This window comes from Actinomadura citrea (assembly GCF_013409045.1).
GTDB classification, from domain to species: domain Bacteria; phylum Actinomycetota; class Actinomycetes; order Streptosporangiales; family Streptosporangiaceae; genus Spirillospora; species Spirillospora citrea.
The window spans coordinates 5293761-5409103 of sequence record NZ_JACCBT010000001.1 but is presented as its reverse complement, the minus strand read 5'-3'; the positions used below and the strand labels follow the sequence as shown (position 1 = coordinate 5409103).

101 protein-coding genes, 1 tRNA gene and 1 pseudogene (1 of these 103 only partly in view) are annotated in these 115343 nt (G+C 72.0%); 53 read left to right on the top strand and 50 right to left on the bottom strand.

Translation table 11 applies throughout. The features are described 5' to 3' along the window. The first annotated feature begins 235 nt into the window (after positions 1-235). Positions 236-1375 carry an EamA family transporter gene (locus BJ999_RS25190; protein WP_179835578.1) on the top strand — a complete coding sequence of 380 codons (1140 nt, stop codon included), beginning with the start codon at positions 236-238 and terminating at the stop codon, positions 1373-1375. A 196-nt stretch (positions 1376-1571) separates the two neighbouring features. On the opposite strand, the gene BJ999_RS25180 is transcribed toward BJ999_RS25190, so the two are convergent. Both BJ999_RS25180 and BJ999_RS25175 read right to left on the bottom strand, forming a co-directional pair. Beyond that, on the bottom strand, positions 1572-2969 hold the full coding sequence (locus BJ999_RS25180) for an alpha/beta fold hydrolase (protein ID WP_218935215.1): 1398 nt from the start codon (positions 2967-2969) through the stop codon (positions 1572-1574). Then, on the bottom strand, positions 2966-3877 hold the full coding sequence (locus BJ999_RS25175) for a zinc-binding dehydrogenase (protein WP_179835577.1): 912 nt from the start codon (positions 3875-3877) through the stop codon (positions 2966-2968). The genes BJ999_RS25180 and BJ999_RS25175 overlap by 4 nt, the downstream gene beginning before the upstream one ends. Before the next feature lie 89 nt (positions 3878-3966). Here BJ999_RS25175 and BJ999_RS25170 point away from each other — a divergent pair, with 89 nt between their 5' ends. The 7 genes and pseudogenes from BJ999_RS25170 to BJ999_RS25145 all read left to right on the top strand — a co-directional run bounded on the left by BJ999_RS25170 (position 3967) and on the right by BJ999_RS25145 (position 13180). Beyond that, a complete protein-coding gene (locus BJ999_RS25170) occupies positions 3967-4896 on the top strand; it encodes a LysR family transcriptional regulator (protein WP_179835576.1) in 930 nt (309 codons plus the stop codon). A gap of 713 nt (positions 4897-5609) precedes the next feature. Then, a complete protein-coding gene (locus BJ999_RS25165; protein ID WP_179835575.1) occupies positions 5610-7754 on the top strand; it encodes an ATP-binding protein in 2145 nt (714 codons plus the stop codon). Between the two features lie 44 nt (positions 7755-7798). Further along, positions 7799-9157 (top strand): FAD-dependent oxidoreductase, encoded by a 1359-nt coding sequence (locus tag BJ999_RS25160; RefSeq protein ID WP_179835574.1) that lies wholly within the window; start codon positions 7799-7801, stop codon positions 9155-9157. Positions 9158-9265: 108 nt separating this feature from the next. After that, positions 9266-10081 (top strand): annotated as a pseudogene (locus BJ999_RS44070) (helix-turn-helix domain-containing protein); the annotation flags it as partial. 24 nt (positions 10082-10105) lie between these two features. Continuing rightward, positions 10106-10834 (top strand): SpoIIE family protein phosphatase, encoded by a 729-nt coding sequence (locus BJ999_RS44065; protein ID WP_229810379.1) that lies wholly within the window; start codon positions 10106-10108, stop codon positions 10832-10834. A 214-nt stretch (positions 10835-11048) separates the two neighbouring features. Further along, the gene (locus tag BJ999_RS25150; RefSeq protein WP_179835572.1) at positions 11049-11873 is read left to right on the top strand and encodes an SAM-dependent methyltransferase; all 825 of its coding nucleotides are present in this window, start codon (positions 11049-11051) and stop codon (positions 11871-11873) included. A 326-nt stretch (positions 11874-12199) separates the two neighbouring features. After that, positions 12200-13180: a serine hydrolase domain-containing protein gene (locus BJ999_RS25145; RefSeq protein ID WP_338070783.1), complete on the top strand. Its 981-nt coding sequence runs from the start codon at positions 12200-12202 to the stop codon at positions 13178-13180. A gap of 6 nt (positions 13181-13186) precedes the next feature. Here BJ999_RS25145 and BJ999_RS25140 read toward each other — a convergent pair whose 3' ends face one another. After that, positions 13187-14467, bottom strand: a complete 1281-nt coding sequence (locus BJ999_RS25140; RefSeq protein WP_179835570.1) for a CE1 family esterase — start codon at positions 14465-14467, stop codon at positions 13187-13189. A 157-nt stretch (positions 14468-14624) separates the two neighbouring features. Then, a complete protein-coding gene (locus BJ999_RS25135; protein WP_179835569.1) occupies positions 14625-15398 on the bottom strand; it encodes an ABC transporter permease in 774 nt (257 codons plus the stop codon). Between the two features lie 180 nt (positions 15399-15578). On the opposite strand from BJ999_RS25135, the gene BJ999_RS25130 reads away from it, so the two are divergent. Further along, complete coding sequence (locus tag BJ999_RS25130) at positions 15579-15740, top strand: hypothetical protein (RefSeq protein ID WP_179835568.1); 162 nt, start codon at positions 15579-15581, stop codon at positions 15738-15740. Here the strand turns inward: BJ999_RS25130 and BJ999_RS25125 are convergent. The 10 genes from BJ999_RS25125 to BJ999_RS25080 all read right to left on the bottom strand — a co-directional run bounded on the left by BJ999_RS25125 (position 15721) and on the right by BJ999_RS25080 (position 26413). Further along, a complete protein-coding gene (locus tag BJ999_RS25125) occupies positions 15721-17391 on the bottom strand; it encodes an AMP-binding protein (RefSeq protein ID WP_179835567.1) in 1671 nt (556 codons plus the stop codon). The two genes, BJ999_RS25130 and BJ999_RS25125, sit on opposite strands and share 20 nt — an antisense overlap. Next, positions 17388-18125 (bottom strand): ABC transporter ATP-binding protein, encoded by a 738-nt coding sequence (locus BJ999_RS25120; RefSeq protein WP_179835566.1) that lies wholly within the window; start codon positions 18123-18125, stop codon positions 17388-17390. Before BJ999_RS25120 ends, BJ999_RS25125 begins: the two co-directional genes overlap by 4 nt. A 16-nt stretch (positions 18126-18141) precedes the next feature. Beyond that, positions 18142-18906: an ABC transporter ATP-binding protein gene (locus tag BJ999_RS25115; RefSeq protein ID WP_179835565.1), complete on the bottom strand. Its 765-nt coding sequence runs from the start codon at positions 18904-18906 to the stop codon at positions 18142-18144. Then, positions 18903-19790, bottom strand: a complete 888-nt coding sequence (locus tag BJ999_RS25110; protein WP_179835564.1) for a branched-chain amino acid ABC transporter permease — start codon at positions 19788-19790, stop codon at positions 18903-18905. The genes BJ999_RS25115 and BJ999_RS25110 overlap by 4 nt, the downstream gene beginning before the upstream one ends. 3 nt (positions 19791-19793) lie before the next feature. Beyond that, complete coding sequence (locus tag BJ999_RS25105) at positions 19794-20678, bottom strand: branched-chain amino acid ABC transporter permease (protein WP_179835563.1); 885 nt, start codon at positions 20676-20678, stop codon at positions 19794-19796. Between the two features lie 19 nt (positions 20679-20697). Beyond that, positions 20698-21873 carry an ABC transporter substrate-binding protein gene (locus BJ999_RS25100; protein ID WP_179835562.1) on the bottom strand — a complete coding sequence of 392 codons (1176 nt, stop codon included), beginning with the start codon at positions 21871-21873 and terminating at the stop codon, positions 20698-20700. A gap of 85 nt (positions 21874-21958) precedes the next feature. After that, on the bottom strand, positions 21959-23680 hold the full coding sequence (locus BJ999_RS25095; RefSeq protein ID WP_218935213.1) for an alpha/beta fold hydrolase: 1722 nt from the start codon (positions 23678-23680) through the stop codon (positions 21959-21961). Position 23681: 1 nt separating this feature from the next. Next, positions 23682-24221 carry a LeuD/DmdB family oxidoreductase small subunit gene (locus BJ999_RS25090; RefSeq protein WP_179835561.1) on the bottom strand — a complete coding sequence of 180 codons (540 nt, stop codon included), beginning with the start codon at positions 24219-24221 and terminating at the stop codon, positions 23682-23684. Next, positions 24221-25537: a 3-isopropylmalate dehydratase large subunit gene (locus tag BJ999_RS25085; RefSeq protein WP_179835560.1), complete on the bottom strand. Its 1317-nt coding sequence runs from the start codon at positions 25535-25537 to the stop codon at positions 24221-24223. Before BJ999_RS25085 ends, BJ999_RS25090 begins: the two co-directional genes overlap by 1 nt. A gap of 9 nt (positions 25538-25546) precedes the next feature. Next, entirely contained in the window at positions 25547-26413 is an 867-nt protein-coding gene (locus BJ999_RS25080; RefSeq protein WP_179835559.1) for an isocitrate lyase/PEP mutase family protein, read from the bottom strand. A 211-nt stretch (positions 26414-26624) separates the two neighbouring features. On the opposite strand from BJ999_RS25080, the gene BJ999_RS25075 reads away from it, so the two are divergent. The 5 genes from BJ999_RS25075 to BJ999_RS25055 all read left to right on the top strand — a co-directional run bounded on the left by BJ999_RS25075 (position 26625) and on the right by BJ999_RS25055 (position 32401). After that, on the top strand, positions 26625-27527 hold the full coding sequence (locus tag BJ999_RS25075; protein ID WP_179835558.1) for a cyclase family protein: 903 nt from the start codon (positions 26625-26627) through the stop codon (positions 27525-27527). Between the two features lie 189 nt (positions 27528-27716). Continuing rightward, positions 27717-29345, top strand: coding sequence for an FAD-binding protein (locus BJ999_RS25070; RefSeq protein WP_179835557.1), 1629 nt, complete (start codon positions 27717-27719; stop codon positions 29343-29345). Positions 29346-29388: 43 nt separating this feature from the next. Next, positions 29389-30168, top strand: coding sequence for an IclR family transcriptional regulator (locus BJ999_RS25065; RefSeq protein ID WP_179835556.1), 780 nt, complete (start codon positions 29389-29391; stop codon positions 30166-30168). A 46-nt stretch (positions 30169-30214) separates the two neighbouring features. Then, positions 30215-30643 (top strand): organic hydroperoxide resistance protein, encoded by a 429-nt coding sequence (locus tag BJ999_RS25060; RefSeq protein ID WP_229810363.1) that lies wholly within the window; start codon positions 30215-30217, stop codon positions 30641-30643. A gap of 192 nt (positions 30644-30835) precedes the next feature. Next, positions 30836-32401, top strand: a complete 1566-nt coding sequence (locus BJ999_RS25055) for a serine/threonine-protein kinase (protein ID WP_179835555.1) — start codon at positions 30836-30838, stop codon at positions 32399-32401. A 25-nt stretch (positions 32402-32426) separates the two neighbouring features. Here the strand turns inward: BJ999_RS25055 and BJ999_RS25050 are convergent, their stop codons facing one another. The 13 genes from BJ999_RS25050 to BJ999_RS24990 form a co-directional block, all read right to left on the bottom strand. Continuing rightward, positions 32427-33551 carry a TRAFAC clade GTPase domain-containing protein gene (locus tag BJ999_RS25050; RefSeq protein WP_179835554.1) on the bottom strand — a complete coding sequence of 375 codons (1125 nt, stop codon included), beginning with the start codon at positions 33549-33551 and terminating at the stop codon, positions 32427-32429. Position 33552: 1 nt separating this feature from the next. After that, positions 33553-34794, bottom strand: coding sequence for a hypothetical protein (locus BJ999_RS25045; RefSeq protein ID WP_179835553.1), 1242 nt, complete (start codon positions 34792-34794; stop codon positions 33553-33555). A gap of 33 nt (positions 34795-34827) precedes the next feature. Beyond that, positions 34828-35412 carry a hypothetical protein gene (locus tag BJ999_RS25040; protein WP_179835552.1) on the bottom strand — a complete coding sequence of 195 codons (585 nt, stop codon included), beginning with the start codon at positions 35410-35412 and terminating at the stop codon, positions 34828-34830. After that, positions 35409-36545 (bottom strand): hypothetical protein, encoded by a 1137-nt coding sequence (locus BJ999_RS25035; protein ID WP_179835551.1) that lies wholly within the window; start codon positions 36543-36545, stop codon positions 35409-35411. Before BJ999_RS25035 ends, BJ999_RS25040 begins: the two co-directional genes overlap by 4 nt. Continuing rightward, entirely contained in the window at positions 36545-39220 is a 2676-nt protein-coding gene (locus BJ999_RS25030) for a hypothetical protein (RefSeq protein WP_179835550.1), read from the bottom strand. The genes BJ999_RS25035 and BJ999_RS25030 overlap by 1 nt, the downstream gene beginning before the upstream one ends. Beyond that, the gene (locus tag BJ999_RS43705) at positions 39217-40587 is read right to left on the bottom strand and encodes a hypothetical protein (protein WP_179835549.1); all 1371 of its coding nucleotides are present in this window, start codon (positions 40585-40587) and stop codon (positions 39217-39219) included. The genes BJ999_RS25030 and BJ999_RS43705 overlap by 4 nt, the downstream gene beginning before the upstream one ends. Before the next feature lie 2 nt (positions 40588-40589). After that, a complete protein-coding gene (locus BJ999_RS25020; RefSeq protein ID WP_179835548.1) occupies positions 40590-41738 on the bottom strand; it encodes a hypothetical protein in 1149 nt (382 codons plus the stop codon). A 487-nt stretch (positions 41739-42225) separates the two neighbouring features. Further along, positions 42226-43431: a vWA domain-containing protein gene (locus tag BJ999_RS25015; RefSeq protein WP_179835547.1), complete on the bottom strand. Its 1206-nt coding sequence runs from the start codon at positions 43429-43431 to the stop codon at positions 42226-42228. Between the two features lie 3 nt (positions 43432-43434). Continuing rightward, positions 43435-44670 (bottom strand): AAA family ATPase, encoded by a 1236-nt coding sequence (locus BJ999_RS25010; protein ID WP_229810364.1) that lies wholly within the window; start codon positions 44668-44670, stop codon positions 43435-43437. After that, on the bottom strand, positions 44667-46520 hold the full coding sequence (locus BJ999_RS43700) for an ankyrin repeat domain-containing protein (protein ID WP_218935212.1): 1854 nt from the start codon (positions 46518-46520) through the stop codon (positions 44667-44669). Before BJ999_RS43700 ends, BJ999_RS25010 begins: the two co-directional genes overlap by 4 nt. Next, positions 46517-47650 carry a leucine-rich repeat domain-containing protein gene (locus BJ999_RS25000; protein ID WP_179835546.1) on the bottom strand — a complete coding sequence of 378 codons (1134 nt, stop codon included), beginning with the start codon at positions 47648-47650 and terminating at the stop codon, positions 46517-46519. The genes BJ999_RS43700 and BJ999_RS25000 overlap by 4 nt, the downstream gene beginning before the upstream one ends. Further along, entirely contained in the window at positions 47650-49170 is a 1521-nt protein-coding gene (locus BJ999_RS24995; protein ID WP_229810365.1) for an SDR family NAD(P)-dependent oxidoreductase, read from the bottom strand. The genes BJ999_RS25000 and BJ999_RS24995 overlap by 1 nt, the downstream gene beginning before the upstream one ends. A 38-nt stretch (positions 49171-49208) precedes the next feature. Then, positions 49209-49280 (bottom strand) — tRNA-OTHER (locus tag BJ999_RS24990). 238 nt (positions 49281-49518) lie between these two features. Between BJ999_RS24990 and BJ999_RS24985 the strand changes: the two genes are divergently transcribed. Beyond that, entirely contained in the window at positions 49519-49887 is a 369-nt protein-coding gene (locus BJ999_RS24985; protein ID WP_229810366.1) for an avidin-fold protein, read from the top strand. Here the strand turns inward: BJ999_RS24985 and BJ999_RS24980 are convergent. Then, a complete protein-coding gene (locus BJ999_RS24980; RefSeq protein WP_179835545.1) occupies positions 49871-50491 on the bottom strand; it encodes an Lrp/AsnC family transcriptional regulator in 621 nt (206 codons plus the stop codon). The genes BJ999_RS24985 and BJ999_RS24980 overlap by 17 nt on opposite strands. Before the next feature lie 129 nt (positions 50492-50620). Here BJ999_RS24980 and BJ999_RS24975 point away from each other — a divergent pair, with 129 nt between their 5' ends. The 6 genes from BJ999_RS24975 to BJ999_RS24950 all read left to right on the top strand — a co-directional run bounded on the left by BJ999_RS24975 (position 50621) and on the right by BJ999_RS24950 (position 56843). Beyond that, complete coding sequence (locus tag BJ999_RS24975; protein WP_179835544.1) at positions 50621-52207, top strand: ABC transporter substrate-binding protein; 1587 nt, start codon at positions 50621-50623, stop codon at positions 52205-52207. Positions 52208-52287: 80 nt separating this feature from the next. After that, a complete protein-coding gene (locus BJ999_RS24970; protein ID WP_229810367.1) occupies positions 52288-53298 on the top strand; it encodes an ABC transporter permease in 1011 nt (336 codons plus the stop codon). Beyond that, entirely contained in the window at positions 53295-54140 is an 846-nt protein-coding gene (locus tag BJ999_RS24965) for an ABC transporter permease (protein WP_179835542.1), read from the top strand. The genes BJ999_RS24970 and BJ999_RS24965 overlap by 4 nt, the downstream gene beginning before the upstream one ends. Then, on the top strand, positions 54137-54913 hold the full coding sequence (locus tag BJ999_RS24960; RefSeq protein WP_179835541.1) for an ABC transporter ATP-binding protein: 777 nt from the start codon (positions 54137-54139) through the stop codon (positions 54911-54913). Before BJ999_RS24965 ends, BJ999_RS24960 begins: the two co-directional genes overlap by 4 nt. Then, positions 54910-55857, top strand: a complete 948-nt coding sequence (locus BJ999_RS24955; RefSeq protein ID WP_179835540.1) for an ABC transporter ATP-binding protein — start codon at positions 54910-54912, stop codon at positions 55855-55857. Before BJ999_RS24960 ends, BJ999_RS24955 begins: the two co-directional genes overlap by 4 nt. Then, positions 55854-56843 (top strand): M24 family metallopeptidase, encoded by a 990-nt coding sequence (locus tag BJ999_RS24950; protein ID WP_229810368.1) that lies wholly within the window; start codon positions 55854-55856, stop codon positions 56841-56843. Before BJ999_RS24955 ends, BJ999_RS24950 begins: the two co-directional genes overlap by 4 nt. Positions 56844-56915: 72 nt before the next feature. Here the strand turns inward: BJ999_RS24950 and BJ999_RS24945 are convergent, their stop codons facing one another. The 3 genes from BJ999_RS24945 to pdxR all read right to left on the bottom strand — a co-directional run bounded on the left by BJ999_RS24945 (position 56916) and on the right by pdxR (position 59825). After that, on the bottom strand, positions 56916-57464 hold the full coding sequence (locus BJ999_RS24945) for a hypothetical protein (protein WP_179835539.1): 549 nt from the start codon (positions 57462-57464) through the stop codon (positions 56916-56918). Between the two features lie 476 nt (positions 57465-57940). Next, positions 57941-58333, bottom strand: coding sequence for a cupin domain-containing protein (locus BJ999_RS24940; protein ID WP_179835538.1), 393 nt, complete (start codon positions 58331-58333; stop codon positions 57941-57943). A gap of 70 nt (positions 58334-58403) precedes the next feature. Then, on the bottom strand, positions 58404-59825 hold the full coding sequence (gene pdxR, locus BJ999_RS24935) for a MocR-like pyridoxine biosynthesis transcription factor PdxR (protein ID WP_218935211.1): 1422 nt from the start codon (positions 59823-59825) through the stop codon (positions 58404-58406). A 119-nt stretch (positions 59826-59944) separates the two neighbouring features. On the opposite strand from pdxR, the gene BJ999_RS24930 reads away from it, so the two are divergent. Continuing rightward, a complete protein-coding gene (locus BJ999_RS24930) occupies positions 59945-60829 on the top strand; it encodes an NAD-dependent epimerase/dehydratase family protein (protein WP_179835537.1) in 885 nt (294 codons plus the stop codon). Between the two features lie 222 nt (positions 60830-61051). Here the strand turns inward: BJ999_RS24930 and BJ999_RS24925 are convergent, their stop codons facing one another. Further along, positions 61052-61984: an NmrA/HSCARG family protein gene (locus tag BJ999_RS24925; RefSeq protein ID WP_218935210.1), complete on the bottom strand. Its 933-nt coding sequence runs from the start codon at positions 61982-61984 to the stop codon at positions 61052-61054. A 115-nt stretch (positions 61985-62099) separates the two neighbouring features. Here BJ999_RS24925 and BJ999_RS24920 point away from each other — a divergent pair, with 115 nt between their 5' ends. Beyond that, a complete protein-coding gene (locus tag BJ999_RS24920; protein WP_229810370.1) occupies positions 62100-62678 on the top strand; it encodes a TetR/AcrR family transcriptional regulator in 579 nt (192 codons plus the stop codon). A 304-nt stretch (positions 62679-62982) separates the two neighbouring features. Here the strand turns inward: BJ999_RS24920 and BJ999_RS24915 are convergent, their stop codons facing one another. Then, on the bottom strand, positions 62983-63381 hold the full coding sequence (locus tag BJ999_RS24915; protein ID WP_179835535.1) for a VOC family protein: 399 nt from the start codon (positions 63379-63381) through the stop codon (positions 62983-62985). A 38-nt stretch (positions 63382-63419) separates the two neighbouring features. Beyond that, positions 63420-63992, bottom strand: a complete 573-nt coding sequence (locus BJ999_RS24910) for a helix-turn-helix domain-containing protein (protein ID WP_179835534.1) — start codon at positions 63990-63992, stop codon at positions 63420-63422. A 221-nt stretch (positions 63993-64213) separates the two neighbouring features. Here BJ999_RS24910 and BJ999_RS24905 point away from each other — a divergent pair, with 221 nt between their 5' ends. Then, a complete protein-coding gene (locus BJ999_RS24905) occupies positions 64214-65011 on the top strand; it encodes an aldolase (RefSeq protein WP_179835533.1) in 798 nt (265 codons plus the stop codon). After that, entirely contained in the window at positions 65008-65937 is a 930-nt protein-coding gene (locus BJ999_RS24900) for a dihydrodipicolinate synthase family protein (RefSeq protein ID WP_179835532.1), read from the top strand. Before BJ999_RS24905 ends, BJ999_RS24900 begins: the two co-directional genes overlap by 4 nt. 72 nt (positions 65938-66009) lie before the next feature. On the opposite strand, the gene BJ999_RS24895 is transcribed toward BJ999_RS24900, so the two are convergent. Together BJ999_RS24895 and BJ999_RS24890 are read right to left on the bottom strand one after the other, a co-directional pair. Further along, on the bottom strand, positions 66010-66966 hold the full coding sequence (locus BJ999_RS24895) for an NAD(P)-dependent alcohol dehydrogenase (RefSeq protein WP_179835531.1): 957 nt from the start codon (positions 66964-66966) through the stop codon (positions 66010-66012). A 200-nt stretch (positions 66967-67166) separates the two neighbouring features. Further along, the gene (locus BJ999_RS24890; RefSeq protein ID WP_179835530.1) at positions 67167-67403 is read right to left on the bottom strand and encodes an ABC transporter permease family protein; all 237 of its coding nucleotides are present in this window, start codon (positions 67401-67403) and stop codon (positions 67167-67169) included. Between the two features lie 108 nt (positions 67404-67511). Here BJ999_RS24890 and BJ999_RS24885 point away from each other — a divergent pair, with 108 nt between their 5' ends. Further along, complete coding sequence (locus tag BJ999_RS24885) at positions 67512-67649, top strand: hypothetical protein (RefSeq protein ID WP_179835529.1); 138 nt, start codon at positions 67512-67514, stop codon at positions 67647-67649. Positions 67650-67702: 53 nt separating this feature from the next. Here the strand turns inward: BJ999_RS24885 and BJ999_RS24880 are convergent, their stop codons facing one another. The 8 genes from BJ999_RS24880 to BJ999_RS24845 all read right to left on the bottom strand — a co-directional run bounded on the left by BJ999_RS24880 (position 67703) and on the right by BJ999_RS24845 (position 75654). Next, on the bottom strand, positions 67703-68368 hold the full coding sequence (locus tag BJ999_RS24880) for an alpha/beta fold hydrolase (RefSeq protein ID WP_338070800.1): 666 nt from the start codon (positions 68366-68368) through the stop codon (positions 67703-67705). Between the two features lie 121 nt (positions 68369-68489). Beyond that, entirely contained in the window at positions 68490-69479 is a 990-nt protein-coding gene (locus tag BJ999_RS24875; RefSeq protein ID WP_179835528.1) for an LLM class F420-dependent oxidoreductase, read from the bottom strand. A 6-nt stretch (positions 69480-69485) separates the two neighbouring features. Then, a complete protein-coding gene (locus BJ999_RS24870; protein ID WP_179835527.1) occupies positions 69486-71075 on the bottom strand; it encodes an ABC transporter substrate-binding protein in 1590 nt (529 codons plus the stop codon). Then, positions 71072-71848: an ATP-binding cassette domain-containing protein gene (locus tag BJ999_RS24865; protein ID WP_179835526.1), complete on the bottom strand. Its 777-nt coding sequence runs from the start codon at positions 71846-71848 to the stop codon at positions 71072-71074. The genes BJ999_RS24870 and BJ999_RS24865 overlap by 4 nt, the downstream gene beginning before the upstream one ends. Further along, a complete protein-coding gene (locus BJ999_RS24860) occupies positions 71845-72843 on the bottom strand; it encodes an ABC transporter ATP-binding protein (RefSeq protein WP_179835525.1) in 999 nt (332 codons plus the stop codon). Before BJ999_RS24860 ends, BJ999_RS24865 begins: the two co-directional genes overlap by 4 nt. Continuing rightward, positions 72840-73748, bottom strand: a complete 909-nt coding sequence (locus BJ999_RS24855; RefSeq protein ID WP_179835524.1) for an ABC transporter permease — start codon at positions 73746-73748, stop codon at positions 72840-72842. Before BJ999_RS24855 ends, BJ999_RS24860 begins: the two co-directional genes overlap by 4 nt. A 2-nt stretch (positions 73749-73750) precedes the next feature. Then, positions 73751-74695: an ABC transporter permease gene (locus BJ999_RS24850; protein WP_179835523.1), complete on the bottom strand. Its 945-nt coding sequence runs from the start codon at positions 74693-74695 to the stop codon at positions 73751-73753. Further along, entirely contained in the window at positions 74692-75654 is a 963-nt protein-coding gene (locus BJ999_RS24845) for an alpha/beta hydrolase (protein ID WP_179835522.1), read from the bottom strand. Before BJ999_RS24845 ends, BJ999_RS24850 begins: the two co-directional genes overlap by 4 nt. Positions 75655-75836: 182 nt before the next feature. Between BJ999_RS24845 and BJ999_RS24840 the strand changes: the two genes are divergently transcribed. From BJ999_RS24840 to BJ999_RS24785, 12 genes are all read left to right on the top strand, one after another. Further along, entirely contained in the window at positions 75837-76583 is a 747-nt protein-coding gene (locus tag BJ999_RS24840) for an alpha/beta fold hydrolase (RefSeq protein ID WP_179835521.1), read from the top strand. A 221-nt stretch (positions 76584-76804) separates the two neighbouring features. Beyond that, positions 76805-77566, top strand: a complete 762-nt coding sequence (locus tag BJ999_RS24835) for an IclR family transcriptional regulator domain-containing protein (RefSeq protein WP_218936083.1) — start codon at positions 76805-76807, stop codon at positions 77564-77566. 29 nt (positions 77567-77595) lie between these two features. Next, entirely contained in the window at positions 77596-78486 is an 891-nt protein-coding gene (locus tag BJ999_RS24830) for an alpha/beta fold hydrolase (protein WP_229810372.1), read from the top strand. Between the two features lie 84 nt (positions 78487-78570). Further along, a complete protein-coding gene (locus BJ999_RS24825; RefSeq protein ID WP_179835520.1) occupies positions 78571-79458 on the top strand; it encodes a sugar phosphate isomerase/epimerase family protein in 888 nt (295 codons plus the stop codon). Continuing rightward, positions 79455-80084 carry a nuclear transport factor 2 family protein gene (locus BJ999_RS24820; protein ID WP_179835519.1) on the top strand — a complete coding sequence of 210 codons (630 nt, stop codon included), beginning with the start codon at positions 79455-79457 and terminating at the stop codon, positions 80082-80084. Before BJ999_RS24825 ends, BJ999_RS24820 begins: the two co-directional genes overlap by 4 nt. After that, positions 80077-81156 carry a maleylacetate reductase gene (locus BJ999_RS24815; protein WP_179835518.1) on the top strand — a complete coding sequence of 360 codons (1080 nt, stop codon included), beginning with the start codon at positions 80077-80079 and terminating at the stop codon, positions 81154-81156. The genes BJ999_RS24820 and BJ999_RS24815 overlap by 8 nt, the downstream gene beginning before the upstream one ends. Continuing rightward, positions 81153-82037: a dioxygenase family protein gene (locus BJ999_RS24810; RefSeq protein WP_179835517.1), complete on the top strand. Its 885-nt coding sequence runs from the start codon at positions 81153-81155 to the stop codon at positions 82035-82037. The genes BJ999_RS24815 and BJ999_RS24810 overlap by 4 nt, the downstream gene beginning before the upstream one ends. Further along, the gene (locus tag BJ999_RS24805; protein WP_179835516.1) at positions 82034-83680 is read left to right on the top strand and encodes an FAD-dependent oxidoreductase; all 1647 of its coding nucleotides are present in this window, start codon (positions 82034-82036) and stop codon (positions 83678-83680) included. Before BJ999_RS24810 ends, BJ999_RS24805 begins: the two co-directional genes overlap by 4 nt. Further along, complete coding sequence (locus BJ999_RS24800) at positions 83680-85002, top strand: amidase (RefSeq protein WP_179835515.1); 1323 nt, start codon at positions 83680-83682, stop codon at positions 85000-85002. Before BJ999_RS24805 ends, BJ999_RS24800 begins: the two co-directional genes overlap by 1 nt. Positions 85003-85112: 110 nt before the next feature. After that, complete coding sequence (locus BJ999_RS24795; RefSeq protein ID WP_179835514.1) at positions 85113-85931, top strand: SDR family NAD(P)-dependent oxidoreductase; 819 nt, start codon at positions 85113-85115, stop codon at positions 85929-85931. A gap of 192 nt (positions 85932-86123) precedes the next feature. Further along, positions 86124-87404, top strand: coding sequence for a sensor histidine kinase (locus BJ999_RS24790; protein ID WP_244983809.1), 1281 nt, complete (start codon positions 86124-86126; stop codon positions 87402-87404). A gap of 187 nt (positions 87405-87591) precedes the next feature. Further along, a complete protein-coding gene (locus tag BJ999_RS24785; RefSeq protein ID WP_179835512.1) occupies positions 87592-90054 on the top strand; it encodes a SpoIIE family protein phosphatase in 2463 nt (820 codons plus the stop codon). On the opposite strand, the gene BJ999_RS24780 is transcribed toward BJ999_RS24785, so the two are convergent. Then, positions 90017-90577, bottom strand: a complete 561-nt coding sequence (locus tag BJ999_RS24780; RefSeq protein ID WP_179835511.1) for an Lrp/AsnC family transcriptional regulator — start codon at positions 90575-90577, stop codon at positions 90017-90019. The genes BJ999_RS24785 and BJ999_RS24780 overlap by 38 nt on opposite strands. Positions 90578-90677: 100 nt before the next feature. Here BJ999_RS24780 and BJ999_RS24775 point away from each other — a divergent pair, with 100 nt between their 5' ends. The 7 genes from BJ999_RS24775 (at position 90678) to BJ999_RS24745 (ending at position 98067) form a co-directional block, all read left to right on the top strand. Then, positions 90678-91688, top strand: coding sequence for a threonine ammonia-lyase (locus BJ999_RS24775; protein WP_179835510.1), 1011 nt, complete (start codon positions 90678-90680; stop codon positions 91686-91688). Continuing rightward, a complete protein-coding gene (locus BJ999_RS24770; protein WP_179835509.1) occupies positions 91685-92473 on the top strand; it encodes an NAD(P)-binding domain-containing protein in 789 nt (262 codons plus the stop codon). Before BJ999_RS24775 ends, BJ999_RS24770 begins: the two co-directional genes overlap by 4 nt. An 850-nt stretch (positions 92474-93323) precedes the next feature. Then, positions 93324-94166, top strand: a complete 843-nt coding sequence (locus BJ999_RS24765; RefSeq protein ID WP_179835508.1) for a hypothetical protein — start codon at positions 93324-93326, stop codon at positions 94164-94166. Between the two features lie 370 nt (positions 94167-94536). Further along, entirely contained in the window at positions 94537-94704 is a 168-nt protein-coding gene (locus tag BJ999_RS24760; RefSeq protein WP_179835507.1) for a hypothetical protein, read from the top strand. Between the two features lie 539 nt (positions 94705-95243). Then, a complete protein-coding gene (locus BJ999_RS24755; RefSeq protein ID WP_179835506.1) occupies positions 95244-95762 on the top strand; it encodes a thioredoxin domain-containing protein in 519 nt (172 codons plus the stop codon). A gap of 2 nt (positions 95763-95764) precedes the next feature. Next, positions 95765-97591, top strand: a complete 1827-nt coding sequence (locus BJ999_RS24750; protein ID WP_229810373.1) for an ABC transporter ATP-binding protein — start codon at positions 95765-95767, stop codon at positions 97589-97591. Beyond that, complete coding sequence (locus tag BJ999_RS24745; RefSeq protein WP_218935207.1) at positions 97588-98067, top strand: S26 family signal peptidase; 480 nt, start codon at positions 97588-97590, stop codon at positions 98065-98067. The genes BJ999_RS24750 and BJ999_RS24745 overlap by 4 nt, the downstream gene beginning before the upstream one ends. A 308-nt stretch (positions 98068-98375) precedes the next feature. Here the strand turns inward: BJ999_RS24745 and BJ999_RS24740 are convergent, their stop codons facing one another. The 3 genes from BJ999_RS24740 to BJ999_RS24730 are packed head-to-tail and all read right to left on the bottom strand — an operon-like array spanning position 98376 to position 100914. After that, the gene (locus tag BJ999_RS24740; RefSeq protein ID WP_179835505.1) at positions 98376-99023 is read right to left on the bottom strand and encodes a 3-oxoacid CoA-transferase subunit B; all 648 of its coding nucleotides are present in this window, start codon (positions 99021-99023) and stop codon (positions 98376-98378) included. Positions 99024-99025: 2 nt separating this feature from the next. Beyond that, entirely contained in the window at positions 99026-99721 is a 696-nt protein-coding gene (locus BJ999_RS24735; protein WP_179835504.1) for a 3-oxoacid CoA-transferase subunit A, read from the bottom strand. Continuing rightward, a complete protein-coding gene (locus tag BJ999_RS24730) occupies positions 99718-100914 on the bottom strand; it encodes a thiolase family protein (RefSeq protein WP_179835503.1) in 1197 nt (398 codons plus the stop codon). The genes BJ999_RS24735 and BJ999_RS24730 overlap by 4 nt, the downstream gene beginning before the upstream one ends. A 72-nt stretch (positions 100915-100986) precedes the next feature. Here BJ999_RS24730 and BJ999_RS24725 point away from each other — a divergent pair, with 72 nt between their 5' ends. From BJ999_RS24725 to BJ999_RS24705, 5 genes are all read left to right on the top strand, one after another. Beyond that, the gene (locus BJ999_RS24725; RefSeq protein ID WP_179835502.1) at positions 100987-101868 is read left to right on the top strand and encodes a LysR substrate-binding domain-containing protein; all 882 of its coding nucleotides are present in this window, start codon (positions 100987-100989) and stop codon (positions 101866-101868) included. Between the two features lie 303 nt (positions 101869-102171). Continuing rightward, positions 102172-103686 (top strand): DUF3375 domain-containing protein, encoded by a 1515-nt coding sequence (locus tag BJ999_RS24720; RefSeq protein ID WP_179835501.1) that lies wholly within the window; start codon positions 102172-102174, stop codon positions 103684-103686. Beyond that, complete coding sequence (locus BJ999_RS24715) at positions 103679-104350, top strand: DUF4194 domain-containing protein (RefSeq protein ID WP_179835500.1); 672 nt, start codon at positions 103679-103681, stop codon at positions 104348-104350. The genes BJ999_RS24720 and BJ999_RS24715 overlap by 8 nt, the downstream gene beginning before the upstream one ends. Continuing rightward, positions 104347-107691, top strand: a complete 3345-nt coding sequence (locus tag BJ999_RS24710; RefSeq protein ID WP_179835499.1) for an ATP-binding protein — start codon at positions 104347-104349, stop codon at positions 107689-107691. Before BJ999_RS24715 ends, BJ999_RS24710 begins: the two co-directional genes overlap by 4 nt. Next, a complete protein-coding gene (locus tag BJ999_RS24705) occupies positions 107688-108914 on the top strand; it encodes a Wadjet anti-phage system protein JetD domain-containing protein (protein WP_218935206.1) in 1227 nt (408 codons plus the stop codon). Before BJ999_RS24710 ends, BJ999_RS24705 begins: the two co-directional genes overlap by 4 nt. A gap of 169 nt (positions 108915-109083) precedes the next feature. On the opposite strand, the gene BJ999_RS24700 is transcribed toward BJ999_RS24705, so the two are convergent. Beyond that, positions 109084-112335, bottom strand: coding sequence for a glycoside hydrolase family 97 N-terminal domain-containing protein (locus BJ999_RS24700; protein WP_179835497.1), 3252 nt, complete (start codon positions 112333-112335; stop codon positions 109084-109086). 182 nt (positions 112336-112517) lie between these two features. Here BJ999_RS24700 and BJ999_RS24695 point away from each other — a divergent pair, with 182 nt between their 5' ends. Continuing rightward, on the top strand, positions 112518-113675 hold the full coding sequence (locus BJ999_RS24695) for an ROK family transcriptional regulator (protein WP_179835496.1): 1158 nt from the start codon (positions 112518-112520) through the stop codon (positions 113673-113675). Between the two features lie 331 nt (positions 113676-114006). After that, positions 114007-114459 carry a VOC family protein gene (locus BJ999_RS24690; RefSeq protein ID WP_179835495.1) on the top strand — a complete coding sequence of 151 codons (453 nt, stop codon included), beginning with the start codon at positions 114007-114009 and terminating at the stop codon, positions 114457-114459. 90 nt (positions 114460-114549) lie between these two features. Here the strand turns inward: BJ999_RS24690 and BJ999_RS24685 are convergent, their stop codons facing one another. Continuing rightward, the gene (locus BJ999_RS24685) at positions 114550-115059 is read right to left on the bottom strand and encodes a hypothetical protein (protein ID WP_179835494.1); all 510 of its coding nucleotides are present in this window, start codon (positions 115057-115059) and stop codon (positions 114550-114552) included. Between the two features lie 136 nt (positions 115060-115195). On the opposite strand from BJ999_RS24685, the gene BJ999_RS24680 reads away from it, so the two are divergent. Then, positions 115196-115343 carry the start of a cysteine hydrolase family protein gene (locus BJ999_RS24680; RefSeq protein WP_218935205.1) on the top strand. It continues 503 nt past the right edge of the window, so 148 of the gene's 651 nt are visible here — the first part of the coding sequence; its start codon is at positions 115196-115198; its stop codon lies beyond the right edge, outside the window.

The following is a 115343-nucleotide window of genomic DNA, read 5'->3' as shown; positions in this document are numbered from 1 at the left end:
AACGCCGCCCGGCGCGGGCCGCTCGCCGGTGCTCTCACCGGCTCTTACCCGCCCGGCACGTCCTCCTCACGTCAAGATCATTCGAACGGTCCGATCTCTCGGAGCCGGATGGGTGTGATGGCGATAACAGTTGTCGTTTTCGCTTGTGGGGACACGGTCTCTCCTGCGGGCAGACGCTGCCTGCCGCCGGCTTGCCGGTGAAGAGACAAACGAGAGGTCATGGGCCATGTCCAATATGAGGGTAGGTGGAGACGGCGCGCTTCGAGGGGTCGCCGTCGGCCTCCTCGGGCTGCTGTTCTGCGTTGCCGGAGACGCCTTCTCCGCGCTGGGTGCCGAAGATCAGTTCCCCTTCGCGCCCGGTGCGCTCGGGGCCGTCTTCGGCGGGCTGTTCCTCGCGGGATACGCCGTCGTCAAGATCGGTCTGTCGGTGCGGTCGCGCGGTGGCAGCGCCGCTGAAGAGATCCAGCGGGTGCGAGCCTCGGCCGGGTCGGTTCGGTGGCCGATCGGGTGCCTGGCTGTCTCCGGGGTCTTCTATCTGCCGCTTCTGGTCGGTGCGACCCAGCGGATCGGCAGCTTCGCGACAGTGATCGCGATCGCGTTCTGCGGCCCGCTGGGGGTGGCCGTCTGGGGCACGCTCCGCAAGGCCCGCTACGTCGCGGTGCTCTGGCCCGTCCTGGCCGGCGTGGGGCTGTGGGTCATGTCGCTGCAGGAGGAGTCCCGCATCGACTGGCTCGGTTACGCCTTCGCGGCCGTGGCAGCGGTCTGCTTCGCCGTGAACGTCAGTGCGGTGGAGAAGCTGGAGGACCGGGGAGCCGAGACGATCGGGTTGGCCCTGGCCGGCCTGCTCACCATCCCAGGTGCGGCCTGCTGGCTGGTCGTGGGGGGCCTGGACTGGTTCCAGCCCCGGGTCCTCATGCTGGCCATGCTGACCGGTCTGTGCACGGCGTGCGTGGCTCCGGTACTGGAGGCGCGCTCCATCGGCTACCTGGGCAAGGAGAAGTTCGGCGTCCTGTCCAGCGGTGAGCCGATCATGAGCCTGCCGATCGGGCTGCTGCTGCTCGGGGAGACTCCCGGGTGGTTCGTGGCCACCGGCGTGCTGATCATCGTGGTCGCCATCGTGGCCAACACCACCGACCTGGACGAGCCGCTGCTCCGGTGGCTCGGCCGCCGGGACCTCGGCCGGCTGAGGGGGTCGCGTCGACTCGCCAAGGCAGCGGTGCCCGCCGACGGCGCGGCCCGTACGGCCGACAGCCAGTCGCTGGAGGTCGCCGCCGCCCTGTGGCCGCTGGCCCAAGGCGGCAACACCAAGGCCGCCGCCCTGCTGACCGGCGTCCTCACGCCGGTCGCGGAACGGGCCGGGCTCACGAAGCGGTGATCCGCCGATAGATGACCGCCGGACTCCCCAGGGGGTTCGGCGGTGCCTGCCGGACGGCGTGTGAACCGCGCCGTCCGGGCCAAGACGCGGGCTCAACCGGCCCGCAACCGCGGTGGGGAGGCACAGCCTCCCCACCGTTCTCGTCGCCCTGTTCGTGATGCTGAACGAAGACCGCCGCCCTCGCGACGTCCGCAGGTCAAGAGCCGAACAGAGTGCGCTCGACATGCTGGGTGTCGGTGTACTCCCGGACGGATGTGATCCGGCCGTCCCGCACCGTGAAGACGCCGAGGCAGGCGTTGTCGTAGGCGCTGCCGTTGCGGGCCGTTCCCCGGGACGTCCATTCGGCCACGACCTGGTCGCCGTCGGCGACCACATTGGTGAGGACGACCCTGGGCTCGCCCCCGGGCCGGAAGAGCTTTCCGGCGTCGCCGAGGAAGTCGCCGATGATCGCGTCCCGGCCCCGCCAGGTGCCGGTCAGCGGCAGGTCACCGGGGTAGGTCCAGGTGGCCTCGTCGGCGAAGCTCGCGCTGATGGTGTCCAGGTCGCCGTTCGCGACCGCCTCGACGTAGCGGGTGACCACCGACGCCGGGTCGTGGCTGAGCCGGGCGGCCAGCCAGTCGAGCGTGTCGGGCAGCCATGCCCAGCGGCGGTTCTCCAGGAGGTGGCCGCCCTCGGGGATCAGCGTGTACTCGCCGTCGGCCGCGCGCGCGGCCAGCTCTTCGCCGTTGGCGACGCCCGGGATGACGTCCAGTCCGCCGTCCAGGACGCGGAGCGGCTGCGGGACCCGGGGCGCGGTGACCCGGCCGGCGAAAAGGCGCGCGGCGTCCTCCCCACCCGTGCGCAGGACGAACGACTCCGTCACATACGGCGGAAGCTCGTCCCAGGTGATGGCCGTGGGCCCGCTGACAGAGACGACCGCGCGGATCCGCGGCTCCTTCTCCGCGGCGACGGACGCGAGGAACCCGCCCATGCTGAGCCCGAGCAGGCCGATGCCGGCGGGCAGGCCGTCCACGGCGTCCAGGGCCTGCCGCACCACCCGGTGGTAGTCCGCCTCCCAGGTGCCGCGGACGGCGAGTTCGCCCTGCCCCGGCCCGTCGATGGCGAGGACGCCGAGACCGCGCGAGAGCAGGGCCTCGGCGATCGGCATGAACTCGACCTTGCCGGAGTTCATCCCCGGCACCAGGACGACCAGGGGGGCGTCCGCGGCCGGGCGCCGGAGGACGCCGGTGAAGTCCGGCCCGGAAAGGTGCGCGGCGTCCGGGGCGAGGCGGGCGAGCGAGCGGCGCAGGGCACTCGCGGACGCGGCGGCCGCGCGGCCGTGCGCGGCGAGGTCCGGGTTCGGAAGGACGGTCGCGAAGTGGAACCACAGCGCGGCGTCCCGGTACGCCTCGCCCGCCGACCTCGGGAGCCGGGCCTTTCCGGCCCGGGCCAGATGCTCCTCGCCGGTCCGCGCGAAAGCGTCCGTCCACTCGTGCAGGGCGGTCAGGTCGCTGGTGACCGCGTCGTACTGGTACGGGTCGATACCGGCGGCGATGGCGCGCGACCGGTTGGCGGCGGCGAAGGGGGCGACGGGTTCGTCGAGGAAGGCGGTCATCGGTTCTGCTCCAGGGTGAGGACGGCGTTGCCGCGGACGCGGCGCTCGCGTAGTTCGGTGAGGACGGCGGCGGTCTCGCTCCAGTCGGCGACGCGGCCGAGCTCCGGGTGCAGGCGCCCGGTGGCGGTCAGCCGGACGAGGGTGGCGAGATCCTCGCCGTAGGGGGCCTTCGCGTAGTGGAAATGCCTGATCGTGGCGCCTTCGGGGCCGTCGAAGAAGCCGAAGAAGTCCAGCGTGACCGGCCGGCGGCTCGCCTGTCCGAACCAGATGAGCGTGCCGCCGGGCGCCACGCGTGCCAGCGCGAGCGGAAGGTCGTCCCCGCCCGTCGACTCCAGTACGACGTCGAAGGGGCCGACCGCGTCCCGAACGCCGTGGACGACCGCCGCGCCCAGCTCGGACAGGCGCCGGCCGCGCTCCGGGGCGGCCGTGACCGCGGTGACCTCGGCGCCCGCGGCCGCCGCCAGTTCGACGAAGTAGTGGCCGACCCCGCCGGAGGCGCCGGTCAGCAGGACGCGCGTCCCGGCGGTGGTCCCGGACGCGCGCAGCAGCCGCAGCGCGGTGAGCCCGGCCAGCGGCAGTGCGGCGGCCGCCCGCAGGGGCACGGGATCGGGGATCTCGGCGAGCGATGCGGTGGGGACGGCGACGTACTCCGCCCACCCCGCCGACGGCGGATGCCCGACGATCGGGCGGCCGGCGGCGGGTCCCGACCCGTCGGCGGCGGCCTGGACGACCAGTCCCGCGATGTCCTTGCCGGGACGCCAGCCGGGCCGGTCCGATTCCAGCTGGAACGTCTCGCCGCGGTTCACCGAGAACGCGGCGACCTTCACCAGCGCTTCGTCCGGACGGGGGACGGGCTCGTCCACCTCGCCGAACACGACGGATCCCGCCTCGGGGAGAAGTGCTCTCATGGCACGCATGAAACCGGGAGACCGGGGGCCCGTTCCAACAGCCGACGGGCCGGATTGACAACCGTTGGTTGTCGGCGACGATGGGAGGCATGGAGCTCGACCTCGGCCAGGTGCGCGCGTTCGTCGCCGTCGCCGACCACCTGCACTTCGGGCGGGCGGCCGGGGGACTGGCGATCAGCCAGCAGGCGGTGTCCAAGCGGCTGGCCCGGCTGGAGGCGGCGCTCGGAGCCGCGCTGCTCACACGCGGGAACGTCGAGCTCACGGAGGCGGGACGCCGTTTCCTGGAGCCGGCCCGGGAGGCGCTGCGCACCGCGGAGGCCGCCGTGGCCGCGGTCCACGCCGCCGCCCGCCCGCTGCGGCTCGACGTCTGGGGCCACCTCTACGGACCGGTGAGGACGGTCGGCCCGGTCATCGACGAGCGGCCGGACCTGAAGGTCGAACTCGGTATGAGCCGCGATCTTCCGGCGGCGGTCGCGGCACTGCTGCGCGGCGACGTCGACGCCGCGTTCGGACGCGTGCACCCGCCGCTGCCGGACGGCCTGGCGCACCGTCTCGTCCGGCTCGAACCGGTGGACGTGCTCGTCGGCGCCGGGCATCCGCTCGCTTCGCGGTCCGCCGTCCGCCCGTCCGACCTCGCCGGACGCGACCTGCGGTTCCCCGCGGACGTCGACCGGCTCGACTTCATCAAGCGGTTCTGCGACGAGTTCGGCGTACGCGTCGGCTCCGGCGGCGCGAACCTCGGGGTGGAGCACCTGCTGGCCGACCTGCTGGCCGAGCCGGGACGGATCACGCTGTTCCCGGCCGACGCCCCGCTGCCCGACGACCCGAGGATCCGCGCGATCCCCGTCGTCGGTCCGACGCCGCTTTACGCCTGGTCGCTGGTGTGGCCCCGGCAGTCCCCGCATCCGATGATCCCCGCGCTGCTCCGCGGGTTCGCCGAGCACGGGCGGCGGCACCGCTGGCTGGAGTACGACCCGGCCCGCGACTGGCTGCCCGGCGAGCCGCCCCCGTCACGCTGACCGCGGGCCCAGCGCTGTCCCGCCCCCGGCCTGTGGTGCACGTCCCGGGGACTGGGCGGCTCTGATCGCGCGCGTCGGCCCCGGACGTTCGCGGGCAGGCTCCGATTTCTTCGGACCTGCTGGTCCAAGTCGGGAAGCGGCTGAGCCACAGTTCGGCCTGCGCAGGCGAACGCCCACCACCATCGCTGCGCGTCGTCCGACTGGATCGGTGACAAAATGGGCGGGACGGCCCGGCGAGTGGGCGAATCTGGGGCACGGATCTTGCCTCGGTCACGTGGGTTTGGCGAAACGTCCCTTCGGATCGATGACTGTGCGTATCTCCGTCGTGGTTTTCCGAGGTGTGCCGGGCTTCAGCCCGATTCACCGGCAGGTGGGTGATGGGGCATCAAGGCCATCAGGTCATTCAGGCAACAACCGGCGGCGCTGACCCCTACCATGGCGGCGGCAGCCGCCCCAGGATTGTTGATCGTCGCACATCACGATCATCGGGCGGCTGACCTGCATTATGGACCGCCACCTTAACGCCGATCACGATCTCGGACGCCGTACCAGCTGCCCTCTACCGCCTGAACTTCACCTTGCCCAGCCTCAAAACAGCTGACCAGTTCTGATTTTTCCTGATCGGCTGCCGATTTCCGAAAATGCCCTATTGGCGCAGGCCGTTTGGGTAAGGTGGTGCGTCATCGTGACGGCACGGGGGGAATGGGGCGATCGTGGCTGGGGCTGATGTGCTGCGGAGGGGCAATCTCGTCCCTCAAAGCGCCGCTCTCGTCGGACGGCATGCCGAGCTCACGGAGCTCAGGCGGTTATTCGGCGCCGGACGGATGGTGACGGTGACCGGTGTGGGCGGCGTCGGCAAGACGCGGGTCGCGCTGGAGGCCGCGCGGGACCTGGAGCACGGGTTCCATGACGGCGCGTGGGCGGTGCCCCTGTCGGGTCTGCGGGACGGGTCCCTCGTGGGCCATGCGATCGCCCGCGCTCTGCGGGTCGTCGACCAGACCGCGCGTCCGCAGCTCGACGTCCTGGCCGATCACCTGTCCGGGAAACGGCTGCTGCTGGTGTTGGACACGTGCGAGCATCTCAGGGACGCCTGTGCGGGTGTGGCCGAGGTCCTGCTGAGGGCGGCACCCGGATTGCACCTGCTGGCCACGAGCCGCCAGGCCCTCGGCGTCAGCGGTGAGCGGGTGCTGAAACTCGCGCCACTGGAGACGGCGGATCCGGAAGCGGCGCCGGCGGACACGGTGGCACGGCCCCCGGCGGTCACCCTGTTCGAGGAGCGTGCCGCATCGGCCACGGGAGGCTTCGCCGTCGGCGATGACAACTGGCGCACCGTCGCCCGGCTGTGCCGTCGCCTGGAGGGGCTTCCGCTGGCCCTGGAACTCGCCGCCGGCCAGCTGCGGCGGCTCTCCCTGGAGCAGTTGTCGGACCGGCTGGACGACCGGTTCGAGATGCTGGTGGACGGAACCGCGGATATGTCCAAGGACGTGTCGCGGCACGACGCGCTGCGTACGACGGTCGGCTGGAGTCATGAGCTGTGCACGCGCCAGGAGCGGCTGCTGTGGGCCCGGCTGTCGGTCTTCGCCGGGGACTTCGATCAGCGCGCCGTCGAGCACGTGTGCGGCGACGGTGTGCTGCCCGCAGACCGCGTCTCGGTGACGCTGGCGGGTCTGGTCGACAAGTCGATCCTCTCGCGGGTCGGAGACGGCGAGGGCGTCCGGTACCGGCTACTGGACACCTTGCGTGAGTACGGCTCGAAATGGCTCGGTGAGCTGGGCGAGCAGCAGAAGTTCCGCGGGCGGCACCGCGACTGGTACCTGAGTCTGGTCCAGCAGTGCGAGCTGGAGTGGTTCGGCGCCGACCAGAAGGAGATCTTCAAGCGTCTGCTCCGTGAGCACGCGAATGTGAGCGCAGCGCTCGACTACTGCCTCACCACCCCCGGTCAGGCGCAAACCGGCCTGCTGATGGCCGGCGCGCTGTGCTTCTACTGGGTGGGATGCGGCTTCCTCGCCGAAGGCCGGTACTGGCTGGATCGGGCACTCGCCCTCGACACCGACCCGACCCGGGCACGGGCCAAAGCCCTCTGGGTGAACGGCTACATCGCCATCAAGCAGGGCGACACCGACGCCGCGACCGCGCTGCTGGAGGCCGGTCGGGCAGAGGCCCTGCGGACGGGTGACCCGATCGCGGCGGCCAATGCGGTCCATCGGCTGGGCTGCGTCGCGCTGGTGACCGATGACCACGCGACAGCGGCCACTCTGTTCAAGGACGCGCTCGCCGCCTATGACTCCCTCGGGGAGCTGAACACCAGCGTGATCATGGCGCGCGCCGAGTACGCCATGACGGTCGCGTTCCAAGGTGACCTCCCCTTCGCCGTCGAGCTGTGCGAAGCGGTTCGCGCGATCTGTGAGGAGCGCGGCGAACGGTGGGTCAGGGCCTACGCGCTCTACGTTCTGGCCTTCGCGGCCTGGACCGAGGGACGGGTCCAGGACGCGACCGTCCTCGCCCGGAAATGCGTGGACATCAGCCGCACTTTCCATGATCTGGTGTGCGCGGTGCTGGGCATCGAGCTGCTCGCCCTGTTCCACGCGGCGGGCGGCCGTCCCCGGGACGCCGCCGCCCTGCAGGGGGCGGCCGAACAGATCTGGCGGACGGTAGGGCTCCCGCTGTTCGGTTCTGCGTATTTCAACGCCCCGCACTGCGAAGGGGAGGCGCTTGCCCGGCGAGCTCTGGGCGACGAGGCATACCGACAGTTCTTCGTGCAGGGGACGGAACTCGATCTCGACCAAGCCGTCGCTTTCGCGATGGGTGAGCGCCCAGGTTTCCTCCCGCTCGCGGAGGCCTCTGATCGCCGTCGCTGAAACCCCCGTACAAGCGCCTGTTCCGCACCCGCGAGGAGAAGATCATGACGCAGCCCCGTGAGCATGCCGTCGTCATCGGCGGCAGCCTGATGGGGCTGCTGTCGGCCAGAATCCTCGCCGACCACTTCTCCCGGGTCACCTTGATCGAGCGTGACCGTTTCGCGGAGACCCTCGAATCCCGTCCGGGTCTGGGGCAGGCCCGCCATCTGCACGTGCTCTGGAGCCGGGGGCTGGAGATCGCCGAGCAGCTGTTCCCCGGGCTGGAGGACGAGCTGCGCGCCGCGGACGTGCCCGAGGTCCGGGTGCCCGCCGACATGCTGTGGCTGACCTCCGCCGGATGGCGACGCAGGTTCGCATCGGCCCGCCTGCTGACGTTCAGCCGGGATCTCCTCGACTGGACCGTGCGCGCGCGGCTGGCCAAGACCCAGAACCTCCGGGTGCTCGCCGGCCATGAGGTGACCGGGCTGCTGGCCGACGCCGGGGCCGTCACCGGAGTCGAGGTGCGGGAGCGCGGGACGACCGGATCGGGCGAGCCCCTCACCGCGGATCTGGTCGTCGACGCCACCGGGCGCTCCTCGAAGACTCCCGCGTGGCTGGAGCGGCTCGGCTACCCGGCCGTCCGGCAGACCCTGATCGACCCACTGCTGGGATATGCCAGCCGCACCTACGCCATTCCCTCTGGTTTCGACCCCGGCTGGAAGGCGCTCTACCTCCAGGCCGACCCCCCGCACGGCACGCGCACCGGCGCGCTCTTCCCCCAGGAGGGCGGCCGGTGGATCGTCAGCCTCTTCGGCGTCGGGGAGGACTATCCGCCCAACGAGGACGAGGGCTTTCTGGAGTTCGCCAAGAGTCTGCGCAGCCCGGTGCTCTACGAGGCGATCCGTGACGCCGAGCCGCTCACCTCCATCGTCAGCTACCGGCGCACCGCCAATCTCCGCCGTCACTACGAGCGGATGCCGGCATGGCCGAGGCGATTCCTGGTCGCGGGCGACGCACTGTGCGCCTTCAACCCGCTCTACGGCCAGGGAATGACCGTCGCGGCGAAGTCCGCGCTCACACTGGACGCCTGCCTGCGGGCGGACGGGGACCTCGACAGGCTGGCGCGGCGCTTCCACCGCAAGGTGATCAAGAACGCCACCGGCCCGTGGCTGGTGGCCACGGGGGAGGACCTCCGGTACGACACCACCAGAGGCGCCGCGGCCGGCGTGCGGACCAGGATCCTCAACCGCTACGTGGACCGGGTCCAGTCCCTCGCGAACGTCGACCCGAGAGTATGCGACCGATTCATCGACGTGTTGGCGCTCACCGCCCCACCCCAGTCCCTGTTCCTGCCAGAGGTGCTCTGGCGCGCCGCCACCGCGCGCCCGCGCCCGCCCACCGGACCCGACGACCTCGTCCCTTGAGCGGGATCCGATCCAACGCGCGAGGAGCACGCATGCCGCTGCACATGCCTTCGGAGGTGGGAGGTGACCGTTGAGCGCCCAGGCTCGAGTCCGACGGTGCTTCGCATCATCCTCGGCGCACAGCTGCGCCGCCTGCGGGAGGCGTCCGGGCTGAGCCGCCACGAGGCCGGTGACCGCATCCGAAGCTCGGAGTCGAAGATCAGCCGATTGGAGCTCGGCCGGGTGAGCTTCAAGGAACGGGACGTGGCCGATCTGCTCACCCTTTACGGTGTCGCCGACGAGGTCGAGCGGGACACGATCCTGGAAAAGGCACGCGAGGCCAACACGCCGGGATGGTGGCACCGGTACCACGACGTCCTGCCCAACTGGTTCCAGACCTATGTGGGCCTCGAAGAATCGACGTCGCTCATCCGGACGTATGAGATTCAATTCGTCCCCGGTCTGCTGCAGACCCCCGACTATGCCCGCGCGGTCATTCGGCTCGGAAATCCGAACGCGTCCCAGACCGAGATCGAGCACCGTGTCGAACTGCGTCTGCGCCGCCAGAAACGGCTCTCCGGGCCCGACGCCCCCCGGCTGTGGGCCGTCATCGATGAGACGGCGCTGCGTCGGCCGCTCGGAGGTCCCGAGACGATGCGGGGCCAACTCGAGCACCTCATCGCCATGTGCGCCCGACCGAACACCACGATTCAGATCATGCCGTTCCGTTTCGGGGGCCACGTCGCGGAGGGCGGTGCGTTCACCCTCCTGCGCTTCCCCGAGCCCGAGGTGCCGGACGTGGTCTACCTGGAGAACCTCACCGGCGCGCTGTATCTGGACAAGCCCGAGGAGACCGAAAGCTACCTCAGCACGATAGAACGACTGTGCGTGGACAGCGCCACACCGGAGTTCACCCCCGAGATCCTCTTGGACTTCCTCCGGAAGTACTACCGAACGCCAACGGCGACCATGACCTTTGCGCAGCACGGTGGGACAGTGCGCACACAGAGTTGCCGACTTCCGGCGGCGCCCCAGACCAAGGGCGATTTCCACGCCATCCTCCCCACGCCTTTCGGCACCAGGATCCTGATCGGAAACGTGCTGGGTACAGGCGAGTCGGCCCAGGAGGCGGCGGCCGCCGCGCTCGGCAACTTCCGGCAACTGGCTTCCAACGAGTCGACCCTGCCGGGGTTGGCCGAGCGGATGCACTCGGTCCTCGCACCGATGCTCCAGGACGACGAATTCGTCACCGCCGTGCTGCTCACCCTCCGCGAGGACACCGCCGAAATAGTGTGCTGCGGGAACCCGCGACCCCTGCTGATAAGGGAGGGCGGAGTACTTTCACTCGAAGCTCTGCCCTGCTATCCGCCGCTGACCCTGCTCGACTTCGGCGACCAGTGGTGCGAGACCACGACCGTGCCGCTCCGTCACAATGATCGGCTGCTGCTGCACACCCACGACCTGATGCCGGCACGCGACGAGCGAGGTCACGCTCCTCCACATGCGGAAAGGGCCGCCGCGCTGTGCGCGGACGATCCGGCTCTGACACTGGAAAGCATCCAGGCCGCCTTGCTCGATCACGTGGCGAGCGGTCTCGGTCTCCCGATGACCCTCCTGCTGACGCACCTCGAACGGCATACTCGGCAACCCGGCACCGACCAGGCTGCGGTGCAGTGGACGATGCAACCGAACGACTGATCGTGCGCCCGCCGCAACATTGCAATCACCGGCGGATGGATGCGACAGGCGATAGCCGGGCCTTGCCGGTGATGCTGGGGCGGCCTCACGGCCTGGGACGACCACCTGCTCGTAGCCGCAACCAGCTCCAGGGATCTTGAAAGTTCTCGCGGATGCCCACAACCGATCCCTGATATCAGCCACCTGGACTCCGGGTGAGCGCTACCTTCGGACGGTGTCCTCACCCTGGTCCGACGAACTCGCTGGTTTTCGCCCTGAGATACCCAATGAGGCGCGCATTCTTGATTACCTCACCGGCGGCAAGGACCATTTCGCCGTCGACCGTGAGGCGGCCGAACAGGCGCTGCGGATCGCACCCGATCTCAGAGTCGCCGCCGTGGAGTCGCGTCGGTTCCTGCGCCGCGCGGTGGATGCGCTCGTCACCGAAGGCATGCGGCAGTTCATCGACGTGGGTTGCGGGCTGCCCACACAGGGCAGTGTCCATCAGATCCTCCAGGAGATCGCGCCGGGCTGTCGGCTGATCTGCGTGGACAACGATCCCGTCGTGGCGGCGCACGCCGCATCAGTGTTCGGGATGGGCGGGCCATCCCGGATCCTGCAGGCCGACGCCCGCGACCCCGACGCACTGATGGACGACCCGGTCATCACGTCGACGATCGACCCGGACGAGCCGGTCGGGCTCATCCTGCATTCGGTGCTGGCGGTGATTCCCGAAGACGACATCGCCGACCACATCGTCCAGGGACTTCTGGCGCGGGTCCCGCCGGGCAGTCACCTGCTGCTGACGCACGCCATCAGTGATCCCGCCCCCGAAACGACCGCCCGACTCGCCGCGCTGTTCCAGGGGAACAAGACAGTCCGAGGGGCGACGACGCGCTCGAACCTGCGCACCGCGGCAGAGGTCGAGGAACTGATGCGGGGCTTGGACCTGCTGCCTCCCGGCTTGGTTCCGCTGCACCAGTGGCGGCCCCACACCGCCGAACCGGAAACGGCCCGGCGGTCGATCTGGGCCATCGGCGGGATCGGCCGCAAGCCCTGACGGCACATCTCCGGCATTGCGCGAGTCACGGTTCGGGCATTGGGGCGCGGGGAGAAGAAGGAGCCTTCGAGACAGACCCGCAGGGCAGCAGTGCGGTTTTCCGCAGGTGGGCTGGGTGGCCCTCCGCATGGGCGTCGAGGACCCGGCTCCGTAGCGTCCAACCATGATCAAATTTTCGCGATGGACGGCGTTCGCGGTGTCCGGTGCGGCGGCGGTTTCCGCGGCGGCCACGGTCGTCCTCCGCTCCCGACGCGCGTACGGCGCAGCCACAGTCGAACCGAACCCGTTCGTCCCAGGACGGCTTCCAGGAGATGTTGAACGATCTGGTGAGAACCAAGGGGGCCACGGCCGTCCTGCTCCGGGTGCGAACCGCCGGCGGTGGAGAGTGGTCCGGCGCGGCGGGCACGTCCGACGTCCGGACGGGACGGCCGGCCGATCCGGCCGGGTACTTCCGGATCGGCAGCGTCACCAAGACGTTCGCGGCGACCGTCCTGCTGCAGCTCGTCGACGAGGGGCGGCTGCGGCTCGACGACCCTGTGGCCGAGCACCTGCCCGGCGTCGTCCCGGACGGCGAGCGCATCACGGTGCGGCAGATCCTCCAGCACACCAGCCTGCTTCGCGACTACATGGGCGATCCGGGCTGGTCCACCAACCGCTGGCGCGGGGCGCAGCGGTTCCGCAGTTACAAGCCCGACCGGCTCCTCGCTCAGGCGTTCCGCACCCCCGCCCAGAATTCCCCGGACGTCACCTGGAGATACTCCAACACCAACTACGTGGTCGTGGGGAAGTTGATCGAGCGGCTGACCGGGCGGCCTTACGGGGAGGAGGTGGGACGGCGTGTGCTGCGTCCACTCCGGCTGACTCAGACGATCGTTCCCGGCGACCGGCCCGGGGTTCCCCGCCCGCACGCGCACGGCTACGCACTGCTGCCGGACGGGCGGACCGTGGACGCCACGCGCATGAACCCCTCCCTCGACTGGGCGGCGGGCGAGATGATCTCCACCACCCGTGACCTCGGCCGGTTCCTCGACGGGCTGCTCGGCGGGCGGCTGCTGTCGCCCTCGACGCTCGCCGCGATGCGCGCCGTGCGGCCCACCGGCGCCGGGTTCGCCTACGGGCTCGGGCTCCAGGAGTACGCGCTGCCCTGCGGCAAGCGCATGATCGGGCACAGCGGTCAGCTCCTCGGCTACACCACCTACGCGCTCCGCTCCGACGACGGGCGGCAGATGAACCTGTCGGTCAACCTCGGCTCCTCACCGCCCCCGGCCGACAAGCTCTACGCCTTCGCGGGCAAGGTGTTCTGCTGACGGTGCTCAGGGGAGGCGGTAGCGGGAGACGAAGTCCCAGATCACGGCGTTGGCGTCGATATCGTAGGTGGTGCCGCCGAGGAACGGGCCGAGGAAGGGCGTCCCGCCGGGCCAGTTATGACCGCCGCCCTTGATCTGGTAGAGCGTGACGGGGCCGTCCGCCGGGCAGTCGGGATGGTCATGGCGGACGACGGTGGTGTTGTCGTCGGGAGCGGTGTCGGGCAGGTTCGTCGGGACGGTCCTGGTGCCGCAGCCGTTGTTGCGCGTCCAGAAGTCGAGCGCGGGCTGGACCGTCGCGTAGGGGACGAGGGGGTCGCCGTCCCCGTGGATCAGGACGATCGGAACATGGCGTCCGGGACGGCAGGCACCGGGGTCGCTGAGCTGGCCGGACACCGGTACGAAAGCGGCGAACCGATCGTTGTCGCAGGCCATCTTGCTGGTGAAGAAGCCGCCGTTGCTCATGCCGGACGCGTACAGGCGCCCGGGGTCGGCGTTGAACCGCTCGACCAGGATGTCCTGCAGCCGCCTGACGAAGCCGGGATCGTCGACGTCCGGGCTCGGCGTCCCGGCCGGGACGCCCTGCCAGCCCACGCCGTAGTGCTCGGGGGTGATCATGATGAAGCCGCGGCTCTGCGCGTAGTCGGCCATGCGGCCGAAGAACTCGGCGGCGCCCGGCGTCTCGAACAGCCCGGGGAAATGGAACAGCACCGGACGCGGAGAACCGTCGTAGCCGTCGGGCAGCCGGAGGATGGCGTTCCTGGCCTGTCCGGCGTGGGTGATGCGAACGGCGTGGTCGCCCGGGTCGGGACGGCGGTCCTCGACCGTGAACGAGACCCGCCGGCCGGACGCCGCGCCGCCGCGCCGGACGGTCCCGCTCCCCTCCCACTTCACCGTGGCCTCACCGGGAACCGCGACCTGGCCGCTGACGTTCGCGGACACCTCCACACCCGCGCCGGGATCCTTGAGGGTGAACGTCCCCTTCATCCCGAAGCCTTCGCGAACGATGTCGAAGGAAACGTTCGCGGTACCGCCTTCGGCGCCCGGAAGCGTCCCCGCCCCCTGGATCTTGTTGGTCTCGTAGGACGCGACATTGTCCAGGACGGCGATGGCTCCCGAGGACAGCTCACCCGTCAGGGAGTAGGCCGGTGACCCGGCCGCGGTGACGGTCACACGATCTGCGGCGGGTGGGGCGGCGTGAGCCGTTCCTGCGGGGACGGCGCTCAAGGCCGTCCCCGTCAGCAGCATGGCGCCAAGGCCGCGCCGCACCGCGGCGAACTGGGAGTCCACAGCGGGTCCCTCCTGTGAAATACCGACAGGCCCGTGAAGGCGAAGTCGCGCCACAGTAAGCCCCGCTCGCATCAACGACCACTCACCGATCGAACACATTCGCCCGCCCTTTTTTGACACCCCCCGACAACGAATCCTCATACGTCCATCACAAGCGTCATGGGGCGTCGACGACGATGCCGCGTGCCACCAGTTCGAGGGTGAGAAAGGCGGCGATCGACTCGATGGCCAGCAGCGCGATCAGGACGAACAGCTGGACCGCCCCGGCGGCGACGGGGGACGCGCCGCCGAGCATCATCCCGACGAACGCGCCGGGCAGGGTGACCAGGCCGACGGTGCGCGTCTGGTCGATCGCGGGCACGAGCGCGGTGGCGGCCTTGTCCCGGGCGATGAGCAGGCGCGCCTCACGGTCGGCCAGGCCGAGTGACAGCGCGGCCTCGACCTCGCCGAAACGCTGGGCCAGCTCGTCCAGGGCGCGCCGGCCGGACAGATAGGTGGCGGTGAGCGCGCCGCCGATGAGGATGCCGGCGATGGGGATCACGCTGATGCCCCTGGGCGGCAGCAGGCCGGTGACCAGCAGAAGGACCAGGACGGGGGCGACGCCCGCGCCGATGGGCACGGCCGCCCACCACCACGTCGGACCCTTGGTGAGCCGGCGGCCGCTGGTGCGCACCGCGACCGCGTACATCAGCATCACGAACAGGGCGACAAGCGATATGTACCGGACGACCGCGCCGATGATCAGCGAGACGGCGGCGAGCTGGACGGCTGCGCGCAACCCAGCGGACAGAACAGCACGGGTATGCCCAAGGCGGCCGAAATGGCAGACCGCCACGGCCACCGCCAGCAGGACCACCATGGCCACGCCAAGGATGAGGTTGACGGGAAGCAGGCTCGTCCCAGATGAGACCGCCCGCACATGCTGGGTCATTCGCGCAGCGTACGGCCACTCGGTGCGCAAGACGGCTGCGGTCCGCGTCCGCTCCGCAGGACCACATCGCGGTCATGCACCCGCTGCTGGAGTGCGGCCGCGACGACCTCGGGCGCGCCCCTCCTGGACGACCATGCCCGGCTTCCGCGCGGCAGCTTCTTCTGGGAGGCGGAATGGCTGGTGTACCTGCTGCGCACCGGCCGCCTCGACCTGGCCCACGACTCCGGCGTCCTCGACCCTCTGGAACGGCTTCCGGAGCGCGGCGACTTCAACGACCGCCCCTCGGAGGCGTTCGGCGCGATCTGGCTCCTCTACACCGGCTTCAGCCGTCCTCCCTTCTGACCGACGTCGGAGGTGTACCGCTCGGAGACCCGGTCTCGTGCGGTCGTTGACGCAGTTCTCGGCGGAGGATCTTGCCGGTGGCGCTCTTCGGAAGATCCTCCTTGATCTGGAAACCGGTCGGCGCCTTGTAGACGGCGAGGCGCTCGCGGCAGAACGCGCGCAGTTCCTCCGCGGTCGCGGAGGTCCCGGGGCGAAGGCTGACGAAGGCGTGGACGGTCTCGCCGCGGTAGGAGTCGGGCACGCCGATGACGGCCGCCTCCCGCACGGCGGGGTGCTCGTACAGCACGTCCTCGACCTCGCGCGGCCAGATCTTGTAGCCGGCGGCCACGATCATGTCCTTCTTGCGGTCGACGAGGTAGATCCAGCCGGCCTCGTCCATGAAGCCGACGTCTCCGGTGAGCAGGACGCCGTCCGGGAACGACGCCCGGGTCTGTTCGGGGTTCCGCCAGTATCCCGCCGCGACCTGCGGGCCCGTGGTCGCCAACTCGCCGATCTCGCCCGCCGGGAGGGGCCGCCCCTCCTCGTCGCGGATCTCGACGTGGACGCCGGGGAGCGGGACGCCGATCGCGAGGGCGCCGGACGCCCTGTCCACCGGGGCCGTCGTGCCGAGCGGGACGGCCACGAGCGCCGAGGTGCTCTCCGTCAGCCCGTAGGCGTTGTGGATGTAGGTGCCGAAGGCTTCGGCGAACGCCTGCACCGTGGGCGCCGGGACGGGGGCGCCGCCGCTGAGGATCTTGGACAGCGAGCCGAGGTCGCGTCGGCGGGCGGTGGGATCGTTGAGCAGCGCGATGAAAGCGGTGATCGAACCGATGGTGAAGGTGGGCCTGTGACGTTCGACGAGGGCAGTGGTCGTCGCGGCGTCGAACCGGTGGGTCAGGACGAGCGGCAGCCCGGCGCCGAGACCGAGTGCCAGGTGCATGGCGAGCCCGGTGATGTGGAACAGCGGGGCGATGGTGAGGATCGAGTCGCCGTCGCCGAGGCCGATCCAGGCGCTGCAGGCGGCGACCTGGTAGGCGAGGTTGCGATGGGTGTTGATCGCGCCCTTCGCCGGGCCCGTCGTACCGGAGGTGTAACTGAGCAGGGCGGCGTCATCGGGGGCGGGGGCGGCGCTCCGGGGCGCACCGCCCTGGTCGAGGATCGCGAGGATGTCGTCCTCCTCGTCCTGCGGCCATGAGCCGGGCAGGTCGCCGGCGAACGCGCCTTCGCGGGAGTACAGGACGTGCTCGGGGGCACCGGCCGAGGGCAGGGCCGCGACCGTCGCCCGCGCGGCGGGGTGGACGATCAGGACGCGGGCGCCCGAGTCGGCGAGCAGGTGGGCCAGCTCCCGCGCCTTGTACATCGGGTTGACCGGCACGACGATCGCGCCGAGCTTCCACACGGCGAGCACGGCCAGCACGCAGACGGGCGTGTTCTGCAACGCGACGGCGACCCGGTCGCCGCGGCCGACGCCGCGGCGTTCGAGTCCCGCCGCGAGCGCGTCGCTCAGCCGGTCGGTCGCGGCGCGATCGAGGGTGGCGCCGTAGTAGTGGAGTTGCGGCGCATCCGGCCGCTCGGCCGCGTGGCGCCGGAACAGCCGCACCACGGTTTCGGACCCCACGTCGATTCTTCCGGGGACGCCCTCGCCGTACAGGGACTGCCAGGGCGGGCTCACGCGGTCACCCCCTTCGACTCGGGACGCGGTTCCTCGTCGATGCCCAGATGCCGTGCGATGGTGTCCGGGGTCCGCTCCAGTTCCTCCGGCGTGCCCTCGGCGACGATCACGCCCCGCTGGAGGAGGCAGACGTGGTCGGCCATCGGGAAGGCGAGGGCGGCGTTCTGCTCGACCAGGAGCATGGTCATGCCCGCGGCCCGGATCGCGCTGATCGCCGAGAAGACGGTGTCCACCATGGCGGGGGACAGGCCCATCGACGGCTCGTCCAGCAGCAGGACGGACGGGGCGGTCATCAGGGCGCGGCCGATCGCCAGCATCTGCTGTTCACCGCCGGACATCAGCGCGGCGGTCTGGGAACGGCGTTCGGCCAGGCGCGGGAACAGGTCGTACACCTCGTCGACGAGGGCGGTGCGGTGCCGCCCGCGCGCATAGGCCGACAGGTCCAGGTTCTCCTGGACGCTGAGGCAGCCGACGACCATCCGGCCTTCGGGAACGAGCGCCATCCCCCGTCGGGCGACCCGGTGGGCGGGCATCCCGGTGACGTCCGCGCCGTCGAACAGGACGCGCCCGCCCGACGGCCGGAGCAGCCCGCCGATCGCGCCCATCGTGCTCGACTTCCCGGCGCCGTTCGCGCCGATCAGGGCTGCGACGGCGCCGCGGCCGAGCTTGATGTCGAGACCCGCGACGGCGCGGATGGGACCGTAGGTCACCTCCAGCGACTCGACGGTCAGCATGGTGTGGCCCTTCCTCTCATTTGCCGAAGTACGCCTTGCGGACTTCTGGACGGTGCAGGCACACGGCGGGGTCGTCGCAGGCGATGACCTCGCCTGAGGCCAGGACGGCGACCTGGTCGCAGACGGTCTGGATGAGTCGCATGTTGTGCTCGACGACGATGATCGTGGTGCCGTCGTCGCGCAGCCTCGTGATCAGCTCTCCGATCCCGCCCCAGTCGGCGGCGTTCATACCCGCGGTCGGCTCGTCCAGCAGGAGCAGCCGGGGGCGCGAGACCAGGGCTCGCGCGATCTCCAGGCGTCGCTGGTCGCCGTAGGGGAGGGTCTCGGCGAGCCGGTCGGCCGCGTCACGCAGGCCGACGGAGGCGAGCACGTCGAGTGACCGTTCCCGCAGGTCGCGGAGTTCGGCGCGGGCGCGCGGCGTCCCGGCGAGGCCGCGCACGCTGTCCACGCGCCGGTGCCGGAAGGAGCCCGCCAGGACCTGTTCCACGACGGTGAGGCCGCGCAGCAGCCGGATGTTCTGGAAGGTCCGGGCGACGCCCTTCCGGGCGAGCGCGGCCGCCCGGAGGTTGTGGCAGGGGTCGCCGAACAGCGTGATGGAGCCGGCGTCGGCGGGCATCAGGCCGCTGACGATGTTCAGCAGCGTCGTCTTCCCGGCGCCGTTCGGCCCGGCTATCCCGAAGACGGTGTCGCGGGGGACGGTGAGGCCGACCGAGGTCAGCACGCTCAGCCCGCCGAACCGTTTGGCCAACCCGTCGACTTCCAGAGCGGCGTTGCCGGTCACGTTCCCACCTCCACCGGGTCGGACGACACCGGGGCCGCCGGACGCCGCCGCTCCCGCAGCCTTCGCCAGCGCAGCGGGTCCACCAGCCCGCCCGGCACCCAGATCATGATGATCAGCAGCAGGGCGCCGTTGATGATCGACTGGCCCTGGCCGACGAACTGGTTGATGTACACCGGCAGCCCGGTGAAGACGACCGCGCCGATGACCGACCCGAACCAGTGGTAGGCGCCGCCGAGGACGACGCAGGCGATGACGGTGACGGCCAGGTCGATGTAGAAGGTGTCGGGGTCGATGTAGCGCAGCAGCCCTGCCTGGAGGACGCCGGCGACCCCGCCGAGGAAGCCGCTGATGACGAAGGCGGCCACCTGGACCCGGCGCACCCGGACGCCCATGGTGGCCGCGGCCGTCGGGTCCTCCCGGGTCGCCACCGCCGCGGTCCCGAACCGCGACCGGGCGAGGCGGGCCAGGAACAGGCATGCCAGCGCAAGGACGACCACGAGCTGCCACAGGTGGACCTCCACCGGCACCACCTCACCCATGGAGCCGCCTGTCAGGTCGCCCAGGTTCACCACGATCACCCGGGTGACCAGGATCAGCGCGACCGTGGCGAGGGCCAGCCAGTGCTCCGCGAGCCGGATCAGCAGGAGCCCGGCCACCGCGGCCAGCAGGCCGCCGCCGATCCCGCCGACGGCCAGCGCGGGCCACAGCCCGAGTCCGGCGGACGACATCAGGTGCGTCGCGGCGAAGGCCCCGACCGCGGCGAAGCTCACGGTGGCGAAGCTGAGCAGCCCGGCCCACAGCGTCACGTACGTGCTGAGCGCCAGCAGCGCGCCGGCGAGCGCGAACTCCGTGGCGCTGGTCAGCAGTGTCAGTTGCGTTCCCATGCGCTAGGCCCTCCCGAGTTCGACGGTCCGGAACAGGCCGCGCGGCCGTGCGACCAGGACGACGAGCAGCAGACCGAACGTGATCGCGTCCTGGAAGGAGTTGGAGATGTACTGGGCCGACAGCACCTGGACGATGCCGATCATGAATCCGCCGAACGCGGCGCCGCGCACATCGCCCATGCCGCCGAGGACGACCGCCGCGAAGCCCTGCAGGAGCAGGCCGTCGCCCAGCCCGAAGGTGAAGGTCTGGTTGTCGGCGTAGAGCACCCCGGCCAGCCCGGTCGCGGCCCCGGCCAGCGCCGCCGCGGTGAGGATGGCCGCGCGCGGGTTCACGCCGCCGAGCATGGCGGCGCCGCGGTCGTGCCCGACCGCGCGGATGGCCGTGCCCAGCCTGGTGCGCCGGAGCAGGAGATGGATCATCGTGGTCACCGCCACCGCGCAGACGACCGCGATGATCTGCGTGGTCAGCACCCGGACGCCGCCGACGTGCAGCAGGCCGTCCGGGACCGTGCCCGGCGGGAAGCCGAGCGGCGCGGCGCCGGTGGCCAGGCTGGCGACCTCGCGCAGCGCGATCCACAGCGCCACGCTGGTGATGATCGTGCCGAGCAGTTGCTCGCCGCCGCGCGAGCGAAGCGGCTGGAAGGCGACCTGGTCGACCACCACCGCCGTCAGCGCCCCCGTCGCGGTGCCGATCAGGCAGGCCGCGGCGAACGGCAGGCCGGCGTTCGCGACCGCCCAGTAGGCGACGAGCGCGCCCCAGGTGGCGTAGACGCCCTGCGCGAGGTTCAGGATCCGCATCGTTGAGAACACGACCCCGAAACCCACCGCGAACAGCGCGTACACGGCGCCCAGCGCGATTCCGTTGACGAGTTGCTGGAGGAACAGCATGGCTCAGCTCACCCGGCTCTCAGGATGCGGCCGGGCCGGACGGCGCCCATTCGGTCTGGCGGCCGTCCGCGGTCCAGGTGATGTGGACGATGCTGCTGGGCGCGTGAAGCTGGCCCTGCTGGAACTGCACCGTGCCGTAGATGGTGCCGTCGAGCTTCTTGATGTCCGACAGCGCCTTGGCCACGCTTTCTCGCGTGACGTCCTTGCCCGAATCCTTCACGGCCGTGGCCATCATGTACGCGGCCATGTAGCCCTGGGCGGCGTAGTCATCGGGATCCGTCCCGTACTTGGCCTTGTAGGTCTGAGCGAACTTCTGGCCCTGGGCGCTGGCCTTCCCGCTGAAGAAGTACACCGGGAAAGGAACGTCCGCCAGCGTCCTGCCCGCGGCCTTGAACGCCCCGGGGCTGCCGATCGTCTCGGCCGACACGATCAGCCCCTTGTAGCCGCGGCTGCGCAGTGCCTTGATCAGGGAGATGGACGACTGCTGCAGCGCGGCGATGACGATGGCCTCGGGGTTCTTGGCCATGAGCTGGCCCGCCGCGCCACTGAAGTCGGTCTGGGCGGCGAGGGTGTTGACCGTCCCGAGGTCCCGGACGGCGGTGCCGGCGAAGCCCTGCTGAAAGCTCTTCAACTGGGAGACCCAGCCGGAGTTGTCCTGGGTGACCGCGTAGGCGACCGACGCGGGCTTGGCCTGCTGGGCCACCTTCTGCGCGAGGCTCTTGTTGGCGTCCTGCGGAAGGGTCGCGGTGCGGACCACGTACGGCGGGTCCTCCAGGCCGAGGTCGGTGGCGCCGTAGATGTCGAGCGGCAGCTTGGCGGCCGTGGTGATGGGCTTCACCGCGCCCGCCACCGGCGACAGGATGCAGCAGATCGCTCCCACGACGCCCTGGTCGCCCGCGAGCTGCTTCGCCTGCTCGACGGCCCGCGCCGGGGACTCGGCCCCCTCCTTCCGCACCAGCTTGATCTTGCGTCCACCGCCGAGGTAGCCCTCCCGGTTCAGCTGGTCGATCGCGAGCTGGGTGCCGTTGCCGAACGTCTGGCCGGCGAAAGCGACGGGCCCGGTGTTCGCCGTGATGAACCCGATCTTGATCTCGCCGCTCTGCGTTCCGCCGTTGCACGCCGCGGCCGGCAGGGCGGCGGCCGCGGCGACGGCGAACGCGGCCAGCCGCCGTCGGCGGGCAATGGGTCGTGTCATGGGGTCTCCTCAGAAGGGCCGCCGAGAAGGCGGGGCTGGGAAAGAAGCGCTGGTCATGGGATGGATGGAGGCGACGGGGCCGCCGTCAGGGGACGGCGGTGAGGAAGTCCCGGTAGAGCCGGACGGTCTCCGCGACGGCCGCGGGATCCTGGTCGGGGTACCAGCAGGTCGCGGGTGTGGAGGCGAGGGTGACGCCGTCCGGTGCCGCGGAGCGCAGGGCCGGGAGGTTGTCGGCCAGCATGTCGTCGGGGCCGGCGCAGATGAGCGCTGGCACCGTGAGCTCCGGCAGCCGGTCCCGGGTGGGGTAACGGAAGGCCGCCGCGTAGCTGAGGTGGTAGGTCGGGCCGCTCTGGAGCAGGCCCACGGTCCAGTCGTGCAGTTCGCGGGCGCGCGGGACCCGCAGCGGACGGTCGGCGGCGGTGCGGTCCCGGTACCACGGCCAGAACAGGAACATGTCGTGCCGCATGCCCCACGCCCGCACGAGGTGGGAACCGAACCGGTCCGCCCGGAGGGGCGGGAGGTAGTTCTCGAGGATGTCGGAGGTGAACTCCGCCGGCAGCAGGGGCGGTGCCTCAAGGACGGCGCGCCGTACCAGGTCGGGGCGGCGCACGCACAGTTCGAGCGCGATGACCGCGCCGGTGTGGGTGCCCCACAGGTGCACCGGGCCGTCCGCCCGCCGCTCGGCGACCTCCGCCATCGCGTCGGCGAGCCGTCCGATGTCGACCCCGTCGCGCCAGGGCTTGTCCGACTCGCCGTTGCCCGGGTAGTCCGGCGCGATGACGTGGAAGTCCGGCGCCAGCCCGCGCATCAGCGGTTCGAGGAGCCGCGCGGATCCGGGCGCCGAATGAAGCGCGATCAGGGGTGGCGCCTCGGGGTCTCCGGCGACGCGCACATGGACCTGGCCCGCTGATGTGTCCAGGAAGTCGCGGCGGATCGCCGTTCCCCGGACGATGGCCGGACCTGACGGAGCCGTTGCGCACGAGGCCGCCGCGCACGATGATGCCGTCGCGGGCGACGGCTCCACCGCCAGCGGCAGCGACCGCCGGGCGCGGTCGTGCGCAGGTGCGGAGGGCGGACCGGCCGGCGCCTGGACGGGCGCCGGGTGGCCGTGAGCCCTGGAAAGCCTGCCGGTCCACCGGACGACGGGCGTCGGGCCGGTGTCCTCGGAGTTGACCACGACGGCGGCCGGACGGGTGCCCGCGAACGGGTCCTCACCTGCACGGCACCACGTCTGCCACAGAGCGGTGAAGGCCTCCGGGTGTTCCGCGAACGCGACGACGGTCCGGTCGAGCGCGGCCGCACTGGGCGCTTCGGCCCGGCCCGGCACCGCCCTGCGCGTCGAGAACGGCGGGAACAGGTGGGAGTTCCGCACCATCTGCCACAGCCGCGACAGGTGGGTCCCGTCGGCCCGCGGCGTGAGGTCGGGCGGCGGCATCTCCCGCGCCGCCGCGAGGTAGCCCGGGTCCACCTGGACCAGTTCCCCGCAGTGCGGGACGCGTCCGGCGACGGCCGCGGCCAGGTCGCAGCTCATGTCCAGCCCGACGATGGCGTGCACGCCCAGGGCCCCGGCGACCTGCGCGAGCGCGTCGGCCGCCGGGCCGACGCCGGCCGCGGCTCCCGGAGCGGATCCCGCCACACCCGGCAGGTCGGCCACCGCCACCGGGAGTTCCGGGGCGCCGAGCGCGATCTCCTCCGCCAGGGGCCTGCCCGACCAGCGGATCCCCGGCAGTACCAGGACGCCCGGACGGTCGTCGGTGGTCCAGACCCGGATCTGGCCGTGCCCGGTGTCGACATGGCGTCCCCGCATGTCAGCGCTCCGCCGGGGCCGGCCGGCCGTGTTCGCGCAGCAGCAGGTTGAGGCTGCCGCCGGCCTCCAGGACCTTGACGACGCGGTCGCTCGGCGGGGAGCCGGCCAGTACGGTGCCGTCCGCGAGTCGCACCGTGGCCTTGCGCCAGTCCACCTCGACGGCGTCGAAGCGACGCACCGCCGCGACGATGCCCGGGACGGTCACCAGCGGCATCCCGTTGTAGGTTTCGCCGCGCCAGAACCCGGGGGAGAAGGACTCGGCGACCACGGCGCTGATGCCCGCGTTACGCAGGGCGACCAGCGGCGGGTAGTGCGGATGCCCGTAGCCGAAGTTGCGTCCGCCCACCACCACGTCGCCGGGCCGCACCCTGTCGACGAACTCCGGGTCGAACGACCGCATGCAGACGGCGCGCAGCTTGTCCGGGTCGTAGTACTTGATGTTCTCCACACCGACGATCAGGTCGACGTCGAAGTCGTCGCCGAACACCCAGGCGACGCGTCCGCGCAGGACGTCGGGCAGGACCGGGGCCCCGGCGGCCATCACGCCATCACCTCCCGCGGGTCGGTGATCCGCCCGGCGACGGCGCTGGCCGCGACGGTGTAGGCCGAACCCATGTAGATGTCGGCGCCGGGACTGCCCATGCGCCCGGAGATGTTCAGCACGCCCGTGGAGATGCAGTTCTCGCCCTCCTGGAGCGGCTTGGCGTAGCCGAAGCAGAAGTCGCAACTGGAGATGGCCACGTCCGCGCCGGCCTCGCGCAGCACGTCCAGCAGCCCCTCCTCCTCGGCCTGCCGGTGGATGACCTCTGACGTCGGCACGACGTTGAGGCGCACGCCGGGCGCGACGCGGCGGCCGCGCAGGATCTGGGCGGCGGCCCTGATGTCCTCGATGCGGCCGCTGGCGCAGGAGCCGATGAACGCCCGCGTGATGGGCGTGCCCGCGGCGTCCTCGACACCGAGCGTGTTGGCGGCCCGCGCCGACCCGGGCAGGACGATCCGGGGCTGGAGCGCGTCGAGGTCGATGTGGTGGGTGGCGGTGTAGGACGCGTCCGGATCGCTGGTCAGCGGCTCGAACTCCTTGCGCGCGACGCTCCGGGCGTACTCCAGCGCCAGGTCGTCGGGGTTGAAGATGGCGGAGACCGCGCCCGTGAACATGGCCATCCCGCACAGGCCCTGGCGGCGGCCGATGCTCATCGCCTCCGCGCCCGGTCCGGTGAACTCCATGACCTGGTGGGCGCAACCGTCCGCGCCGACCCGGGAGATGATCTCGTGGATGAGGTCGCGGTTGTCGACGCCGGGCGCGAAGGCGCCGGTGAGGTGGAAGCGCGTCGAGGCGGGCACGTCCAGGAAGATCTGACCGCTGACCCAGGCCTCCAGCAGGTCGCGGCGCACGCCCCAGCCCAGGGCTCCGAACGCGCCGAGGCCGCTGATGTGGCCGTCGAAATGGATGAGGAACGTTCCAGGCAGGGCGTAGCCCATCTCGGCCGCCACCTGGTGACCGATGCCGCGGCCCTCGTGCACGGTGATCCCGTAGAAGTCGCCCCAGCGGCGGGTGACGTCGTGCACCTCCCGTTCCCGCCCGTCGCGGTTGGACAGCATGTGGTCGATGAAGATGAGGTAGCGCTCGGGATCGTCGACCGTGGTGATGCCGAAGTCGTCGTGCATCTGCTTGAACATCAGGTCGGTGTAGCCCGGGAAGTCGTAGGCCACCATGTAGTCCGGCCGGAAGGCGTGGTTCTGCCCGGCGCGGGCGGTGCCGAGCCCGGCCGCGCGGGCGAGGATCTTCTCGGTGATGGTCTGCGCCGTGGCGGTCCGCGCGGTCGCCGCGGTGCGGGTGGCGTCGTCGAATCGCGTCATCGTGCCCCCTCAGGCTCCGGCCACGGGCAGGTACTTCTCCTGCGCCCTCTCGATGTCGGCGAAGCCGATCAGATCGACGAAGTCGTGGTGGGGGAGCGCGTCCGCGCTGACCTCGGCGGGCGGCTCACCGGACTCCAGCCGCCGGAGCGTCTCGCGCATCGCCCCCGTCGCCGACAGCAGGATCTGCGTGGGCAGCAGGGCGAGCCTCACACCGACCTCGCGCAGCACCTCGGGCGTGAAGTCCCGTTCGACCCAGGTGGACGCGGTGAGCGTGGCCATCAGCGGGACGCCGGCGCGCTCGCGGCACCGTGCCCAGTCGTCCACGCCCGCGAAGGTCTTGGTGACCGGCATGATCATCTCGGCCCCGGCGGCGGCGTAGGCCTCCGCTCGGCCGAGTGCCTCCTCGCCCGCGGTGTCCGTCCGGGCGATCACCACCAGCCGGTCGCCGACCGCGTCGCGGACGGCACGGATCTTCCCGGCGGCCTCCTCCAGGGAGATCACCGGAACCGGGTCGCCGACGCAGATCGGGCAGCGCTTCGGTGACTCCTGGTCCTCCATGAAGACCGCGGCCACCCCCGCGGCGGCGAACCGGCGGGCCGTCCGCGCGGCGTTCACAGCGTTGCCGTAGCCGGTGTCGATGTCGGCGATGACCGGCAGGTCACTGGTCTCGATGATCCGCCGGACCGCGTCGAGGTTCTCCGACATCGTGTACAGCTCCGCGTCGGGCAGGCCGAGTGCGGCGGAGATCGCGAAGCCGGAGGCGCACAGGGCCGGGAAGCCGGCCTGCTCGGCCAGGCGCGCGCTCAGCCCGTCCCACACGCCGGGGGCGAAGACCACGTCGTCGTCCATCAGTTCACGGAGCCGCGTCGCTGTCATGCGCTCACCCTTTCCGGATAGTGAAACGGATTTCGGAGAAGACATTAGGTATGAGCCTCCTGCCTGTCAATGAGTCCTTCCTGCCGGGATCTCGTCCTATGAAGGCTGGTCAAGGTGATTCGCCGCGGATGTGTTGACTGCGCCGAACCCTCATGTGATAGTCCGTAATCCGGAACATCTTCCGAGAGCTTCGCATCGGCTGGAGGATCACATGGACACGTTCTGGCCGGGGGTCGGCGCCAACTGGGGACGCTGGGGCGAGCGCGACGAGCGCGGAACGCTGAACCTCGTCGGCCCGGAGAAGATCCGTTCGGCCGCGGCGAGTGTGCGGAGCGGTCGCGCGATCTCTCTTGCCAGAACGCTCGACGACCGCCTGCCGGCCTACTATCCCGCAGCCGGGGAGAGCGCCTTCGAGCACCGGATGATCACCTGGTGGGGCTCCAACGCGGGCGGCGACGTCCAGGCCGCGAGCGACCGGGTGAGTTCCGAGTGCCACGGCCTGGAGATCACGCACATGGACGCGCTGAGCCATATCGGGCACCGGGGCCGCGGTTACGGAGGACGCGACTTCGCCTCGATGGCCGGTCCGGACGGCGTGGCGGAGTGCGACATCACGGCCGCCGCCCCCGTGGTGACACGCGCCGTTCTGGCCGACATCCCGCGGCTGCGCGGCGTGGACCACCTCCCGGCCGGCACCGCCGTCGGCCACGACGAACTCGCCGAGGCCGCGCCCGGACTCGGGCCGGGCGACGCCCTCGTCGTCCGCACCGGCCGTTGGAACGCGCCAAGTCCCGCGCCCGATCCCGGCGACCGGTACGGGCACCTGTCGGGCCTGCATCCCGACGCCCTGCGCTTCGTGGCGGACCGGGACGCCGCCGTGGTCGGAACGGACGGCCCCGGGGACGCCTTCCCCGTCGCGGTCGAGCACTGCCGGCTCCCGGTGCACGTGCTCGCGCTGGTGTACCTGGGCGTCCACCTTGTGCACAGCATGGTGCTCGACGAGCTCGCCGCCGCGCTCGCCGCCGAGGACCGCACCGATTTCATGCTCGTCCTCGGACCGCTGGTGGTCCCCGGCGCGACGGGCTCCCCGATCACCCCCGTGGCCGTCCTCTGACAAGCATCCGATGCGCCTCGTGAGACCCCGCGACAGGCCCCCGGCCCGGCCCCGGCGACGCGTAGTGCGAACCGGGGGCCTCGCACCGCAAGGGCCGGTGCATCACGTCCGAACCAGAGCCCGTGGACGCAGCCTGTCGAGGAGGCATGTGTCCGAGGCGACTCCCGCTACCGCGACCGAGGGATGAACATGGAGCGCACCGTTGACTTCCTGTGCATAGGCGGCGGCCTCGGCGGCCTGGCCGGCGCCGTCCGCGCACACGACCTGGGCGCGGACGTCCTGGTCGTGGAACGATCCGACATGGTGGGCGGCGTGGCCGCCTACAGCGGCGGCTTCGTCTGGGTCGGTGCCAACGACCTCACCGGCTCGGCCGACTCGCTCGCCGCGACCGAGGCGTACCTGGACCACGTGCAGGGGCAGGGCCGTCCGGTCGATCGCCCGGCCCGGCGCGCCTACCTGGAACTGGCCGTCGAGGCGACTCGGTGGTACCGCGAGGCCGGCGTCCCGTTCGAGGTGATCCGGAACTGCCCCGACCTCTACCACCCGGCCCCCGGCTCGACCCCCGAGGGGCGGCTGCTGGAGTGCGTCGTACCCGGCGCCACGCTCGGCCCCTGGCGCGACAGGCTGCGTCCGAGTCCCTATTACGTGACCGGGATACCCCGGAACGACCTTTACTCCGAGAGTTCGACGGACCCGAACGAAGTCGACCGCTGGCAACGGCGCGGCGCCGACCGGGACCTGCTGACGCACGGCTCCGGGCTGTCGGCGGCCTTCATCCGCGCGGCGCTCACCGAACGCGGCATCGACTGCCTGCCCCGGCACCGGGCGATCCGGCTGCTCATGGACGGCGACGCGGTCAAGGGCGCCGTCCTCGACGGACCCGACGGGCGCGTGACGGTCCGGGCGAGCCGCGGCGTGCTGATCGCCGCAGGCGGATACGGCCACGCCCCCGACGCCTGGGAACTGGAGGACGTCCCGGCGCTCGTCGAGTCGGCCCCGCCCGTCGTCGAGGGTGACAACCTGCTGCTCGCCCAGCAGGCGGGCGCCGCGACCGTCCGCGGTGCCGACCCGTTCTTCAGCGTCGGATTCCACTTTCCCGGCGAGACCCACCCGGGCGGCGACCTGCCCCTCTGCCGGCCCCTGCTGGAGCATCTCGGGCTACCGCACTCGATGATCGTCAACCGGGACGGGCGCCGGTTCGGCGACGAGGCCTACTACGGTGCACTGATCGGGGCCCTGCGGCGCTTCGACGGCCGGAGCAGGCAGTGGTCCAACTACCCCTGCTGGTTCCTCGCCGACGAGGAGTTCCGCCGGCGCTACCGGCTGGGGAGGTACGCCCCCGGCGAACCCTGGCCGGACGAGATCGTCCGCGCGGACTCGCCGGAGGACCTCGCGCGGGCCACGGGCATTGATCCCGACGGGCTGGCCGCGACGTTCGCGTCCTTCAACAAGGGCGCGGAACGCGGTGAGGACCCGGAGTTCCACCGCGGCTCCCTGCCCTTCGTCCGCCGCGCCTATGGCGACCCCCTGCACGAGCCGAATCCGAACCTCGGACCGCTCGCCACGCCGCCGTTCTACGCTCTTCCCCTCTCGATCGTCGGCTTCGGGATGGGCACGCTCGGACTCTGGATCGACGGCAGCGCGCGCGTACGACGGCGCGACGGCGCGGTGGTGCCCGGGCTCTACGCCACCGGCAACGCCGCCGCCACGAAGGAACTCAAGGGGTATGTCACCGGCCTCGCCAACGCGCGCAACTACACCTACGCCTACGCCGCCGCCACCCACGCCCTGGGCTCGTCCGCGGCCCTGGATCGATAGAATCGGAATATGGACCGGATTACGGAACGCGCAGGGAGGTCGGATGACCCCCGATGACCGGGAGGGCGTCGACCCCAAGAACGTCGTGGTGTCGGTGCTCAAGGCCTGCCAGCTCATGGAGTGCTTCACCCGGGAGAAACCGAACCTGACACTCGCCGACCTGACCGTGGCCACCGGCATGAACAAGACCACGGTCCACCGGCTGGCCGCGACGCTGATCCAGGCCGGCTGGCTGACCCGCGGCGAGGGCGCCACCTACCGGCTCACCATGCGCCCCTTCCGGGTCGGCGCCGTCGCGCTCGCCGAACTCAGCCTCCGCAGCGAAGCGGTCCCGTTTCTGCGCGGCCTGGCCGACCGGTTCGGTGACACCGCCTACCTCATGATCCCCGGTCCCGACGGCGCCGTCTGCGTCGACATCTTCCAGGGCAACAACCCGGTCCGGGTCAACACGGTCGGCGTCGGGACGGTGCTGCCGTACCACACCGCGGCGGGCCCGGTGGTGATGCTCGCCTTCTCGGACGAACTGCGGGAACGCTGGCTCGCCCGGACGCTCGACCAGTACACCTCGAACACGCTCGTCGACGCGCCGTCCCTCAAGGACCGGCTCGACAAGATCGTCCGCGACGGCTACGCGATCAGCGAGGAGGACTACCTCTACGGCGTCGGCGCCGTCGCCGCCCCCGTCTTCGACGCGCAGGGCGAACTCGTCGCGACCCTGAGCCTGGGGGGCGTCAACGACGGCTTCCGCGGCAGCCGTCTCCTGGAGATCATCGAGGCCGTCCTGTCCTCCTCCCGCGAACTGTCCAGCCGTCTGGGCCACTGAAGGACACACCGCACTCTCAACCCGTCGCTCACCCCCCGATCCCCGCATGCATGAGGAAAGGAAGACCATGGACGCCCGCTACACCGCCGTCGCCACCGCCAACGGCCGGGACGGCCGAGCCGTGACCTCTGATGGACGCCTGGACGTCTCCCTGGCCCCGCCCCGTGAGCTGGGCGGCAGCGGCGAGGGCACCAACCCCGAGCAACTCTTCGCGGCCGGCTACGCGGCCTGTTTCGCCAGTGCGCTCAGCGCGGTCGCGCGGGCCTCCCGTCACGACGTCCGTGACGTCTCGGTGACCGCCGAGGTCGGCCTCCACGGCGACACCGAGAAGGGCTTCGGCCTCGGTGTGGTCCTCCGCGTAGAACTGCCGGACGACCTCGCCGACGGCGAACAACTCGTAGAGCGCGCCCACCAGATCTGCCCCTACTCCAACGCGACCCGAGGCAACATCCCGGTCGACCTGGTGATCGAGTAGAGCGACCACGGATCGGGCGTCGGCCCCGGCGGCCGGAGTCCCCCAGGACGACTTGGATGCCGCCTTCCGTCGGTGCGTCGGGCGACCCATTTCGCGGTGGTCCGCCGACATAGGATTGGGCATTCGGGGCGGACGGGGAAAGGGCGTTCTTTGGGGCTGGGCGGCGGTGCCGGGGAGATCGGTGAGTTTCCGGTGGCATTGCGGGAGAAATTCCGGCCGGTCCGGATCGAGGCGGTCGGCGCCGAGTCGGTCGTCCACCTGGCCGAGCCGCTCGGCGGCGGGTGCGCGGGCGCCGACCTGGTCGTCGTCAAGGTGCACCGGGACTCCCGGCTGGAGACCGACCAGATCGTGGTGCTGGGGCGGCTGGAGGCGACCCGGCACGTCCCCCGGATCCATGATTACGGGAACCTCGCCGTGGACGGCGCCGAGGTCGGCTGGATGGCGCAGGAGTACTGCGCGCACGGCTCGCTGGATGCGCTGATCCGGGACGCCCTCCCGCTCGGCGACGCGGAACTGCGGGCGATCGTCGCCGAACTCGCCGAATGCCTGAACTTCTGGCTGGGCGCCATGGGGTTGACGCACACGGACGTGAAACCGGCCAACATCCTGGTGCGGTCGCGGAACCCCTATGAACTGCTGATCGGCGACTTCGGAGGCATAGCCCGCAATGTCCGGGTCCATGGGCGGGATCCGGGCGGGCTGCTGACCACCTGGGCCTACGCCGCGCCCGAGACCGCGCGGGGCCGCCGCGGCGCTCCCGCCGCCTGGTGGGCTCTCGGGATCATCGCGTACCAGCTCCTCCTCGGGCGGACGCCGTACGAGGGGACGCCGTCCGCGCGGGTGCGGGAGCTGCTGCGCGCCGGGCGGCGGCCCGCGCTGGACGCCGTGACCGACCCGGAGTGGCGGCGGCTGATCGACGGGCTGCTCGTCGTCGACCCGGCGCGGCGCTGGACGTACGAGCACGTGGTGGCGTGGGTCGCGGACGAGCACCGGCCGCCGCGGTTCAACGGCCGCACCTACCGGGACGTCCGCGGCCTCGCCGACGACCTGGAGCGGAACTGGCGGGACGGCGCCGCCTGGCTGGCCGGCAACGGCGGGCGGCTGGCCGACTGGCTCGTCCGGCAGGGCGCCGACCCCGCCGAGGTGCGGTACCTGCGCGGGCTGGGCGGCGACGGGGCGCGGCGGGCGCTGATCAGGCTGATCGCGCAGGTCATCCCGGACGTGACGCCGCGCTACGAGGGCCGACCGATCGACGCACCGGGGCTGCTCGGGCTCGCCCGGGGCGGCCCCTCCGACCGGGAGCTGCTGCGAGAGGTGGTGGACGGCGGAGTGCTGGCCGACGCGGCCCGGCACCGCTGCGGGCATCCCGCCTGCCGGGGGCGCTGCGCCGTCCTGGACCGGGTGCACGCGGACGTCCCGGAGATCGTCGCGCGGGCGGAGGGCAAGCTGAGCTGGCTGCGCGGCCGGGTGCTGCCGAGCCGTCCGGGCCGGCCGCCGGCGGAGCTGCCGTCCGAGCGGGAGTGGCCGATGCTGTGGGCGTGGGCGGCGGAGCTCACGCTGCTCGCCGACGCCGCGGAGCGGGTCCGCGCGCTGGCCGCGGCCGTGCCGCGCGACGTCCCGTGGTGGCCGGACCGGCTCCGGCTCGCGGAGGCGGCCGACCCCGCCACCGTGGAGGGGCGCGCCGACCTCGTGGTGGCACAGCTCCTCGCCCCGCACGCCTGGCGCGTCGTGGGCGGGCACGGCCCGCACCGGCGCTGACCGGCCCCGACGGTGCCGGGAGGGCTCACAGGTACTGGCCGGGTTCCTCGGTGTCGATGCGGGGGATCAGCCCGGTGGCGCTGAACAGCGACAGCAGCGGGCGCAGCACCCGGGTCGGACGGAAGTTCCGGTGCGGGAAGACGCCCTCCTCCGGGATCGGCGGCACGCCCGACGCTGACGCGAAGTGGAGGGTGGTGGGCGAGCCGGAGTGGAACGGCGCGAGCCACAGTTCGGCGCCGTGCCGGTCCAGGAACGCGTAGGCGGCCTCGTTCTCGTCCTCGACGGTGCGCAGGTCGCCGAGCACCGTCTCGTCGTCCCGCGCGAGCCAGTGCGCGATGGTGCCGTCGAGCCCGGCCAGCATGTCGGACTTGGCGACGACGATGGCTCCGGGCGGCAGCAGGCCGTCGCGGGTCTGCCGGGTGTGCAGGAGCTGGGTGATCGCGTGCGTGAAGCCGGGGTCGGGCACCCACGGGTTCCAGTCGTCGCCGGTGCGTAGCTGCTGGCCGTCCGCGACGTAGAGGATCGCGTCGGCGAGGCTGAGGAACGGGGTGTCCTCGTACTCGTACCGGTGGTAGTGCTCGCCGGGGACGTCGAAGAACCCGACCGCGTGGGTCCGCCCGGTGTACTCGCTGGACACGCGCAGCGCGTAGACGAACTCGGCCCGCGCGGAGCGGCGGGTGGCGGGCAGGACGCGGCGCTGCTCCAGGAACGGCCGGATCCGCTCCTCGTAGAAGCGCTGCCGCAGGTGCCCGTCGAGCGGCTCGATGCGCAGCTCCGGCGCGAGCATGGCCTTGCGCCGTTCGAGCTGCGCGATCATCGCGGTGAGCAGGTGGGTCTTGCCGGCCGCGCTGGCGCCGACCAGCCCGATGATGAGCGGGTCCAGGTCGCCGTAGTCGGCCGGGAGGGAGTGCGGGTCGCCGTCGCCGTGGCACTGCCGCATCGCGCCGAGGGTCCGGTGCCGCCAGCGGACCTCCGGCTCGTCCGGTGCCCGCGTCAGCACCTCCGGCCCGTCGGGGGTGTTCTTGACGAGCGGGACCTCGCCGTAGTCGGACCAGTCGAGGTGGTTCAGGCAGTACGGGCAGAGCGTGCGGGCGCTCGGCTCCGGGCCGGGGTAAGCGGCGGGGCCGGGCTGCCAGGGCGGGGCGATCATGTCACAACACCACCAGGAGGATGAGGACGACCAGGACGAACACCACGGGCCACACCAGCGCGGGGTGCGGTCTGCGCCTGCCGTCGTCGCCGACGCGGAACGGGAAGTCGCGGGGCAGCGAGGGGACGCCGATCCCCTGCGCGGCTCCCGGCCGTCCGGCTCCCGGCGCCGGTCCTTGTCCCGTGCCCGGCCCCGGAGTGAACGGCGGCGCGGACCCTCCGGACGGGTGCGCGGGCGCTCTGTGCCTCCGCTGGCCGAGCCACTGCTTCTCCCTCCGGTAGTTCTCGATGGCGCGCGAGCCGACGCCCGTCGCCGGGGGCATCGGTGGAGGCGGCGGCTTCGGCGCGGCCCGTTCCGCCGGCCGGGCGGGCCGGGCCGGCCCGGCCTGCGCCGGACGGGTGGCGTGGATCTCCACGGTCCGCGTGTCGTCGTCCTCGGGAACGTCATGCTCGGTGGGGGAGTCCTGTCCGGCGCGCACGTCCCGCTCCGTGGTGTCGCCGGAGCGGGGCCAGCCGTCCATGCGGGCCAGCACCTCCGCGGCCGTGGGGACCTCCTCGTCGAAGACGGGACGGAGCACCATGCCGAGGTCGGGGTGGTGCCGGATCAGCCAGCGCAACTCGTCCCCGTCGACGGGCCCCGCGCCGTCCGGCCCGAACGACGACTCCTCGCCCGACGCGAGCCAGAACAGCAGCCCGGCCGCCGCGCGCACGTCCCGCGCCGCCCGGAGGTCGTCCGGCTGGCCGACCGCGTTGCCGAGGTCGGCGATCTGCAGCCGCCTGCCGTCCCACAGGAGCATCCCGGGGGACAGCTCGCCCAGCGCGTAGGCGTTGTCCGAGAGCACCCGGAGCGCGGTGAACAGGTCGTGGGCCGGCTGCCGCAGCCGCTCGGCGGTGAGCGGGGACGTCTCGGTGAACGGACGGCCGCGCCGTGTCTGCACAAGCCGGGCCGGCCCGTCGGGGGAGTCGACGTCGAAGCCGAGCAGCGTCCCGAACTGGTCGGCGCGCACGTCCTCCATGCGGAGGCCGCCCCAGACGGCGACCTCGTTGCCCAGCACGCGCTTCCCCATGGCGCCGGTGGCGACCTTGTACACGCACTCGACCTCGGCACCGCCGCCGGCGGGCCGGACCGTGCCGTAGTGGCTCTTGTAGCGGGCGCCGACCCGGCTCCCCTGGTCGAGGGTCAGCGCGAACTCGGCGCGTCCCTCGCCGGACGGCGTTTCGAGCAGTGCGATTTCGGTGGTCACCCCGTCACGTCCCTGTGTCGATCGGCTCTGGGATCAGTCTTGGTAGAAGAAGACGACGAGCTGGACGGAGCCGTCGCCCTCCCCGCCCGTCCACGCGGCCCGGTAGATCGCCTCGCGGAACCGCGGGTTGCCGGACTTGATGGCCTTGGCGGCGTTCTTGCCGAGGGCGACGCCGCTGCCGGTGTCGTTCCGCGCGCCGTAGGCGAGGAAGAAGCCGACCTGGAGCTTCTGTTCGAGCTGCTCGATGCAGGCGCTGCGGGCGCCCTCGCGCCGCATCTCGTCCCCGTACAGCCAGGACGGGTGCTCGCCGCGCAGGGCCTCGTCGACCTTCTTCAGCAGGTCGGCGCGGGCCCTGCCGGAGCCGGAGAGGAGCCCTCCGGCCTGCACCGGGATCAGGAAGTCGCAGAAGTCCTGGCCGAGGACGCGCGGGCCGGCCGGCCGCGGCTTCTTCTGCTCCGGCAGGCCGGTGGTGAGCTGCGCGCGGGGCTGCACCGCCATGGCGACGAGGAACAGCACGAGCATCAGGTCGGCGAACAGCCAGCCGGCGAGGTGCGCCGCGGCGAACCGGGAGGTCCGCCGTCCCCGCCGGGACGCGCGCCTCCTCGCGGGCCCGGTCACCGGTGGGCACCGCCGTCGTGCCGCACGTAGGCGACGAACTCGCGGGTGTCGTCGACGAGGTACTCCAGCTGCTCGAGCGCCTTCGACAGCCGGTCGGTGCCGACGGAGAGCCGGGTGACCGCGTCGGCGAGCACCGCGTTGCCGGCGTCCTGGTAGTGCTGCGCGGCTTCGGCGTGGTCGGTGGTGGCGAGCGTCGCCCGCTCCACCTGCGTCACCATGGCGGCCAGTTCGGCGCGCAGCTCGCGCTGCCCGGCCGAGATGTCGTCCTGCAGCTTCCGGAAGCTCTCCAGCGTCTCGGCGGGCGCCTGCATGCTCATGATCGCCCGTTCCAGCGACTCGGCCTTGTCGATCCAGGTCTGGACGGCCTCCTCGATCCGCTTGCCGGTGCTGCCCTCCAGCGCCGCGCGGACGTCCTCGGCGGTGCCCGCGAGGCGGCCGACGAGCCCGCCCACGCTGGTCTCCATCCGCTGCACCAGCGCCTGGAGGTCCCGGTAGGTGACCTTGCCGTCCCGGGAGCCGGACAGCAGGTGCGACGCGAGCGCCAGGTCCTGCGCGATCTGCACGCGCTCGGCCTCGTAACGCGGACGGTCGAGAAGGTTCTCGCAGGTGGTCACGACGGCGGTGAACCCGATGACGACCAGGACGGCGAGCACGACCGACCACGCGGTCTCCGACAGCGGCGCGAAGTCCTGGACGCCGCGCCGGATGTGGTCGGGGTCGAACGAGCCGGCCTGCCAGCCGAGCAGGAACGAGCCCTCGCTGTGGGCCCGGCCGTAGGCGTTCAGGGCGTCGTGCAGCTTCCACCAGGTGATGACGATCGGGGCGAAGACGAGCACGTTCTGGAAGAACCTGCCCCAGGACAGCGTGATCTCCAGCCCCCGCCGCGGCACCGGGTCGGGCAGCAGCGCGTCCGCCGGGTAGGCGGTGACGAGGTCGACGCCGGCCGGCGGCGGCCCGCCGGCGGGGTCGAGGTCGTCGGCGAGGCGTTTCAGCAGCGCGGGGCCGCTGGCGGCGTCCCCGGGGGAGTCCCGCAGCGCCCGGTCGGCGTACCGGTGGAACCGCGCGCTGATGCCGCTGAGGATGTCGTCGGAGGTGAGGGGCTCGGTCGGGCTGATCGTCGCTCCAGTCGCCATCAGGGGGTCTTTCCTGTCGTCGGTTGCGGGGACCGGTCGCCGCCGGACGGCGTCTCGGCACTGGTCGTCGGGGAGACGGACGGCGTGACGGTGACGGTCACGGTCGTGGGGGCCTGCCGCGGCGGCGGGGCCCCGTCCGAGCCGCCGAACAGCAGGAGGACGAGCAGGACGACGATCCCGAGGCCGAGCACCGCGATCGCCCACTCCTGGAGGGTGCGGCCGGTGATCCAGACGACGATGGGGTGCCGGCCGTCGTCCGGCTCCTCCTGCTCGGAGCCGGACGGGAAGTGGTCCCGGCGCGTCGGCGGCGGGTTGAAGGAGAAGTGCTGCGGCGGGATCGGCGGCTCGGGGAACGCGGTCGCGGTGGGAGCCGGGCCGTCCTCGGCCGGCTGCCCCTGGTGCGCGTGCTGCGCGTGCCGCTGGTGAGGCAAGCCGGCGTGCGCCGGTTCGGCGGACGTCCTCCTGGCGGTCCGCGCCTCGGCGGCCCGGTGCGGCCCGCGCAGAGCGGACTCGGCGATCTCGGACGGGAGGCCGAGGTCGGCCGCGTGCCGGTGAGCCGCGTGCAGGAGGGCGGGCACGACCGCGTCCTGCGCCGCGTGGGCGACCACGGCCAGCAGGAACGGGCCCGTGCCGCCGGCCCGCACCAGCTCGTCCACCTCGGCCCGCGTGAGCCCGCCGCCGTCCGCTCGGTCACCGGCCTGGTAGACGGCCTGGAGCAGGAACGAGTACGCCTTGAACCGGATCTCGGGCTCGTCGGGCCAGGCCCCCTCCACCAGGCCGGCCAGGAACCGCCCGGCCAGTGCCGCGTCGCAGGTCGCGCGCTGCTCGGCGGGCGTGCGGGGGCGCTTGCCCAGCACATGGCACACGGGTTCGAGGAGGCCCGGCTGTCCGGTCTGCTCGGCCATTCCCTGGATCAGGTCGGTGCTGGACAGGACGCCCAGCATGTCCCTGAGCACCGTCGGCGGGGCCTTCCGGCGGCGCGCCTGCGCGGCGAGCTGGAACACGTGGGCGCGGTCGCCTCCGAACACGTCGGCGAGCGCTGCCCACGGCCGGAACTCCGTCGCCTCCGCGTCGGCGGGCAGCGCGCCGAGCACCGGGGCCAGGTCCGTGACGGGGTCGCCGTACGCCAGATGCAGGACGGTCCGGTACAGGTCGTTCTCGTCCTCCGTGCGCAGGCCGCAGCGCGAGACGATGTCGTGGATCGTCTCGTGGAACATCTCGGTCTCGCGCATGAGCGCGCGGACGCCCTCGTCGCCGCGCCGGTCGCCCCGGCTCCACTGCCGGTGCGCGGCGCGCATGAAGTGCAGGGCGGCCTTCACATGGTCGCTCGGCGCCAGCACCCTGCTCCACTCCAGCAGGCTGGCCGCCTTCATGCCGGGCAGGAGCCGGGCGAAGGTCTCGTCGGAGGCGGGGTCGATGCCCGCGCCGAGCGCGAAGTACACGGCGCTGTACTGGTCCGCCGAGGTGACCTTCGGCAGCCCGGAGTACCAGTTCGCGAGGACGCGCCTCGCCTCCGCCGCCGTGAGGTCCATCCGGCGGGCGGCCTGCAGGAGCCGGTCGGCGGTGTCGCGGTCCTCGCCGGCATCGGTCAGGTACCGGTCGGCGGCGACCTGCCGGAGCGTCCGGGCGACCTCGGAAAGCCTGGGCGGGTTCGCCTTGGTCCAGCGCAGCAGCCGGTCGGTGAGCTGCGCCATGTCGGCGTTCCGCAGTTCGGCGCGCAGCCGCTCCTGCCCGTCCGGGCCGTTCAGGTAGCGGCGCTCGGGCTCGTCCAGCGTGCCCGCGATCGCCCGGTCGACGAGGTCGAGGACGCCGGTGGCCCGCTGGTGCTCCGCCTCCACCCAGTCCGCGAGCGCCGCGGTGGTCCTCAGCGGCGCGCGCGGCCGGGTCAGCGAGGTCGGCGGGAGGTCGGCGAGAAGCTCGGCCACCCGGGCGACGCCGGGATCGGCGCCGCCCGTGGTCGTCAGTGACGTCCGCCCGTTCCTGGCGTCCGGCAGGCCGACCGCCAGCAGCCGGGGCCGCAGCTCGGGACGGGTGACCTGGGCGCCCAGCAGCATCGTCAGCGGCGCCGCCCCGGCGACCCCGTCCAGCCTGCGCACGAGCCCGGCGACCAGGCCGACGTCGTCCGGGGAGATCTCGGCCAGGTACGGATCGCACGGCGCGGCGAGCACTCCGGCGAGCAGGCCGACCAGCGCGTCGCGGCGTGCGGACGCCTCGTCCAGCCCGGCCTCCGCGTGCGCCCACAGCGCGGTCGCGTCGAGCGCTTCGAGGTCCGAGGGCGTCGCGTCGAGCCGGTCCGGCGTGCTCCACTCCGGCCAGCGGTGCAGGCCGAGCACCAGCGCCGCGTTCACCACCGACGCCGGGCCGACGAGCGCGTGCACGAGCTGGGAGGGCCGGCCGTTCGGGTCGCGGGCCGGCACCAGCCGCAGCGCGGCGCCGTGCTCGCCCTGCCGGCCGAAGCGCAGCGCGCCGAGCGCCGCGCACTCGGCCGCGCCGGACAGCCACTGCCCGACGGCGACGTCGCCGCCGGCCAGCCGCTCGTTCCACACGCGCAGCCCGTCGGTGCCGAGGGACGTCGCGACCGGTCCGAGGCCGCGGCCGCCGGCCAGCAGCCGGTCCGACCAGGCGAAGACGATCTGGTCGACGCGGCCGGGCGCGGGAAGGGGACCGGTCCTCATGACGCCACGCCCTCCCGGTCCGCGGGCGCGCCGAGCACCGCGCGCGGCAGCACGCCCTTCATCGCCAGCAGCGACAGCAGCGGCCGCAGCACCCGCTGCCGCCGGAACGACTGCTCGGGGTACTCGCCGCTCTCCATGTCCACGCCGACGCCGGTCGCCGACGCGAAGTGCAGGGTCGCGTCCTCGCACTTCTGGACCGGGACGAGCCACGACCCCGCGCCGCGCGAGCGCAGCAGGGCGTAGGCGTCCTCGGACTCCGCCTCGACCGTGCCGAGTTCGAGGTCGTCCCGGCGGTCGAGCCACCGGTCGACCTCCTTGAACGCGCGCAGCGTGTCCGACTTGGCGATCACCAGCGCGGCGGGCAGCGGCAGGAACTCCCGGCCCTGCCCGCCGCGGACGTGGTCGATATGGCTGAGCACCGCGGTGAACCCCGGGTCGCCGGTGTGCCGGCCGTGCCGGACGTCCAGTTCCGTGCCGTCCGCCACGAAGATCAGCCCGTCCGCGATGCTCATGAAGGGGGTGTCGTCGCGGGTGTGGCCCTGGCTGAAGATCTCGCCCGGCACATCGAAGATCAGCAGCGCGTACTGCTCGCCGGTGTGCCCGCTGGTGATCCGGTAGGCGCAGGTGAACTCCGGGCTCAGTGCCCGGCGGGTGACCGGCAGCGGCTTGCGGTCGCGCAGCAGGTCGAACCGGTTCCTGGCGAACAGCTCCCGCTGCAGCCGCGGGTCGAGCGGCAGCACGTCCAGCCGGTGCGAGATCTTCAGCGCGGACTGGTCGAGCTCCTCCGTCATCGCCGCGAGCAGGTGCGACTTGCCCGACCCGGACGTGCCGACCATCCCGACGATCAGGACGGTCATGCCGCCGAGCGACGCGGGCACGAAGTGGTCCTTGCCGGTGGCCTCGCAGACCCGCCAGGCGTGCATCGTCCGGGTGCGCCAGCGGACGTCGCTCTCGCCGGGCTCCCGGGTCAGCGCGATCTCCTCGCCGTCCACGGTGCGATCGACGAGCGGGGCGCTGTTCCAGTCGAACTCGCTCAGGCAGTACGGGCACACCATGGTGCGGTCGGGGCCGTCCGGCGGGCCGGGCACGCGGGGCCGGTGCGGGGACGCCGGGCCGGGGTCCTCGCTCATCACCGTCACGGGCGGCGGCTCGTCTGCGGGGTCTGCCGTCGTGTCCTCTGCCGCCGTGTTCTCGGCCGTCGTGGCGCCGGCGAGCGCGTCGCCGGGCGCGGCGCCGCCCGGCCGGGCGTCCAGGGCCGGGGCCGTGACCGCGTCCAGGTCCAGGTCCGGATTCGCGGCGGGTAGCGGGTAGGGCGGCTCGTCGAGCTTCGGCGGAAGCTTGGGCCTGGGGGGTTCGGGGTCGCTCACGGTCACCTCACGAGCAGGACGGCGCTGACGATCAGGGCCACGGCAAGGACCCCGAGGAGGAGGAACAGCAGAGCGCCGCTCGCGGCGCCGGGGGACGTCCCGTCCGTGGCCGGGGACCGGGCCGTCCGGGGCGGCGTGACGGTGCCCGCCTGGGCCTGCACCCGCGGCGGCTCGGCGGCGATCCGGCGGCTCTGGCGAAACTTCCGCTGCCGGCGGCGCAGCTCGCGGAACTCGGCCCGTCCGTCGTCCTCCGCGGCGAGCCGCCGGTCGCGGACGGCCGAACGCGGCCCGGTCCCGGCCCGCATCGCCTGAGGGGGCACCTGGGCCGGGGGCGGCTGCCGGGGCGGGGCCGCCGGATCGTGCAGATCCTCCGGGAAGCGCTCGGGCGGCGGGGGCTTCGGGCGGCTCCGCCACAGCCGGTCCTTGATCTCACCGGGGGAGACGTCACGGCCGCCGGTGGCGTGGAGGGCCGGTTCGAGCGCCTGCGCGAGATCGGCGTCGACCTCGGCGAGGATCGCGACGAGGGCCGCGGGCGGGCCGCCGCCGGACGATCCGGTGGCGAGGCGGAGCAGCAGATGGGCGGCGGCCTGGACGTCCGGGACGTCGCTGACCGGCAGTCCCGTCGGGGTGCCGAGGGCCGACCCGGCGAGCGCCTCGGGCGGGCCGAGCGGCTCCACGTGCCCGAAGCCGTGCAGTTCGACGCGCCGGCCGTCCCAGAACACCGTGTCCGCCGAGACGGCCCGGTGCGCGAAGCCGAGGTCGGCGAGGAACGCGAGAGCGCCGAACAGGTCGCGCGCCGCCCGGCCGAGCTGCACGCCGTCGAGCCGCGGCGCCGGTTCGCACCGGGAGACGGGCACGCCGCGACGGGCGACCATCAGGCGTACGGGGCTCTGGGCCGCCTGGAAGCCGATCATCCGCCCGGCGGACGCCTGCCGCCCGCCGATCCGGTCGTAGACCTCGGCCTCGCGGCGCAGCACCTTCGCCCCGGCGGGCGAGAGGGCCGTCTTGAGGAGGACGTCGCGGTCGTCGGCGCGGCCGTAGCGGTGGCTGAGGAGCGCGTCCTCGTGCTGCAGCTCGCCCTGCGCGAAAGTGACCGTGACCCGACCGGATTGCCCGAATGATGACTTTTGCAGGGTGAATGTCTCTTCCACTGGCGCCCCCGCCCGTTCTGTGTAGATAGCGCCCCCTCAGATCATATTTACGGCGTGACGAGTAAGTGGTGTGAGTAAGTGGTGCAAGTGACCCGCTAGGTGTGACGCACGGAGTTGGAGGAAGGTTGCCGCTTTTCGGGGCAAGATCGGCTCAGACCGGAGAAGGGACCGCCCTGCCGCGGCGCGCCACAGGGCCGCCCGGCCGTCCGGCCGCGTGCACAAGGCTCCCCACATCCTGCCGCCGCCCCTGCCGCCGCGACCGAACATGGACAGAATTCCGGGAGTGTGCAAAACGCAATGGACAACGCCCCGTGAAAATGCCATACACCGGCGACCGGCCGCCCCGCAACGGCCTTTCACTCCGGCGAAGAGACGTCCCCCCGAACGAGCCGGTGACCGCGATCGCCGTGCTTGCGGTGGTGCGGCCGGTGAGCAGGCCCCCACCGGGCGCTCAGGGCCTCCTCACCTGGGCGGTGACCACCAGCGTTCACCGGTTCGGGCGACGCGCCGGACCGGGTCCGATCTGGGGGACGTGGACCGTTTCGACCCAGGCCGGCGGGGGCGGCGGGTCGGTGCCGATGAGCGCGGCGATGAGGCGCGATGACGACGGCGCTTCGGGCCACGGGGTGAAGCCGTCGGTCAGCACGATCACGACACCGGGTCGTTCGGGCCGGTCGAGGGCGGCCCGGATGCCGACCCGCATGTCGGTGCCGCCGCCGCCTTCGAGCGCGACCTGCTGCGCGGACGTCACCCGCGTCGCGGCCTGCACATCGGCGTCGCAGGCGAGCACGGTGATCCGGTTTCCGCCGACGCCGACCTCACGCAGCACGCCGGTCACCTCGGCGAGGGCCGCCGCGAGGTCGTCCTCGCCCATGGACCCGGAGGTGTCGATGACGATCGCGACGACCGGCAGCGGGCGCCGCAGGCTCGGCAGGACGACGCCGCGCAGCGCGGCGGTGCGGCGGGACGGGCGGTGGAAGGTGTAGTCGACCCCGCCGGCCGCCCAGGCGACCGCCTCCCGCACGGCTCCGGCGAGCACGCGGCGCCAGTCGACCACCGGTTCGAGGACCTGCTCCGCCCAGCGTTGCCAGCCCCCCGGAAGGGAGCCGCGGTTGCGCTGGTGGGCGCGCATGGCCTCGGCGGTGTGGCGGCGCAGCGCCTCGGCTTCGACCGTGCTGACCTCCCCCGGCCCGCCGGGCCCGGCGATCTCCCAGTCGCCGGGTGAGCCATGAGCGCCGGAGCCGCAGTCGGAGCAGGAGGCCGACGGCGGCAGGTGCGGGAGGTACTCCTCGAACAGCCGTCCGGTCTCCAGCCCGAAGTCGCCGGGGACCACCCGGCCCTCGGGAAGTTCCAGCCCGTCGGCGACCAGGTCGTCGTTGATCTCGCAGTCCTGGGCGACGTTCAGGCGCGCCCGGTCGCGGTGGTCGGCGGCCGGCAGCAGGTCCGCGCGGCCGTGATGGTCCCGCAGCAGGTGTGCCACCTCGTGGATCCACACGCCCGCGAGTTCGGGGACGGAGGTCGCCGCGACGAAGGACGGTGACACATAGCACCGCCAGTGCCGATCGACGCCCATCGTCGGCACCCGGTCGGTCGGCACGACCGTCAGCGAGTACAGCGCCGAGGCGAGGTACGGCCGATCGCCGGCCGCACGGTACCGCGCCGCCAGCAGCTTGACCCGGTCGAGGTCGGCCACGGGTCAGGAGCCGCCCGGCAGCGCACCGGACAACTGGAGCAGATCGAGGAACGCGTCGATGCCGGTCGGGACCGGCCAGTCGGTGTCGCGCAGCGCCGCCAGGTCCGCGGCGGCCCGGGCGGCGACGTCGGGGACCCCGGCCTCGACGGCCTTGGCCAGCACCGTCCACCCCGCCTCCCAGCGTCGCCGGGTGAGGTCGCTCTGCACCGCCGAGACGACGGCCGTCAGGAAGGCGAGCTGCCGGTCGCCCCGCGCCGGCAGCGCGAAGGCGGCCGGATCGGCCAGGACGCGGTCCGGATCGGGCAGGTCGAGGTTCTCCAGGTAGTTCAGCAGCTCCAGGCCCGCGCCGTCGCCCACCGCGCCCACGAGGGCGGCCGCGACCGCCTTCTGCCCGGCGTTGGTGGCGTAGCCGACCGCCAGCAGCCGCAGGGCCATCTCCCAGGTACGCGGCGACGGCCAGGCGAGGCCCCGGCTCTCCGCGTCGCCGGGCAGGTGATGGGCCAGGCCGGGCCTGGCGGTGAGGAACCCGGAGATCGTCCCGCGGGCGCGGGCGACCGCGCTGGACACCCGGGCAGGATCGACGACGGGTACGGGCACGGCCGGCCAGGTGCCGGCCATGCCGCGCGCGACCGTCCGCGGGTCGTGCGTCCATCGCAGGTGGACGAACCGGTTCGCCAGCGGCGGGCTGAGGTGCCAGCCGTCCGCGGCGCTGGAGGGCGGGTTCGCGGCGGCGACCACGCGGACGGGCTCGGGCAGCGCCAGGCTGCCGACCCGGCGTTCGAGGACGACCCGCAGGAGCGCCGCCTGGACGGCGGGGGGAGCGGAGGACAGTTCGTCGAAGAACACGATGCCGCGCCCGGACGCGGCCAGCCGGACCGCCCAGTCCGGCGGGGCCATCGGCACGCCGGTGGCGGCGGGGTCGTCACCGATGATCGGCAGGCCGGCGAAGTCCGACGGCTCGTGCACGCTGGCGATGACCGTCTCCAGCGGGACGCCGAGCCCGGTCGCCAGCTGCCGCAGGCCGGCCGACTTGCCGATCCCCGGCTCGCCCCACAGCAGCACGGGCAGGTTCGCCGACACCGCGAGCGCCAGCGCCTCCAACTGCGGGTCCGCGGCCGGCTCCGTGCGCGGTGACCCGAGACGGCGGCCCAGCTCGTCGGCGGCGGCCAGCGGGTCCGGGGCGGAGTTCTCGTCGGGGGCGTTGGCCGGTCCTAGGGACGACGTACTGATGGTGCTCACTCCTCCTCGGCGATCTCTGGATGCTCGCGCTCGATCCGTTCCACGATGAAGTCCAGAGCGTCGGGGTCTCGGTTCAGCCAGCGGATCAGCCAGAGGAGCGACACGTCCTCACCGTGGATCTCGCCGGTCACGTCGATCCGCGCCCCCGCGGCGAGCAGCGCCCGGACGAGTGCCACCGAGCCGTTCCCGCAGATCGCGGCGAAGAGCGGCGTTCGCTGCTCCCGGTCCCGGGCGTCGATGTCGAGGCCCGCCCCCAGGAGCCGCGCGAGCAGGCCCTCGTCGCCGAGGTGCCGCAGCGTGTGGGCCGATGTGCGGCGCCGGTCGCCGATCACGTGTGGGTCGGCGCCGGGATCGAGCAGGTGCAGCATGTGGAGCAGGGTGCGCCCCTGCCCGTCGCGGACGTGCGGATCCACGCCGGCGTCCAGCAGCCGCAGGACTCCGGGGAGGTCACCGTGCTGGACCCGGGCGAACAGTTCGTCTCGCTGGTGGCGCAGTGCTTTGGGCAACCGTCCCTTTCCGGTCGTCCACGCGTCCTGTGCGGCGAAGCACCCGGCCACGGCGCCGCCGAACGCCCGCATGGCGCTCTCACGCCGCCGTTCCTCGGCGCTGTGCGGGATGTGGAGGACGCCGTCACGGAAGGACGTCTCGTGCCATTCGCCGCGGCAGCGGATCCGGACCGGTGCGGGGAGGTCCCCGGCGGGCGGTCCCGCCGGGTCGCCGGCGGGGGCACGATCCGGGAACAGGGCATCGCGGACCAGCGGGTGCAGCCGCTCCGGCGGGAAGCCGTCCCGCAGGAGGTCGAGATCGGGCAGGCGGCGCCAGCACGCCTCGGGAAGCACGACGTCGGCGGGCTCGTCACCGGCCTCGAACTCAACGACCCGGGCGCGCAGACCCGCGTCCGCTCCGCCGGTCTCGAAGAGGATCGCCGCGTACTGCCGGTAGGGGATCCAGAACGAGTCGGTCCCCACCGTGGCCGCCAGGCGGCGAATCTCCGTCTCCAGCCGGGACGGGGCGAGGGGCATCCGCGCGAAGACCTCGAGCGGGTCCACACTGCTCACCTTGTAGTAGGGCTCGACCTCGACCGGCGTGGTGTCCAGATCGATGCCGGCGGCCGCGAACGCCGCCTCCACTTCGCCGCGCTCGTGCAGCAGCGTGACCCATTCGGTGAACGCCGCCGGATCGGCGCGACCGGGATCGGCGGCGGGCAGCTCCGCCGCCGTGCGGGGCGTGCCGTCGCCGTGGAGGAACGGGATCCCGTCCTCGCCCCCGCCACAGCGTTCACGCAGCTCGTCGGCGTGGCGCGCGTCCCACAGGTGACGAGACGTGCTCCAGTCCTGAACGACGTCACGCCAGAACGCGCAGTAGGCCCAGTCGGTCTCCAGGTAGGTGTCCGTGGGCTGGACCGACCCGACGTACAGGCGAAGCCGCTGAGGGCCGTGGGCCATCCAGTGGGGCGTGCCGAGGTGCAGGCAGGGGGCGTCCGGGTCCTCGCCCAGCCGCCCGAGGACCATCTGCTGGTCGGGGACGATCGTCGTGCGGCCGCGGTCGAGCCGGGGCAGGTGCCAGCGCAGCAGGTCCGGGGCGAAATGGCACAGGTCGCCCTCGAGTTGGGCCGCGACGGCGGCGCCGTGCTCGCGGACGATGTCGGCCAGGTCGAACGCGACGTCCACGTTCGCGGCGGCGCAGGCGCCGCGCCAGTCCCCGGCGAGACGTCGCTCGGTCGCCTGCTCGATCATCCACCCGGGCACGGCGTACCGCCGGATCCGCCGCAACCGCGACGCCTCGTGCGGCGGGAAGGAGCGGGACGGCGTACGGGGCGGGAGCCCGGCCGGTGGAGCCGCCGCGCTCACCGGTAGAGGCTCCCGATCGCGTGCAGATCCGGGTGGGTCCGGGCGGTCGGGCGGAGACGCGGCGCCAGCGCCCGCTTCACCCGGCGGGGCACACCCGGACCGAACCCGACATATTCCAGTCGGGTGTCCTCGGGAACGGCGGCCAGCACGGCCTTGGCACCGCGACCGGTGATCCCGGTGCGCCGCAGTTCCAGCCGGCGCAGCGGGCTGCCTGGCAGCGCGGCGGCCAGTATCGCCGCGCCGGTGTCCCCGGTGGCGTTGGCGCGCGCGCCGAGACTCCGCTCGGACGGCGGGCGGCCGAGGTCCAGCGCCTCGATGCCGCCGAGGGCGTCGGCCAGCGCGCGGGCGCCCCCCGGCCCGATGCCGTTGCCGCCGAGACCCAGCCGCACGGGCCGCGCGGGGTCGGCCGCCGCGGCGAGCACGGCGGCGCCGGTGTCGCCGAGATGGTTCGCCGGAAGGTACAGCTCACGGACACCGGCGTCCTTGATCAGCGCGGCCAGCAGGTCGGCCGACTCCGGGCCCAGCCCGTTACCGCCCAGGAACAGCCGCTCGACGGGACCGGTCCGCTCGGCCAGCACGTCCAGCAGCGCTCGCAGCCCGTCCCGTGTGAGCCCGGTGTTGACCAGGTCGAGGGTGCGGATCGTCGTGTTCCGCCGCAGCATCGCGGCGAGGGCGCGGACGCCGGCGTCGCCGACCGGGTTCCGTTTGAGCCACAGGGCGCGCACGGTCGCGTCCGTGGCCAGGCGACGGGCGAGCATCTCGGCGCCGGACGCGTCGATGCGGTTGCAGCCGAGATACAGGGTCTCCAAGCCGTGGCCGGGGACCAGCGCGTCGGCGACCGCCCGCGCTCCGTCGCCGCCGATGGCGTTGGTACCGAGCAGCACATGGACGGCGAGCGGAGAGGCCGCCGCGGCCGGGAGCAGCCGGGCCGCCCCGGCCGGTCCGAGGCCCTGCTTGCACAGGTCGACCCGGCCGTCGGGGCGCAGGGTGCCGAGGGGAAAGGTCTCGTCGGTCACCACGGGGGCCGACGCGGCCAGCCGTGCGAGCAGCGGATCGAGGTCCGCCGGGTCGGCCGGCGGCACGTCGGGGTGCTCGATCGCCGGGCACCGTACGGGCGTGGGCTCTGTCATCACCAATCCACGGGTCGGTAGTCCTTCAGGAACAGGCCGGACACCCGCTCCCCGCCGACACCGCGCACGATCGGGTCGTAGACCCGGGCGGCGCCGTCGATGACGTCCAGCGGCGGGCGGAACCCCGCCTCCCGCTGCGCGGTCTTGTCCGGATGGGGGCGTTCGTCGGTGACCCAGCCGGTGTCCACGCTGCTCATGTGGATCCCCGAGGCCGCGTAGTCGGCGGCGGCGGTGCGGGTCAGCATGTTCAGGGCGGCCTTGGCCATGTTCGTGTGCGGGTGCCGGACGGTCTTGTGCTCCCGGGAGAAGCTGCCCTCCATCGCCGAGACCTGCACGACGTACCGGTCCGGCCACGGCGAGGCCTCGAGCAGGCCGCGGAGCCGGGACGTCAGCAGGAACGGCGCGAAGGAGTTCACCAGCTGGACCTCCAGCCACTCGGCCGGATCGACCTCGTGCAGGCGCAGACTCCAGCTGTTGCGGTCGCGCAGGTCGAGCGGCTGACCGGTCTCGTCGGTGCGGTCGGCGGGGAACAGCGCCTCAAGGACATCCCGCCCGGTCGGGGCGGCGGCCTCTCCGGCGTGCGCGCGCCCGGTGCCTGAGACGGCTTCGAGCGCCGGGGCGGCGAGGGGGGCCGGCGCGGGGACGTCGAACCTGGCCGGCGGCGCGTCCACCACAGCGATCCGGGCCGCCAGGCCCCTCAGCGGCTCGGTCTCCGCCGCCCGGACCCCGCGATGGTAGGCGGCGGGCCGGCGGATCGTCTGGGCGGCGTTGTTGACGAGGATGTCGAGGTGGGTGAAGCGCCGGTGGACGGACTCCAGCAGGCCGGCCACGGCCGCCAGGTCGAGCAGGTCGACACCGTGGACGTGGACCCGGTCCGCCCAGTCCGCGGCGTCGGGGACGGCCGCGAGCCGGCGGGCGGCGTCCCGCGGGAAGCGGGTCGTGACCAGCACCTCCGCGCCGTCGCGCAGCAGCTTCAGCGCCAGCTGGAAACCGATCTTCACCCGGCCGCCGGTCACGATCGCCCGGCGGCCGCGCAGGTCGCATCGGGCGTGCCGGCGAGCGAGGTTCTCCTCGGCGCATTCCGGGCAGAGCAGGTGGTACTCCCGATGCACCTGCCGGTAGGCGGACTTGCAGACGTAGCAGCGCCGCGTCCCCCTGAGCATCCGGCCGGCCTGCCCGGAACCGATCGACGGCTCCGGCTCGGACGCACCGGCCGGGTCCGGGGGGCCCGTCGAGACCGCCGGCCGTACGGGTGCCGAGGAGGGATCCTGCTCCCGGTAGCGCGCCGTCGCCGCCGCGGCCTCGTGGTCGTGACGCCTGCGCTCGGCGTGGCGGGCCGCCTTGCGCGCCTTCTTGCCCGCCCGATGCACCTGGGCCGCGGCCTCGTGCACCGCCGCCCACCGGGGGTCGGCCGGATCCGCCTCGCGGGCCTGGGCCATGATCCGCAGGCAGGTCTCGATCTCGGTCCGGTCGGGACCGGATCGCGGCGTCGGCGTCCCGGCCAGGTTGGGGTCGACCACCACCGCTGACCTTCCGCCGACAGTCAATGCCCTGAGGGCAAGGCTGGTCGGATTCGAACCGACGTCCTCCAACCCGCTGTAAGGCGCGACGACCTCTGCGCTACAGCCTTGCCGCCGATGATCTTAGCGAACCACTCGGACGACACGTGACCCAATCGGCGAACAGCGCAGACCCGGCGCCACACCCCTCCCCGACACAGGGCCGGCGCACCCCGGAAGGGGCGGCCCGAGACGGATTGGCGTGGCGGTCACGTATCGCGGACGGTTCGTCCAGGAGGTGCGCGGTTCTGCGACGATGCGTTCAGGCGCGATTGCGTGCGACGCGGAACCCGGCACGATGATGACACCGTGAACAAAGATGATCTTTTCAATCTGGACGGCCGGCGGTTCGCGATGGTCAGCTCCACCGCGAGCCGCGTGGACCCTGCCGCGCCCACATGCTTCGCCTACACGGAGGCCGACGGCGTGGTGTGGGGCAGTTACGAAGGCGACACCGTGGTCCACGGCCGGTTCGTGGGGGCCCGGCGCGGGGCCGAGGTCCGGCTGAACTACGTGCATCTGACCAGGCAGAGCGCTGATCCGGTCGCCGGGTCCAGCACGAACCGGATCGAGTTCCTGCCGGACGGCCGGATCCGGCTGGTGGAGGAGTTCCAGTTCGACGGGGACGCCACGCCCCAGGTCAGCGTCTGCGAGGAGATCGTCAGGGGAGGTCTTTGAGCTTGGCCCGCCCGGCGTCCGCGCGAATGAAGCGCATCCGTCCCAGGGCGACCGGGCCGGGGCCGGGCTCCGCCTCCGGCTTCGCCGGGGTGTAGTCGGACGGCAGCACGAACGGACGGCGGATCACCTCGTCGAGGATGAGCACGGTCTCGCTGGCCTTCACGGCCGGGATGCCGGCCAGGCGTTCGGAGACCAGGCGATGCACGGCGGCGACGTCGGTGGCCCGGATCTGGATCATCGCGTCGTGCTGGCCGGTGGTGATCGCGCAGTACTCGACCTCGGGCATCAGCGACAGCTGGGCTCGGAACTGCGGCCACATCTGCTGCCGGACGGTGACGAAGATCAGCGCGCAGATGCCGAGGCCGGTGCGGACGGGGTCGACCTGCGCGGTGAACCGGCTGATCACGCCGCTGGTGCGCAGCGCCTCGAAGCGCATGTAGGCGTTGGCCCGGGAGATCCCGACCCGCTGGGCGAGGGCCGCGATGGAGATCCGGCCGTCCTGGCGCAGGACCTCCAGCATCTTGAGGTTGATCGAATCCAGCTCGGTGCGGATCTGTCCAGGTTCGGGCCCCCTATGAGGTGGTCTGTGCGACGCTTTGTCCATGGATCCGTTGCCTTCTCTCGCTTTATCTTGACTTTTGCTGGTTGCGTAGACGTTCCGCCGGAAGTCTCGCACCATCGGACTTCGTCGTCCAGAAGCAGAGAACTACCTGACGGAGCCCCGGAGGCCGCGATGCCGATCACGAGTGGAACCACACGGCGGGCGGCGTTGTCCGTCCTCGTGGCCGCAGCACTCAGCCTGACCGCCTGCTCGGGAGGGGACGAGACGTCTTCATCGTCCGGGGGCGGCAAGGCCCTGGTCATCGACACCTCGTTCAACCTCAAGACCGCGGACCCGGGACGGATGTACGAGCAGACCGGCCTGCTCATCGACCGGGCCCTCTACGACACACTGCTCGGCTTCAAGGGCTCCGACGTCAGCAAGCCGGTGCCGGCGCTGGCGGAGTCGTACGAGCTGTCCAAGGACGGCAAGAAGCTCACCCTCACGTTGCGCCAGGACGCGGTCTTCTCCGACGGCAGCCCCGTGACCGCCGACGACGTGGTGTTCTCGCTCGACCGGGTCCGCGATCTCAAGGGCAACCCGTCGTTCCTCCTCGACGGAGTGAAGGTCGAGAAGACCGACGACAAGACCATCACCCTGGTGTCGGCCAAGCCCAACCCGTCGCTGCCGTTCATCCTGCCGAACCCGGCGCTCGGCATCCTCAACTCCAAGGTCGTCAAGGCCAACGGGGGTGCCGCGAGCCCCGCAGACGGGGCGGAGAAGTACCTGAACGGGCAGTCGGCCGGGTCCGGCCCGTACATGCTGGAGTCCTTCAACGCCGCCACACAGGTCGTGCTCAAGGCCAACCCCAAGTACTGGGGCGCCACCAAACCGGTCTACAAGCGGGTCGTGCTGCGCAACGTCCAGTCGCAGACCCAGAAGTTGAACGTGCAGCGCGGGGACAGCCAGATCGCGGTGGACCTGACGGCCGACCAGGCCCAGGGCATCGGCGGCGGCACGCAGGTCGTCAAGGGCGCGTCCGCCAACGTGTTCTTCCTGCTGACCAACCGGAACGCGTCCGTCAGCAAGATCACCTCTAATCCCCGGTTCGCCGAGGCCGTCAGCAAGGGCGTGGACTACGCGGGGCTGCTGGAACTTGCCGGCGAGGGCTCGGTGCAGGCGGCCGGCATCGTGCCGTCCATGATCAACGGCTCGCTGCCCGCGGCGCAGGCGCCCAAGCGCGACGTCGCCGGCGCCAAGGCGGCGCTCGCCGCCGGTGGGATCACCAACCCCAGGGTCAAGCTGGAGTTCCCCAGCGACTTCACGCTCAACGGCCTGTCCTTCCAGCCGCTGGCCGAGCGCATCCAGGCCAATCTGAAGGAGGTCGGCATCACCGTCGACCTCGTCCCCGCGCCGATCGCGACCGCGCTGGAGAGCTACCGCGACGGCAAGGAGGAGATGGGTCTGTGGTGGTGGAGCCCGGACTACCCGGACGCCAGCAACTACCTCGCCTTCCTGCCCGGCGGGCTGATCGGCGAGCGCGCGGGCTGGAAGAAGGGCGCGGACAAGGCGCTGGAGGACGCCGGCGCCAAGGCCGCGACCACCATCGGCGATGACCGGTTCGCCCAGTACCACCAGATCCAGACCCAGCTCAACGCGCGCGGCCCGATCGTGCCGCTGATGCAGCCGAGCCAGCGCCTGGTCACCGCCGGATCGCTGACCGGCCTGGCGGTCAACCCGGTGTGGACCTTCGAGATCGCGGCGCTCGGCAGCAAATGAAACCCCATCACCCGTCGGACGAGCGGACGACCGACCGCCGCCGGCCACCCGGCGCCCGGTGGTGGTCACGGTATCCGCTGATGCGGTTCCTGGTCCGGCGGCTGGCGGTCTCCGTACTGCTCGCCGTCGGGGTCACCCTGGTCACCTTCGTCCTGACCAACATGGTGCCCGGTGACCCGGCCACCGCGAACCTCGGCCAGCAGGCGCTCTCCAACCCGGCGATCGTCCAGCAGTTCCGGGAGGAGCACGGCCTCGACAAGCCGTTGCCGGTGCAGTACGCGACCTACATGGGCGGCCTCGTCCGCGGCGACCTCGGCGAGTCGCAGCAGAGCCACCGCCCGGTCGCCGACGACCTGCAGGAGTTCGTCCCCGCGACGTTCGAGCTGGCCGGCACGGCGCTGCTGGTGTCGCTGCTGGTCGGCGTCGCGTTCGGAGTGATCGCGGCGTTGCGCCGGGACCGGCTCGTGGACCAGGTCCTGCGGGTGACCAGCCTGGCCGGCGTCTCGGTGCCGACGTTCTGGCTGGCGCTGCTGGCCTTCTACCTCTTCTTCTACAAGTTCGGGCTGGCGCCGGGCTCCGGCAGGCTCTCCCCGGCCATGGCGCCTCCTCCGCACACCACCGGCCTCTACACGGTGGACGCGGCGCTCGCCGGCCAGTGGGACGTCTTCGCCAGCGCCGTCGGCCACCTCGTTCTGCCCGCGCTGGTGCTCGCCGCTTACACGATCGGCCTGCTCACCAGGTTCACGCGGTCGGCCGTGCTGGAGGTGCTCGGCCAGGACTACGTGCGGGCCGCCAGAGCCAAGGGGCTGCCCGGCCGCACCGTCCTGTTCCGGTACACGCTGCGCGCCGCGCTGGTGCCGGTCATCACGGTGGCGGGGCTGGCCTTCGGCAGCCTGCTGTCCGGCACCGTGCTCGTCGAGGCGATCTACGCCTGGCCCGGCATCGGCGAGTACGCGTACAAGAGCGCGACCACCCTCGACCTGCCCGCGGTGATGGGCGTCGGTCTCGTCGTGGGCGTGATCTACGTGGTCGTCAACCTGGTGGTGGACATGCTGTACGGCGTCATCGACCCGAGAGTGAGGCACACGTGAGCCGCCGGGTACCGGAGGCATGGCGCAAGCCGCTCGCCGTCGTCGGCCTCGTCATCGCGGCGGCATGGCTGGTCGTGGTGCTCGCCGCGCCGCTGCTCGCGCCGCACGACCCGCTGAGCCAGGCCTTCCCGCGGCTCCAGGCACCGAGCGGAGCGCACTGGTTCGGCACCGACGAACTCGGGCGCGACGTCCTCAGCCGGGTGCTGTACGGCGCACGCCTGTCCATCCCGCTCACCCTGCTGCTGGTCGTGATGTCCGTCGTCATCGGCGGGCTGCTGGGGGCGTGCGCCGGCTACTTCGGCCGCTGGCTGGACGAGACGATCATGCGGGTGGCGGACCTGGTGTTCGCGTTCCCCACCGTCATCCTCGCGATGGCCGTGGCCGCCTCGCTCGGCGCCAGTCTGCGCAACGCGGTGCTGGCCGTGCTCGTCGTGTCCTGGCCCGCGTACGCCCGGGTCACCCGCGGCCTGGTGCTCGGCGTCCGGTCCCGCGAATTCGTGATCAGCGGGCGGCTGCTCGGGTTCTCGGCGTGGCGCTCGCTGCGCACCGACGTGCTGCCGAACGTGACCGGACCGGTCCTGGTGCTGGCCACCCTCGACATCGGCACCCAGCTCCTGCTGCTGTCGGGACTGTCGTTCCTCGGACTCGGCGCCAAGCCGCCCACCGCCGAATGGGGCTCGATGGTGGCTTCGGCCACGCACGTGTTCGACAAGTGGTGGGTCGGAGTGTTCCCCGGCCTGGCCATCCTGACGGTGGTGCTGGCCTTCAACTTCCTCGGTGACACGATGCGCGACGCGCTCGACCCGCGCACCGCACGGGCGATCAAGGAGCGAGCGCTGTGACCCTGCTGAACATCGAGGGGCTCACCGTCGAGCTGGGGGGACGGCAGATCATCCGCGGGGTCGACCTCGTGCTGGAACCGGGCCGCATCCACGGGCTGGCGGGCGAGAGCGGCTCCGGGAAGACCATGACGGGGCTGGGTGTCATGGGACTGCTTCCGCATGGCGCGCGCACCGGCGGGCGGATCCTGTTCGACGGAACCGACCTGCTGGCCCTCCCGCCCAAGAAGATGAACGCGCTGCGCGGCAGCGAGATCGGCATGGTCTTCCAGGACCAGTCGACGAGCCTGCACCCCATGCTCTCGATCGGCCGCCAGCTCACCGACCACATGCGTCACCATCTGAAGCTGGACAAGGCCGAGGCGCACCGCCGCGCGGTCGAACTGCTGACGAGGGTGCGCATCCCGGACGCCGACGGCGCGCTCAGGCGGTACCCCCACCAGTTCTCCGGCGGCATGCGCCAGCGCATCGCGATCGCGGCCGCGCTGGCCTGCGACCCCAAGGTCCTGATCGCGGACGAGCCGACCACCGCGCTCGACGTGACCGTCCAGGCCGGCGTGCTGCGCCTCCTGCGCGGCCTGTGCGACGAACTCGGACTCGCCGTCCTGCTGGTCACCCACGACCTGGGCGTCATGTCGGCGGTGGCCGACACGATCAGCGTGATGCGGGCGGGCCTGCTGGTCGAGACCGGCGCGCGTGCCCAGGTCATGCGCGAGCCCGCCGACCAGTACACCCGAATGCTGCTGGACGCGCTGCCGGAGCGGAGCACTTCATGAAACTGCTGGACGGCGCCGAACCGGCGCCCGCCACGTCGCTGCTGGCCGTCGAGAACCTGGTGGTCGACCATCGCAGCCCGGACCGGCCCCCGGTGCGGGCGGTGGCGGGTGTCGACCTGTCCGTCGCGCCCGGCGAGGTCGTCGGCCTGGTCGGCGAGTCGGGCTGCGGAAAGTCCACGCTGGCACGCGCCATCTGCGGGATCGTCCGCCCGTCCGGCGGTTCCATCGGGTTCGAGGGCCGCCCGGTGACGCCGCTCGGCCTGCGCCGCCGCGATCCCGCGCTGACCCGGATCCAGATGGTGTTCCAGGACCCGTTCGCGTCGCTGAACCCGCGCCGCCGGGTCGGCGGCCAGATCGCCGACGGCCGGCGCGGCGGCCCGACCCCTGGCGAGTTGCTGGAACGGGTCGGGCTGTCGGCCGACATGGCCGCCCGCTACCCGCACGAGTTCTCCGGCGGGCAGCGGCAGCGCATCGCCATCGCCCGCGCCCTGGCCGCCCGCCCCTCCCTGCTGATCGGCGACGAGCCGATCTCCGCGCTGGACGCCTCCGCCCAGGCGCAGGTCGCGGGGCTGATGCGGTCGCTGACCCTCGAGTCGGGGGCGGGGCTGCTCTTCATCAGCCACGACCTGTCGGTCGTCCGGATGATCGCGGACCGGATCGCGGTCATGTACCTGGGCAAGATCGTCGAGATCGGCCGTACCGCCGAGGTCTGGGCCGACCCGAAACACCCCTACACCCGGGCCCTGCTGGCCGCCATCCCCGCGCCGGACGGCGCGGGCACGCTTCCCGACGAGTTGCCCGGCGACGTGCCGGACCCCGCGTCGCCGCCGTCCGGCTGCCGGTTCCACCCGCGCTGTCCCCACGCCATGGAGATCTGCTCGCGGCGTGAACCGGTGCAGGAGCGCGGGGTGGCCTGCTGGCTCTACGACTCGGCGCCGCAGTGAGCCACGACCGCATGGAGCGGGTGCGGGCCCGCATGATCGAGCACGAGGTGGACGTCCTCGTCCTGCGGCCTTCCTCGAACCTGCGGTACCTGGCCGACTCGGCGCGGCACGGCTTCCTCGTCATCACGCCGGACGGCCCGCCCGCGCATGTGCCCGATGCCTCGTCCCTGATCCCGGTGGGTGCGCGGGTCGCCATAGACCCCCAGATGCCCGCGCATGAACTGCTGTCCATCCAGGAGCGGCTCGGCCCCCAGACTCTGTTCGCCTCGGCCGAACCGCTCCTCGCACCACTGCGGATGCGCAAGTCCGACGCCGAGATCGCGGCCATGGAACGCGCGGCCATCGCCGCCGACCGGGCCGTGGCGATGGCCGCCGAACTGCGCTGGTCCGGCACCACCGAACGAGAGATGGCGCGGCTGCTGCGCCTGCTGCTGCTGGAGACCGGCCACGACGAGGTCACGCTCGTCACCGTCGCGGCGGGGGAGCACTCCGCCGCCCCGTATCACCGGCCCACCGAACGGGTGATCAACCCGGGCGACGCGGTCCTGGTCAACATCGGCGGACGGCACGAGGGCTACTGCTCCGACATCACCCGGATGTTCGTCGTGGCCGAGCCGCCAGAGGACTTCGAGGCCATGTACTCCGTCGTGCTCGCCGTCCACAGCGCCGCCTGCGAGGCGGTGCGCCCCGGCGTCACCGCCGCCGAGATCGACGAGGTTTGCCGCACCGCCATCGCGGCCAGCGGGTACGGGCTGTTCTTCGTCCATCGGACGGGCCACGGGGTCGGCCTCGACCAGTTCGAACCGCCCTACCTGACCTCGGAGGACCAGACCGTCATCGAGCCCGGCATGACCATGTCCGTCCAGCCCGCCATCTACCTTCCGGGACTGTACGGTGCGCGGATCGAGGACGTCGTCGTCTGCACCGACATCGGAGCCCGCCGCCTGAACCAGAGCCCGCGCCTGCTCATCGTCACCGACCGCTGAACGAGCGCCCTCCCCGGGACCGCCTCGGCGCCGAGCCGGTGAGACGTGATCTCGCCAGGTCTACGGGCACCCTTACGCGCTGGGCTGGTCGTCCTCAAGGACGCTGCGAATCCGGCTCCATGCGTGTTCGAGGTCGGTGTCGGGTGCGGGTTCGAAGACGAGCACGCCGTCGCCGAGATCGAGCGTGAGGACCGGATCGCCCGCTTCGGTGAGCATCGGCTCGCTCGTCTCCACCCCGTACGGGGCCTCCAGGACGCTCATCTCGGCGTCACCGCGCGGATCGAACATCAGCAGTCCCGGCGCCACCCACAGGGCACCGCGCAGCAGAGCCTTCTCGGGCACGGCGACCCGGTCGTACGGCAGCGGCCCGCACAACCGGCCGATCAGGCAGAGCCGGGGGCGCCGGCCCGCGGTCAACTCGGCCACGATCTCGTCGGTGTCGCCGAGGCCTGGCGGGATGACGTAGAACGCCAGCCCTGGCCGTGGACCGGTCAACTCGCGACGGTACGAACGCAGCGACGGACGGCGATGGAACATCCGATCGGCCATGGGCCGCAGGAGCAGGCCACCGGCGAACCCCAGCGCGGCGCAGACGAGGGCCGAGACGACGAAAGACAGCACGTCGGCCTAGCTTCGCCCTGTGGTTGCCGCGTGAACGGCACCGGCCCGCCCGATGAGCCACCCCTTGAAACGCCAACGCAGACACGCATCGGAACGGTGCGGCCGACGGCTCCGGATGCCCGCACCTGCGGTGTCCGTTAGAGGAACAGTCAAAGACACCCTCCTGCGCGAACGTGAGCAACTGTCGGAAGTCTGAAATCCCGACCATCGGATTGAAAGTCCGGGGCTGTTATATCAGAGCGGTGCTCTGGGGTTCCGCATCGTTTCGGGCCGGCTGATGTCCTTGGCCTTGATCAGCTTCGCCTGTTCCAGTGCGCTGAGATCGTGATTGGCTCAGGTGGTCTCCGAGGGGTGCACGGGGCAGGTCAGGCCGGACATTGATCTGACCGCCCGGCGCGGCCTCGGGCGGTCCACGGTCGGCTTCGTACTACGCCATCAGGGCAATCGGCCTCGATCTGGCCCGACTGCGCCGTGGGTCATCGGAGCGCGCGACGGTGCTGGCGGAGCTTCAACTCCTCCTCGTCCACCAGCGTGAGCATCGGCTGGCCCGGAATGCACATCATCACGACGACGAAGCGGCTCCACTCGCCTGCGAGGTTGTTCGCGGCCTGGTAGTGGATCACGTCACCGCCGGGCTCCCAGAACGCCTCTCCCGCGCGGACGACCCGCTCGGGCTCGCCCTCCAACTCGAAGATCATCTCCCCTTCGAGCATGTAGCCGAAGACGGGACCGGCATGGCGGTGCGGAGGGGTGCCCGGGTCGCCGGGCGGGAGTTCGATGAGGACGGTCGACGCGCACGCCCCCTCGGGAACATGGGGGTGCTGTTCCTGAAGGACGGTCAGGACGGTGTTGGACGGTGAACTCTGCATACTCGGAGGTTAGGCGCCGAACGGTCCATCCGATTGGGCCGTTCGAGCCCCGGAAGATTGGGCCGATCGGTCAGGAGCGATGAAGGCGCGCGAGGCAGGTGACGAGTGCCTCGATCGCCGCCGCGTATCTGGACGCGGAGGGGGCGCCGTAGCCGACCACCAACGAGGTGCGCGGCCGGACGGGAGCCGAGCGCAGGTACGCGCTCAAAGGGTGGAGCTCGACCGACGCGGCGCGCAGTTCCCGGGTCACGGTCATCTCGTCCGGTGCCCCCGCGGGTAGTTCGAGGATGGCCTGCACGCCCGCCTGGACTCCGAGGAGGTGCGCGCCCGGCAGCCGCGACCGTACGGCCTCGGCGAACAGGTCGCGGCGCCGCCGATACTCGCGGCGGACCGTGCGCAGGTGCCGGTCGTAGTCGCCTGCCTCGATCATCCGGGCGAGCGCGAGCTGTTCGAGCGGGCTGGTTCCGCGCGCCCGGCGCTTGGCCTCGGTGAGCGGATCGAGAAGATGCGGGGGGCAGGCGATCCACCCGAGCCGCACTCCGGGTCCCAGGCTCTTGCTCGTCGATCCCGCGTAGACGACCCGGGTCGGACGGCGGGCCTGGAGCGCGCCGATGGGACGCCGGTCGTAGCGGAACTCACCGTCGTAGTCGTCCTCGACGATCCAGCCGAGTCCCTCGTCCGCCCAGGCGAGCAGTTCGGCGCGGCGCGCGGGCGACATGCTCATGCCCAGCGGAAACTGGTGCGCCGGCGTGCAGACCAGGGCCTGCGCGCCGGAGGCGACCAGGGCGCTTGAGGAGACCCCGTCGGCGTCGATGGGAAGATCCGCGACGTCCAGCCGGGAGGCGACGATCGAAACATGGTCGCCGACGGCCGGGTCCTCCATGCCGACCGTCCTCACCCCGAGCTGGGCGAAGACCTCGGTGAGCAGGCCCACCGCCTGCGTGAACCCGGAACAGACGATCAGGTGGGACGGGTCGACGCGGACACCGCGCACCCGCCCGAGGTAGGCGGCGAGGGTTCGGCGGAGCTCCATCCGCCCCCGCGGATCGCCTGCTCCGAAGGTGTCGGCGGGTGCCTCGCGCAGCACGTGGCGCATCGCGCGGGACCAGGCGGCACGCGGGAAGGTGTGGGTGTCCGGGCGGCCGGGGCGCAGGTCGTGAGACGTCGGCGACGACGTGGAGGAGGGCCGCCGGGCGGTCGCGGGCGTGGAAGCGCCGGCGGCGACGCGGGTGCCCGACCCCGAGCGGGCGGTGAGCCACCCCTCGGCGACGAGCTGCTCGTACGCCGCCGCCACCGTGCCCCGCGCCAGACCGAGGTGGAGGGCGAGGTCCCTGCTGGAGGGCAGGCGCGTCCCGGTGGGGAGCCGCCCGTCCCGGATGGCGCTCCGCAGGGCATCCTCGACGGCCTGGCGGCGCCTGCCGCGAGCGGGCACGTCCAGCAGGAGTTCCAGCCCGGCGGGCCGCTCGACGCGTGCATCTCCAGCCGGGTCCAAGTGGTCCAATCCTTCGCTCGTCGAATGGCCCATTTTATTGGAGGCGTTCGTTTCTACGGTGGCGGTACCCATGCGGCCGCCATCTCGGCGCTGTTCCGTGTCATTGGAAGGATCTCGCTGTGCATGTCTTTGTCGCCGGTGCCACCGGGGCCGTCGGTGCCCTCCTGGTGCCCCTTCTGATCGATGGCGGGCACCAGGTCACCGGGACGGCCCGCACCGAGGCGGGCCTTGGAAGGCTGCGTGCTCAGGGGGCGGTGCCGGTCCAGGTGGACGTGTTCGACGCCGACGGGCTCCGCGGCGCCCTCGAGTCCGCGTCACCGGACACGGTGATCCACCAGTTGACCGCCCTGGCCGGGGGCTCGCCCGCGGACAACGGCCGTATTCGCCGGGAGGGCACCCGCAATCTGGTCGACTCCGCCAGGAAGGCCGGCGTCAAGCGCGTCATCGCGCAGTCGGTCGCATGGGCGTACGAGCCCGGCGACGGGCCGGCCGACGAGACCGTCCGCCTCGACGAGGCGGACCCGTCCAGAGCGACCCTGGTGGGCGGGGTCCGCGCGTTGGAGGAGGCGGTCGCGGAGTCGGAGGAGTATGTCGTCCTGCGGTACGGCGTCCTCTACGGGCCGAGGACCTGGTACTCGCCGGGCGGGATGGCCGCCGACAAGCTCGCCGGACGGCTTCCCGCCGACGATCCGGCCGCCGTGCTGCTCGGGGGTCTTCGAGCCGACGACGCGGTGACCTCCTTCGTGCATGCGGCGGATGCCGCGAGGGCGGCGGTCGACGCTCTGGACTGGCCGAGCGGCGTGGTCAACATCGTCGACGACGAGCCTGCGGCGGGGCGGGACTGGCTGCCGGTCCTGGCCGAAGTGCTCGGAGTCCCTGTGCCGCCCGCCGAGACCGGCGGAGCCCGCTGGCAGCGCGGTGCCCGCAACACCCGGGCCCGTTCCCTCGGGTGGCGGCCGCAGTACCCGACCTGGCGTTCGGGCTTTCCCGCGATGCCGTCCTGACGCGGACCGCAGGACGGGCGGGACGCCCGGCGGCGGCGCTCATGACCGGCGCGACGGTGGCTGCGGCGTCGGCCGCTAGGGCCTGCCGAGCGGCCCGCCACCACGTGAGGACGGCGAGACCGTGTTCTGCGCGTCGACGAGCGGCGCCACGGCGTGCTGCGCCATGTACGGGGGCATGATCTGATCTGCGGCGACGGCCGATCCTCGACTCCGATGACTCGCTCACGCGCCTTGGTCGGCGGTGCGCGCGGAACTCAGGAACGCGGCGATCTGGGTCGCGCCGGTGCGTTCCAGCCAGGTGTCGAAGTCCATCGCGGCGGGGTGGATGCGCCGGGTGGCGGCGATGTCCGTCCGGTAGCCGAGTTCGTTGAGCCATTGGTTGGCGTAGGCGAAGTCCTCGCTGACGTTCCGGATCGTTTCGAGCGGGATCTGGACGTACGGCAGCGGGATGCCGAGCGCCGTTCCGATGGCCTCGGCGACCTGGACCGGGGTGAGCTCCTCGGCGGCCAGGGAGACCGCCCGGCCGATCCACTCGTGCGGCTCGGCGAAGGCCGCCGCGGCGATGGCGCCGACGTCGTCGACGGCGATGAGCTGCTGGACGGTGTCCGGTGCGACTCCGCTGGTCAGGGTTCCGTTCCGCAGCGCATAGCCGCCGGTGAAGTTCTCCATGAAGGACACCGGCCGCAGGATCGTCGCAGGGAGGCCGAGCTCGGCGATGCGCTGCTCGATCCGCCACTTGCCGACCAGGTTCACCGGCACCTTCTCGCTGAGATGACGGTCCGCGCCGGCGACCGAGGTGAACACCAGGTGTCCGACGTCGGCGGCCTGCGCGGCTTCGGCGACGTGCACGCCCCAGCGCACCTCGTCCTCGGTGGTGAAGTCCGGTGCGGTGCCCGGTGAGCCGACCGTGGGCTGCACGCTGAACAGCCCCCATGCGCCCTCGGCCGCGGAGACCAGGGAACCGGCGTCCTCCATCCGTGCCCGCACGATCTGCGCACCGGCCCGCACCAGCGCCCGGGCAGGGGCCGCGTCCGGATCGCGAGTGAGCGCCCGCACCCGCCAGCCGTCGCGCAGCAGGTGACGTGTCACGGCCCCTCCCTGCAACCCGGTCGCTCCTACCACCGCGACCGTCTTGTTCGTCGGTGCCACTGTCATCTCCTCAGGTGAAGCCGCAGAAGGGCGTCCCATCCCACAAGTGGGGTGCCACCCCAGTTAGTGGCCGCTACGATATGGGGGGCCACCCCGTTTAGCAAGCAGTCAGGAGCCGCTCATGGCCGACGCCGACACGCCACCCGGGCAGCAGATGCGTGCCGACGCCCGCCGCAACGTCGGCCGGATCGTGGCCGCCGCGGAGGCCCTCATCGCCGAGCGCGGCGCCGAGGCGTCCCTGGAGGAGATCGCCCGCCGGGCCGGAGTCGGCTCGGCCACCCTGCACCGGCACTTCCCCACGCGGTGGGCGCTCCTGGAAGCGGTCTTCAAGGACCGGGTCGCGGCGCTCTGCGCCCAGGCCGACGCCCTGGTCACCGCCGCCGATCCGGGAGAAGCGCTGTTCACCTGGCTCCGCGCCGTCGGCGTCCACGCCGCGGCCAACCGCGGACTGAGCACGTCACTGACGCGCCACGGTGGCGACCCGACACTCGGCGGCACCTGTCACGACATGGTGGTCAACGCGGGCGCGCAACTCCTCACCCGCGCCCAGGCGGCCAACGCCGTGCGCCCTGAGATCACCATCGTCCATCTGCTGAAACTCGTCGGCGCCATCTCCCTGGCCAGCGAGCACGAAGCCGACGGCCCCTCCGAGGCGGACCACCTGCTGGCGATCGCCATCGACGGAGTCCGGCCGCGCTGAGCAGCCTGCGAACGCGCGTTGTGCGAGGTCGGGCCACAGCGCATCCGATGCTCGATCGACCGAGGTCATCGATCACAGGAACTGTCATGACGTACGAGGCGGTCGGCGTCGAGGCGCTGTTCGGTGCCGACTATGCGAACGAGGGGGAACGTCACAATCCCTGTTGTTCGTACTCCTACGCCCTGTTCAACCCCGACACGCCCTACACAACCAGGGCATTGATACGTGCATGTCCCAGTCGAATCCTGACATGCGCATACCCTGATATGCCTGGCACCGGCGGCGCCGCATCCCCGACAGGAAATCAGATGTCGGCTTCGATGGCGAAGGTGTTGCCGTCCGGGTCCTGGAACCAGGCGATACGCCCGCCGCCGGCCCGAGCGGTGATCCCCTTGGCATCGTGTTCGTACTGGTCGTAGCGGACGAACTCGACGCCGGACGAGGTGAGTTCGTCCACGATCTGGTCGATGTCGTCGACGTACCACGTCGCCAGTGTGGCCGGGGTCTTCCCGGCGGTGACCGACTGGTACACGTTCAGCGCCGGCCCACCGCCAGAACCGTAGACGCGGCTGCCCCCGGTGATGTGAGCGCTGGGGCCCGAATGCAGCACCGGCAGGCCCAGCCTGCCTTCGTAGAACTCGGCCGCCTTCTGTATGTCGGACACGGCGATCGAAGTCCTGAGCTCGTGCGTTCTCAAGGGCATGACTCACTCTTTCACAGTTCCGGAACTCGGCCGTGGCCCTAGGGGAGGTGCGGATGAGGCATCTGATCTGCGTCCCGGTCGTCGCAGACCATGAGCAGGAGACTGGCGCGATCCTTGCTCAGGGAGCGGCATTTGTGGGGGGTCGTGGCCTTGAAATAGGCGGCGTCTCCGGCATCGAGTTCGATGGTCTGGGACGGGAGAATGAGTTCGGCGCGTCCCTGGTGGACGAAGAGGAACTCCTCTCCCGGATGGTCCCGGAAGGGAAGCGGACCGGTGTCGTGCGGCGGGTAGAGCATGAACGGCGTCATTCGCTTGGCGCTGGCGTCCAGCGCAATGCCTTCGTAGCGGGAGGCGGTCTCGTCGCCCGAGGTGAGCGGAGGCCGCTCTCCGGCCCGGGTGACGGTGACCTCGGTCAGTTCCGTGGCCTCGGCGAAGAGCGTGTCGAGCGGGACGTCCAGGGCCTTGGCGAGCGAGACGCAGACGGCGATCGACGGGATGCTCCGCCCGCGCTCGACCTTGGAGAGATAGCTCTTCGTGACGCCGGAGCGCTCGGCCAGTACCTCCAGCGTCATCAGCCGCTCCTTGCGCAGCCGGCGCACCCGGTTGATCACTGAGTTCTTCCTTCCCGCGTCCCCCAGCCACGTTGTCAGCCGGAAATCCCAGTATGTCCCCCGGTGGGCCCAGGTGAGCCCTGCGCGTCCCTCCCGGAGGGACCGCGCTCGCGTCGGCTCCTTGTCGCATGACACAAGGTGTCCTAAAGTTAACTTTGTTTCCCCGGGTGTCGCCCGCGGTCACCGAGACCGGACGGACCGGCCCCCGAGATGGAGGAGGCATGGCGAAGACGCTGCAGGACTCCAAGGACGTGCTCGTCGAGCGCGCCCAGCGGCAGATGGGCGACCACTTCGGCGACTCAGGGCTCACCACGCGGCAGAAGCTGGCCCTGACCTGCCGGATCGCGTTCGACGGCGGGCACGACTCGGGCCTCGCCGGGCAGATCAGTGCCCGCGGGCGGGAGCCGGGCACCTACCTCACCCAGCGGCTGGGGCTCGGCTTCGACGAGATCACCGAGGACAACCTCCTGCTGGTGGACGAGGACCTCCAGGTACTGGAGGGCGAGGGCATGCCCAACCCCGCGAACCGTTTCCACTCCTGGATCTACCGGGTCCGGGAGGACGTCAACTGCATCATCCACACGCACTCGCTGCACACCGCGGCGCTCGCGATGCTGGAAGTCCCCCTCGTGGTCTCCCAGATGGACACCACTCCGCTGTACGACGACTGCGCCTTCCTCAAGGACTGGCCCGGTATCCCCGTCGGCAACGAGGAGGGCGAGATCATCTCCGCAGCCCTGGGGGACAAGCGCGCCATCCTGCTCGCGCATCACGGGCAGCTCGTCACCGGTGGCACGATCGAGGAGGCGTGCACCCTGGCGATGCTCATCGAGCGCGCCGCGCGGCTGCAGCTCCTCGCCATGGCGGCGGGCACCGTCCAGCCCCTGGACCCGGCCCTGGCCCGCGAGGCCCACGACTGGACGTCGACGGACCGGCGCAACAAGGCCAACTTCGCGTACTACGCGCGCAGAGCCCTGCGCGACCACCCCGACTGCGTCACGGGCGAGGTGCGGCTGTGACGGCGAACCCGCCCCTGAGCGGGGCCATCGCCTACCCCGTCACCCCGTTCGACCGCGGCACCGGCGACGTCGACCTGGCCGCCCTGCGGCGGCTCACCGAAGAGCTGGTGGACGCCGGGAGCCACGGCATCGCCCCGCTGGGCAGTACCGGCGAGACCGCCTACCTCCGCGAGCGCGAGTGGGACGCCGTCTGCGAGACCACGCTGCGGACCGTCGCGGGCCGCGTCCCCACGCTGGTCGGCGTCTCGCACTGGAGCACGGACGCGACGGTCCGCCGGGCCCGCGTGGCCGCCCGGCACGGGGCCACAGCGATCATGGTGCTTCCGCTGGTGTACTGGAAGCTGACCGAGGCCGAGCTCATGCGGCACTTCGCCACGGTGGCCGAGGCCACCGACCTGCCGATGATGCTCTACAACAACCCCGGCACGAGCGGCACGGACCTGACCCCGGAGTCGGTGGTCGCCCTCGCCCGGCGGATCCCCAACCTCACCATGGTCAAGGAGAGCTCCGGCGACGCCGCGCGCTTCCGCGCCATTCGCGAGCTCTCGGACGGTGCGCTGTCGGTCTACAACGGGAGCAACCCGCTGGCGCTGGAGGCGTTCCGGTCCGGCGCCGCCGGGTGGTGCACGGCAGCGCCCTGCCTGGTCCCGCGCTGGTGCCTGGAGCTGCACGCCGCGGCGACGGGCGAGCGGCACGAGCGGGCCGACATGGTCCTGGCCGAACTCCTGCCGTTCCTGAAGTTCATCGTCGCCCACGGCCTTCCCCGGACGATCAAGGCCGGACTGGAGATCCAGTCCCGGGACACCGGCCGGCCTCGGGCACCGCTCCAGCCGCTGCCCGACGAGGAGACCGGCGAGCTGCGAAGCCTGCTCGCGCGGCTCGAATCGCACCCGCTCCTGGACGACCCGGCGACGGCGTCCGCCTAGAACGGCCCGTGCCGCTCACTCGGCCGACGAGCCGAGCGGCACGGGCCACAACGTGTCTCGGCCGTCCCTGTGTCAGGGGATCGTCACGACGGTCTTGCCGTGGGCGTGTCCTTCGCCGACGTGGCGCAGCGCCTCGGGCACGTCGTCGAGCGCGAAGGTGCGGTCGATATGGATGGCCACCTCGCCGGCGACGCAGAGGTCGGCGAGCGGCCCGAACCTCGCGGGGCCCGGACGCACCACGAGAACTCCCATTCTCCGCCCGGCGAGCCGGCCGGCGATCGAGCCGGTCGTCGCCATGCCGAGCAGGACCGGCACGGAGCCGCCCACGCACCAGTACCGGCCGCCGCGAGCCAACGCACGCCCGCAGGCGAGCGGTGAGCGGGAGGCGACGAGATCGAGCACGAGGTCGTACCGCTCGCCGGTCCGGGTGAAGTCCCGCCTCCGGTAGTCGATCACCTCGTCGGCGCCCAGCGACCGCATGAAGTCGAGCTTGCCGGCGTTGTCGACACCGGTCACATGGGCGCCGGCGCGTTTGGCCAACTGGATCGCGAACGATCCCGAGCCGCCGCCGGCCCCATTGATCAGTATCCGGCGCCCCTCACCGGCGGGGGCCGTCCCCTGCAGCGCGATCGCGCCCGCCTGCGGAATCGTCGACGCCTCGGCGAAGGTCAGACGCTTCGGCTTGTGGGCGAGGGCCGACTCGGGCGCCACCGCGAACTCGGCGAAGCCACCCTTCAGATCGAGGTTGTCGCCGTACACCTCGTCTCCCGCGCGGAAGCGGGACACCTCCGAGCCCACGCCCTCCACCCGCCCGGCGATGTCCGAGCCGAGCGTCCTGCGCGCCGGCCTCCGCAGTCCACCGATCCGCGAGTACAACGGAGCGCCGCGCAAGGTCTCCCAGTCCGACAGATTGATCGACGTCGCCACCACGCGTACGAGGACCTGCTTCGGAGCCGGCGACGGCGTCGGGACGTCCTCCACCCGTAGTGAATCCGTCGAGCCGTACCTGTCGTAGACGACTGCCCGCATGTGGCCTCCCTACTTGGAAGCATCGCCCGAGCGGAGGAAAGCCGCCACCTACCCACCAGAGGAGACCACCTCGGCGTCCTTCGACCTGGTGGTGCACCGCAAAGCCCGGCAGCCGGCGCCCCAGCCGTGATCAGCGCAGTGGCCGCACCAGCCCTGGAAACGCCCGCCTTTGCAGGCCGACCCCGGCCGCCGGGCCGCGGTCACTTGAAGGCGCCTGCGGTGAGCCCGGCGACGATGCGCCGCTGGAACACCAGCACGGTGAGCATCAGGGGGACGGTCACGATCGCCCCGGCCGCCATGATCGCTGTGTAGGGGACCTGGTGCGGCTGGGAGCCGGCGAAGTTGGCGATCGCCACGGTGACCGGCGCGACCTCCGGGTTCCCGTTGGAGAGCAGACCGGCCAGCAGGTACTCGTCCCACGCGGACGGGAAGACCATGATCGCCCGCGCCCGCGTACAGCCACAGGCGTTGCCGCGGCCACCGGTGCGGCGTCCGGCGTGCGGAGCTGTCCTTCGTGTGAGCTGCCGACATGACTACGACACTCCGTGCTGTTCGGACCGGACGAGGTTGACCCGGAAGACCCGGACGAGCTCGTCATCGAGGCGCTGCGCGCCCGGCTACGCCGCACCCGCAGCGCCGCGCCCTCCCCGCGGGAGGATGCGGAGCACGACGCCCGCCCATAGACGCCCTCGTCCAAGTGAGCGACGCCAGCGCATCCTGGCAGCTGGTGCGGCGGTCAGCCGTCGCACAGGAAAGGCAGGACCTCGGCGGCGAACTCGCTGGGGGCGAGGCTGTGGATACGGTGGCCGACCGGGATCTCGGTGACGCTGCAGTCGGGGATGGCTCCTGCCATCAGGTCGATGTGCTCTCGGGTGACATGGCTGGCAGCGCCGCCCCAAAGCAGCAGTGTGGGTGCGTCGATACGCTTCAGCAGGTCCGCGAAGCCGGGCGAGGGCGCGCGGAAGGCGTCCAGGATCGGAGTGATCATCCGCCAGTCGAAGCCGGGGTCGTGTTCGGGCTCGGTCGGGTCCGGTTCGCCGGGTGCCGCCGGCGGCATGCCGCCCAGCGCCGGGGTGTCCTCGATCACCAGCCTGCGGACCGCGGCCGGACGGTGAGCGGCGGTGAGCAGCGCGACCGCTCCGCCCATCGAGTGTCCTACGAGGTCGACCCGCTCCAGGCCCAGTCGGTCCAGAACTCCGAGGACGTCATCACGCAGGGCCTCCAGCGAGTACACGCCCGGGCGAGAACTCTCTCCGTGACCCCGCTGCTCAACCGCGATCACGCGCATCCCACGAGCCGCGAGTTCGACGGCGAAGCCGTCCCAGGTCGCAGCACCGGAGATGAACCCGTGCAGCAGAACGACCGGATGCCCCTGACCCGTCTCCCGAACGGCCAACTCCACAGCCGGCAATGTGATCTTCACCCGCCGAGGATAACCACTTCTTCCAAGCCGTCGACGTCCTCGGTGGCGACCGGCCGGCCTCGTCAGGGGATCCGCCGACGGGGCCGGCCGGTCGGACGAGCTACGCGCCGTCCGGGCGCAGGCGGGCCAGGACGTCCGGCAGCGCGTGGCGGCCCGTGAGCAGTTCGGGAGTGGGGGCCACGAAGAGCAGGACGGACGTCACCCCGGGCCGGACGAAGCGAGCGATCTGCCGGCGGCACTGGTCAGGGGAGCCGTGAATCCACAGCGCGTCGACGAAGTCGTCGGGCAGGGCGAGGCCCGCCGCCGTTCCGTCGCCGGAGTCGTAGAGGGCGCGGGACTCGGCGAGCCTGTCTCCGTGGCCGAGCCAGTCGTGGAAGGCCCGGTAGGGGGCCTGGTTGAGGATCCAGCCGAGGAAGGCCCGTCCGGTGCGGCGGGCATGGGCGGCGTCCTCGGTCGGGCAGACGAACAGCTTGACGACGATCTCCTTGTCCGGTGGCCGGGGACCGGCCTCGGCGAGGACCCGTTCCAGGTCGCCGGCGCCCAGGACGTTGGTGATGACGCCGTCGCCCTCGGTGAGCCCCAGCCGGACCATGCGCGGCCTGAGCGCCCCGAGGATGATCTTGGGTGGGCGGACGGCGGGCGGCGGCGGCCGGTAGCCGCGCACGGCGAACGTCTCGTACTCCTCGTCGACTGGGTCGCCGCGCAGCGCGGTCTTGAGGAACCGCACCGTGTCCCGGAGCCGGGCGACGGGTTTGGCGAACGGTATGTCGTTCAGGGCTGTCACATGCGCCGGAACCGATGTGCCGAGGCCCAGCATGACCCGTTCCGCGGCCAGTTCGGAGAGGGCCGCCGCGGTCTGCGCGAGCACCACCGGGCCTCGGGTGAACACCGGGACGACGCCCGTACCGACGCCCAGGGCGGGCTGCCACGCCGCTGCGGCGGCCAGCGGCGTGAAGGCGTCGATGCCGCCGCCCTCGCCCGTCCACACGTCGGCGTAGCCGAGACCGGGCAGCGCCTCGATCAGCTCGCGGTGGTCGCGCAGTGCTCGCCCGGGCAGGGGCAGATTGACCGCCCACCTGATCGCTGTCATCGTTCCCTACTTCCCGACGTGGACGGTCGTCAGGTCGACGAACCAGGACTTCGGCTGGACGAGGCCCTGGACGCCGGCGGCGAGGGCGCGCGGATTCCGGTCGCTCACCACGAACAGGTAGGGCGCCTCGTCGGTGACGATCCGCTCGGCCTGGCGGTAGAGGGCGACGCGCTTGGACGGGTCGAGGGTCCGCTCGGCCTCCTCGGACAGGGAGTCGACGCGGGCGGAGTACCAGTGGCCCTTGTAGACGGGCGAGCCCTTCGCCCAGTACGCCCGGACCAGGGCCTCGGCCTGGAAGGTGACCGTGGAGGCGCACTGGACGTCCGCGCCCTGGACCGGCTTGCCCGCGTTCAGGTCGGCGAGCAGGGCCGACCATTCCACCTTCTGGATCTGCACCTTGATGCCGACCTTGGCCAGCTGCGCCTGGAGCGCGGTGGCGATGGGCACGGGGATGAGGTTGCCGGAGCCGCCGGTCGGGACGGCGAGGGTCGTGCTGAATCCCTGGGGCACCCCGGCCTGGGCGAGCAGTTCCCTGGCCTTGGCGGGGTCGTAGGCGTAGGCGTCGTTGGCAGGGTCGTGCTGGTCGGTCGAGGCCGGGGCGTGCTGCTGGACCGGGTCCGCGGTGCCCTTCAGGAGGTCGCGGGCGATGGCCTCCCGGTCGATCGCGTAATTGGCGGCCTGCCTGACGCGCACGTCGCCCCAGGGCTTCTTGGCCTGGTCGAATGTGCAGTACCACAGGTGGTCGTAGTTGTTGCCGAGCAGCTGGAACCCGGACGACTTCAGCGGGGCGACGTCGTCAGGGCTCGGGTATTCGATCCAGTTGACCTGGCCCGAGCGCAGTGCGGCCGTACGGGCCGCGGCGTCCGGGATCGGGCGCAGTGCGAGCTTGCCGACTCTGGGCGCGCCGCCCCAGTAGTTCTTGTTGGCCACCATGGTGAGCTGCTGGCCGGGCTTGAGTGACTCGAACCGGAACGGGCCGGTCCCCTCCGGGTGCTGCGCGAACTTCTGGTTGCCGAGCTTCTTGACAGCGGTGGGGCTGGGGATGGTGAGGAAGGTCAGGTCGGTCAGCAGGTGGCCGCTGGGTCGCTTCGTGGTGATCTCGACGCTCCCGGCGTCGATCTTGCGGTACGACTCGATCTGACCGGACCACAGCGACGCGGCGCCGGCGGCCTCCGGGTAGTAGTGCGGGCTCTTCTTGTTGAGCAGCCGGTCGTAGGCGAAGACCACCGAGTCGGCGTCGAACGGCGTGCCGTCGGAGAAGGTCACGCCCTGCCGTAGCCGGAAGGTCCAGGTGCGGCCGTCGCCGCTGGTCTTCCAGGAGGTCGCCAGCCCGGGCACGACCCCGGGCGTCTTCGTGGACTGCTTCAGGTCGTAGCGGGTGAGCCCGTCGTACAGCTGGAAGTTGACGAACCGCTCGCCCTCGAAACCCTGGGTGAACGCCATGACGGTGTCCGTCCCGGGGATGTCGGAGGCGGTCATGCCGATGACGAGCGTGCCCCCCGAGCCGGTGGACGTGGCGGCGGTGCCGCAGGCGGCGGCGGTGAGTCCCGCCGCCAGGACGGTGCAGAGCAGTGCGCGGGGTCGGTCGAGGTTCATGGTCGTTCTCCTGGTCGGGGAAGCGGGGGGATCGAGGCGAGCAGCGTGCGCGTGTAGGGGTGACCCGGCTGGGACCAGATCCGGTCCGCCGGTCCTTCTTCGACCACCCGGCCCTGCTGCATCACCATCACGCGGTCGGCGATGTGCTCGACGACGGCCAGGTCGTGGGAGATGAACAGGAACGCGACACCGGTGTCGCGCTGGAGGCCGGCGAGCAGGTTGAGCACCTGGGCCTGGATGCTCTTGTCCAGCGCGGAGACGGCCTCGTCGCAGACGACGACCTCTGGGTCGGTCGCCAGGGCCCGGGCCAGCGCCACGCGTTGGATCTGGCCGCCGGACATCTCGTGGGGGTAGCGTCCGGCATCCGACGGAGGCACACCGACACGGTCGAGCAGGTCGGCGACCCGCCCGGGGATCGTGCGCCGGGGACGGCCGTGCGCGCGCAGGTTGAACGCGACGGCGTCGCCGACGGTCATGCGGGGGTTCAATGAGGTCTGCGGTGACTGCGGGACGAGTTGCAGCCTGGCCCGCAGGCGCCGCAGGGCCGCGCCCCGGGTGCGCGCGAGATCGTGGCCGGCGAAGACGACCCGTCCGGTGTCGGGCGTCAGCAGCCGCAGGACCATCTTGGCCGTGGTGGACTTCCCGCTGCCGGACTCCCCGACCACGCCGAGGGTCTCGCCCGCGTGCAGTTCGAGGCTGACGCCGTCGACCGCGGGCGTCCCGGAGCCGAAGGTCTTGGTCAGGTTCGTCGCGCTCAGCAGCGGCTCGGTCATCCCGGCCTCCTTTCGGTACGCGCCACCGCGTCCCACGGCACCGGGCACGCGGCCGAGCCACCGCCGGAGACGGGTTCCAGCACGGGCCGCCGGATCGAACACCCCGGCTCGGCGTGCGGGCAGCGCGGCGCCAGCGCGCACGCATCGTCGATCACGGCGGTGGCGGACGGCGGCAGCCCGGGAAGCCCGGGCAGCTCGCCGCGGGGCACGCCGGGCCGCGGCTGGGCACCGAGCAGAGCGGCGGTGTACGGGTGGGCGGGACGGCTGAGGACGCGCTCGGCCGGCCCTTCCTCGACGACCCGGCCGGCGTACATGACGACGACCGTGGAGCCCATCAGCCGGGCGACCCCCACGTCGTGGGTGACCAGCAGCACCGCCATGTCCAGCTCGCGCCGCAGCCGTCCGAACAGTTCGAGGATCCGGGCCTGGACGGTCATGTCCAGAGCCGTGGTCGGCTCGTCGGCGATGAGCAGCCGGGGTCCGCAGGCGATCGCGGCGGCGATGGCGACACGCTGCCGCAGGCCGCCGGACAGCTCGTGCGGGTAGGCGCGGGCCACCCTTGCGGTATCGGGTATGCCCGCCTGGGCGAGCAGTTCACCCGCCCGTTCGCGGCGCGCGGCACGGGTCGTCCCGACGCCGTGGGCCCGCAGTACCTCGGCGACCTGGGAGCCCACCCGGCGCAGCGGATCGAGTGAGCCGGTCGGGTCCTGCGGGACCAGGCCGATGCCGCGGCCCCGCAACGACCGCATCTCCCGCTCGTCGAGGTCGAGAAGGGAGACGCCGTCGAGGCGGACCGCGCCGCCGACCTCGGCCCGGGACCCGAGCAGCCGCAGCACCGCCCGTGCCGTGACCGACTTGCCGCTCCCGGACTCGCCGAGCACGACCGTGGTGCGCCCGGCCTCCACCTCGAAGCCGACGCCCCGGACGGCGTGCGCGACGCGTTCTCCGGCCGCGAAGTCGACGGTGAGGTCTTCCACCTCCAGCAGCGCGCTCATACGGTGTGCCTCGATCGCACGTCGAAGTGGTCGCGCAGCCCCTCGCCGAGCAGGTTGAACGCCACCGATGCCAGGAAGATCGCGGCGCCGGGGATCAGCGTGAGGAGCGGCGCGGTGAAGATGTGCTGGCGCAGGTCGTCCAACATGGCCCCCCATTCGGCGCGGGGCGGGGCGACGCCCAGCCCGAGGAACGACAGCCCGGACCCCAGCACGATCGACAGCCCGACCAGCGCCGAGCAGTACACGGTCAGCACGGGCAGCACGTTGGGCAGCACGTGCCGCATCGCGATCGTCGTGGTCCGGGCGCCGCCGGCCCGCGCGGCCTGGCTGAAGTCCAGCTCGCGCAACCTGGCGACCTCGGTGACCACCACCCGGGCGACGGCCGGGACGAGGATGACGGACAGCGCGATGATCAGGCTGGTCAGGCCCGCGCCCAGGGACGCGGCGATGGAGATCGCCAGCAGTACGGCGGGAAAGGCGAACAGCACGTCGAGCGAGCGCATCACGGCGTTCTCCAGCCAGCGGGCGCCGAGCCCGGCGACGATGCCGAGGAACGTGCCCGCCGTCCCGGCCACCAGCACCGGCAGCAGGCCGGCCGCCAGGGAGGGCTGGACCCCCCAGAGCAGGCGGCTCAGCAGGTCGCGGCCCTGGCCGTCGGTGCCGAGCGGATGCCCGGGGCTGCCGGGCGGCAGCAGCCGCTCGGAGAGCGACCCGGCGTCCGGGTCGGCCAGCGGCAGCACGGGGACCAGAACGGCCGCCAGGATCAGCAGCGACACCAGCACGGCTCCGGCGGTGAGCGCGGCGCCCGGTCGGCGCCTTCGGCCGGGGCGGCCTCGGCGGCGCGGCCCGGCGCGCTCGGCGCCGACCGCGGGAGTGTTGTCCGTGGTTGGGGACACAGGGGCCATGGCTATCTCCGTACGCGCGGATCGATGAGTGCGTGGACGCCGTCGACCACGATGTTGATGAGGACGAACGCGATGGCGATGACCAGCACGCCGCCCTGGACGAGCGGCAGGTCGCGGGAGGCGATGGCGTTGTAGAGCGCTTGGCCGAGACCGGGCCAGGAGAAGATCGTCTCGACGAAGACGACACCGCCGATGAGGTAGGCCAGTTGCAGCCCTGTGATGGTGAGCAGCGAGGGCAGCGCGTTGTGCAGTGCGTGCCGGGCGATCGCCGCGCGGCCCAGCCCGCGCGCCCGCATGGCCTCGACCTGGTCGCCGGACATGACGTCCACCAGGCTCGCCCGCAGCATCCGTCCGACGACGCCCATCGGGATCAGCGACACCGCCACGGCCGGCAGCACCAGGTGCCGGAGCAGGTCACCGGCGCCGCCGCCGTCGACCGGGTCGTACATGCCGCCGGCGGGCAGCACCTGGTACCGGACGGCCAGCAGGGCGACCAGACCCAGCGCGATCGAGTACTGCGGCACCGACATCGCCAGGAAGGACATGCCGGAGGCGAGCCCGCGCGGCAGCCGCCGCGTGGTGAACGCCCCGGTCGCGCCGATCAGCAGGCCCCCGGCGAATGCGAGCACGGCCCCGGCGAGCGCGAGGATCGCGGTGTTGCCGAAGGCGGTCCGCACGATCTCCAGGACGGGCCGCTGCTGCTGGATGGACGTGCCGAGCCTCCCCTGCGCGACGTTCCAGGACCACTGGCCGAACTGGATCGGGAGCGGCTGGTCGAGGCCGAGCCGTTCGACCAGCTCGCGGCGGGCGTCCGGGGGCGCCAGCGGCCCGAGCAGGCTCGCCACCGGATCGCCGGGGACGAGCTTGGTGGTCAGGAAGACGACGAGCGAGACACCGACCAGCGTCGGCACGGCCAGCAGCAGCCGATGGACGAGGAACCTCCTCATGGCCGCTCCCTCGCCGGGATCCGGGCCGGCGCGGGCGGGCGCAGGTGCCGCCGGATCGCCGCGACCTGGACGCGCCGCGCCTCGGCGGAGATCCGGGCCGGCATGACGTCGAAGCCGTGCACGGTGCCCGGATACTGGTGCAGTTCGACCGGGACACCGGCATCGAGCAGCCGTGCCGCGTAGCGCAGTCCCTCGTCCCGCAGCGGGTCGAAGTCGCAGCCCAGCAGGAACGCGGGCGGCAGCCCGGTCAGGTCGGCGGCCCGCGCGGGCGCCGCGTGGGCCGGGACGTCCCCGTCCCGCTCGCCGAGGTAGTACCGCCAGGCCAGTTCCGCGTGGCGCGCGGAGAAGATCGGGGTGTCGGTGAACGCGCGCATGGAGGGCGTGTCCAGCCGGTCGTCGAGGGCGGGGTAGTTCAGCACCTGGAGCGCGAGCGCCGGGCCGCCGCGGTCCCGGGCCATCAGGGCGACGGCGGCGGCCAGTCCGCCGCCCGCGCTGGATCCGGCCACCGCGATCCGGGCGGGGTCGGCGCCGAGTTCGGCGGCGTGCGCGGCGACCCAGGTCAGGGCGGCGAAGCAGTCCTCCACTCCGGCGGGGAAGGGCGCCTCGGGCGCCAGCCGGTAGTCGACGTCGACCACGACCGCGCCGATGTCGCGGGCCCAGGAGCCGCAGTCGAGATGGTCGGTCTCGAGGTCGCCGATGACGAACGAGCCTCCGTGGAAGCGGACGATGGCCGGTTTGGGGTCGTCGTCGCGTCGCGGGGTGTAGACGCGCACGGGCACCCGGGTGCCGGATGACGGCCCCGGCAGCGTCCTGTCGGTGACGGTGACGTCGTCCGACCATTCCGGTGGGGGCGTTGGGCCGCCGCTCGCGGCGAAGGACGTGCGCGCGGCGGCGAGGTCGGCGAGATCGATGGGCGGGAACCGGCGCACGGCCTCGGCTATCTCCGGGTCCAGGTCCATGGGTTCTCCTGTGCTCGCGATCAAAGTGTGCGGTATCCGCACGACTGTGCGCATAGTACGCACCGCCTGACCAGGGGCGCAATAGGCGAACGGCAACCGGTCCACGCTTGTGCGCATGATGAACAGTCGTGCGCCATGGTAACGTCGCTGCTCATAGCCTTCCGATGTGGCGGAAATGGCGCTTGACGAGCGAGGTGATGCCGATGGTCGGCAGCGAGCCGCCCACCCTGGTGCTGGTCCACGGGGCCTGGCACGGCGAGTGGGCATGGGACCTGGTCGTCCCGCCGCTGAACGCGGCCGGAGTGCGGACCCACGCGGTGCGGCTGCCCGGCCTGGGCCGCGCGCCCGGCCGCCACGACCTGCGCGGCCACACGGAGTTCCTGCGGGCGGAGCTGGCCGGCCTGCCCGGCCCGCTCGCCCTGTGCGCCCACTCCTACGGCGGCGCCGTGACCACCGAGGCGGCGTACGGGAACGCCGCGGTCACCACGCTGATCTACCTCAGTGCGTTCCTGCTGGAGGTGGGCGAGTCCTGCGCGGACGCCAACCAGCCGGCGCCCGTCCCGCCCGACCCCTCGCTCGCGCCGGTCGCCGAGGGCGGCTATCTGAGGGTTCCGGAGGCGGCGGCCCACCACATGTTCTTCGGCGACTGCCCGGCGGAGGAGGCGAAGGCCGCCGCGGCGCGCCTCACCCCCGAGCACGTCGACACGGTCGGCGCCCCGGTGGCGCGGGCGGCCTGGCAGACGATCCCGTCCACCTACCTCGTGTGCGCCCGCGACCAGGCCCTGACGCCTGAGGCGCAGCGGCGCATGGCCCGGCGCGCCACGTGGCGGACCGAGATCGACACCGCCCATTCCCCGATGCTGTCGCGCCCGCACGAGCTTGCGGCGCTGCTCGCCGAGGCCGCCCGCCGGACGGACCGCGATGTCTGAATCGGTCGGCGGACGGGAGAGCGCGGCACCGTATTGTTGGGGCCGTGTCACGGGCGGGACGCCCCCGGACGGACCAGTATCAGCTCATCACTCGGCGGACAAGGAGCGTGGCAACGGTGGCACGTACCGGCGTGGACGAATCAGGGCAGGCCCCTCGCCGAGAGGGTGCTCGGCGCGAGACGTCGCGGCGCGGGGAGCGGCCGGCCTACTTCGTCCAGTCCCTGGAGCGCGGGCTCGCCGTCATCAGGGCGTTCGACCACACCAGGCCGCGGCTGACCCTGGCCGAGGTCGCGAAGATCACCGGGCTGGACCGGGCCGCGGCCCGCCGTTTCCTGCTGACCCTGGTCGACCTCGGCTACGTGTCGTTCGACGGACGGCTCTACTCGCTGCGCCCGCGCGTGCTGGAGCTGGGCTACGCCTTCCTGTCGAGCCTCAGCCTGCCCGAGGTCGCGCTCACCCATATGGAACCGCTGGTGGCCGAGGTCCATGAGACCAGCTCGCTCGGCGTGCTGGACGGCCAGGAGGTCGTCTTCGTCGCGCGGGTGCCGGTCAAGCGGCTGATGGCCATCCCGATCATGGTCGGCAGCCGGTTCCCGGCCTACCCGACGTCCATGGGCCGGGTGCTGCTGGCCGGGCGTGGCCCGGAGTGGCTCGAGGAGTACCTCGCCTCGGCCGAGTTGAAGCCGCTCACCGACCGCACCGTCACCGACCCGGACCGGCTGCGCGAGATCATCGCGCGGGTCGCGGGGGAGGGCTACGCGATCGTCGACCAGGAGATCGACGACGGCTCGCGGTCCATCGCGGTGCCCGTCCACGACGCGTCCGGGCAGGTCGTGGCCGCACTGAACGTGTCGATGCTGTCCGGCCGGGGCACCGCCGAGACCATGCTCGACTTCCTGCCCGCCATGCGGCGGGCGGCCGAACAGATCGAAGCGGACCTGCGTCCCGGCCCCGTCGGCCAGGGGATCGGCCTCATCGGGTAGGCGGGACCGGGTCCGGAAGGGACACCTCCGTGACCGATTCCCCCTCCACATCCGCAGGCTCCGTCACCTCGAACCGCGCCGACCTGGGCGACGTCGGGATCCACTACCGGCGTTGCGGCTCGGCCGGACGGCTCCTGGTGCTGCTGCACGGCTGGCCGCAGACCGGGCACTGCTGGCGCCACCTGATGGAGCCGCTCGCCGAGCGGTACACGGTGATCGCCCCCGACCTGCGCGGGTACGGCCGGTCCGGCACGCCCGGCGACGGCTATGACAAGCGCACCACCGCGGCGGACCTTTCGCGGCTGGTCCGGGCGCTCGGTTTCGCGTCCGCGGACGTCGTCGGCCACGACCGGGGCGCCCGCGTGGCGCACCGCTGGGCCCTGGACCGGCCGGCCGACATCGACCGGCTCGCGCTGCTGGACGTCCTGCCGACCCGCGAGGTCATGGCGTCCATCGACCGGGACTCGGCGGCGGCGCTGTGGCACTGGTTCTTCCACCTCCAGCCCGATCTGCCGGAGCTCCTCATCTCGGGGAACGTCGAGGCGTACCTGAGGCACTTCCTGGAGCGGCAGTGCTTCCGCCCCGGCGCGATCGGCGAGGAGGCGATCGCGGAGTACGTGGCCGCGTTCAGCCGTCCCGAGTCGCTGCACGCCTCCCTGGAGGACTATCGCGCCGGGTTCCGCGAGGATCTCGCCGCCGACGAACGGGACGCCCAGGAGGGCAGGCTCGTCACCCAGCCGCTGCTTCTTCTGTGGGGCGCCCAGGGCGGGCTCGGGCACGCCGACGTGACGGGGATCTGGTCCCGGTATGCCGAGCGGGCTTCCGGTGCGGCGATCGAGGACTGCAAGCACTTCCTCCCCGAGGAGCAGCCCGCCGAAGTGCTGCGCCACCTGCGCGGATTCCTTTCCGCCTGGGCCTGAACCGGGCGGTCGCCATTGCCGCCGGGCCGCACTGGTGGTTATTATACGCACAGATGTGCGATATGCGCACAGATTGGAGGGGGCATGGTTCCCGGACACGCGCTCACGCTCTGCGCGATGACGGTGCGCGGAGCGTCGTTCACCGAACGGCTCCGGGCCGCGGCCACGGCCGGATTCGACTCGATCGGGCTGTCCCTCGCCCAGTACCGGGCCGCGCTCCAGGAGGGGCTGGACGACCGCAGGCTGCGCTCGCTGCTCGACGGCCACGGCCTGCGCGTCGCCGAGATCGAAGCGCCGTGGGACTGGGCGGCCGACGGCCCGCCGCGGGCCGGCGGCGCGAGCCCGGACGCCGACGGCGCCGCGGGCACTCGCGAGAACGGTGACCTGCTGTTCCACGCGCTGGAGGCGCTCGGCTGCGAGCAGTTCAACGCGGTGGCGTTCACCGCGTACCCGCAGGGGCACCTCGTCGAGCGCTTCACCGCGCTGTGCGCCAGAGCCGCCACCGTGGGTGTGCGCGTGGCCGTGGAGTTCATGCCGTTCAGCGAGCTGCGCACGCTGCCCGACGCCTGGCGCCTCGTACGCGAGTCGGGGGCGCCGAACGCCGGGGTCCTCCTCGACCACTGGCACTACGTCCGCTCGGGGGGCACACCGGACGAGCTCGCGGCCGTGCCCCCCGAGCGGATCCTCTCCGTGCAGCTCAACGACGTGCGGTGCCGTGACGGCCTGCCCCCTGGGAAAGCCCGGGACCGGGACGACCTGCGCGAGGAGGCCCGCCATCGCCGCCTGCTCCCGGCGGCCGGGGCCGCCGGGTTCGTCCGGCTCCTCCGCCGTCACGGCGTGTCCGCGCGCATGTCCGTGGAGGTCTGGTCGGACGACCTGGAGCGCATGGGGCCCGTCGAGGCGGCACGGCTGGCGTACGAAGCCGCAGACAGGGTCCTGACCGAGACCGCACGACTGGAGGGAACCGCATGAGGGCCGATGCCGATCAGGCCGAGATCAGACGACTCATCGAAGACTGGGCCGTGTGGCGCGACGCCGGTGACTGGGACAGGTTCGCGACGGTGTGGCACCCCGACGGTGTCATGCAGGCCACCTGGTTCCAAGGCGGCTACGAGGCGTTCATCGAGGTCAGCAGGCAGGGCTGGGAGCGCGGCGTGCGCATCTGGCACTTCCTCGGCGGGACGTCGGCCGACATCGCGGGCGACCGGGCGGTCGCCCAGACCAAGATGACGATCACGCAGCGGGCCCTCGTCGACGGCGTCGAGTGCGACGTCGTGTGCACGGGCAGGTTCTACGACCTCCTCCAACGGGACGGCCGCCGGGACGACGTCGACGGACGGCACGGCGGGTGGGCGCTGGTGCTCCGGCAGCCGATCTACGAGCGGGACCGGATCGACCCCGTCGACCCCGGAGCCCGCCCCGTCCTGGACGCGGACCGGCTGCGCGGCCTGCCCGAGGGGTACCGGCATCTGGCCTACCTCCAGACCGGGCTCGGGTACCAGGTCAAGATGGATATGCCGCAGCTCACCGGCCCGCGCGTCGAGGCCCTGTACCGGCGGGGCGCCGGCTGGCTTCACGGCGGGAGAGCCGATGACTGACCGGTTCGTGCACGAGCAGGGCGCGTCGCGGGTGGTGTTCGGCGTGGGCGCGCTGGACGGGGCCGGTGACGAGGTCGCGCGCCTCGGCGCGCGCCGCGTCCTGCTGATCTCCGATCGGCACAGCGCCGCGCACGCCGAGGCCGTCGCGGGGCGGCTGGGCGGCCGGGTCCGCGGCCGGATCACACGGACGGCGACCCACGTCCCGGGCGAATCCGCCGACGCGGCCTCACGCGAGGCCGCCGCGCACGGCGCCGACCTGCTGCTCTGTGTCGGGGGCGGCTCGGCGACCGGGCTGGCGAAGGCGGTCGCGCTGCGGACCGGGCTGCGGATCGTCGCGGTCCCCACCACGTACGCGGGCAGTGAGATGACCCCGATCTGGGGCCTCACACGGGACGGTCGCAAGGAGACCGGCCGCGATCCCGCCGTGCGGCCCGTGACGGTGATCTACGACCCCGCGCTGACGACACGCCTGCCGGGGAGGCTGTCCGCGGCCAGTGGCATGAACGCGCTCGCCCACCTGGTCGAGGCCGCCTACGCGCCGCGACTCTCCCCGCTCACGGCGGCGGTCGCCGACCAGGGGATACGCGTTCTGGCGAAGGCTCTGCCGCGCGTCGTGACCGACCCGGAGGACATGGCGGCGCGAAGCGACGCGCTCCAAGGCGCATGGCTGGCCGGATGGGTGCTGGGCACGACCGCGATGGGCCTTCACCACAAGCTGTGCCACGTGCTGGGCGGGTCCTACGGCCTGCCGCACGCCGCGACCCATTCGGCGCTGCTGCCGTACGTCACGGCGTTCAACCGGCGGGCGCCGCGGCTCGGGCGGGTCGCGGAGGCCCTGGGAGCCGCCGACGCGGCGACCGGTCTGTGGGAGCTCCGGACCTCCATCGGCGCGCCGGCGAGCCTGGCCCAACCCGGATTCGGCACCGCCGATATCGACCGGGTCGCCGGGCTCGTGGCGGCGGAACCTCCGGCCGGCCCGCGCCCGGTGGAACCCGCCGGGGTGCGTGCGATCCTGCGGGCCGCCCTGGACGGCGCGCGCCCCGTGACCACGGGGGACGGGGACGCACCATGAGCCACGACGAGCCGATCGCCGAAGACCTGACCCGTACGGTGCTGGCGCGGATCGCCGCCACCCCCGACGAGCGGCTGCGCGAGGTGATGGCCTCGCTCGTACGGCACCTGCACGCCTTCGCCAGGGACGTCGGGCTCCGGGAGCCGGAACTGATGGCCGCCGTCCGGTTCCTCACCGAGACGGGCCGCACGTGCACCGAGGACCGGCAGGAGTTCGTCCTGCTGTCCGACACCCTGGGCCTGTCCAGCCTGGTCGACGAACTGGGCGGGGCGGGCGCCGGCGGCGCCACCCCCTCGACGATCCTCGGCCCGTTCTACGTGCCGGACGCACCGCTGCGAGCGTCCGGGACGTCCATCGCCGACGTCGACCTCGGCGGCGAGCCGCTGCTGGTGGACGGCGAGGTCGCCGACACCGCCGGCCGGCCGCTGGCGGGTGCCGTCGCCGATGTCTGGCAGACCGCGCCCAACGGCCGCTACGACGTCCAGGACCCCGACCAGCCCCGGCACAACCTGCGCGGGCGTTTCCGCACCGACGCCGAGGGCCGGTTCTCATTCCGGACGGTCCGGCCCGTCAGCTATCCGATCCCCGACGACGGCCCGGTCGGACGCCTGCTGCGGGCCACCGGACGGCACCCCTGGCGGGCCGCGCACATCCACGCGATCGTCTCCGCACCGGGCCACCGGTCCGTCACCACGACGGTCTTCGACGCCGAGGACGGCTACCTCGGCTCGGACGCCGTCTTCGGCGTGAAGCCGGAGCTGGCGCGGACCTTCGAACGCGCACCCGGCGGCGGCCTGCGCCTGACCGAGCGCTTCACGCTGGCGCCGCTGGCGCCGCCCGCCCAGAACGAACGCCCCATGGCGAAAAGGAGCTCCCCGTGACCCGACCTCGGCATTTCGATCTCGTCGTCGTCGGCGGCGGCCTCGGCGGCGTCGCCGCCGTCCTGGCCGCCGCGCGGCTCGGCCTGCGCAGCGTGCTGGTCAGCGAGAGCGACTGGATCGGCGGCCAGGTGTCCAGCCAGTGCATCCCGCCGGACGAGCACCCGTGGATCGAGTCGGTCGGCTGCACCCCCGCCTACCGCCGGTTCCGCGACCGGGTGCGCGCCTTCTACCGGCGCAACTATCCGCTCAACGCGGCGGCGCGGCACGCACCGCTGCTCAACCCGGGTTCGGGGAACATCGGCCCGCTCAGCCACGAGCCGCATGTGGCGTGCCTCGTCCTGGAGGAGATGCTCGCACCGTGGACGAGCCGCGGAACGGTCACCGTGCTGCGCTCGCACCGGCTGGCGGCGGTGTCGGCGGACGGCGACGAGATCACCTCGGTGCTGGTCCGCGGGTCCGAGGGCGAGGAGGCCGAGCTGAGCGGCGACTACTTCCTCGACGCCACCGACCTCGGCGATCTCGTCGGGATGTCCGGCGCCGAGCATGTCTTCGGGGCTGAGAGCGCGGCCGAGACCGGCGAGCCGCACGCGCTGGCCGGCCCCGCCGACCCGTACGACCAGCAGGCGATCACGTGGGCGATGCTGCTGAGCCTGCACCCCGGCACGGACAACACCATCGAGCGTCCGGCCGACTACGCCGAATGGCGCGAGCACCGTCCTCCCGAATGGCCCGGACCGCTGCTGAGCTGGGAGGTCAGCGACCATGTCACGCACCGGCCCCGGCGCAGACCGCTGTTCACCGACCGCCCGGCCGCAGGCGGCGTCCGGTACGACCTCTGGCACGCCCGCAGGGTCCTGGACGCCGCCCATCTCGACACGGAGTGGGCGGACGTGACCGCTGCGGCGTGGCCGATGATGGACTACGCGCGGTTGCCGCTCATCGGCGTGGACGAGCCGACCCGGGAGCGGGCGTTGCGCGAGGCGCGGCAGCTCTCCCTGTCGTTCCTGTACTGGATGCAGACGGAGGCGCCCCGGCATGACGGCGGCACCGGATATCCCGAGCTGAGGCCGCGCGGCGATCTGACCGGGACGCCTGACGGGCTCGCGAAGATGCCCTACATCCGCGAGAGCCGCCGCATCCGGGCCGAGGTCACCCTGGTGGAACAGCACGTCGGGGTGGAGGCCCGCGCGGGCCTGGAGGGCGCCGAACGGTTCCCCGACAGTGTCGGCATCGCCGCGTACCGCATCGACGTGCACCCGTCCACGGCGGGACGCCCCACGATCGACATCGACACCTGGCCGTTCCAGATCCCGCTCGGGGCCCTGATCCCGGTCCGGATGCGCAACCTGCTGCCCGCAGCCAAGAACATCGGCGCGACCCATCTGACCAGCGGCGCATACCGCGTGCACCCGGGGGAGTGGACGGTCGGCGAGGCGGCGGGCGCGCTGGCGGGCTTCTGCGTGCGGCGCGCTGCCCGCCCGTCCCAGGTCAGGGCGGACGAGATGCTGCTGGACGAGTTCCAGACGCTGCTGTCGGGCACTCTCGGCGTCGAGCTGGAATGGCCCCGCTACCAGGCGCTCGCCCCGCGCCACCGCTTCGGGTACGTCCAGCAGGCGCCCGCACCGAGCGAGCGGACCGCCTGATGCCGACGGCGCCCTTGCACGCCCTCCTGGCCCGGCACGGCGGCGCCGCCGGTCTCGCGGCCGCCGTGCGCGGCGGCGAGGTCGCGGCCGCGGAGCCCGTGCGGGCCGCGCGGGAGCGGATCGCGGCGCTCGACCCGGCGCTGCACGCGTTCACGCAGGTCCTCGAAGCGACCGGCCCGGCGACCGGCGGCGGGTCCGGGCTCGAGCTGGCGGGGCTGCCGGTCGCCGTGAAGGACAACATCGACGTCGCCGGCACGGTCACCACGCTCGGCCGTCCCGTCGGCGAGCGCCCGCCGGCCGCGCGCGACGCGGAGGCCGTCGCCCGGCTCCGCGGCGCCGGCGCGGTCGTCGTCGGCAAGACGAACCTGCCGGAGCTGGCCAGCCTGGCCGTGACCGTCAACGCCCACCACGGCGACGCCCGCAACCCCTGGGACCCGGACCGTACGGCCGGCGGTTCCAGCGGTGGTTCCGCCGTCGCGGTCGCGTCCGGCATGGCCGCCGCCGCGCTGGCCACCGACACCGGCGGGTCGGCGCTCATTCCGGCGGCGCTCACCGGCGTCTGCGGGTTCCGGCCCACCCACGGGCGGATCGGCCTCGACGGCGTCGCCCCGCTGAGCCCGTCCATGGACACGGTCGGCGTGATCGCTTCGCACCCTGCCGACATCGCCGCGGTGGTCCGCGTCCTCGACGGCGAGACCGGCGAGTCGCCGGCGGCGCCCGGCCTGAAGGGCCTGCGGGTCGGCGTGCTCACCGGCTGGTTCCAGGACGAGGCGTCCGACGGCGTGCTGGCCAGGGTGCACCAGGCCGTGCGGGGGCTCGTCTCGGCCGGGGCGTCGGCCCGTCCCGCCGAGACGCCCTCGGCACACCTCGTCCTGCGGCACGCGCGGACCATCTACCGCGCCGAGACCGCCGCCTCGTTCGCGGGCCTCGTCCAGCCCGGCCGGTCGTACGCGCCCGCCGTGGAGGCCCGCCGGACGAACCCGCACGGCCCCGCCGACCTCGCCCGCGCCCGCGCGTTCCGGGAGGCGTGGCGGGCGGAGCTGCTGTCGGCGTTCGCGGACGCCGACGTGCTGATCGCGGCCACCACGCCCATCACCGCGCCCCGCCTCGACGCCCCCGAGAACGAGGCCACGACCGCGCTGATCCGCCACGCGTACCCGTTCTGCCTCGCCGGGGTGCCGGTCCTGTCGGTCCCGGCGGGCCTCGACGGCGGGCTGCCCGTCGGGCTGATGCTCGCCGCCCCGCCCGGCGAGGACCACCGGCTGCTCGCACTCGGCGCCGTGTGCCACGACGCCGGTCTGTTCACCCACAGCGACACCTGAGAGGGCACCATGCACGTCTACTCGCACGAGACGACCGATCCGGTCCGCGAACCCGAAGCGATCGTCCTGTGGTCGCCCCCTGCCGTCCGCACTCGGGTCCGCGTCGTGGCGTGGCCGACGTCCTGGGCCCCGCTCCGATGAGCGCCGGACGGATCGCGATGATCACCGGTGGCGGCGGTGACATCGGCGGTGCCATCGCCGCCAGGCTCGTCCCGGACGGCTGGACGGTGATCGTCGCCGACCGCGACGCCGCCGCCGCCCGTACCGTGGCGGACGCCCTTTCGGCGGACGCCCTGTCCGCCGACACCGCGTCCCCGGGCGCCCGCCGCGTGCACGCCCGCCGCGTCGACGTGGCGGACCCCGCCGACGTCGAGGCCTTCGTCACCGCGGCCGCGACGGAGTTCGGCCGGATCGACGCGGTCGTGTGCGCGGCCGGTATCGAGCCGCCGCAGGACCTGGCCGCGATCGACGTGGCGTCGTGGGACCGCACCCAGGCCGTCAACCTGCGCGGACCCGCTCTGATCGCGCAGGCGGCGCTGCCCTGGTGGACCCGGCAGCGCTCGGGCTCACTGGTCAACATCGGGTCCCGCACCTGGCTCGGCGGCGGTCATCCCGGCTATGCGGCCTCGAAGGCCGGGCTGGTCGGCCTCACCAGGTCGCTGGCGCTGGAACTGGCCCCCCTCGGCGTTCGGGCCAACGCGGTCGCACCGAGCTTCGTGCGCACCAGGTTCAGCGAGCAGCGGGGCGACGAGCGGATGCTGCACGACTACGCCGAACGCGTGCGCGCCGCCACCCCCATGGGCGAGCTGATCCGTCCGGAGGACGTCGCGAACGCGGTCGCCTTCCTGGTCTCCGACGAGTCCGCCCGCATCACCGGCGAGGTCCTCCACGTCTGCGCCGGCTCCCAACTTCCCCTCTTCCTCGGCTGACCGGGAGCCGGACGCGACCCCGGACGCCGAGAGGCGGCTCGTTCTGGCCTTGATCCGTTGCCGCCTGCGGGTGATCTTGTCCTGGGCGGGTGCCGGGCGGCCGCGCCGCCGCGCTGTCGCGAGCCCTTGGCGCTGGCTTGGGGGCATTTCGACTCTTTGTTGGGCGTTGGTTGCCCGCAGTGTGGATAAGGAATGAAGGTGGCCGAAGTCGACTTTTCGGCGATCTTTGAGGCGTCGCCAGTGGCGGTCTCGATCCTGTCGTCCGCATGGGTGTACGTCGCGGTGAACTGCGCCTATGAGCGATTGACGGGCTGGTCACGGGAGCAGTTGGTCGGCCGGAACGTGTTCGAGGTCTTTCCGGGCGGGGCGGCGGGGCGCAGCGCCGACCAGCTGCGCGCGTCGCTGGAACGGGTGGTGGAGATGGCCGAGGTCGACACCATGCCGCTGCAGCAGTACGACACCGAGGAGCCGGGACGGCCCGGGGTCTTTCACGAGCGATACTGGACCATCCTCAACGCCCCGGTGCTGGGGCCGGACGGGCGGGTGGCGCTGATCATCAACCGGGTGGAGGAGGTGACCGGCTTCATCCGGGAGCTGCGCGAGGCCGACAGCGGCACCGGGCTGCAGCCGCAGGCGCTGGCCGCGCGGACAAGAGCGATCGAGGCCGAGCTGTTCGTGCGGGCCCGTGAGCTGCAGGAGGTCAACCAACGGCTGCGGCGCGCCGAAGCACGCGAGCACCGGGCCGCGGTGGCGGCACAGCAGGCGTTGCAGCATCAGCGGCAGGTGGTCGCCGATACCTCCCATGACCTTCGCGGTCCGCTCGCCGGGCTGCGGACCCGGTTGGAGGTCGCCCTCACCGACCCCGACGCCGACTCCCACCAGATCCTGCACTCCGCACTGTACGACGCCGAGCGTCTCGGCGATATCGTCGCCGACCTGCTGGAACTGGCCCGGTTGGAGGCCAATGCCCCCTGGCGGACGCAGGAGGTCGACTTGGCGCACCTGGTCCGGGCCGAGACCGACCGCCGGGCCCAGGGCCCAAGACCCCCGGACCTCACCGTCGACCTCGCCGTCGGCGTCATCGTGGACGCCTCACCCGTCCGGCTGACCCGCTTGTTGAACAACCTGCTCGACAACGCCGAGCGCCACGCCCGAGCCCGCGTCGACGTCACGGTCGCCCAGCAGCAGGGGAAGGCGGTGCTGGAGGTCACCGACGATGGGGCCGGCATCCCCGTCGACGAACGCGAGAAGGTCTTCGATCGCTTCTACCGGCGTTCCGACGCCCGTCGAGCCGATCCCGAAGGCACCGGCCTGGGCCTGGCCATCGCCCGCCAGATCGCCCAGGGCCACCACGGCGACCTCCACATCGCCGATCATTCACCGGGCACCCGCTTCACACTGCGGCTCCCCCTTCACGACCCGGGCAGCGCCGGCGGCGTCATCGCCGGCGGCAACGCCCCCAACGCTGGATGAGCGGGCCGCCGCCGCGCGGCGGCCCGCATCCGCCCCTCGGCCGATTGTCGGGTTAGTGAGGAAATTGCGACCGAGATACCCCTTTTTTACTCTAAAGTCCGTTATGGTTTACTTGCCCCCAGAAATAGTTTGGGGACATTGAGCTGCGGCAGCCTGCGGAAGATTCCCCAAAAATCTGGACGCGATAATGGACGCGCACATCAGCGGCCCTCAGGGCGGAGAAGAGGAATCGGGCCCTGCGGTCGCCACGGCAGTCGTGGACGAGCAAGGGCTGGTGGCGGCCTGGAGTCCCGGTGCCCAGCGGCTGCTGGGGTACACCGCCGAAGAGGTGATGGGACGTCCGGCGTCCCGTCTGCTGGCAGCGGCTTCTCCTTCGCCGGATCTGTGGCGGTCGCCCCGTCCCGCTCCCTGGAGCGGGAAGGTTCCGCTCTGGCACAGGGACGGCGGGCGGGTGACGGTGGAACTGCTCGCCTACCCCGGTCACGACAGCCGCGGCAGGGATGAATGGCTTGTCGTGTCCCTCACCACCCCGGAGATCTCCACCGCCGACTTCGGAAACCAGGATGACGCGCGCCTGCTTGATCTGGCGTTCGCCCAGTCCCGTTTCGCCATGGCGATCCATGACAGGGACCTGCGGCTCGTCAGAGTCAATGACGTCATGTGCAGAAGGATCAACCTCACGGAAGCCGAAGTGCGCGGACGCCTTTTGAGAGACGTCCTTCCGGGGCCCCACTGGAGGCTGCTGGAGCAACACCTGCGCCATGTGCTCGACACGGGGCAGCCCGTGCACAGGGAGACCTACCGGCGAGTCCCAGGCGAGACCCGCGAGCGCAACTGGTCGGTCTTCATGTCCCCGCTCAATGACCGGGCAGGACGGACACAAGCCGTCTGGGTGGGCGTCCTTGACAACACGGAGCAGTACCGCGCACGGCAACGTCTGACCATGCTGAGCGAGGCCAGTACCCGTATCGGCACCACCTTGGACGTCACCGAAACCGCCCAGGAACTGGCCGACATGGTGGTGCCCCATTTCGCCGAACTCGCCATCGTCGACCTGCTCGAAGCGGTGCTCGTCGGCGACGAACCGGACCCAGGGCCGCTGACCGACCAGATCGCGCTGCGGAGCGTGGCACGCCGGTCCGCCTTCGACGACGGGACGGGCGTGGATCAAAGCGGCCTCGGCCTGCGTCCCGAACTGTGGCCGCCGGCCCGCTGCCTGGCCACCGGCCAGGCGATCCTGATGAACGTCGACGACCCCGAAGTCGTTGCGGCGGCCGCTCGCCACCCCGCGTGGGCGGAAGCCATCGACCGGTACCGACTGCGCTCGATCCTCTCGGTGCCGATACGCGCTCGCGGCGTCACCCTCGGCGTCGCCGCCTTCGTCCGGAGCGAGTCCGCAGAGCCCTTCGAGCCGGACGACGTGCTCCTGGCCGAGGAACTCACCGCCCGGGCGGCCGTCTCCATCGACAACGCCCGACGCTACACCCGCGAGCGCACCACCGCCCTGACACTTCAGCGCAGCCTGCTCCCGCACCGCCTCTCCGAGCAGTCGGCCGTGGAGGCCGCCACCTGCTATCTGCCGGCCAGCTCCCACGTCGGTGTGAGCGGGGACTGGTTCGACGTCATCCCGTTGTCCAGCGCACGGGTAGCGCTCGTCGTCGGTGATGTCGTCGGCCACGGCATCCACGCCTCCGCCACCATGGGACGGCTGCGGACCGCCGTGCGCACCCTCGCCGACGTCGACTCCTCTCCCGACGAGCTCCTCACCCGTCTCGACGATCTCGTCAGCCGGTTCTCCGCCGAGGAGGCCACCGGCGCTCACGACGAGGCGGAGAACGAGGTGGGCGCCACCTGCCTGTACGCCGTCTACGACCCCGTGTCCCGCCGATGCACGGCCGCGCGCGCCGGCCACCCTCCACCCGCGCTCATCGCGCCCGACGGCTCGGTCGGCTTCCTCGACCTGCCCGCCGGCCCGCCCCTCGGCGTCGGTGGCCTGCCCTTCGAGAGCACCGAGGTCGAACTGCCGGAGGGCAGCGTCCTGGCCTTCTACACCGACGGCCTCGTCGAGTCCCGCGATCACGACATCGATGTCGGGCTCGAACGCCTGCGTCGGGCCCTGACCCGCCGCTCATCGTCCTTGGCCGAGACCTGCGACAGCGTCTTCAACGCCGCCCTGCCGGACAGCCCCGTGGACGACGCCGCGCTCCTCGTCGCCCGCACCAACGTCCTGAGCGCGGACCGATTCGCCAGCTGGGATCTGCCCGCCGACCCGGCCATCGTCGCCGAGACCCGCAACCTGGTGACCGAACGGCTCACGGAGTGGGGCCTCGACGAGGCCGTCTACGTCACCGAGCTCATCGTCAGCGAGCTCGTGACCAACGCCATCCGCTACGCCAGGGGGCCGATCCAACTGCGCATCATCCGGGACCGGACGCTCATCTGCGAGGTCTCCGACGGCGCCAGCACCGCCCCGCACCTGCGCCGTGCCCGCCTTCTCGACGAAGGAGGGCGCGGCCTCCTTCTCGTCGCGCAGCTCACCCAGCGCTGGGGAACCCGCCACACCCCCCGCGGTAAGACCATCTGGACCGAGCAGCCTCTCACCGGAACCGGCGTCAGTGATCTTCTGGATCACTTCGACGACCTGGAGTGAGCCCGCGGGGGAGCGGGTCATGGCCGCCCGTCCCGTGACCCGGCGCGGGAAGCGGGAGAGCCAGGCCGGTCTTGACGGTGTCGAAGACGACCAGGGTCTCGTAACGACTGATGTTGTCGTCCGCCTTGAACAGGCGGTCACCGAGCCGGCCGCAGTCGCGCATGCTGCGCGCGGCCAGGACGACCACGTAGTCCCATGGTCCCGCGACCCGGTAGCACTGCTGGACCTGCGGGTTCGAGCGCATCCGGTCGGAGAAGATCCGATGGTGCTCGAACGATTCCTGGGCCAGGGTGACCAGCACCGTGGCGAGGACGGTGGGACCGAAGCGGTGCGGGTCGAGGACGGCGACCTGCCCGGCGATGAGGCCGTCCTTGCGGTAGCGGGCGATCCGCCGCTGGACGGCGCTCGGTGAGAGCCCGACCTGTTCGCCGAGGTCGTGCAAGGTGCGTCCGGCGTCGTGCTGGAGGAGGTCCAGCAGCAGGCCGTCGATCTCGTCCAGACGGGGTGGCGGCGATTCGGGCATGCAAGATTATTGCGTTGTGGCGCGAAAATTCTCAATCGCTTCGATCGGGAGTTCGATTAGCGTCGGCCAGGTCCCCGAGCCACCCGAGGAAAGGCGGCGTATGGATCTGGAAGTTGCGCGGATCGAGAAGGCCCTAAGGGTGATCGATCCGGTGTTCCTCAACACCCCGCAGTACCTCGACGAGCAGCTGTGCCGGGCGCTGGGCGGCCGCGCGGTGACGGTGAAGCTGGAGACGGCCAACCCGGTGCGCAGCTTCAAGGGCCGGGGCGCCGACCTGATGCTGAGCACAATGGCCCCCGGCACTCCGGTGGTGTGCGCAAGTTCGGGCAACTTCGGGCAGGCCGTCGCCTACGCGGGACGGGCCCGCGGGATGCCGGTCGAGGTGTTCGTGCCCGAGACGGTCAATCCCGCCAAGCGGGAGCGGATGGAGACCTTCGGCGCCCGGGTCGTCACGGCGGGGGCCGACGGCTCGTCGGCGCGGAGGGCCGCAGCCGCCCATGCCGAGAGCCATCCTGACCGGATCCACCTGCAGGACGGCCTGCAGGCCGCGATCGCCGAGGGCGCCGGGACGATCGGAGTCGAGCTGACCCGTGGCGCACCGGGCGCTTCGGGCTTCGACGCCGTCGTACTCCCGGTCGGCGACGGCGCCCTGATCAACGGCGTGGCACGCTGGATGAAGCAGCACGCCCCCGGCACCCGGATCGTGGGGGTCAACGCCGAAGGCGCTCCCTCGATGCTGGAGAGCCTGCGCGCCGGCCGCGCGGTCCGCCTCGACCGCGCTCGCACCTTCGCCGACGGGATAGCGGTGTGCGGCCCGCTGGAGGCGTCGGTGCGGCGAGCCCGCGCCCTGGTGGACGAGATCGTCCTGGTGAGCGACGAGGCCATCGCCGCCGCCATGGAGTTGGCGGCGCGCACGCTGGGGATCGTACTGGAACCGGCGGGGGCGGCCGGCCTGGCGGCGATCGCCGAGGGTGTGGTCGCCGGCGACCGGTCGGCGACGGTGCTGACCGGCGCCAACCCCCGTCCCGAACAGGCGGGGGAGCTGGCGGCCCGGCTCACCCGCACCGCGCAGGCGTCGAGTCTCGCCGGACGCATGAAGGAGAAGACATGAAGCGCATCGGCATCATCGGGGTGGGAGAGATCGGCCGAGCCATCGTGGACGGCCTGTACTACCGGGGCGACGATGCGCCCGAAGTGTTCCTCTCCCCTCGCGGAGCCCGCACCGCCGCGGAGCTGTCCGAGCACTACGAAGGCGTGCGGGTGTGTCCCGACAACCAGGCGGTGGTGGACCGCTCCGAGATCGTGATCATCGCTGTACGCCGTCCGGACCGGCACGAAGCACTCGCCGGCCTGGTGGTGGCCGACGACAAGATCGTGATCAACGTGATGGCCGGCGTCGGCGGCGACGACCTGCGCAGGACACTGGCCACCGACGCCCCGCTCGTAAGGGCCATCCCGCTGCCCGCCATACGCGAACGCCGCTCCGTCACGGTGACGTACCCGTCCCACCCGGTGGCGGACTCCCTTTTCGAGCACCTGGGCGGGGCGCTCCCAGTCGCGGACGAGGCGGCCTTCGACGTCTTCTCCGCACTGACGGGGACGCTGACCACCCACTACTCCTACCTCGCCGCGCTCACCTCCTGGGCCGTCGGCCACGGCATCGCCTCCGACGACGCGGAAAGCTACGTGCGCAGTCTCTTCCAGGGGGTCGGTCGTGCCCTGAACGACGAGACCCGGACCCTGCAGCAACTCGCGGCCAACCATGAGACCCCGAAGGGGAACAACGAGCGCATACGCACCACCTGGTTCACCCGTGCCAACTCGGAAGCCCTCGCTCAGGCTCTCGATGACCTCCTCGCCGGCCTGAGGGGACAACGGGGCAGCGTTCGGCGATAACCGAAGCTCCGGAAGTCGTCTCGCAAACGAGCGATGGGGAAAGACGCACACCCGACCTCGCACGCGTGCTGAGCACGAAAGGCAGGTCAGGATCTGAACCCCGGTTTCGCACCCCACGAGGTCAGGAGGACTCGGGGCTGGGCGTCTCCTCGGTCGGCGCCCCGCTCGGGCCTGGGGGCGTCGGGCCGATCGGCTCGGGATCCTCAGTGGCGGGGCGCAGAGAAAACCTCATGTCAGTGTTCACGCCCAACGCGATCTCGAACTCGCAGACCGTCCTGCCGTCCCGTCCTCCGCACGGGCCTGTCCACACGTTCTGCTGGGTCGACGGATCATAGACGGTGTGGCCGCCGGTAGGCGCCAGGATCACGGGGGTCACGCCATTCACCAAATAGCGGCAGGAGTCGTAGCAGGTTCCTGAACTGGGAGTATCGGCCGTCGTATTCGTTCCTCCCCTGAGGGAAATTCCACCCGTCCCCGCCACCGCCACGTTGATCCAATATTCACCGGTGCCGGGCTGGACGGTGATCGGTCCGGCGATCACTCTGGGCGGTCCCGTTCCAGACGACGGCTGGGGACTCGCGCAGGCCGGCGGCACCACGTCGCCACCCACGTCCGGTCCGCAGGAGGCGGACGGACTCATCGAGGAGGCGCCCCCCGCGCCCGGTCCCCGACTCGGCGGTTCGTCTTTGTCAGAGGAGCCGCAGGAGGCGATCAAAGTGGCGACCAGGACAAAGCCGAACGCACGGAAGCTCTGTAACATGAACGCCCCCATTTTCAACGCCCCGTATGTCTAGAATACCCAGAAGGCTTTGCTTGCACTAGGGGAAACATCAGAACGCAAGGGGTCTCCATGGCGGGTGAGGCCAGGGCCGGGGCCGAGCGGGTCGTCGGAGTGATCACGGCGAACATCTCCCTGGCCGTGGGAGCGCTGTTCTACATGGGCTGGTGCTACACCAATGCCGTTTACGGATATTTCCGAGTCAATCCGCTCGATTTGGAGATCGGTCCCACCGAGTACGTCCTGCGCAGCGCCGGGACGGTCTTCTCTTCCACGCTGGTGTTCGGAGCGATCGTCTGGCTGATCGTCACCACGCTTCCCCAGCTGCGGCTGACGGAGCTGATACCCGGGCGAGCAGTACCCGGCTTCGTTCGCAGACCGCTACACCGGGCGGCGGCCCTGGCGGGCGACCCCCTGGCCCGGCAGCGGGCCGGGCTGATGCTGCTGCTCGCGGCGGGCGCGCTGGTGATCCTGTCGGTGACCAGGATCACCGACAACCTCTACCTGACGCTGGCACTGACGGCGGCCGGGGTGCTCCTGCTGACCCGGTCGGCCGGCACAGGGGCGTACGCGGTGGGGCTGATCACGGCGGCCGCGTGCGCACTGTGGGCTACCGGCGTGTACGCGAAGGACGAGGGGACCGCCGAGGCCCATGAGATCACCAGGGGCCTTCGGACGCGCACCGCTGTGGTCGTCTACACCACAAAGCCCCTCGCCCTGTCCGGACCAGGCGTGACGGCCGAGCGGCTACCGAAGGGGAACATGTACGCGCAGCGCTACCAGGGACTGCGGCTCCTGATCGGCCGCGCCGGGCGATACTACGTACTGCCGGTCGGGTGGCGTCCCGGGGTGAACGCCACCTATCTGCTCAGGGAGAGCGACAGCATGCGCATCGAAATCCTCCCCGGCTCCTGACGCCCCGGCCAGGGTTCGACCTCCTGTGGGCCGCCCTTGCCCAGATGCAGTCTCCCGGTGCCGTGCCCGACGGAACACCAGCCCGCATAGCGCGCTGGAGGCCGATCGGCCGGCCGTCGCCGTGGAGCAGCAAACACAGGAGTTGTTGATCACTAACACCGTGACGTTCATCAAGATGACACAAAGATCATCATGTCGTTCGCCGGGGGTTGCGGTGCTCGCGGTGCCGGGGGTGATACTTGGGCCAGCCCCCGTGCCGGGGAGTAATCCGGAGAAGAAATGGCGCCGGCCGCGGACTTCAGCGCGCGCACGGCCCGGTGACGATTTCCTTCTCTCCGGAATTCTCTGGCCATGACGAAAAGGAGATGCGATGAGCCGTCTCATCGACCGTGCGCTGGAGCGCATCGTCCCGAAGGCCACCGGATCGGCGTGCAGCGGCACCTACTTCTGCAACGCCGCCGGGCACCCCGGCTACTGGTACCGGTTCTGCTGCCTGGACTCGGGCTGTAGCTGGACCAAGATCCGCAGCAGCTGCTGACCCGATCCGGCGGCGACCACCGGGCGGCGGTGCGGCCGCGCCGCCGCCCGGTGGGCGAAGGGCTCTCCATGGGCCACGTGCCGGTGGCCTGCCCCGGCTTGTTCGCCCTGGTCCTCGCGGTCTTCAGTGGGAACACGTGTGCGCGCTCCTCTCGGCCGGCCCGCGCCCTGGCGCGTTCGGTGGCGGCGGGCGTCGTCGGGGCCGAAGCGGCGGTGCCGGTACTGCCGGCCTCGCCCGCCACGGAGGCCGGTCTGGCGCTCGGCCGGTCTGCCGCTGGTCCCCGTCCAGCGCCGCTATCGCCCGCGCGCTCGGCAAAGGCGACTGCGATCACGCCGCTGACTCGGCGCCGCCGGAACGCCATTCGGCCCTTGTTAGCCTCCGTAATTCGGCGCTTGTGCTCATCGTGATTCGGGTGCATCGGAACCGGCCGGTCGGACGCCGGTCGGCCGGAATGGCGATCGCGCGACCGCCGGTCCGGTCGCGGTGATTCTGGTCATCTCATTCGACTCCATCGTCGAACTCTTCGCTAGGAATCTCTGATGCCATTTCTTGCGGCGGCCGTCGTGCTGCTCGGTGTCCTGTGCCTGCTGAACCTGCTGCTGACGGTCGGCATCCTGCGCCGGATGCGGGAGGACGCCCTCCGGTCAGCGGGCGACGCCGACGGCCTGTTCGCCTTGGAGCCCGGCGCCCCCGTGGGGGAGTTCGCGGCGGTGACCATCGACGGCGACCCGGTGACGCACCGCGACCTGACCGGCATGGTCGGGTTCTTCTCCGCCGACTGCGAGGCGTGCCACGATCTCCTGCCGTCCTTCGCCGGCCGAGCTCGCGACCTGGGCACGGAGCACGTCCTCGCGGTGGTCGGCGGCGACGCCCCGGGGGTGGTGGCGGCCCTGCGGCCCGTCGCCAGGGTGGTGCTCGCCGATCTCGACGGCGGCCCGATGGCCCGCGCGTTCCAGAACGAGTGGACCCCCGCCCTCTACGTGGTCGGCGAGGACGGGCGGATCGCCGCGACCGGCACTCGGATCGACCGGCTCCCGGTGCCGGCCGGCCGGGGCTGAGCGTGTCCGACGCCCCGGCGCCGGACCGGCGGATCGGGCCGCGCGAGCTGCGCGCCTCGGCCGCCGCGACCATGTCGCTGATCGGCCGGGCCGCCCCCCTGCGGGTTCCGCTCTTCCTGGCCGTCACGCTGGCGACGGCCGCGACGCCCGTCGTCACCGCCTGGCTCACCAAACTCGTGATCGACCGGCTGACCGCCTCGCACGGCCCGGTCGCGGGCCTGGCGCTCGGACTGGTCGCCGCGGGGACGGCGGGCGCGTTCCTGCCGCTCGCCGCCCACTATGTGCGGTCCCAGATCGGCCGGGCGGCCGGAGCGGCCGGCACCGACCGGCTGTTCGCCGCCGCCGAACGCCAGGTGGGGCTGCGCGCCTTCGAGGACCCTGCCTTCCAGGACAGGCTGCGGCTCGCCCAGCAGTCCGTCCAGCGCCTCCCCGAGATCGTGGACGGCTTCGGCGGGGCGCTCGGCGGGCTGCTGTCGCTGATCGGCTTCCTGGCCTCCCTCGCGGTCCTCAGCCCGGTGATGACAGGGCTGGTGCTCGCCGCAGCCCTGCCCGCCCTCGTCGCCGAAGTCCTGCTCACCCGTCGGCGCTCGGCCGTGGAGTGGAGCATCGAGCGGTACCACCGCCGCGAGTTCTTCTACGGCCAGCTGCTCACCGGCACGGCCGCCGCCACGGAGGTCCGGCTGTTCGGGATCGGCGCGTTCCTGCGCCTGCGCATGATGCGCGAGCGACGGGACGCCGACAGGGCCACCCGCCGCATGGACCTGCGCGAGCTGCGCACCCAGGGCGGGCTGACCACGGTCAGCGCCGCGGTGACCGGCGCCGGCCTCTGGTGGGCGGTCGGCGCGGCCCGCGACGGCGCGCTCAGCGCCGGGGACGTCACCATGTTCCTGGCCGCGGCCGCGGGCGTGCAGACCGCGCTGGCCGGGCTCACCACGGCGGTGTCCGGTGGCCAGGCACGGCTGCTGGCGTTCGCCCACTACGTCGCCGTCGTCGGCGCCGAACCCGACCTGCCCCGCGCGGACGGTGCGGACGCGCCGCCGCTTCGCCGCGGGATCGAAGTGCGCGACGTGTGGTTCCGCTACGGCGACGACCACCCCTGGGTGCTGCGCGGGCTGGACCTGACGATCCCTCACGGCGACGCCGTGGCGCTCGTCGGCCTGAACGGCGCCGGCAAGAGCACCCTGGTCAAGCTGCTGTGCCGGATGTACGACCCGACCCGCGGGCAGATCCTCTGGGACGGCGTGGACCTGCGCGACATTCCGCCCGAAGCGCTTCGCGCCCGGATCAGCGCGGTGTTCCAGGACCACATGAACTACGAGATGACCGCCCGCGACAACATCGCCCTCGGCGACCTGGCGTCCCTGGGCGAGCCGGGCCGGGTGGAGGCCGCGGCCGCGCTCGCAGGCGTCCACGACCGGCTGGCCGCCCTGCCCCGCGGCTACGACACCGCGCTCACCCGTATGTTCGCGCTCGGCGAGGCGGACGAGACGACCGGCGTGGTGCTGTCCGGCGGGCAGTGGAAGCGGGTCGCGCTGGCCCGGGCGCTGGTCCGCGAGGGCCGGGACCTGATGATCCTCGACGAGCCCGGCGCGGGCCTGGATCCCGAGGCCGAGCACGAGGTGCACGCGCGGATGCGCGAGCATCGCCGAGACCGCGCCAGCCTGCTCATCTCGCACCGGCTGAGCGCCGTCCGCGATGCCGACCGCATCGTGGTCCTGCGGGAGGGACGCATCGTCGAGCAGGGCACGCACGCGGCGCTGATGGCCGCCGACGGCGGTTACGCCCGCCTCTTCCGGATCCAGGCGTCCGGCTACCAGGAGGTCACGTGATCCGCGCCGCCCTCGCCGCCGGGGCGCTCACCGCGGCCGGGCTGCTGGTGCTCGCGGCACGCCGCGGCCTCCTGCTGACCACCGTGGACGGGACGAGCATGGAACCCGCCCTGCGCTCGGGCGACCGGATCCTGGTGCGCCGTACCCGGCGGGTCCGGCGCGGCCAGGTGACCCTGCTGCGTCCCGACGACCGGCCCCGCACCACGCTGCTGCTCAAGCGGACCGTGGCCGTCCCCGGCGACCATGTGCCCGCCGGCTGGGCCGACCCGGACGTGGCGCGGATCGGCGGCGCGCCGGTGCCGCCGCACACGCTCGTCGTGCTCGGCGACAACCGCCCGGCGAGCTGGGACTCGCGGCACTACGGATACGTCCCGCGTCACCGCGTCGTCGGCGTCATGCTCTGTCGCCTGTCCGGCCACTGTCCATCCGCGGCGAAAGCCCGCCCCGACGAGGCGAGCAACAACTCGGCCGCTTGACCGAGCGGGCACGTGTCGTGGAGCCGGCCCCCGGTCACGCACTCGTGCGGGCCTGCCGAGGCCCGCACGAGCACTGCCAGGGCCGACCCGTCGGCGCGTCAGCGTGTCGTAGAACGCGGCCACGCGGATCGGCCCTGGACGTGCGGATCCAGGTGCGGCAGGTGTTCGGGCAGTGCCTGCACGGCGCAAGGGGCAGGCGATCGGAGCGCGATCGGGACAGGATGCCCGACGAACGTCGGGCGACTTCGGAGACGGTGACGTGCCGCTGGCATCGGTGAAGGCGGACACGCTCGCGGCGACCGGCGGCGTCAGGCGGTCGTGAGGGGGACCGGGAGCCGGTCGCGCAGCTCGCTGACCGTGACACCGAAGGTCTCGCGGACCGCCGCCCCGTCCGGGCCGACGTCGATGACGGCGACGTCGGTGTAGACCCTGCTGACGCAGCCGGTGCCGGTCAGCGGGTAAGTGCAGGCGGGCACCAGCTTGGAGCGGCCCTTCTTGTCGAAGAGCGTCATCATCACGAAGACCTGCTTGGCGCCGATGGCCAGATCCATCGCACCGCCGACGGCGGGGACGGCGTCGGGGGCACCGGTGTGCCAGTTGGCGAGGTCCCCGGTGGCCGAGACCTGGAAGGCGCCCAGCACGCACACGTCGAGGTGGCCGCCGCGCATCATGGCGAAGGAATCGGCATGGTGGAAGTACGACGCTCCGGGCAGCTCCGTCACCGGGACCTTGCCGGCGTTCGTGAGATCGGGATCGACCTGATCGCCGACCGCGGCGGGGCCCATGTTGAGCATGCCGTTCTCGGTGTGGAGCACGATGCCCGCGCCGTCGGGGAGATGATCGGCGACCTTGGTGGGCCGGCCGATGCCGAGGTTGACGTACGAGCCGGCCGGGATGTCGCGGGCGACGACCTCGGCGAGCTCGTCCGGAGTGAGGGGACCCGTGGTGAGGGGCATGGTCAGCGCGCTCCTTGGACGGTGTAGTGCCGCTGCTCGACCGGGACGACGCGGTCGACGTAGATGGCGGGCGTCACGACCGCCTCCGGGTCGAGGTCGCCGACGGGGACGATGCCGGACACCTGCACGATCGTGGTGGTCGCGGCCGTCGCCATGACGGGGCCGAAGTTCCGTGCGGTCTTGCGGTAGACGAGGTTGCCCATCGTGTCGGCGCGATGGGCGCTGATCAGCGCCACGTCGCCCTTGATCGGGTACTCCAGGACGTGGACGCGCCCGTCGATGGTCCGGGTCTCCTTGCCCTCGGCCAGCGGGGTGCCGGCGCCGGTCGGGCAGTAGAAGGCGCCGATGCCCGCGCCGGCCGCGCGCATCCGCTCGGCGAGACTGCCCTGCGGCACGACCTCCAACTCGATCTCTCCCGCCCGGTACAGACCGTCGAACACGTGGGAGTCGCTCTGCCGGGGGAAGGAGCAGACCACCTTGCGCACGCGCCCGGTCTTGAGCAGCGCGGCAAGCCCGACGTCGCCGTTGCCGGCGTTGTTGGACACGATGGTGAGGTCCTTCGCGCCCTGCCGGATCAGCCCGTCGACGAGGTCGAACGGCATGCCCGCGAAGCCGAAGCCTCCGACCAGGACGGTGCTGCCGTCCTCGATCCCGCGGACGGCGTCGTCGACGCTTTCGAGAATCTCCGTCCGGCTCATGCCCCGGCCTCCGTGCCCCGCTGGTCCAGGTTCTCCAGGACGACGGCCAGGCCCTGGCCGACGCCGATGCAGATCGCGGCGACGCCCCAGCGCTCGCGGCGCTCGCGGAGCACCTTCGCGAGCGTGCCGAGGACGCGGGCGCCACTGGCCCCCAGCGGGTGGCCGATCGCTATCGCGCCTCCCCGGGTGTTGACGATCTCCGGATCGATACCCCAGGCGTCGACGCAGACGAGCGACTGCACGGCGAAGGCCTCGTTGAGCTCGACCGCGCCGACCCGGTCCCAGCCGATCCCGGCCCGCGCCAGGGCGCGCTCGGCCGCCTCGACCGGGGCATAGCCGAAGTCCTGCGGGTCGAGCGCGAACGCGCCACGTCCGGCGATGCGGGCGAGGGGGTCGAGGCCGATCAGGTCGGCGGCGGCGGCCGAGCCGAGCAGCAGGGCGGCGGCGCCGTCGCTCAGCGGCGAGGCGTTGCCGGCGGTGATGGTGCCGTCCGCGCGGAAGCTCGGCCCGAGCCCGGCCAGCTTCTCCATCGAGGTGTCGGCGCGGACGCCCTCGTCGCGCTCCAGTTCCCCGGTGGGCACGACGAGGTCGTCGTAGAAGCCCTCGTCCCAGGCGGCCGCCGCGAGACGGTGGGAGCGCAGGGCGAACGCGTCCTGGCGCTCCCGGCTGACGGCGTGCTTCTCCCCGAGCCGCTCGTTGGCCTCGCCGAGCGAGACGGTCCACTCCTCCGGCATGCGCGGGTTCACCAGCCGCCAGCCGAGTGTGGTCGACACCGCGGCGAGGTCCCCGGGCGGGAAGCCCCTGGCAGGCTTCGGCAACACCCACGGCGCCCGGGTCATCGACTCGACTCCGCCGGCCACCACCACGGCGGCGTCCCCCGACTCGATCGTCCGGGAGCCGCTCATCGCGGCGTCGAGGCTGGACCCGCACAGCCGGTTGACCGTCGTGCCCGGCACGCTGGTCGGCAGCCCCGCGAGCAGCGCGGCCATCCTGCCGACGTTGCGGTTCTCCTCGCCCGCACCGTTCGCATTGCCCCAGACGACCTCGCCGACCGCGGCCGGGTCCAGCCCGGGCGCCCTCTCCAGCAGCGCGGTGAGCACACCCGCCGCGAGGTCGTCCGGCCGAACGCCCGACAGCGCGCCGTTGAACCGCCCGAACGGTGTACGGACGGCGGAGTACAGAAAGGAGCTCATGGCGTCGAGGCTAGGTGGCCTGCCTTGATATAGTGAAGTATCAATATTCGCGCTTATTGAGACGCAACCCATATGGATCTCCGTCACCTGCGGTACTTCGTCGCGGTCGCCGAGGAACTCCACTTCGGACGCGCCGCCGAGCGGCTCAACATGGCCCAGCCGCCGCTGTCGCAGGCGATCCGCCAGCTGGAGGGCGACCTCGGCGTGGAACTGCTCCACCGGACCACGCGCCGGGTCGAACTCACCGACGCGGGCCGCGGCTACCTGACCCGGGCCCGGAAGATCATCGGAGAGGTGGCCGAGGCCGCGCACGAGGCCCGCCGGGTCGCGGCCGGCGCGGTGGGCCATCTCGCGATCGGCTGCGTGGGCTCGGCGACCTACAGCCTGCTGCCGGCGATCTCCCGCGGCCTCTCCGTGGAGTTGCCCGGGGTGGATTTCTCCTTCCGCGGCGAGATGCTGGTGCCCGACCAGGCCGCGGCGCTGCGGACCGGCGCGATCGATCTGGCGCTGCTGCGACCGCCGATCGCCGATCTCTCGCTCACGGTCCTGCCGCTGCGCCGGGACCGGCTGGTCGTCGCCGTTCCCGCCGATCACCCCCTGGCCGCGCGGCGGGAGGTCAGGGTCACCGACCTGTCGGACGCCGACCTCATCGTGCACTCCGCGGACCGCCGATCCGTGATGTACGACGTGGTGCTCGGGCTTCTCCGCGACGCCGGTGTCGAGCCCCGGATCCGCCACGAGGTCGGCGAGACCTCCACTCTGATCACTCTCGTCGCGGGCGGGCTCGGTGCGGCCGTCGTCCCCGAGCCGGTGACGGCCCTGGCCCTCGACGGCGTCGCCTTCCGGCCGCTGGCACGGCCCGCGGTGCACGTCGACCTCGCGCTCGCGCACCGGACCGGCCGCACGGAGCCGCACCTGGCCCGCGCCGTTTCGGTCATCCGGCGCATCGTCTGACCGACCTCGACATCATCCGGAGCATCGCAGGGCTCCGCTTGGAGATGGTCCTCGAAGACCATCCTCGACCGACCCCGGAGCGGCGGGCTTCCGGCAGAACCGCGATGTCATTGCCGGCTGCGGCCGCGATCGTCCAGGGCTTGGCCACCGCATCCCACTCGACCACGTTGTTCACTCCGTCGATACGCATGGAGCCTGCACCGTGGCGAACTGCCGGATCGGGTGCGTGGCAGGTGTGCATGAAAGATGGTGTCGGGTCTTTGATGCGTGGCCGTCGAGCCATAGGTCGTATTCTGGTCGGCGATGGCTACACAAGGGGTGGAGGGCGCATATCAGGGTGCGCTTCGGGCGTTCCAGAACCCGATGCTCGATCTGCTCCACCGGACCTATGCGCCGTTCGTGGTGACCGTGCTGGCGATGATGTTCACACCGGAGCGGTCGACGGTGGCGGTGGCGGACGCCCATGCGGAGATCGCCGGAGCCCTCGACCAGTTGCGGGCCGCGGGCTACGGCTACGAGGGCGACCAGCCCTTGCCCGCGGGGAACGCCCGTGATCTGTGCAGGCAGTGGGTGCACGCGGGCTGGCTGGTGCGGCAGGTCTCCGACGACGTCGAGGTGTACCGGCTGTCCGCGCACGGCGTCGGCGCGCTCGAAGTGGCGGGTCGGGTCGGCGGGGCACGGACCAGGGTGTCGGAGTCCCGGGTCCGGACGCTGCTGGAGGCGGTCGAGCGGCTCGCGCTGGACGCGGACCCGGACGTGATGGCCCGGATGGCGCGCCTCCAGACGGAGATCGATCAGCGTCGGCGAGAACTCGACCGGCTCGAACGGGGCGGCGACGTCGACACCGTCGACGACGACCAGTTGCTGGAGGCGGCCGAGAACGTGCTGCATCTGGCACGGGAGTTGCCCGCCGACTTCGCCCGCGTCGCCGAGTCGATCAAAGCCATGCAGCGAGACGTCGTCGCCGACCTGCGGCAGGATGTCCGGCCGACCGGGGAGGTGCTGCGCGAGTACCTGGAGCGCGGTCGGCAGATCATGGACGCGACACCGGAGGGCCGCGCGTTCGCCGGGGCGTTGCGCCTGATCGGCGACCCCGCGCAGATCGACGACCTGTGGAACCTGCTGCGCACCGTGCTGCGGCACGGGTTCACCGAGCTGATGCCGGAACCGCAGCGGCGGGAACTCGCCGAGATCGCACGCCGGATCGAGCAGGGCGTCAAGGAGGTGCTGGCCGCGCAACGGCAGGCGTCGCACGTCATCACCACCCAGGTGCGCAACCATGACCCGATGCGGGACCGCCAGGTGGACGAGTTGCTGCGGGACGTGATGTCCGGATTCCACACCTGGGTGCCCGGATCACGCCGCGGCACGGCCGTCGCCCCGCTGCGCCGCCTTCCGGTGGCCGACGTCGGGCAGTTGCGGCAGACGATGAGCGACCCGCGGCCGCCCCAGCCGCCCACGCCGCTGCGGGAATGGGACGAGGCGGAGGACGTGCCGGCCGCCGACACCCGGGCATGGGGCGGTCCGCAGTACGCCGAACTGCGCGCGCATCTGACGGCGTTCGCGGGCGACGCGGACGGCGTCGACGTCGCGGCCGCCTTCCGCGCGGCGGCCGAGCGGATACGGCGGCCGGTGGATCTGCTCGGCCTGCTGGAGATCGCGCATGACTTCGGAATGACCGACACGGCGGAGGTCGCGGTGGTCGACGTGGTCCGTCCCGACCGGACCCGGCGACGGCTCGCGTTCGGCGGCGTGCTGGCGGCGAACCCGGCGCCGGCCCGCGCCGCTGACGAGAGGCCGGGAAACGACGATGAGTGAACCGGACGGGGCGGACGACGGGTGGTCGACCGGCGAGGAGGCCGGCTTCATCGAGCCGGTCCCGATGGAGGACGACCCGACCGAACTGTTCGCCGGTGACACGGGCACGCTGGAGGTGGACGTGCGGCGGGTGCTGGTCCGGCTCCTGCAACGCAGGTTCCTGCTGGCCGAGAAGAACCCGGCACAGTGGCGCACGCTGCTGGAGAACCAGCAGATCATCGAGTCGCGGTTGCACGACCTGTTCGTCCGGCTCGTCGTCGACCACGACCGGGGCATCGCCTACAAGCAGCAGGTGCGGTCGGGGGAACTGGACGTCCCGATCCTGCTGAAGGACGACCCCTACAACCGCGCCGAGACCCTGGTGCTGGTCCACCTGCGGACCGTCTTCCAGCGGGAACGCGGCACGGGTGAGACGTCCGCGCGGGTCGACATCGAAGAGCTGGAACAGACCGTGCTGACCTACTTCGATCCAGACGACCACAACCTCGCCCGCGGCCAGCGCGAGATCCGCAACGCGGTGCAGCGGCTGGTCACCGAGGGCCTGCTCGCGGAGGAGTCCGCGGGCCGGTACCGGATCACGCCGCTGGTCGAGGTCGTGCTGAGCACCGAGAAGCTCACCGAGCTGAACCAGTGGCTGCGGGAACAGAACGAGGTCGCGCCATGAGCATGATCGACACACTGTTCGGGTTGATCCCGGCGGCATCGCGGGGGCAGCAGTGGGTGGCGCGGGATCTGCAGCTGGTCAACTGGGGCGGATACGACGGGTACCACCGCGTCCGGTACGCTCCCGGCGCGACCCTGCTCAGCGGCGGTTCCGGGTCGGGCAAGTCGACGCTGATGGACTCCTACATCGCGTTGCTGATGCCGCACACCACGCCGTTCAACGGGGCGTCCAACGGCGGGGTGGTCGGCCGGCCCCGGGGCAAGGACCAGCGCAACATCCTCTCCTACGCGCGCGGGAAGCTCGACGAGTCACGGGCGGGCGGTGAGACGAGGCAGCGGGTGCTGCGCGGGGACGGCCGCGACACCTGGTCGGCGATCGCGATGACCTGGGCCGACCGGAGCGGTGCGGTGTTCACCGCGCTCCGGGCCTGGTACGTGCCGTCGACCGCGCGCACCCTCGACGACGTCGTCGCTGTCCGCGCCACCGTCGACGACGTCTACGACCTGCGCGAGCTGGACGGCCCCGCGGGCAGCAGGCTCGCCCGCGCCGCGGTCACCGCGACAGGCGTGACCTGCTTCGACACCGACCGGGATTTCACCGCCCGGCTGCACACCGCGCTGGGCATCGGCGCCGCCGGGGACGGGCACAAGGCGGTCGGGCTGCTCGGCAGGATCCAGGCCGGCCAGCAGATCACCACCGTCGACGCGCTGTACAAGACGATGGTCCTGGAGGAGCCGCCCACCCTGGCCACGGCGGACGAGGTGGTGCAGCAGTTCGACGAGCTGTCCGGCACCCGGGACCGAATGATCACCGCCCGCCGTCAGGTGCGGGCGCTGACCCCCATCCGCGACCACCGGGAAGCCATCGACAGCGCGGTGACACGGTTGCAGGTGATCGAGGCCGTCGGATCGTTCACCGACCCGGCGTCCCCCGCGGCGCTGTGGCGGCACGAACGCCGGCTCGACCTGCTGCGCGCGGCCGAGTCGGACCTGACCGGACGGCGCCGCCGGGCCGAGGAGGACGTCCGGGAGACGGCCACGCTGATCAAGGCGGCGGAGTCCCGGCGGGACGCGGTGCTCGACATCCTGCGCGCTTCCGGCGGCGACCGGCTGGACACCGCGCTCCGGGAGATCCGTGGGGTGGAACAGCGGCTGGCCGATGTCGAACGCGCACGGAAGCGACTGGACCGGGTCCTCGACACCGTCGGCGCCACCGTGGCGACCGGCCGGGACTTCGCCGCTCTGGTCGACACCGCGCACAAGGCGCTGGCCGACACCGACGCCAGGAGGACCGCCCAGAACGAGTTCGCCGCGGCGGCCGCAGAGCGCTCGGCCGCCGAACGCGACCTGGCCGGGTTGCGCGCCGAGCACGGCGCGGTCAAGGCCCGCCGCGGCAACATCCCCACCGCCCTGCACGCCGCCCGTGACCTGCTGGCCGACGCCGCCGGGATCACCCCGGACGACCTGCCGTTCGTCGGTGAGCTGATCGAGGTGCGCACGGAGTTCGAACCGTGGCGGGAGGCGTTCAACCTGGCGCTCGGCGGGTTCGCCACCCGGATGCTGATCGACATCGGCCGGCTGAGCGCGTTCCGCGAGGCGATCAACACGGTGCCCGTCGCGCGGCGCATCCAGTTCGAAGGTGTCCGCACCGGCATGCGCGACGAGGTCGGGCTGAACGACAAGACGCTCCCCGGCCGACTCGACTACCGGCCGTCGCCGTTCACCGCCTGGCTCAAGAGCGAACTCGCCCGCGGGTTCGACTTCGTCTGCGTCGAGACGCCCAAACTGCTGGTGCAGTACTCCAAGGCGCTCACCATCACCGGCCAGACGTCGCAGGGCGGCCGGGGCGCGCACGGCGGTCACGGACGGGCCAACCTGCTGGGATTCACCAACACCAGCCTGCTCGCCGACCTCGACACCCGGATCGGCCACGCCCGCGAACGTCATGACGACGCCGCCGCACGGGCGACGAAGGCGGAGCAGGACCTCAACTCGTTCGAGGAGAGACGCACCGCCTACCAGGCCCTGACCGAACTGTCCTGGGACCAGGTGGACGTCGAGTCCGTCACCGCCGAACGGGAGCGCTGGAAGCAGGTCATCACCGAGGTCCGAGCCGGCAATCCGGAGATCGACCGGCTACAGGGGGAAGCGGAGGAGCTCAGGCGGAAGGTCACCAAGCTGACCGAGCGCATCGGCGGACAGAAGAGCGAGGTGGAGCGTCTCGGCAAGGCATGGGAATCGATCGTGGAGGAGGTGGACGGCGCCCAGCGGGTGCTCGACACCGCCGCTGCGACCGGGGCCGAGGTGAGCCGGGAACACCGGGAGTACCTGGCGGCGCTGTTCGACGACGCCCCGGACGGCGCCGACCCGGCGAAGGCGCTGGCCGAGTTCGACGCCGCGCACCGCCGCGGCGTCGAACGGATGCACGACGATCGAAAGTCGGCGGAGGAATCGATCAGCCGGTCGCGGAGGGCGCTGCACGAGACGTTCTCGACGTTCGTCGAGCGCTGGCCGAACCCGAACCTCGGCACCGAACCGGACGCCTCCTACCGCGACTTCGACCGCCTGCTCACCGATCTGGAGACCAGCGGCCTGCACGAGCTGGAGACCGAGTGGCGCGACAGCCTCCTCAAACTCTCCGGCAACGACCTGACCAGCCTGGACAGCGAGCTCGCCGCCGCCGTCCGGGAGATCCGCGACCGGATCGACCCGGTCAACCGCATCCTCGCGGAGCTGCCGTTCGCCGACGACGGCCACCGGTTGCGCATCGACCCGCAGGAAAGCCACTCCGCGGTGCGTGCCCGGTTCCGCAAGGAACTGCGCGACGTGCGCGCCGTCATCGACAAGGCGGCCACGGACGCCGACCGGGAACGCGCCTACCACCGGATGGCCAAGGTGATCGACCGCATCCGCCGCACCGCGCCCGACTTCGCCGACCTGGTCGACGTGCGCAACCACGTCCGGATCAGCGCGGAGAAGTGCGACCTCGCCGGAGAGCACGTCGCGGTCTACGACCACATCGGGGAGAAGTCCGGCGGCGAGTCGCAGGAACTGGTGGCGTTCATCGTCGGCGCCGCGCTGCGCTACCAGCTGGGCGACGCGGGCGCCGAACGTCCCCGCTACGCCCCCGTCTTCCTCGACGAGGCGCTGATCAAGGCGGACGCGCACTTCACCGGCCGAGCCATCGGCGCATGGCGCGGGCTGGGCTTCCAGCTCGTCATCGGCGCCCCCAACGACAAGCACAGCGCGATCGAACCCCATGTGGACGCGGAATACCTGATCCTCAAGAACGCCGAGGGGCGGTCATGGGCGAAACCCATCGTCGCGGTACCCGAGGCGTGACCTCCCGACTGATCACCCCGGCCGACGCGGTCGAGTCACTCCGTCGCAAGGTCCACCAGAAGTGGGCGGAGGCCGTGTGCGCCGACCTCGGCGCAGGCGACCCGGTCACGTTCTCCGTCCCGCTCCGTCCCGGCGTGTCGACCGGAAGTGCGGTGGCGCGGATCGGGCACGCGGCCTGGCATGAGTGGCACATGCGCTGGCGGCGGTTCGCCGACCGGCACCCGGCGGGCGTCGTGATCGTCCGCAAGCCGGTGTCCGTCCAGGGCGTGACGGACGACTACCCCAGCACGCTGGTCGTGGACCTGCACGCCGCCGTCGCCCTCGTCTCCGGAACCGGACCGCAGGTCGTGGACGTCGCCCGCGCCCGGACGCTCGCGTCGTCGCTGCGGTCCGCGGGCGCGGTCCTCACCCCGGCCACCGTCCGGGCCGCCTGCGAGCTCGGAGCCGACGACGCCGAAGTACTGCTCAGCGCGGTGACCTGGCTGCGTCGGCACCCGGACGCGGGCGCGTGGACCGCACGTCAGCTCCCGATCCCCGGCATGCACACCAAGTGGCTCGACACCCATGGTGCGTTGCTGCGCGACGTCGCCGGGCGCGACGTCCGGGCCGAGGTCCGGTCCCGTCCGACCGTGTTGCACCTGACCTACGTCGATCCCGACCACGCCGCGTCGGGCCGCCGCAGGCATGACGCCTGGACCACCGGCGACACGCACGACATCGCCTACCGGCCGCGGATCGTCCTCGTCGTCGAGAACCGCGACTCCCGGCTCTGGTTCCCACCGGTGCGGGACACGATCGTGGTCGAGGGCGGCGGCAAGGCGGCCGCGGCCCTGCTCGCCGACGTGCCCTGGATCCGTGCTGCGGACCACGTCGTCTACTGGGGGGACATCGACGCGGACGGATACGCGATCCTCGACCGGTTCCGCGCCGCGCTGGCCGAGCCAGCCCCGGACGACGCGCCACCGAAACCGGTCACCTCGATCCTGATGGACGCCGCCGACCTGCACCGCTACGCCGAGCATGGGCTGAACCATGACAAGGCGGGCCGCCCCATCAAGCCGTCCTCGGCGATCCTGCCGCACCTCACCGAAGCCGAGACGATCGCGTACGACACCGTCGCGACCGCGGGCCGTACGCCGTTCCGCCGGATCGAGCAGGAAGCCATTCCCCTCGCCCACGCCGCAGCCCGGTTGCCGGACGTCTCCACGAGCTCTCATCTGTGACCGGCCACTCGTCTGAACCTTTTCAGCGACCCGACCGCGACCGCGGCCAAGGCCGCCAGGCATTTCGGCACGGCGAGCTGAACGGAGGTACGACCGCGGCCCGGCCAGGATCGCTCGATCCGGGCCGGGCTCGCGGGTGTCCGCGCCCCTGGGGTGGAGAGGACGGCGGTTATCGGTGGACGGCCCCAAGTTCGGGTTCGATGGTGATCGAGTCCAGGTTGACGTTGCCGTTGTCGTTCGGCCCGTAGACGAAGGTCAGCGGCGTGGCCGGGGCGAGACGGACGCCGGCCCGCAGTTCCGCCCACGTGTCCCAGGACGCAAGGTCGGGGAACTGAAGTTGGACGGACTGCGCTCCGCCGGCGAGCGTCATGGTCCGCGTCGAGCCCATGGCGTTGGCGTAGCGGAGGCGGACCGTGTAGAGGCCCTCGGCGCTGACCGGGGCATCGAACCGCAGGCCGCTGTCCTTGGTCTTGAGGCAGGCCACGAAGCCGGTGCCGGTGTAGCCGGTGTGGTCGGTGCGCCGGCACGCGCCGCTGACGAACTGCGCGGACTCCGCCTCGATCGTGCGTGGTTCGGCGGCGAGCGCCCTGCTCGCGGCCAGCAGGCCGGCCGCGAGGTCCGGGGCGATCGGCGCGCCCTCGACCAGGACGTTGAACCGGTCGAGGGCCTCCCTCATCCCCGTCGCGTCGCGCGCGGCCGCAGCGTGGACAGCGGCCTTGATCTCGGCGGTGAGCCTGCCGGACAGGGCCGGGTCGACGGCGCCTTCGTCGGTCGCCACCCGCACCTTCAGTGCGAGAGAGAGGAGCCCCTCCGGTGCGCCGAGCCGGGCGGTGAGCCGGTCGTCGATCGCGGTGCGGCCCTGCGCGCTCACCTCGTCGAGAGGAAGACCGTAGAGGGCGAGCCGCACGTCCTGCAGGGCCAGGAGACGGCCGGTCACGTCGCCCCGGCGGAGCATGGCCTCGCCCTTGACGATCGCGGGCTGGAGGCCGGCCGCCGCCGACGGCGTCAGCTTGCCGGCGCGCCGCAGGTCCCGGACGAGGTCGAGCAGTGAACGCGTCTGCTCCACCCGGACCGGCTTGCCGGGACCGGCGCCGGACGTGCCCACCGCGACCCGGAAGTCCCCGTCGGGCACCTCGGAGGCGGGCAGCGTCCACTCGACGGTCCTGGTTCCGCCGCCCGCCACGCGGACGCGCCGGGCCTCGCCGGCGGCGCGGCCGTCGAGGAACACCCGGGCCTGGAATTCGGCCACGGTGCTGCCCTCGTTGGTGAGCGGAGCCTTCACGGTGAGCCGCTGGGTGCCCTGGTCCAGCACGGCTTCGGCGGCGCCGTAGTCCGCACGTGGCGCGGCGTACCGGGAGAGGCCCCGGAGGTCTTCGGCGGTCGCGGGCCTGAACCTGACCGCCTGACCGCCGCCGCCGACGAGTGACATGGACAGCCGGGTGGAGGACCTGACCAGCGTCTTGCGGATCTCGACGGGCAGCGGGTCGCCCTTCCAGGTGGTCTCCTGGGCGTCGGCGTAGGTCTCCGCCACGAACTGGCCCGGCGGCAGGAACGACAGCGGCACCTGGAGGGTCCGGTCGTTCTCGTCGGTGATCGCTCCGAGATACCAGGTCCCGCCGCTCCGCCGGGCCGTCGTGGTGTAGTCCCCGATGACGCTGTCCAGGACGCGGGTCTCGTCCCACGTGGCGGGCATGTCCTTGAGGAACGCGAATCCGGGGTGGGCGGCGTAGTTCTCGGGGGTGTCCGCGAGCATCTGCATGGGGCTGAAGAACGTCGGATACAGGGCGAGCTGCGCGGCCGACGTGGTCTGGACGCGGGTCCCGAGGCGGGCCGGGTCCCAGGTGACGTTGAGGACGCCGGGCGTGTAGTCGGCGGGCCCTCCCATGAACCGGGTGAAGGGGAGGATCGTGGCCTGCGCGGGCGGGTTGCCGTTGGCGCCCATATAGTTGTGCTGCTCCATGCCCGCGACGCCCTCGCCCGTCATCATGTTCGGGTAGGTGCGCGCGAGGCCGGTGGGTTTGATCGCCTCATGGGCGTCGACCGTGATGTGGTGCCGGGCCGCCGCGTCGACCACCCGCTGGTAGTGCCGGACGGCCTCCTGGTCGTAGTGGCTGCGGTTGACCCCGCCGAGCAGGTACTTCGTGGCATAGCCGGTCTTGATCGAGTGGATGCCCAGGGCCTCGTAGCTGGAGAAGATCTTCTCCAGGTTCTGGTCGTAGTGGTCGACGTCGCCCCGGGTCTCGTTGTGCGCGATGAACCCGACGCCGTTGGCCTTGGCGTACCGCAGCACCTCGGGGAGGTCGAGGTCGGCCTGCGGGGTCAGGAAGTCCTGGCCCGTCCACGAGCCGCCGGAGTTGGTGTTCCAGCCCTCGGCCAGCACGAACCGGGCGCCCGCCCGCTTGGCCAGGTCGATGTACTGCTTGACCCGCGCGGTGGTCGCGCCGTGGTTCGGCCCGGCGTTCCAGGTGGTGGCCCGCCGTTGCAGTTCCCACCAGACGCCGACGTACGTCGCGGGCTTGATCCAGGACGTGTCGTCGCAGATCGCGCATGGGTCGTTGAGGTTCTCGACCAGATGGGACTCGCCGAGGTCGCCGGGGCGCTCGCCCGTGGTCAGGGTGCGCCAGGGTGTGGAGAACTCGCCGTTCAGCTTGGCCTTCGTGCCGTCGGGGAGGCTGATCAGGTCGCTGGAGAACGCCCCGGGCCGTCCCGGCACCGCCTTCAGCGTCATGCTGGGGTAGTCGGTCAGGTCGGCCTCGTGGACCACCACGTAGGAGTCGGCGGCGGGCGAGGCGGTCATGGGCGTCTGCGCGGTGGGGACGCCGGACAGGGGCAGGTCGCGGTAGTGCTTCTCGTCGGCGGTCCAGTTGGTGCCCGCGGCGATCGACCAGCTCCTCGCGGCGGGCTCGAAGGCGAACTCCGTCTGCTCGGCGGTGACGGTGTAGGCGCCGAGGCCCGGCTGTCCGGGGAAGTGGTAGCGGAACCCGACCCCGTCGTCGAAGACCCGGAACACCAGGTCGAGCTTGAACCCGGTCCCGGCCTGGACCGCGTGGACCGTGAGCTCGTTGGCGTGGTTCCTGACCTTGCTGGACGTGCCCCACACGGGTTTCCACGTCTCGTCTATCGTGCGCCGATCGACGGACTGGATGGACATGTCCCGCGTGAGGCTGGGCCGTCCCGCGAGATCCATGCCGAGTCCGGACGCGCCGACGAGGACCCTGCCGCGCTCCTTCACGCTGTAGGTGAGCCGCCCGTCCTCGGTGGCGATCGCCACCCGCAGCTCGCCGTCCGGGGACCGGACGACCCGAGCGTCCTTTCCGGCGGCCTCGACGAGTCCGCCGGAGGGTGTGGGCGCTTCGGCTCGGGCCGGGGCGATCGCGAACCCTCCCGGGGCCATGAGGGCCGCCGCCATGACGAGCGTCACCGCCCGTCTTCCTCGCCACTTCGTGCCTGCACGGCCCATATGCGCCTCCCTGGGGGTGGTGGAGGTGACGGGAACGCTCCACAAACGGTCCGGTGATCGTAAGTTGGGCGAAACTCTATGGTCAACACTCTTAAAGTTCATTATTTTGTGTATTCACCGCTCTAATTCGATACCATCGTCCCGTGCCCAACCCACCGAACCCGAGGATCGAACGCAGCAGGCGCGCGGTCCTCGACGCGCTGAACCAGTCCTTCCCCGCGACCCGGCAGGAACTGAGCCGCCGGACCGGGCTCGCGCCGAGCACGGTGGCGGGGATCGTCCGGGGGCTGCTGGCCGAAGGCCTGGTGCACGAGCATCCGGCCGCCGAGCGGGCGGGCCGGGGCAGGCCGTCCTCCCCGCTGTCGCCGCACCGCCCCCCGGGGTATCTCGTCGGTATCGACTTCGGGCACACGCACGTCTCCGCGGCCCTCGCCTCGACCGCGCAGCACGTCGTCGCCGAGGACCGGGTGCCCGTCGACGTGGACGGCTCGGCGGGGCACGCGCTCGACCAGGCGGGGGCCCTCGTCGCCGGCCTGCTCGACCGTTCGGGAGTCCGGGCCGGTTCGGTGCTGCGGACGGTGGCGGGGATCCCGGGGCCGATCAATCAGGCGACCGGCCGGATCCAGTCGGCCACGATCCTCGCGGGCTGGGCCGGGGTCCGGCCGCGGGAGGAGCTCACCGCCAGGCTCGGCGGCGAGGTGGTGATCGCGAACGACGCGGAGCTCGCCGCGCTGGCCGAGCACACGCACGGGGCCGCCCGGAACGTGTCCGACCTGATCTATGTCAAGGCGTCCCACGGCATCGGGGCCGGGCTGATCCTCGCGGGACGGCGGTACACCGGGGCGTACGGAGCGTCCGGGGAGATCGGGCACACGCTGATCCAGGAGGGCGGGGCGCAGTGCCGGTGCGGCCAGCGCGGCTGCCTGGAGTCGGTGGTGTCGATCGGCGAGGTGTGGCGGCAGCTCATCGCGGCGGGGCTCCCGCTCCCCGAACGGCCCGACGACCTGTCACTGGACGCCCTGGTCGACAACCCGGTGGTGGCCCGGATCGTCGCCGATGCGGGACGCAGGCTCGGACGCGTCCTGTCCGACCTGTGCAACGCCCTGGACCCGGCGATGCTCGTCATCGGCGGCGAGCTCGCGACGGGAGGCGACCCCCTCCTGGAGGGGATCCGCGAGTCCCTGCGCCGCTTCGCCCAACCCGCGATCAGCGACCGGGTCCAGGTCCGGTCCTCATCCCTGGGCGCCCGCGCGGCCCTGGCCGGCGCCCTGACCCTCGCCGCCACGGAGTCCATCCCCTGAGGAATGTCACAGCATGACCCCTCCCACGACGGCCGCCGAGGCGATGACGACGAGGCGAAGAGGGCGCCTTCTGTTCCTGCGCTTAGCCAGAACTTGACGGTTCGGCGACTACTCGATAGGCCGGGTGCGGCGTACTCCGGCCGCGAGAATGGAAAATTCCTCTTGCCGTACGGCGGTGGCCACAGCGGACGATCCGGACCGCGGGCTGTCGGAGTCCTCCGCAGTGCCTACGAGGTCGCCGCCGCGCGGTGACCACGGCCGGGCCACCCGGAGGAAGACGCGCACCGCCGGCTCGGGACAGAGGTAGTACCTGCGACACGGAGGAACCTGAATGTCGGACCAAGGCGATCTTCCGGCCCCGAGCCAGGGGCTCGTGCTCACGCACTTCCTGACGGTCCGGGACGTAGCCGTCTCCAGGGAGTTCTACGCGAACGTCCTTGGCGGCACGGTGGTGCTCCAGGAGAACCCGGCCATCGTGCGGGTGGCCAACACCTGGATCATCATGAACCCCGGCGGTGGTCCCACACCGGACAAGCCCGACGTCATCCTCAGGCCGCCCGAGCCCGGCGATCCGGTGTCGACTTTCCTCAACGTCCGGGTGGCCGACATCGAAGCGTTCTACGCCGCGGCCGCGGCCCAGGGTGCGGAGTTCCTGACCGAGCCCCTGGACCGCAAGGCGGAGATCCGCTGCTACATGCGCGACCCGGACGGCTACCTCATCGAGGTCGGGCAGGCCACGGGCATGCTTCACGGTGTCTTTGCCGATCGTCCCGCGCCCGGCTAGGAGACGGCGGCTGAGGAATCACACTGCGGAGGCGCTACTGCCTGGTCGGCGGTCTGCGCCCGTTGCTCTCCGCGCACGCGAGCGGCCAGATCATTCCTGGACCACGTGCAGTGGGTTCCGGCGCCCCTGCCCTGCGCCAGGGGCCAGAAGCTTACGGATGCGCTCGTACTCGGCGGCCATCTCCGGTGTGGCGAGGAAGTCGTCCAGATCGGCGGAGACCTCGTGGTCGACATCCTCGATGCTGCGGATGGCGAGTTCGTAGAGTTCGCCGCGCCGGTTCTGCTCCAGGTAGCTCTGCCAGTGCGCCAACGCGCTGATGGCAGTGAGGACTCCGTTGTCCAGATCGTCATCGGCCAGGATGCCGTCATGGATCGTCGCGAGTTCGTCCTGCAGTTCGGCGGCGCTGATCGTCAGGACGTTCGCGCAGGCGGTGGTGAGTGCCGCTCGGGCGTCTTCGGTGAGTTCGTCATCGGCCGCACCGCGGAGCAAGTCCGGCCGCACCAGACGAGTGACCGTCTCCTCCCCGAAGACACGAACGTCGTCGTCGGTGGCTTCGATGATCAGTCGGAGAATGTCCGCCTCGAGTTCGCTGTAGTTCACGCCCGCAGCCTAGGTGGTCGCACGCGATCGGTACCGTGAGCCTGACCGGGCCCGGGGCGGTCCGCCCGGTGGTCCTTCCGGGTCGCGTGCTGGAGATCGAGGAGAAGCCGTGCCGTCAGAGGCCGAGGCGCGGCACGTGTGGCGGATCGAGGCCCGGGAGTACGCCCGCCAGGAACGCCGCCGTGGCCGCCGTTTCGCGTTCACGGAACTCGTTCCCGCCCGTACGGCCCTGGTGGTGATCGACATGGTGCCGTTCTTCGTGTCCGACAACCCCTACTGCCGGG

What these genes read in the sequence shown, in the direction of transcription:
- BJ999_RS25190 (WP_179835578.1), top strand. Translation starts at nt 236, where the DNA reads ATGAGGGTAGGTGGAGACGGCGCGCTTCGAGGGGTCGCCGTCGGCCTC.
- BJ999_RS25180 (WP_218935215.1), bottom strand. Translation starts at nt 2,969, where the DNA reads ATGACCGCCTTCCTCGACGAACCCGTCGCCCCCTTCGCCGCCGCCAAC.
- BJ999_RS25175 (WP_179835577.1), bottom strand. Translation starts at nt 3,877, where the DNA reads ATGAGAGCACTTCTCCCCGAGGCGGGATCCGTCGTGTTCGGCGAGGTG.
- BJ999_RS25170 (WP_179835576.1), top strand. Translation starts at nt 3,967, where the DNA reads ATGGAGCTCGACCTCGGCCAGGTGCGCGCGTTCGTCGCCGTCGCCGAC.
- BJ999_RS25160 (WP_179835574.1), top strand. Translation starts at nt 7,799, where the DNA reads ATGACGCAGCCCCGTGAGCATGCCGTCGTCATCGGCGGCAGCCTGATG.
- BJ999_RS44065 (WP_229810379.1), top strand. Translation starts at nt 10,106, where the DNA reads ATGACCTTTGCGCAGCACGGTGGGACAGTGCGCACACAGAGTTGCCGA.
- BJ999_RS25135 (WP_179835569.1), bottom strand. Translation starts at nt 15,398, where the DNA reads ATGACCCAGCATGTGCGGGCGGTCTCATCTGGGACGAGCCTGCTTCCC.
- BJ999_RS25120 (WP_179835566.1), bottom strand. Translation starts at nt 18,125, where the DNA reads ATGCTGACCGTCGAGTCGCTGGAGGTGACCTACGGTCCCATCCGCGCC.
- BJ999_RS25110 (WP_179835564.1), bottom strand. Translation starts at nt 19,790, where the DNA reads ATGGGAACGCAACTGACACTGCTGACCAGCGCCACGGAGTTCGCGCTC.
- BJ999_RS25105 (WP_179835563.1), bottom strand. Translation starts at nt 20,678, where the DNA reads ATGCTGTTCCTCCAGCAACTCGTCAACGGAATCGCGCTGGGCGCCGTG.
- BJ999_RS25100 (WP_179835562.1), bottom strand. Translation starts at nt 21,873, where the DNA reads ATGACACGACCCATTGCCCGCCGACGGCGGCTGGCCGCGTTCGCCGTC.
- BJ999_RS25095 (WP_218935213.1), bottom strand. Translation starts at nt 23,680, where the DNA reads ATGCGGGGACGCCATGTCGACACCGGGCACGGCCAGATCCGGGTCTGG.
- BJ999_RS25090 (WP_179835561.1), bottom strand. Translation starts at nt 24,221, where the DNA reads ATGGCCGCCGGGGCCCCGGTCCTGCCCGACGTCCTGCGCGGACGCGTC.
- BJ999_RS25085 (WP_179835560.1), bottom strand. Translation starts at nt 25,537, where the DNA reads ATGACGCGATTCGACGACGCCACCCGCACCGCGGCGACCGCGCGGACC.
- BJ999_RS25080 (WP_179835559.1), bottom strand. Translation starts at nt 26,413, where the DNA reads ATGACAGCGACGCGGCTCCGTGAACTGATGGACGACGACGTGGTCTTC.
- BJ999_RS25075 (WP_179835558.1), top strand. Translation starts at nt 26,625, where the DNA reads ATGGACACGTTCTGGCCGGGGGTCGGCGCCAACTGGGGACGCTGGGGC.
- BJ999_RS25070 (WP_179835557.1), top strand. Translation starts at nt 27,717, where the DNA reads ATGGAGCGCACCGTTGACTTCCTGTGCATAGGCGGCGGCCTCGGCGGC.
- BJ999_RS25065 (WP_179835556.1), top strand. Translation starts at nt 29,389, where the DNA reads ATGACCCCCGATGACCGGGAGGGCGTCGACCCCAAGAACGTCGTGGTG.
- BJ999_RS25060 (WP_229810363.1), top strand. Translation starts at nt 30,215, where the DNA reads ATGCATGAGGAAAGGAAGACCATGGACGCCCGCTACACCGCCGTCGCC.
- BJ999_RS25050 (WP_179835554.1), bottom strand. Translation starts at nt 33,551, where the DNA reads ATGATCGCCCCGCCCTGGCAGCCCGGCCCCGCCGCTTACCCCGGCCCG.
- BJ999_RS25035 (WP_179835551.1), bottom strand. Translation starts at nt 36,545, where the DNA reads ATGGCGACTGGAGCGACGATCAGCCCGACCGAGCCCCTCACCTCCGAC.
- BJ999_RS25030 (WP_179835550.1), bottom strand. Translation starts at nt 39,220, where the DNA reads ATGAGGACCGGTCCCCTTCCCGCGCCCGGCCGCGTCGACCAGATCGTC.
- BJ999_RS25000 (WP_179835546.1), bottom strand. Translation starts at nt 47,650, where the DNA reads ATGACAGAGCCCACGCCCGTACGGTGCCCGGCGATCGAGCACCCCGAC.
- BJ999_RS24980 (WP_179835545.1), bottom strand. Translation starts at nt 50,491, where the DNA reads ATGGACAAAGCGTCGCACAGACCACCTCATAGGGGGCCCGAACCTGGA.
- BJ999_RS24975 (WP_179835544.1), top strand. Translation starts at nt 50,621, where the DNA reads ATGCCGATCACGAGTGGAACCACACGGCGGGCGGCGTTGTCCGTCCTC.
- BJ999_RS24970 (WP_229810367.1), top strand. Translation starts at nt 52,288, where the DNA reads ATGCGGTTCCTGGTCCGGCGGCTGGCGGTCTCCGTACTGCTCGCCGTC.
- BJ999_RS24955 (WP_179835540.1), top strand. Translation starts at nt 54,910, where the DNA reads ATGAAACTGCTGGACGGCGCCGAACCGGCGCCCGCCACGTCGCTGCTG.
- BJ999_RS24940 (WP_179835538.1), bottom strand. Translation starts at nt 58,333, where the DNA reads ATGCAGAGTTCACCGTCCAACACCGTCCTGACCGTCCTTCAGGAACAG.
- BJ999_RS24925 (WP_218935210.1), bottom strand. Translation starts at nt 61,984, where the DNA reads ATGACAGTGGCACCGACGAACAAGACGGTCGCGGTGGTAGGAGCGACC.
- BJ999_RS24920 (WP_229810370.1), top strand. Translation starts at nt 62,100, where the DNA reads ATGGCCGACGCCGACACGCCACCCGGGCAGCAGATGCGTGCCGACGCC.
- BJ999_RS24915 (WP_179835535.1), bottom strand. Translation starts at nt 63,381, where the DNA reads ATGCCCTTGAGAACGCACGAGCTCAGGACTTCGATCGCCGTGTCCGAC.
- BJ999_RS24905 (WP_179835533.1), top strand. Translation starts at nt 64,214, where the DNA reads ATGGCGAAGACGCTGCAGGACTCCAAGGACGTGCTCGTCGAGCGCGCC.
- BJ999_RS24895 (WP_179835531.1), bottom strand. Translation starts at nt 66,966, where the DNA reads ATGCGGGCAGTCGTCTACGACAGGTACGGCTCGACGGATTCACTACGG.
- BJ999_RS24890 (WP_179835530.1), bottom strand. Translation starts at nt 67,403, where the DNA reads ATGGTCTTCCCGTCCGCGTGGGACGAGTACCTGCTGGCCGGTCTGCTC.
- BJ999_RS24875 (WP_179835528.1), bottom strand. Translation starts at nt 69,479, where the DNA reads ATGACAGCGATCAGGTGGGCGGTCAATCTGCCCCTGCCCGGGCGAGCA.
- BJ999_RS24870 (WP_179835527.1), bottom strand. Translation starts at nt 71,075, where the DNA reads ATGAACCTCGACCGACCCCGCGCACTGCTCTGCACCGTCCTGGCGGCG.
- BJ999_RS24865 (WP_179835526.1), bottom strand. Translation starts at nt 71,848, where the DNA reads ATGACCGAGCCGCTGCTGAGCGCGACGAACCTGACCAAGACCTTCGGC.
- BJ999_RS24860 (WP_179835525.1), bottom strand. Translation starts at nt 72,843, where the DNA reads ATGAGCGCGCTGCTGGAGGTGGAAGACCTCACCGTCGACTTCGCGGCC.
- BJ999_RS24855 (WP_179835524.1), bottom strand. Translation starts at nt 73,748, where the DNA reads ATGGCCCCTGTGTCCCCAACCACGGACAACACTCCCGCGGTCGGCGCC.
- BJ999_RS24850 (WP_179835523.1), bottom strand. Translation starts at nt 74,695, where the DNA reads ATGAGGAGGTTCCTCGTCCATCGGCTGCTGCTGGCCGTGCCGACGCTG.
- BJ999_RS24845 (WP_179835522.1), bottom strand. Translation starts at nt 75,654, where the DNA reads ATGGACCTGGACCCGGAGATAGCCGAGGCCGTGCGCCGGTTCCCGCCC.
- BJ999_RS24825 (WP_179835520.1), top strand. Translation starts at nt 78,571, where the DNA reads ATGGTTCCCGGACACGCGCTCACGCTCTGCGCGATGACGGTGCGCGGA.
- BJ999_RS24820 (WP_179835519.1), top strand. Translation starts at nt 79,455, where the DNA reads ATGAGGGCCGATGCCGATCAGGCCGAGATCAGACGACTCATCGAAGAC.
- BJ999_RS24815 (WP_179835518.1), top strand. Translation starts at nt 80,077, where the DNA reads ATGACTGACCGGTTCGTGCACGAGCAGGGCGCGTCGCGGGTGGTGTTC.
- BJ999_RS24810 (WP_179835517.1), top strand. Translation starts at nt 81,153, where the DNA reads ATGAGCCACGACGAGCCGATCGCCGAAGACCTGACCCGTACGGTGCTG.
- BJ999_RS24800 (WP_179835515.1), top strand. Translation starts at nt 83,680, where the DNA reads ATGCCGACGGCGCCCTTGCACGCCCTCCTGGCCCGGCACGGCGGCGCC.
- BJ999_RS24790 (WP_244983809.1), top strand. Translation starts at nt 86,124, where the DNA reads ATGAAGGTGGCCGAAGTCGACTTTTCGGCGATCTTTGAGGCGTCGCCA.
- BJ999_RS24785 (WP_179835512.1), top strand. Translation starts at nt 87,592, where the DNA reads ATGGACGCGCACATCAGCGGCCCTCAGGGCGGAGAAGAGGAATCGGGC.
- BJ999_RS24780 (WP_179835511.1), bottom strand. Translation starts at nt 90,577, where the DNA reads ATGCCCGAATCGCCGCCACCCCGTCTGGACGAGATCGACGGCCTGCTG.
- BJ999_RS24775 (WP_179835510.1), top strand. Translation starts at nt 90,678, where the DNA reads ATGGATCTGGAAGTTGCGCGGATCGAGAAGGCCCTAAGGGTGATCGAT.
- BJ999_RS24770 (WP_179835509.1), top strand. Translation starts at nt 91,685, where the DNA reads ATGAAGCGCATCGGCATCATCGGGGTGGGAGAGATCGGCCGAGCCATC.
- BJ999_RS24765 (WP_179835508.1), top strand. Translation starts at nt 93,324, where the DNA reads ATGGCGGGTGAGGCCAGGGCCGGGGCCGAGCGGGTCGTCGGAGTGATC.
- BJ999_RS24760 (WP_179835507.1), top strand. Translation starts at nt 94,537, where the DNA reads ATGAGCCGTCTCATCGACCGTGCGCTGGAGCGCATCGTCCCGAAGGCC.
- BJ999_RS24755 (WP_179835506.1), top strand. Translation starts at nt 95,244, where the DNA reads ATGCCATTTCTTGCGGCGGCCGTCGTGCTGCTCGGTGTCCTGTGCCTG.
- BJ999_RS24740 (WP_179835505.1), bottom strand. Translation starts at nt 99,023, where the DNA reads ATGCCCCTCACCACGGGTCCCCTCACTCCGGACGAGCTCGCCGAGGTC.
- BJ999_RS24735 (WP_179835504.1), bottom strand. Translation starts at nt 99,721, where the DNA reads ATGAGCCGGACGGAGATTCTCGAAAGCGTCGACGACGCCGTCCGCGGG.
- BJ999_RS24730 (WP_179835503.1), bottom strand. Translation starts at nt 100,914, where the DNA reads ATGAGCTCCTTTCTGTACTCCGCCGTCCGTACACCGTTCGGGCGGTTC.
- BJ999_RS24725 (WP_179835502.1), top strand. Translation starts at nt 100,987, where the DNA reads ATGGATCTCCGTCACCTGCGGTACTTCGTCGCGGTCGCCGAGGAACTC.
- BJ999_RS24720 (WP_179835501.1), top strand. Translation starts at nt 102,172, where the DNA reads ATGGCTACACAAGGGGTGGAGGGCGCATATCAGGGTGCGCTTCGGGCG.
- BJ999_RS24715 (WP_179835500.1), top strand. Translation starts at nt 103,679, where the DNA reads ATGAGTGAACCGGACGGGGCGGACGACGGGTGGTCGACCGGCGAGGAG.
- BJ999_RS24710 (WP_179835499.1), top strand. Translation starts at nt 104,347, where the DNA reads ATGAGCATGATCGACACACTGTTCGGGTTGATCCCGGCGGCATCGCGG.
- BJ999_RS24690 (WP_179835495.1), top strand. Translation starts at nt 114,007, where the DNA reads ATGTCGGACCAAGGCGATCTTCCGGCCCCGAGCCAGGGGCTCGTGCTC.